At 41.3% G+C, this 115,343-nt stretch carries 97 protein-coding genes (1 of these 97 only partly in view); 45 read left to right on the top strand and 52 right to left on the bottom strand.

Annotated features, from left to right (window positions below; all coding sequences use genetic code 11):
* Positions 1–254: 254 nt before the first annotated feature.
* The 3 genes from HG267_RS14715 to fabI form a co-directional block, all read right to left on the bottom strand.
* On the bottom strand, positions 255–1,241 hold the full coding sequence (locus HG267_RS14715) for an ABC transporter ATP-binding protein (RefSeq protein WP_045872650.1): 987 nt from the start codon (positions 1,239–1,241) through the stop codon (positions 255–257).
* Between the two features lie 471 nt (positions 1,242–1,712).
* The gene (gene hisB, locus HG267_RS14710; protein ID WP_045872649.1) at positions 1,713–2,354 is read right to left on the bottom strand and encodes an imidazoleglycerol-phosphate dehydratase HisB; all 642 of its coding nucleotides are present in this window, start codon (positions 2,352–2,354) and stop codon (positions 1,713–1,715) included.
* Between the two features lie 200 nt (positions 2,355–2,554).
* Positions 2,555–3,331, bottom strand: coding sequence for an enoyl-ACP reductase FabI (gene fabI / locus HG267_RS14705; RefSeq protein WP_045872648.1), 777 nt, complete (start codon positions 3,329–3,331; stop codon positions 2,555–2,557).
* A 380-nt stretch (positions 3,332–3,711) separates the two neighbouring features.
* Here fabI and ntcA point away from each other — a divergent pair, with 380 nt between their 5' ends.
* The 3 genes from ntcA (at position 3,712) to HG267_RS14690 (ending at position 6,627) form a co-directional block, all read left to right on the top strand.
* Positions 3,712–4,383: a global nitrogen regulator NtcA gene (ntcA, locus tag HG267_RS14700; protein ID WP_010998529.1), complete on the top strand. Its 672-nt coding sequence runs from the start codon at positions 3,712–3,714 to the stop codon at positions 4,381–4,383.
* A gap of 167 nt (positions 4,384–4,550) precedes the next feature.
* Positions 4,551–6,044: a DUF3084 domain-containing protein gene (locus HG267_RS14695; protein ID WP_045872647.1), complete on the top strand. Its 1,494-nt coding sequence runs from the start codon at positions 4,551–4,553 to the stop codon at positions 6,042–6,044.
* Between the two features lie 136 nt (positions 6,045–6,180).
* Complete coding sequence (locus tag HG267_RS14690; RefSeq protein ID WP_045872739.1) at positions 6,181–6,627, top strand: pre-16S rRNA-processing nuclease YqgF; 447 nt, start codon at positions 6,181–6,183, stop codon at positions 6,625–6,627.
* Between the two features lie 17 nt (positions 6,628–6,644).
* On the opposite strand, the gene HG267_RS14685 is transcribed toward HG267_RS14690, so the two are convergent.
* From HG267_RS14685 to HG267_RS14670, 4 genes are all read right to left on the bottom strand, one after another.
* Complete coding sequence (locus HG267_RS14685) at positions 6,645–6,908, bottom strand: DUF3146 family protein (RefSeq protein ID WP_045872646.1); 264 nt, start codon at positions 6,906–6,908, stop codon at positions 6,645–6,647.
* A 305-nt stretch (positions 6,909–7,213) separates the two neighbouring features.
* The gene (locus HG267_RS14680; protein ID WP_045872645.1) at positions 7,214–7,852 is read right to left on the bottom strand and encodes a Uma2 family endonuclease; all 639 of its coding nucleotides are present in this window, start codon (positions 7,850–7,852) and stop codon (positions 7,214–7,216) included.
* Positions 7,853–8,195: 343 nt separating this feature from the next.
* Positions 8,196–10,352 (bottom strand): polyribonucleotide nucleotidyltransferase, encoded by a 2,157-nt coding sequence (locus tag HG267_RS14675; RefSeq protein WP_045872644.1) that lies wholly within the window; start codon positions 10,350–10,352, stop codon positions 8,196–8,198.
* 102 nt (positions 10,353–10,454) lie between these two features.
* Complete coding sequence (locus tag HG267_RS14670; RefSeq protein ID WP_045872643.1) at positions 10,455–11,000, bottom strand: GNAT family N-acetyltransferase; 546 nt, start codon at positions 10,998–11,000, stop codon at positions 10,455–10,457.
* Positions 11,001–11,365: 365 nt separating this feature from the next.
* Here HG267_RS14670 and HG267_RS14665 point away from each other — a divergent pair, with 365 nt between their 5' ends.
* The 5 genes from HG267_RS14665 to HG267_RS14645 all read left to right on the top strand — a co-directional run bounded on the left by HG267_RS14665 (position 11,366) and on the right by HG267_RS14645 (position 19,651).
* A complete protein-coding gene (locus tag HG267_RS14665) occupies positions 11,366–16,030 on the top strand; it encodes an SNF2-related protein (RefSeq protein ID WP_045872642.1) in 4,665 nt (1,554 codons plus the stop codon).
* A gap of 169 nt (positions 16,031–16,199) precedes the next feature.
* Positions 16,200–17,213, top strand: coding sequence for a caspase domain-containing protein (locus HG267_RS14660; RefSeq protein ID WP_063749840.1), 1,014 nt, complete (start codon positions 16,200–16,202; stop codon positions 17,211–17,213).
* Between the two features lie 424 nt (positions 17,214–17,637).
* Positions 17,638–17,889, top strand: a complete 252-nt coding sequence (locus HG267_RS14655; RefSeq protein ID WP_045872641.1) for a hypothetical protein — start codon at positions 17,638–17,640, stop codon at positions 17,887–17,889.
* A gap of 88 nt (positions 17,890–17,977) precedes the next feature.
* Complete coding sequence (locus HG267_RS14650) at positions 17,978–18,814, top strand: SWIM zinc finger family protein (protein ID WP_045872640.1); 837 nt, start codon at positions 17,978–17,980, stop codon at positions 18,812–18,814.
* A 468-nt stretch (positions 18,815–19,282) separates the two neighbouring features.
* Entirely contained in the window at positions 19,283–19,651 is a 369-nt protein-coding gene (locus tag HG267_RS14645; RefSeq protein ID WP_228045575.1) for a CU044_2847 family protein, read from the top strand.
* 75 nt (positions 19,652–19,726) lie between these two features.
* Here HG267_RS14645 and HG267_RS14640 read toward each other — a convergent pair whose 3' ends face one another.
* Entirely contained in the window at positions 19,727–19,912 is a 186-nt protein-coding gene (locus tag HG267_RS14640; RefSeq protein ID WP_045872639.1) for a PCP reductase family protein, read from the bottom strand.
* 411 nt (positions 19,913–20,323) lie between these two features.
* Entirely contained in the window at positions 20,324–21,004 is a 681-nt protein-coding gene (locus HG267_RS14635; RefSeq protein WP_045872736.1) for a tetratricopeptide repeat protein, read from the bottom strand.
* Positions 21,005–21,714: 710 nt separating this feature from the next.
* Between HG267_RS14635 and HG267_RS14630 the strand changes: the two genes are divergently transcribed.
* The 5 genes from HG267_RS14630 (at position 21,715) to HG267_RS14610 (ending at position 27,246) form a co-directional block, all read left to right on the top strand.
* On the top strand, positions 21,715–22,041 hold the full coding sequence (locus HG267_RS14630; RefSeq protein WP_045872638.1) for a YbjQ family protein: 327 nt from the start codon (positions 21,715–21,717) through the stop codon (positions 22,039–22,041).
* A 378-nt stretch (positions 22,042–22,419) separates the two neighbouring features.
* Positions 22,420–23,064 carry a hypothetical protein gene (locus HG267_RS14625; protein WP_045872637.1) on the top strand — a complete coding sequence of 215 codons (645 nt, stop codon included), beginning with the start codon at positions 22,420–22,422 and terminating at the stop codon, positions 23,062–23,064.
* Positions 23,065–23,307: 243 nt separating this feature from the next.
* Positions 23,308–24,432 carry a magnesium chelatase ATPase subunit I gene (gene bchI / locus HG267_RS14620; protein WP_045872636.1) on the top strand — a complete coding sequence of 375 codons (1,125 nt, stop codon included), beginning with the start codon at positions 23,308–23,310 and terminating at the stop codon, positions 24,430–24,432.
* A gap of 390 nt (positions 24,433–24,822) precedes the next feature.
* On the top strand, positions 24,823–25,122 hold the full coding sequence (locus HG267_RS14615; protein WP_045872635.1) for a hypothetical protein: 300 nt from the start codon (positions 24,823–24,825) through the stop codon (positions 25,120–25,122).
* Between the two features lie 393 nt (positions 25,123–25,515).
* Positions 25,516–27,246 (top strand): serine/threonine-protein kinase, encoded by a 1,731-nt coding sequence (locus HG267_RS14610; protein ID WP_071989453.1) that lies wholly within the window; start codon positions 25,516–25,518, stop codon positions 27,244–27,246.
* A gap of 727 nt (positions 27,247–27,973) precedes the next feature.
* Here the strand turns inward: HG267_RS14610 and clpB are convergent.
* The 8 genes from clpB to typA form a co-directional block, all read right to left on the bottom strand.
* Complete coding sequence (clpB, locus tag HG267_RS14605) at positions 27,974–30,643, bottom strand: ATP-dependent chaperone ClpB (RefSeq protein ID WP_045872633.1); 2,670 nt, start codon at positions 30,641–30,643, stop codon at positions 27,974–27,976.
* Between the two features lie 820 nt (positions 30,644–31,463).
* Positions 31,464–31,895, bottom strand: a complete 432-nt coding sequence (gene gloA, locus HG267_RS14600) for a lactoylglutathione lyase (RefSeq protein ID WP_045872632.1) — start codon at positions 31,893–31,895, stop codon at positions 31,464–31,466.
* Between the two features lie 416 nt (positions 31,896–32,311).
* Entirely contained in the window at positions 32,312–32,902 is a 591-nt protein-coding gene (locus HG267_RS14595) for a Uma2 family endonuclease (RefSeq protein ID WP_045872630.1), read from the bottom strand.
* 97 nt (positions 32,903–32,999) lie between these two features.
* On the bottom strand, positions 33,000–33,641 hold the full coding sequence (locus HG267_RS14590) for a Uma2 family endonuclease (RefSeq protein ID WP_045872629.1): 642 nt from the start codon (positions 33,639–33,641) through the stop codon (positions 33,000–33,002).
* Positions 33,642–33,897: 256 nt separating this feature from the next.
* Positions 33,898–34,182: a hypothetical protein gene (locus tag HG267_RS14585; RefSeq protein WP_045872628.1), complete on the bottom strand. Its 285-nt coding sequence runs from the start codon at positions 34,180–34,182 to the stop codon at positions 33,898–33,900.
* Positions 34,172–34,453 (bottom strand): BrnT family toxin, encoded by a 282-nt coding sequence (locus HG267_RS14580; protein WP_235623099.1) that lies wholly within the window; start codon positions 34,451–34,453, stop codon positions 34,172–34,174. The genes HG267_RS14585 and HG267_RS14580 overlap by 11 nt, the downstream gene beginning before the upstream one ends.
* A 231-nt stretch (positions 34,454–34,684) precedes the next feature.
* Positions 34,685–37,375, bottom strand: coding sequence for an AAA family ATPase (locus tag HG267_RS14575; protein ID WP_045872626.1), 2,691 nt, complete (start codon positions 37,373–37,375; stop codon positions 34,685–34,687).
* Between the two features lie 199 nt (positions 37,376–37,574).
* Complete coding sequence (gene typA / locus HG267_RS14570) at positions 37,575–39,365, bottom strand: translational GTPase TypA (protein ID WP_045872735.1); 1,791 nt, start codon at positions 39,363–39,365, stop codon at positions 37,575–37,577.
* Positions 39,366–39,833: 468 nt separating this feature from the next.
* Here typA and HG267_RS14565 point away from each other — a divergent pair, with 468 nt between their 5' ends.
* On the top strand, positions 39,834–40,988 hold the full coding sequence (locus HG267_RS14565; RefSeq protein WP_045872625.1) for a DNA cytosine methyltransferase: 1,155 nt from the start codon (positions 39,834–39,836) through the stop codon (positions 40,986–40,988).
* Here the strand turns inward: HG267_RS14565 and HG267_RS14560 are convergent.
* Complete coding sequence (locus HG267_RS14560; protein ID WP_045872624.1) at positions 40,973–41,704, bottom strand: hypothetical protein; 732 nt, start codon at positions 41,702–41,704, stop codon at positions 40,973–40,975. The genes HG267_RS14565 and HG267_RS14560 overlap by 16 nt on opposite strands.
* Positions 41,694–41,933 (bottom strand): helix-turn-helix domain-containing protein, encoded by a 240-nt coding sequence (locus HG267_RS14555; protein ID WP_045872623.1) that lies wholly within the window; start codon positions 41,931–41,933, stop codon positions 41,694–41,696. The genes HG267_RS14560 and HG267_RS14555 overlap by 11 nt, the downstream gene beginning before the upstream one ends.
* 185 nt (positions 41,934–42,118) lie before the next feature.
* Between HG267_RS14555 and HG267_RS14550 the strand changes: the two genes are divergently transcribed.
* Positions 42,119–42,682, top strand: coding sequence for an HD domain-containing protein (locus HG267_RS14550; protein ID WP_045872622.1), 564 nt, complete (start codon positions 42,119–42,121; stop codon positions 42,680–42,682).
* 105 nt (positions 42,683–42,787) lie between these two features.
* On the opposite strand, the gene HG267_RS14545 is transcribed toward HG267_RS14550, so the two are convergent.
* A complete protein-coding gene (locus tag HG267_RS14545) occupies positions 42,788–43,807 on the bottom strand; it encodes a ribose-phosphate pyrophosphokinase (RefSeq protein WP_045872621.1) in 1,020 nt (339 codons plus the stop codon).
* 803 nt (positions 43,808–44,610) lie between these two features.
* On the opposite strand from HG267_RS14545, the gene HG267_RS14540 reads away from it, so the two are divergent.
* From HG267_RS14540 to HG267_RS14530, 3 genes are all read left to right on the top strand, one after another.
* On the top strand, positions 44,611–46,344 hold the full coding sequence (locus HG267_RS14540) for a serine/threonine-protein kinase (protein ID WP_045872620.1): 1,734 nt from the start codon (positions 44,611–44,613) through the stop codon (positions 46,342–46,344).
* 143 nt (positions 46,345–46,487) lie between these two features.
* Positions 46,488–47,165 (top strand): dethiobiotin synthase, encoded by a 678-nt coding sequence (gene bioD, locus HG267_RS14535; RefSeq protein WP_045872734.1) that lies wholly within the window; start codon positions 46,488–46,490, stop codon positions 47,163–47,165.
* Between the two features lie 137 nt (positions 47,166–47,302).
* A complete protein-coding gene (locus HG267_RS14530) occupies positions 47,303–48,520 on the top strand; it encodes a M20 family metallopeptidase (protein ID WP_045872619.1) in 1,218 nt (405 codons plus the stop codon).
* Here the strand turns inward: HG267_RS14530 and HG267_RS14525 are convergent.
* Positions 48,517–48,648, bottom strand: coding sequence for a hypothetical protein (locus HG267_RS14525; RefSeq protein WP_255325287.1), 132 nt, complete (start codon positions 48,646–48,648; stop codon positions 48,517–48,519). The two genes, HG267_RS14530 and HG267_RS14525, sit on opposite strands and share 4 nt — an antisense overlap.
* 103 nt (positions 48,649–48,751) lie before the next feature.
* Between HG267_RS14525 and HG267_RS14520 the strand changes: the two genes are divergently transcribed.
* On the top strand, positions 48,752–49,072 hold the full coding sequence (locus HG267_RS14520; protein ID WP_045872618.1) for a DUF433 domain-containing protein: 321 nt from the start codon (positions 48,752–48,754) through the stop codon (positions 49,070–49,072).
* Positions 49,062–49,397, top strand: a complete 336-nt coding sequence (locus HG267_RS14515) for a DUF5615 family PIN-like protein (protein ID WP_045872617.1) — start codon at positions 49,062–49,064, stop codon at positions 49,395–49,397. Before HG267_RS14520 ends, HG267_RS14515 begins: the two co-directional genes overlap by 11 nt.
* 198 nt (positions 49,398–49,595) lie before the next feature.
* Here the strand turns inward: HG267_RS14515 and HG267_RS14510 are convergent, their stop codons facing one another.
* Together HG267_RS14510 and HG267_RS14505 are read right to left on the bottom strand one after the other, a co-directional pair.
* The gene (locus tag HG267_RS14510; RefSeq protein ID WP_045872616.1) at positions 49,596–50,390 is read right to left on the bottom strand and encodes a Tab2/Atab2 family RNA-binding protein; all 795 of its coding nucleotides are present in this window, start codon (positions 50,388–50,390) and stop codon (positions 49,596–49,598) included.
* A gap of 208 nt (positions 50,391–50,598) precedes the next feature.
* Complete coding sequence (locus HG267_RS14505; protein ID WP_045872615.1) at positions 50,599–51,396, bottom strand: hypothetical protein; 798 nt, start codon at positions 51,394–51,396, stop codon at positions 50,599–50,601.
* A gap of 411 nt (positions 51,397–51,807) precedes the next feature.
* Between HG267_RS14505 and HG267_RS14500 the strand changes: the two genes are divergently transcribed.
* A complete protein-coding gene (locus HG267_RS14500; RefSeq protein ID WP_045872614.1) occupies positions 51,808–52,548 on the top strand; it encodes a phytochelatin synthase family protein in 741 nt (246 codons plus the stop codon).
* A gap of 1,022 nt (positions 52,549–53,570) precedes the next feature.
* Positions 53,571–54,938 (top strand): PrsW family glutamic-type intramembrane protease, encoded by a 1,368-nt coding sequence (locus tag HG267_RS14495; protein WP_045872613.1) that lies wholly within the window; start codon positions 53,571–53,573, stop codon positions 54,936–54,938.
* Positions 54,939–55,226: 288 nt separating this feature from the next.
* Here the strand turns inward: HG267_RS14495 and HG267_RS14490 are convergent, their stop codons facing one another.
* The 4 genes from HG267_RS14490 to HG267_RS14475 all read right to left on the bottom strand — a co-directional run bounded on the left by HG267_RS14490 (position 55,227) and on the right by HG267_RS14475 (position 61,447).
* Positions 55,227–55,865, bottom strand: a complete 639-nt coding sequence (locus HG267_RS14490; protein ID WP_045872612.1) for a hypothetical protein — start codon at positions 55,863–55,865, stop codon at positions 55,227–55,229.
* A gap of 257 nt (positions 55,866–56,122) precedes the next feature.
* Positions 56,123–57,703, bottom strand: coding sequence for a CHAT domain-containing protein (locus HG267_RS14485; protein ID WP_045872611.1), 1,581 nt, complete (start codon positions 57,701–57,703; stop codon positions 56,123–56,125).
* Positions 57,704–57,905: 202 nt separating this feature from the next.
* The gene (locus HG267_RS14480; protein WP_045872610.1) at positions 57,906–60,152 is read right to left on the bottom strand and encodes a PP2C family serine/threonine-protein phosphatase; all 2,247 of its coding nucleotides are present in this window, start codon (positions 60,150–60,152) and stop codon (positions 57,906–57,908) included.
* A gap of 935 nt (positions 60,153–61,087) precedes the next feature.
* Entirely contained in the window at positions 61,088–61,447 is a 360-nt protein-coding gene (locus HG267_RS14475) for an NAD(P)H-quinone oxidoreductase subunit M (RefSeq protein ID WP_045872733.1), read from the bottom strand.
* A gap of 1,051 nt (positions 61,448–62,498) precedes the next feature.
* Between HG267_RS14475 and HG267_RS14470 the strand changes: the two genes are divergently transcribed.
* Positions 62,499–62,780, top strand: coding sequence for an Npun_R1517 family heterocyst differentiation transcriptional regulator (locus tag HG267_RS14470; RefSeq protein ID WP_045872609.1), 282 nt, complete (start codon positions 62,499–62,501; stop codon positions 62,778–62,780).
* A 793-nt stretch (positions 62,781–63,573) separates the two neighbouring features.
* Here the strand turns inward: HG267_RS14470 and HG267_RS14465 are convergent.
* From HG267_RS14465 to ctpB, 3 genes are all read right to left on the bottom strand, one after another.
* The gene (locus HG267_RS14465) at positions 63,574–64,269 is read right to left on the bottom strand and encodes a response regulator transcription factor (protein ID WP_045872608.1); all 696 of its coding nucleotides are present in this window, start codon (positions 64,267–64,269) and stop codon (positions 63,574–63,576) included.
* 224 nt (positions 64,270–64,493) lie between these two features.
* Entirely contained in the window at positions 64,494–65,462 is a 969-nt protein-coding gene (locus HG267_RS14460; protein WP_045872607.1) for a glycosyltransferase, read from the bottom strand.
* Positions 65,463–65,558: 96 nt separating this feature from the next.
* Positions 65,559–66,896 carry a carboxyl-terminal processing protease CtpB gene (ctpB, locus tag HG267_RS14455; RefSeq protein ID WP_045872606.1) on the bottom strand — a complete coding sequence of 446 codons (1,338 nt, stop codon included), beginning with the start codon at positions 66,894–66,896 and terminating at the stop codon, positions 65,559–65,561.
* A 313-nt stretch (positions 66,897–67,209) separates the two neighbouring features.
* Here ctpB and HG267_RS14450 point away from each other — a divergent pair, with 313 nt between their 5' ends.
* The 9 genes from HG267_RS14450 to HG267_RS14410 all read left to right on the top strand — a co-directional run bounded on the left by HG267_RS14450 (position 67,210) and on the right by HG267_RS14410 (position 75,680).
* Entirely contained in the window at positions 67,210–67,908 is a 699-nt protein-coding gene (locus HG267_RS14450; protein ID WP_194007699.1) for a YdcF family protein, read from the top strand.
* Positions 67,909–68,250: 342 nt separating this feature from the next.
* Positions 68,251–69,234: a hypothetical protein gene (locus tag HG267_RS14445; protein ID WP_045872605.1), complete on the top strand. Its 984-nt coding sequence runs from the start codon at positions 68,251–68,253 to the stop codon at positions 69,232–69,234.
* Positions 69,219–70,154: an AAA family ATPase gene (locus HG267_RS14440; RefSeq protein ID WP_045872604.1), complete on the top strand. Its 936-nt coding sequence runs from the start codon at positions 69,219–69,221 to the stop codon at positions 70,152–70,154. The genes HG267_RS14445 and HG267_RS14440 overlap by 16 nt, the downstream gene beginning before the upstream one ends.
* A 10-nt stretch (positions 70,155–70,164) precedes the next feature.
* Positions 70,165–71,598, top strand: coding sequence for a hypothetical protein (locus HG267_RS14435; protein ID WP_045872603.1), 1,434 nt, complete (start codon positions 70,165–70,167; stop codon positions 71,596–71,598).
* Positions 71,595–73,691 (top strand): serine/threonine-protein kinase, encoded by a 2,097-nt coding sequence (locus HG267_RS14430; protein ID WP_052335324.1) that lies wholly within the window; start codon positions 71,595–71,597, stop codon positions 73,689–73,691. Before HG267_RS14435 ends, HG267_RS14430 begins: the two co-directional genes overlap by 4 nt.
* A complete protein-coding gene (locus HG267_RS14425) occupies positions 73,675–73,830 on the top strand; it encodes a hypothetical protein (protein WP_155539482.1) in 156 nt (51 codons plus the stop codon). The genes HG267_RS14430 and HG267_RS14425 overlap by 17 nt, the downstream gene beginning before the upstream one ends.
* 61 nt (positions 73,831–73,891) lie before the next feature.
* Positions 73,892–74,182: a hypothetical protein gene (locus tag HG267_RS14420; RefSeq protein ID WP_045872602.1), complete on the top strand. Its 291-nt coding sequence runs from the start codon at positions 73,892–73,894 to the stop codon at positions 74,180–74,182.
* Positions 74,182–74,625, top strand: a complete 444-nt coding sequence (locus HG267_RS14415) for a PIN domain-containing protein (RefSeq protein ID WP_045872601.1) — start codon at positions 74,182–74,184, stop codon at positions 74,623–74,625. The genes HG267_RS14420 and HG267_RS14415 overlap by 1 nt, the downstream gene beginning before the upstream one ends.
* 14 nt (positions 74,626–74,639) lie before the next feature.
* A complete protein-coding gene (locus HG267_RS14410; RefSeq protein WP_052335323.1) occupies positions 74,640–75,680 on the top strand; it encodes a caspase domain-containing protein in 1,041 nt (346 codons plus the stop codon).
* Between the two features lie 61 nt (positions 75,681–75,741).
* Here the strand turns inward: HG267_RS14410 and HG267_RS14405 are convergent, their stop codons facing one another.
* Positions 75,742–78,123 carry an adenylate/guanylate cyclase domain-containing protein gene (locus HG267_RS14405; protein ID WP_228045106.1) on the bottom strand — a complete coding sequence of 794 codons (2,382 nt, stop codon included), beginning with the start codon at positions 78,121–78,123 and terminating at the stop codon, positions 75,742–75,744.
* Positions 78,124–78,451: 328 nt separating this feature from the next.
* Here HG267_RS14405 and HG267_RS14400 point away from each other — a divergent pair, with 328 nt between their 5' ends.
* Positions 78,452–78,874, top strand: coding sequence for a hypothetical protein (locus HG267_RS14400; protein WP_263420061.1), 423 nt, complete (start codon positions 78,452–78,454; stop codon positions 78,872–78,874).
* Here HG267_RS14400 and recJ read toward each other — a convergent pair.
* The 3 genes from recJ to HG267_RS14385 form a co-directional block, all read right to left on the bottom strand.
* The gene (gene recJ, locus HG267_RS14395) at positions 78,839–81,175 is read right to left on the bottom strand and encodes a single-stranded-DNA-specific exonuclease RecJ (RefSeq protein ID WP_045872600.1); all 2,337 of its coding nucleotides are present in this window, start codon (positions 81,173–81,175) and stop codon (positions 78,839–78,841) included. The two genes, HG267_RS14400 and recJ, sit on opposite strands and share 36 nt — an antisense overlap.
* A gap of 179 nt (positions 81,176–81,354) precedes the next feature.
* Positions 81,355–81,999 (bottom strand): GNAT family N-acetyltransferase, encoded by a 645-nt coding sequence (locus HG267_RS14390; protein ID WP_045872599.1) that lies wholly within the window; start codon positions 81,997–81,999, stop codon positions 81,355–81,357.
* 285 nt (positions 82,000–82,284) lie between these two features.
* Complete coding sequence (locus HG267_RS14385) at positions 82,285–83,109, bottom strand: PD-(D/E)XK nuclease family protein (protein WP_045872598.1); 825 nt, start codon at positions 83,107–83,109, stop codon at positions 82,285–82,287.
* A 635-nt stretch (positions 83,110–83,744) separates the two neighbouring features.
* Here HG267_RS14385 and HG267_RS14380 point away from each other — a divergent pair.
* The gene (locus HG267_RS14380; protein ID WP_045872597.1) at positions 83,745–85,526 is read left to right on the top strand and encodes a putative bifunctional diguanylate cyclase/phosphodiesterase; all 1,782 of its coding nucleotides are present in this window, start codon (positions 83,745–83,747) and stop codon (positions 85,524–85,526) included.
* Positions 85,527–85,650: 124 nt separating this feature from the next.
* Here the strand turns inward: HG267_RS14380 and HG267_RS14375 are convergent, their stop codons facing one another.
* Together HG267_RS14375 and def are read right to left on the bottom strand one after the other, a co-directional pair.
* On the bottom strand, positions 85,651–85,854 hold the full coding sequence (locus HG267_RS14375) for a hypothetical protein (RefSeq protein WP_045872596.1): 204 nt from the start codon (positions 85,852–85,854) through the stop codon (positions 85,651–85,653).
* A 12-nt stretch (positions 85,855–85,866) separates the two neighbouring features.
* Positions 85,867–86,430: a peptide deformylase gene (gene def / locus HG267_RS14370; protein WP_045872595.1), complete on the bottom strand. Its 564-nt coding sequence runs from the start codon at positions 86,428–86,430 to the stop codon at positions 85,867–85,869.
* Between the two features lie 200 nt (positions 86,431–86,630).
* On the opposite strand from def, the gene HG267_RS14365 reads away from it, so the two are divergent.
* Together HG267_RS14365 and HG267_RS14360 are read left to right on the top strand one after the other, a co-directional pair.
* Complete coding sequence (locus HG267_RS14365; RefSeq protein WP_045872594.1) at positions 86,631–87,533, top strand: cell division protein FtsX; 903 nt, start codon at positions 86,631–86,633, stop codon at positions 87,531–87,533.
* 131 nt (positions 87,534–87,664) lie between these two features.
* The gene (locus HG267_RS14360) at positions 87,665–88,474 is read left to right on the top strand and encodes a DUF3598 family protein (protein WP_045872593.1); all 810 of its coding nucleotides are present in this window, start codon (positions 87,665–87,667) and stop codon (positions 88,472–88,474) included.
* Positions 88,475–88,490: 16 nt separating this feature from the next.
* On the opposite strand, the gene HG267_RS14355 is transcribed toward HG267_RS14360, so the two are convergent.
* Both HG267_RS14355 and aat read right to left on the bottom strand, forming a co-directional pair.
* The gene (locus tag HG267_RS14355; RefSeq protein WP_045872592.1) at positions 88,491–89,045 is read right to left on the bottom strand and encodes a GNAT family N-acetyltransferase; all 555 of its coding nucleotides are present in this window, start codon (positions 89,043–89,045) and stop codon (positions 88,491–88,493) included.
* Positions 89,046–89,180: 135 nt separating this feature from the next.
* Positions 89,181–89,756: a leucyl/phenylalanyl-tRNA--protein transferase gene (gene aat, locus HG267_RS14350; protein WP_045872591.1), complete on the bottom strand. Its 576-nt coding sequence runs from the start codon at positions 89,754–89,756 to the stop codon at positions 89,181–89,183.
* 95 nt (positions 89,757–89,851) lie between these two features.
* Here aat and HG267_RS14345 point away from each other — a divergent pair, with 95 nt between their 5' ends.
* Positions 89,852–90,181, top strand: coding sequence for a hypothetical protein (locus HG267_RS14345; protein ID WP_045872727.1), 330 nt, complete (start codon positions 89,852–89,854; stop codon positions 90,179–90,181).
* Between the two features lie 81 nt (positions 90,182–90,262).
* Here the strand turns inward: HG267_RS14345 and rpsN are convergent, their stop codons facing one another.
* From rpsN to serS, 4 genes are all read right to left on the bottom strand, one after another.
* Positions 90,263–90,565 carry a 30S ribosomal protein S14 gene (gene rpsN / locus HG267_RS14340; protein ID WP_045872590.1) on the bottom strand — a complete coding sequence of 101 codons (303 nt, stop codon included), beginning with the start codon at positions 90,563–90,565 and terminating at the stop codon, positions 90,263–90,265.
* Positions 90,566–90,655: 90 nt separating this feature from the next.
* Entirely contained in the window at positions 90,656–91,345 is a 690-nt protein-coding gene (nth, locus tag HG267_RS14335) for an endonuclease III (protein WP_045872589.1), read from the bottom strand.
* Positions 91,321–92,418, bottom strand: a complete 1,098-nt coding sequence (rseP, locus tag HG267_RS14330) for an RIP metalloprotease RseP (RefSeq protein ID WP_045872588.1) — start codon at positions 92,416–92,418, stop codon at positions 91,321–91,323. The genes nth and rseP overlap by 25 nt, the downstream gene beginning before the upstream one ends.
* Positions 92,419–92,732: 314 nt before the next feature.
* Positions 92,733–94,013, bottom strand: a complete 1,281-nt coding sequence (serS, locus tag HG267_RS14325; protein ID WP_045872726.1) for a serine--tRNA ligase — start codon at positions 94,011–94,013, stop codon at positions 92,733–92,735.
* Positions 94,014–94,122: 109 nt separating this feature from the next.
* Between serS and HG267_RS14320 the strand changes: the two genes are divergently transcribed.
* Complete coding sequence (locus HG267_RS14320) at positions 94,123–94,275, top strand: hypothetical protein (RefSeq protein ID WP_155539478.1); 153 nt, start codon at positions 94,123–94,125, stop codon at positions 94,273–94,275.
* On the opposite strand, the gene HG267_RS14315 is transcribed toward HG267_RS14320, so the two are convergent.
* The gene (locus HG267_RS14315) at positions 94,262–94,837 is read right to left on the bottom strand and encodes a DUF3611 family protein (protein WP_045872587.1); all 576 of its coding nucleotides are present in this window, start codon (positions 94,835–94,837) and stop codon (positions 94,262–94,264) included. The two genes, HG267_RS14320 and HG267_RS14315, sit on opposite strands and share 14 nt — an antisense overlap.
* 12 nt (positions 94,838–94,849) lie before the next feature.
* The gene (locus HG267_RS14310; RefSeq protein WP_155539476.1) at positions 94,850–95,053 is read right to left on the bottom strand and encodes a hypothetical protein; all 204 of its coding nucleotides are present in this window, start codon (positions 95,051–95,053) and stop codon (positions 94,850–94,852) included.
* A 388-nt stretch (positions 95,054–95,441) separates the two neighbouring features.
* On the opposite strand from HG267_RS14310, the gene HG267_RS14305 reads away from it, so the two are divergent.
* On the top strand, positions 95,442–95,789 hold the full coding sequence (locus HG267_RS14305; protein WP_045872586.1) for a PadR family transcriptional regulator: 348 nt from the start codon (positions 95,442–95,444) through the stop codon (positions 95,787–95,789).
* Between the two features lie 67 nt (positions 95,790–95,856).
* Positions 95,857–96,387, top strand: coding sequence for a cofactor assembly of complex C subunit B (locus tag HG267_RS14300; RefSeq protein ID WP_045872585.1), 531 nt, complete (start codon positions 95,857–95,859; stop codon positions 96,385–96,387).
* Between the two features lie 419 nt (positions 96,388–96,806).
* On the opposite strand, the gene HG267_RS14295 is transcribed toward HG267_RS14300, so the two are convergent.
* Positions 96,807–97,124 (bottom strand): DUF3155 domain-containing protein, encoded by a 318-nt coding sequence (locus tag HG267_RS14295; protein WP_045872584.1) that lies wholly within the window; start codon positions 97,122–97,124, stop codon positions 96,807–96,809.
* 281 nt (positions 97,125–97,405) lie between these two features.
* On the opposite strand from HG267_RS14295, the gene HG267_RS14290 reads away from it, so the two are divergent.
* Positions 97,406–98,737 (top strand): GAF domain-containing sensor histidine kinase, encoded by a 1,332-nt coding sequence (locus HG267_RS14290; protein ID WP_045872583.1) that lies wholly within the window; start codon positions 97,406–97,408, stop codon positions 98,735–98,737.
* A gap of 98 nt (positions 98,738–98,835) precedes the next feature.
* On the opposite strand, the gene HG267_RS14285 is transcribed toward HG267_RS14290, so the two are convergent.
* Entirely contained in the window at positions 98,836–100,077 is a 1,242-nt protein-coding gene (locus tag HG267_RS14285; RefSeq protein WP_045872582.1) for an S-layer homology domain-containing protein, read from the bottom strand.
* A gap of 365 nt (positions 100,078–100,442) precedes the next feature.
* Complete coding sequence (locus HG267_RS14280) at positions 100,443–101,135, bottom strand: hypothetical protein (RefSeq protein ID WP_045872581.1); 693 nt, start codon at positions 101,133–101,135, stop codon at positions 100,443–100,445.
* 1,355 nt (positions 101,136–102,490) lie between these two features.
* On the opposite strand from HG267_RS14280, the gene sbcC reads away from it, so the two are divergent.
* Positions 102,491–105,517: an AAA family ATPase gene (gene sbcC / locus HG267_RS14275; RefSeq protein WP_045872580.1), complete on the top strand. Its 3,027-nt coding sequence runs from the start codon at positions 102,491–102,493 to the stop codon at positions 105,515–105,517.
* A gap of 145 nt (positions 105,518–105,662) precedes the next feature.
* Here the strand turns inward: sbcC and HG267_RS14270 are convergent, their stop codons facing one another.
* Complete coding sequence (locus HG267_RS14270) at positions 105,663–106,103, bottom strand: SRPBCC family protein (RefSeq protein ID WP_045872579.1); 441 nt, start codon at positions 106,101–106,103, stop codon at positions 105,663–105,665.
* A gap of 372 nt (positions 106,104–106,475) precedes the next feature.
* Here HG267_RS14270 and HG267_RS14265 point away from each other — a divergent pair, with 372 nt between their 5' ends.
* On the top strand, positions 106,476–108,134 hold the full coding sequence (locus tag HG267_RS14265) for a mechanosensitive ion channel (RefSeq protein WP_045872578.1): 1,659 nt from the start codon (positions 106,476–106,478) through the stop codon (positions 108,132–108,134).
* A gap of 558 nt (positions 108,135–108,692) precedes the next feature.
* On the opposite strand, the gene HG267_RS14260 is transcribed toward HG267_RS14265, so the two are convergent.
* Positions 108,693–109,088, bottom strand: a complete 396-nt coding sequence (locus HG267_RS14260) for a hypothetical protein (RefSeq protein WP_045872576.1) — start codon at positions 109,086–109,088, stop codon at positions 108,693–108,695.
* 832 nt (positions 109,089–109,920) lie between these two features.
* Here HG267_RS14260 and HG267_RS14255 point away from each other — a divergent pair.
* Positions 109,921–110,772, top strand: coding sequence for a neutral zinc metallopeptidase (locus HG267_RS14255; protein ID WP_045872575.1), 852 nt, complete (start codon positions 109,921–109,923; stop codon positions 110,770–110,772).
* Positions 110,773–110,917: 145 nt separating this feature from the next.
* Here HG267_RS14255 and HG267_RS14250 read toward each other — a convergent pair whose 3' ends face one another.
* Entirely contained in the window at positions 110,918–111,256 is a 339-nt protein-coding gene (locus HG267_RS14250) for a hypothetical protein (protein ID WP_045872574.1), read from the bottom strand.
* A 34-nt stretch (positions 111,257–111,290) separates the two neighbouring features.
* Positions 111,291–113,810, bottom strand: coding sequence for a cyclic nucleotide-binding domain-containing protein (locus HG267_RS14245; protein WP_045872573.1), 2,520 nt, complete (start codon positions 113,808–113,810; stop codon positions 111,291–111,293).
* 189 nt (positions 113,811–113,999) lie between these two features.
* Here HG267_RS14245 and HG267_RS14240 point away from each other — a divergent pair, with 189 nt between their 5' ends.
* Positions 114,000–114,335: a XisI protein gene (locus HG267_RS14240; protein WP_045872572.1), complete on the top strand. Its 336-nt coding sequence runs from the start codon at positions 114,000–114,002 to the stop codon at positions 114,333–114,335.
* 259 nt (positions 114,336–114,594) lie between these two features.
* Here the strand turns inward: HG267_RS14240 and HG267_RS14235 are convergent, their stop codons facing one another.
* On the bottom strand, positions 114,595–115,343 hold the 3' portion of the coding sequence (locus HG267_RS14235) for an IS701 family transposase (protein WP_096621593.1). It continues 562 nt past the right edge of the window; 749 of the gene's 1,311 nt are visible here — the last part of the coding sequence; its start codon lies beyond the right edge, outside the window; it ends in the stop codon at positions 114,595–114,597.

Below are 115,343 nucleotides of genomic sequence, written 5' to 3'. Positions count from 1 at the left end.
GTTGCCGGAAATTGAACTTTCAGTAAAGCTAATTTAAAGTTTGGACAATTTAAATCTTAATTGATGGTAAATCTGGCAGTGATGTTACTGAAATATTTTTATAAATTTGCAAGTAAATATCAACTAAGTCTTGTTATTTACTTAATTATGCTGTGTTATTTGTAATTTGCCAGAAGTGTAACTTAGCTATTGCCTAACTTAATTCTCAGTATACTTAGCAGAAATTACCAATAGTAATCCTACACTTAATTGCATTAGTGAGACAAATTATGTTTATGTCGAATCTGTTGCATAAAAAACTCTTCAAGAGAGAGGCGCGACAAATTCATCGCCATAATTTGTCCTCCCATGAGACGGAGACTCGCTAAAAAATCATAGTAATTGTCTTGTTGTAGTGTGCCTTGCCAAGAACCATCAGCTTTAAACACTACATTAGGTAACCATCTCTCTAAAATGTCACCGTTACCGCCTATACCTTTAACTTCATATATGCTGGAGTCGCCTAATAGTTCATGGAAGGAACCAGTACAGATTAATTCCCCTTGAGCGAGAATGGCAACGCGATCGCATAATATTTCAACTTCACTAAGAATATGGCTGTTGAAGAAAATTGTCTTACCTGCGGCTTTGAGTTTTAAAATAATTTCCCGCATTTGGTAGCGACCTACAGGATCGAGACCAGACATCGGCTCATCTAGAAATATCACATTGGGATCGTTGATCAGTGCCTGAGCCATACCAACGCGTTGTAACATACCCTTGGAATAGCGACGCATCTGTTTTTTGCGTGCATCAGCCTGAGATAAACCGACTAATTCTAAGAGTTCGGGAATGCGTTGGCGTTGAATATGTTGGGGAATTTGGAATATTCCCGCCGCTAGCTGCAGAAATTCCCAGCCAGTGAGATAGTCATACAAATAGGGATTTTCTGGCAGGTAGCCAATATATTGCTTAACACTGCGATCGCCTAATGGTTTACCTAGTAATAATCCCCTGCCAGAGGTAGGGCGGATAATTCCTAGTAAAAGTTTTAACAGAGTGGTTTTCCCCGCACCATTGGGCCCTAGTAACCCAAAAGTTTCCCCTTGGTGAACAGTTAAAGAACAATTTTTGAGGGATGTAACTTTTTGATGCATCCAAAACCCAGTACGGTAGACTTTCCGCAACTCAGAAGTGAAGACTACGGGTGGTGCGTCAGGGGTATTTAGCTGAAAGTTAGGAGCGTCTACAACAGACTTCATCGCAGTTCCATAAACAATTACCAAATTTGCCAAAGTTATGCTGTAGGGCTATAACTTTGTTCACTATCAAGGGTACCCATTGGTTAGCAATAACTAACATGATTGTGAAAATTGTTGCCAATGAGGTACTTAACAGAGAGTTAACGGCAAAGCCTCTAGGACGCGATGACAGCCCAGCTAATTGGGGTATGGTAATCATTGGTGTCAACTTAAGCTAAAAGCGATATAGGGCGGGCGTTGTACAAATACCTCGCGCCCTCATCCCCTAACCCCTTCTCCCGCAGGAGAAGGGGAACTAAATCTCTGGCTCCCTTCTCCCTGTGGGAGAGGGGCTGGGGGTGAGGGCGAAACCTTGCACAAGAGAGGGTTTCACGTTAAGTTGACACCACTGCATGATAATTTCCCATACAAGCAAAATCCCACCCCCTGAACAGGAAGTGGGATGAGCTTTAGCATATTATGGTGATTGCTTTACAAAACCCCTTTGGAGCTGGGAATCATCCCAGCACGACGAGGGTCAATTTCTAATCCGATCCGCATTGCTCTAGCAAATGCTTTAAAAGTTGCTTCAATGATGTGATGGGAATTAATGCCATCTAACTGACGAATGTGCAATGTTAATTGGCTATGGTTAACCAGCGCCACGAAAAATTCCCTGACTAGTTGGGTGTCATAGGTTCCTACCCTCTGAGTAGGAATTTCTAAACCATAGCTGAGGTGGGGACGGCCAGAAAAGTCTAATGCTACTTGCACCAACGCTTCATCAAGTGGTGCAAGGAAATTACCAAAGCGGACAATACCTTTCCTGTCACCTAGCGCTTTACTCAAAGCCTGTCCTAGGGTAATACCCACATCTTCGTTAGTGTGGTGGTCATCAATTTCCCAATCTCCTTTAGCTTGGATATCCAAGTCAATCAGCCCGTGGGAGGCAATTTGATGCAGCATATGATCCAAAAAGGGAATCCCTGTAGCTGCCTTACAAATCCCTGTACCATCAAGGTTGACAGTAACTTGAACATCAGTTTCACCAGTTGTGCGATGAACAGAAGCAATCCGAGGGCTGGAATGAGATGGTTCGTGAGAGAAATTAATTTCGCGATCGCTAATTTGCATGGTTAGTGGGGATAGGGGACTGGGGATTGGGGAACTCGGGGCCCCCTCTGGGGATAAGGGGTAATGGGGATTGGGGATTGGGGAGATGAGGGGGATGAGGGGGATGAGGGGGATGAGGGAGATAAGGAAGAAATATCATTACCAATTACCCATTACCTATGCCCCATGCCCCATGCCCCATGCCCCATGCCCAATATCTACTACATCCCCATAATTTCATATCCTGCATCCACATATATGACTTGTCCTGTAATACCAGTGGACAAATCACTACACAAGAAAGCAGCTGTATTACCTACTTCTAGCTGGGTGACTGTGCGTCGTAGGGGAGCAACTTCTTCTACATGGTGAATCATATCTAAAATGCCGCCGACGGCGCTAGATGCCAAGGTGCGAATTGGCCCAGCGGAGATGGCATTAACGCGGATATTTTGTGGCCCCATTTCCGCCGCTAAATAACGTACACTAGCTTCCAACCCTGCCTTAGCAACTCCCATAATGTTATAGTTAGGAATCGCCCTAATGCTACCTAAATATGTGAGGGTGACGATACTTCCGCCTTCGGTCATTAAAGGTTTAGCTGCACCGCTCAACTGCACGAGGGAATAAGTACTAATTTGAAGTGCTGTGTTGAAGCCAGCGCGTGTTGTTTGGCTAAAATCTCCACTCAAATCGTCTTTATTAGCAAAAGCCAAGCAATGAACTAGGATGTCTAGCTTTCCCCATTTATCTCGAATGGTGTCAAAGGTAGATTGAATCTGTTCATCGTTTTGGACATCGCAAGGAAGAAATAAGCTGGGGTTAAGAGGTTCTACCAATTCCGCAACTTTTTTCTCCATTTTGCCTTTTTCATCAGGTAAGTAGGTAATACCTAAGTTAGCTCCAGCTTGGTGTAGTTGTTGGGCAATTCCCCAGGCAATTGAGCGGTTATTTGCAATACCTGTAACAAGGGCGTTTTTTCCAGTCAGATTCAGCATGAGAAATGGTGAGTGTAAACAATCATTAGGAGCATACTAGAATCTGAGGCTAGTTTATCTTTGTTTTACAGAGGATTTGTAAAAATGTTATTGGTAAGGGTTTTTACAAGAATAAAATTAAAGTTTATTCCTGAATAAATTCTCAAGAACTCTTGATTTTGTCTTTAAAAAAACATTGCTAATACAGCTAATGTAACTAGCTATTCAAGAAGTACTAGCTAAAAATATCAAAAATTATGTATCATAATAAACAAATAATTAGGAAACAATTATTTTGAGTATAGGAAAGTACAGAAAGGTTGACGGTGCTTTATTGATTTTTCAGGTGTATTCTTAGGTAATCAGTTTTTGTTTTTCCGGCATTGGGTAGGGGAAGGGAGATGATCGTGACACAAGATAAAGCCCTAGCAAATGTTTTTCGTCAGATGGCAACTGGAGCGTTTCCTCCAGTTGTAGAAACGTTTGAACGCAATAAAACGATCTTTTTTCCTGGCGATCCTGCTGAACGAGTTTATTTTCTTTTAAAAGGCGCTGTTAAGCTTTCCAGGGTGTATGAGGCAGGAGAAGAAATCACAGTAGCGCTGCTACGGGAAAATAGCGTTTTTGGTGTGTTGTCATTACTGACAGGAAACAAATCGGATAGGTTTTACCATGCCGTTGCATTTACCCCTGTAGAATTATTGTCAGCTCCTATTGAACAAGTAGAGCAGGCACTCAAGGAAAATCCAGAATTATCAATGTTAATGCTGCGAGGTCTTTCTTCGCGAATTTTACAAACAGAGATGATGATTGAAACCCTCGCGCACCGAGATATGGGTTCAAGGTTAGTGAGTTTTTTATTAATTCTCTGTCGAGATTTTGGTGTTCCTTGTGCAGATGGGATCACAATAGATCTGAAGCTATCTCATCAAGCGATCGCAGAAGCGATCGGTTCTACTCGTGTTACCGTCACCAGGTTACTCGGCGATTTACGTGAGAAAAAGATGATTTCTATTCACAAAAAGAAGATTACTGTGCATAAACCTGTTACTTTAAGTCGGCAATTTACTTAAAAGCAATTGGGGAAAGCAGAGGAGGCGAATGTTGTGTTTTTAGAAATCACACCACTATGGAGGTAAATCTAAAAATTGATGAAGTTCAGCAATTGCCAATCTCTGATTTCCCGCAGAAGATGTTTGAAAGTAGTAGGCTGTATCTGGAAGCATTTCGGTAGCTGAAGATGACCACTGGGTACATCCTCATTGCAGCAATTTTAATTCTAGGGGGCGTACTTGCCACCGTGGGCGATCGCATCGGCACACGAGTTGGCAAGGCGCGCCTTTCTTTGTTTAAATTACGTCCAAAAAATACGGCAGTCTTAGTAACGATTTTTACTGGTACTTTAATTTCAGCATCCACCCTCGCAATTTTATTTGCTGCTGATGAAGGATTACGCAAAGGGGTGTTTGAGTTAGAGGATATTCAAAAAGACCTCAGACAAAAACGCGAACAACTCAAAACTGCGGAAACCCAGAAAAGTCAAGTTGAAGGGGAACTAAATCAAGCGAGGAAAGAACAGTCCCAAGCCCAGCAAGACTTACAAGTGATCAATCAGTCCTTGCAGGCGGCGAATGCCAAACAACAGGTAACACAGGCTCAACTTAACCGCACTCTCAAGCAACAAGCACAAACCCAAAATCAGTTGCAACGCACTCAAAGCCAATTAGGCCAAGTCGTAGCACAATACCAAAAAGCAATCACAGAACTGCAAAGCGTTGAGGATGAGAAAAAGAGTCTGTTAGCGGAAATTGAGCAACGTAAAATAGAACGCCAAAGACTGTATGCTGAAGCCAAGAAAGCGATTGATGAAGCTAAAACAGCAATTGTCAAACGCGATCGCGAATTAGCCAACAGACAAGAAGCGATTGAACAACGGGATCAAAAAATTGCCCGCTTGGATAAACTCATTCAACAACGCAATCAAGAAGTTGCAGCCCGTGAACTAGTAATTGCTAAACGGGAATCTCGCCTAAAAGACTTAGAAAAGCAACAGAATTATCTAGAACAAGAAGTAGCCAGGCTGGAAAAATATTACCAGTCATATCGTGACCTGCGTTTAGGAAAATTGGCTTTAGTACGGGGTCAAGTTTTGGCGGCGGCTGTAGTTCAAGTAACTCAACCGACGGCGGCGCGTCAAGCAATTATTCAACTGCTCCAGGAAGCCAATCAGAATGCTATCCTCGAATTAGCTGAACCTGGAACAAATACCTTAAATAATGTAGAAATCCTGCATGTTACCCCAGATCGGATCGAGCAATTGATCAAGCAGATAAATGATGGTCGAGAATATGTCATCCGGATTTTCTCTGCTGGTAATTACGTCAGGGGAGAAAAGCAGATAGAATTCTTTGCTGATTCAGCGAGAAACCAACTGGTCTTTTCTGGAGGACAAGTACTAGCCAGTACTACAGCCGATCCCAAGACAATGACATCTTACCAACTTAGGCAAAGGCTGGATCTACTAATTTCTGCTTCGCAATTTCGCGCCCGAAATGCTGGCATTATTGAAAATGTTCAAATAGATGGCACTTTTCTGCGCTTTGTTTCCCAACTCAGGCAATCTGACCAAGCATTAGAGATTAAAGCGATCGCAGCTGAAGACACTTTCACAGCTGGGCCGCTGAGAGTCAAACTAGTGGCAGTAATCGGCGGCCAGGTTATTTTTAGTACGTAAAAAATTAACCAACTAGATATTAATCCGATTTAAGCTGATTTAAGCGGCTGATATATCTTGAACTTGTAGTTCAAAAATAGCCAGCAGTCTAAATGAGAGTGTGGTTACAGTTGAACTTTTAAATTTTAATTTGCTTATGAATCTCCGTGAATTCTCACCGACACAACCAGTCATTTTAGGCTTTGATCCCGGTCGAGATAAATGTGGATTAGCAGTGATCGGGCTAGATCGGCAACTACATTATCACCAAGTTGTACCAGCAAATGCCGCGATCGCTACCATTGAAACCCTGCGTCAAAAATACCCAATTTCCTTAATGGTAATGGGCGATCAAACTACAGCCAAGCAGTGGAAACAACGGCTGCAAAAAGAATTAGTAGAACCGTTAAATATTGTTTTGGTAGATGAACGCTATACCACCTTAGAAGCACGCGATCGCTATTGGCAAATGTATCCGCCTAAAGGACTGACAAAGCTATTACCGCAAGGTATGCGACAACCACCACGCCCAATAGATGACATTGTTGCCATTCTTTTAATTGAAAGATATCTTAATCGCCTAGCAGAATCAGTTAACAGTTAAAAATTGTCAGGAAACCATTACAGTTCGGCACGAATAGTAAAAGCATAGTCTCCTCCAGGCTCTAACTGATAATCTTGTTTCTCCAAGAAGCGACCTAAAGGTTCTTTAATTAAGGCGCGACCTTGAGAAGGCTTTACAGACAGTTCTCCCCGGCGAAAATGCCATTGGAACTGCCATTCATACTCACCCGCACTTACTTCGCCCTCAAGGAAGCCGTGTTGCCAAGATTGGCGGGTTATTTTGACATGGGCGATGGTTTCTGGCAGACGTTTAGCACTCACAATGCTGTATATCAAGTTAGGAATTAAAGTTAACCACGTAGGCTAATTCTTTTAATACCAAACATAGCGTAAATTCAGAAACTGACAAAGTGAGTATTGTAAATTGAGCCTATCGACTGAATTATCAGCTACATAAACTAACGATAGCCCAACGCCATAAAGAGTAGGCAATTTAATCATTCTTTGGTGACTTAAAACCTAGGTACTAGTAGATATATGGCCTTTTACTGCTAGCTAGAGTGCCTTCCTAAGAATCCTGTAAGCCAACAGCAATCCTTATATTTCTGATATTCTATGAGTGAAATCTACTCATGATTAGATGAGTCAGTACGACTAATTCCAGCTTGGAATATCTGTTGGGCGGTTACATTAAGATTCGGGAAAGTTGGTGATTGAATACGGTCTGTAGCCCTAAATTGACTAACTTGATATTCATCCTCAACTAAAAAGTAAATAGAAATCGTAGGTTGTTTAGGATTACCGATAAATTTACGAGCGCCAAGTGCAAGATAATCTACAATCCAATATTCAGGTATACCTATCTCCTCATATTTACCAACTTTTGTATGATAGTCATCACGCCAATTACTACTGACAACTTCAACTACTAAAGGTATGGATGCACCGTAAATTAAAGTCGATTCCTGCGCCCAAAGAGGTTCATGAGTAAGATTAGCTTGGTTTACTATTAGCACATCTGGTGAGTAAGCTGACTCATTTTCTGGAGGCTTAACTAAGGCTGTTTTAGGAATGATATAGGGAAGACCAGACTGATAGCATTGCACGCTTAGTATTATCGATAAAAATCCTGTAACCTCTTCATGTCCTCCTAAAGGCTGTGGCATATTAACTATTACTCCATCATGTAGTTCATAGCGTTCACTTTCAGGTTTCCACTCAGTAAATTCTGCAAAGGTTACTAAGTTACGTATGGTCTGAATCATTTTTTCAACTCAAACTTCTTGCTGTTATATAACTGTTATTTTATTGTGGAAATACATTTACATGAACTCCAAAAAATAAATTAACAACACATAGGGGCATGGCATCCCAAGATTTTTAGAAATTCCAATATCTTATCTACGCCATGCCCCTAAAATTTGGGTATGTTTTTAATTTTTGTCAGTCTTGAATTACATTAAACCTGTCTACACAGGCTGAGTTTTGTTAGCCGCGACATCAGTCTTGCGGCTCGAATAATTTTAAAATTTGAAGAAGAGAAGCATACAGCGATGCCTTGCCCTAAGGCATCGCGGATTTTAGATTCAATCTAAAATCCTAAATCGATTACCGATTTACTGCTGCTGCTTCCCGCGCTGCAGCTGCTTGGTCAGGATGGATACCTAAACGTGTCAGGTTGATCCGACCTTTGTTGTCAATTTCGCGCACTTTGACAATCACTTCATCGCCTACAGCTACTTCATCTTCAACTTTGCCAACGCGGTAGTCAGCTAGTTGGGAAATGTGAATCATGCCTTCTTTTCCAGGCAGAAATTCCACAAAAGCACCAATAGGTATAATGCGGGTAACTCGTCCCACATAGACATCACCTTCGTGCAATTTACGAGTCATGCCTTGGATGATATTTCTAGCTTTCTTCGCCTTACTTTCATCCACAGCAGAAATCGTGACGGTGCCATCGTCTTCGATGTCCACTTTTGCACCTGTTTCTTCAGTGATGCCTTTAATGGTCTTACCTCCAGGCCCAATCACCAGACCAATCATGTCAGGATCAATCTTGATGGTCAATAAACGTGGTGCATAGGGTGAGGTTTCTGTGCGTGGTGTGTCGATGGTTTGCAGCATTTTGTCTAAAATGTGCAAGCGGGCTGACTTAGCTTGATGGACTGCTTGGGCAATAATGTCCAATGACAGACCGGAAATTTTCATGTCCATTTGTAAGGCAGTAATTCCCGTATCCGTACCAGCGACTTTAAAGTCCATGTCGCCTAAAAAGTCTTCAATGCCCTGGATATCCGTGAGAACGCGGACTTCATCACCTTCTTTAATCAAACCCATCGCCGCACCACTGACGGGCTTGAGAATTGGTACACCAGCATCCATTAAGGCTAGAGTGGAACCACAGACTGAACCCATTGAGGTGGAACCGTTGGAAGATAGCACTTCCGATACCACGCGAATCACGTAGGGGAATTGTTCTTTGGGTGGTAGCACTGGTAACAGCGCTCTTTCGGCTAATGCCCCGTGACCGATTTCCCGCCGTCCTGGGGCGCGCATCGGCTTCGTTTCCCCAACTGAGAAGGGAGGGAAGTTGTAATGGTGTAAGTAGCGTTTAGATTGGTCTGTTTGCAAGTCATCGTTGAGGTTTTGGGCATCTCCGGGAGTACCAAGGGTACAGGCAGATAATACCTGGGTGAGTCCCCGATTAAACAAGCCGCTACCGTGAACGCGCTTAGGTAAAACATCGACTAAACAAGAAACCGGACGCACTTCATCGAGTTTGCGACCATCAACGCGGACGTTGTCTTCAATGATTTGACGGCGCATGAAGTGCTTGGTAATTTCCTTGAAGGTGTTACCTAGGGCTTTGCTATTGGCGGCTGTAGCAACGCGAACTGGGTCTTCTTCAGGGAGTTCTGCGATCGCATTGGCAATACTTTCCTTAACTACATCCAAAGCGGCATCGCGTTCTGGCTTAGTTAGTTCAAATTGCGCGAGAATTTTCTTAATCTCTTCACTGGCGCGATCGCTAATAAACTTGTCTAAAGTTTGATCTACTTCTGGGGGAGTTGCTTGCACAATTTCTAGACCTAGTTCTGCAACTAAATCTTGTTGTGCTTTGATTAAATCCCGCACAGCTTCGTAGCCAAAATCAATCGCCTCAATAATATCGCGCTCTGGTAACTGGTTGGCTCCCGCCTCGACCATGATTACTCCATCTGGTGAACCTGCTACTATCAGATCCAAGTCTCCAGCTTCAATTTCTGCGTAGGTTGGGTTAATGACAAAATCATCACCTACTAAGCCTACCCTCACTGCTGCCATTGGGCCATTAAAGGGAATTTGAGCAATTAGGGTAGCAATAGAAGCACCTGTAACAGCTAACACATCGGGCGGTACTTGCTCATCCATTGACAATGTCAAAGCGACTATTTGCAAGTCATCGCGCAACCATGAAGGGAACAGCGGACGCAGGGGACGGTCTATCAGACGGCTAGTAAGAATTGTTTTTTCTGGGGGACGACCTTCACGCCGCATGATCCCGCCGGGAATCCTACCCGCAGCATATAGTCTTTCTTCGTAATCTACTGTGAGGGGAAGAAAATCAATGCCTTCTCTGGCTTGCGATCGCGTAGCCGTCACCAAAACAGCTGTATCCCCTGATTGTATCAAAACCGACCCACCAGCCTGGGGAGCTAGTAGGCCAACCTTCAGTCGAATATCCCGTCCGTCAAAGGATATTGACTTATCAACTTCTGTCATTCAGTTTTTTTTCCTTCTATGCACGCTATTCTCTCTCTGTGGCAATCCTAACATTTCTGCCCTCTAGCTGGCTTCAGGTACATACAAAGATAAACAACTTTGTCAACATAAAGCACGATACATCATCAGTGCGTCTATCACTTGCCCATCAGCTAACTTAGCCGCTTGGGGAATGCGTCCAATAATCTCAAATCCTAATGTCTGCCACAGGGTAATTGACGGTATATTAGTTTCAAAGACCAAATTAAACATTACTGCCTCGTAGCCTAGGCTAGTTGCGATCGCTAGCATCGCCTCTCCCATAAACCGCCCTATGCCCTGACCCCGCAATTGTGGTTGTACAATAAAACCAGCGTTGCAAATATGGCTACACCGGCCGGGAAAGTTTGGTTTTAGATAAAAAGCCCCTAATATATCTTTGGCTTTGTGTGTAGCACCCTGCTCAACAGCCCTAACAACAAAGGCATCCTGACTCAACCAATAAGCCGCAAATTCTGCCACAGAAAGGGGTTGCTTTTGAGGATAGGTTTTACCTTCAGTAATTACTAGATTTAATAATGCTCTCACTTCTTCCTGTTCTTGTGGATGCATATAATCTAGCTCTATGAACATGCCATTTTTTATAAATTGATGATGTGGCAATTGCATTATTATAAATTTTTATTTATCCTTAACTTTTCCTTGTTTATTATATTAAATCAAGGATAAATTAAATATGAAACGAGCAATTTTATAAATCTAGTATAGTGATGATGCCAGCAAAATTAATCTTAATTTGCGAGTTATAGATTAGTGAAACTTTTTAGTTTTATGGTAATACTCTCCCTAGATAAATCAAGCAAATGCTGCCAAATATGAAGATAGTAAATTTAGGATTGTTATTAAATAAATTCAACAAAATAGTGGTGCGGAAATCATGTATGACTATCTTCAAGTCATTAACGTAACGGATTATTAACAAATTTATTCTTGATTTAAGTAAAGCATATAAGTAGTGGAACGGTAGTTAGGAAATGGCAATTTTACACGGTATTTGGTTAAATAAACAGCAAAACAGTAGTTTATTTATTTGGGGAGAAACTTGGCGTTCTGCACAGGATAATGCTGATAGTAATGTTGGTTTTGATATTCCCTCCAATCCCTTGGCAATGGCTCCACAAGAGTTAAGCGAGTGGTTGCGTTCGCGAAATCTGACAATTCCTAATTTAAATCCAGAACCTCAGATGGCTGTTAGCACCGGCAGAAAACGTCAAAGTGCAACTGTTACGGAAGTAAAATTGCCCAGCGAATCCCAAATTATTGCTTTACCAACTCAAATATCAGCAGGTAGCATTTTTCCTCTACATTCTGCGGTTGTGGAAACGCCAACATCGTCTCAAGCACCAGATTCTCAGCAATATCTGCACCCTTGGCAAGTGGAGGGTTTTTGCTTAAACCCCAACGCCGCTATGAAATTTTTGGCTTCTCTGCCATTAAGTAGTATTAGCGGCAATGATGCCTTTTTAAGCGGAGATTTACGCTTTTGGTCGCAAGTAGCTAGATGGAGTTTAGATTTAATTTCTAGATGTAAATTTCTGCCTCATATTTCTAAAGAAACTGATAGTTTTGTTGCTAGTTGGCAAGTACTTTTAGATAGTGCTGTAGATGGCACAAGGTTAGAGAAATTTTCGCAGTTAATGCCCTTAGCTTGTCGGACATATCAAGAAAGTGCTGAGTTCCAAGTGCTGAGTGCTGAGTTAAGAGAACAAGACCCAGCACTCATGACTCAGTACCCATCACTGAATTTACCTTTACAGCCGCAAGAATTACTATTAGGATTTCTCAATAGTACGATTGATGCCCAAGTTAGAGAAATGATTGGTTCTCAACCCTTAGTGGAAAATAGGGTGATGGCATCTTTACCAGCTGGAGTGCGACAGTGGTTGCAAAGCTTAACGGGTGAATCGGCAAAAGTTAGTGCAGACGCAATGGGTGTGGATAGGCTACAAGCAGCAATGAACGCTTGGACGATGCCGCTACAATACCAATTAACTTATAAAAGTTTGTTTCGTACCTGCTTTGAATTGCGATCGCCTGAAGCTGGAGAATCAGAATGGAAATTGGTATATTATCTGCAAGCTGCCGACGATTCAGAATTTTTAGTAGATGCAGCAACGATTTGGCAGCATCCAGTTGAGCAATTAGTGTATCAAAATCGCACCATTGAACAACCCCAAGAAACATTCCTGCGCGGTTTGGGGTTAGCTTCGCGATTATATCCTGCGATCGCACCTAGTTTAGAAAGTGAATATCCGGATTCATTTAGCCTTAACCCCATCCAGGCTTATGAATTTATTAAGTCTGTAGCTTGGAGGTTAGAAGATAGCGGCTTAGGGGTAGTTTTACCACCCAGCTTGGCAAATCGTGAAGGATGGGCGAACCGTTTGGGTTTAAAAATTACCGCCGAAACACCCAATCAAAAGCAGGGACGCTTAGGATTACAAAGTTTGCTGAATTTTCAATGGAAATTGGCGATTGGTGGACAAACGATTTCTAAAGCGCAATTTGACAGGTTGGTAGCATTAAATAGCCCACTGGTAGAAATTAACGGCGAGTGGGTAGAGTTACGTCCCCAAGATATTAAAACTGCCCAAGCATTTTTTGCTTCTCGAAAAGAAAAAATGTCCCTCTCCTTAGAAGATGCTTTGCGGCTGGGTACAGGAGATACCCAAGCCATAGAAAAATTACCAGTCGTGAGTTTTGAAGCATCTGGTGCATTACAAGAATTAATTGGGGCCTTAACCAATAATCAGGCGATCGCACCTTTACCCACACCTGCTAACTTTAAAGGAGAGTTGCGACCTTATCAACAACGTGGTGCTGCTTGGCTAGCCTTCCTCGAACGCTGGGGTTTGGGTGCTTGTCTCGCGGACGACATGGGTTTAGGAAAATGTGTCGCACCTGATACATTGATCAATATTAATGGCAGCTTACTTACAGCTGAGGCAATTTGGACAAATTACGCTAGTGAAACAGAATTTGATGGCGAAGGATTTTGGACTGTTCCTACCAAGAAATTACTAGTTAATTCCATAGATAACCAAACAGGTAAGATTGTTCAAGCAGAAATTCAACATTTATATCGGCAGCAGGTACGGGAGAATTTACGAAAAGTCACCTTACAAGATGGCAGCAGTATTACTATTACATATCGTCACAAACTCTTGACTAATCAAGGTTGGACAAATGACTTAAAAGTAGGTGATTACGTTTGTGTCCCAGCCAAAATGCTATGGAATGGTCAAAAACAAGACCCAGATTTAGTTAAGTTTCTAGCTTGGCAAATTGCTGAAGGGCATGAGTTAACAGAAGTGGGAAGAGTTACTGTATCTCAAAAAGATATCAGAGTCCTCGAAAATCTACTCCAAATTTTTCACCGCCTAGGAAAGCGCTATAACCTCAAAATTAACAGCCCAAATGTCTGTACTTTTCCCAACAGAGTGTCGTGTCTTCGAGTTAACAGCCAAGCCTATCGACGATTTTTAGAAGGTAAAGGTTACGTTTGGGGCAAACTGTCAGCAGAAAAATCGATTCCGTCCTTTATTATGCAAGCAGATTCGGACAGTGTGCGGCTGTTTTTGCAGAACTATTTTGATGCTGAATCTGCTGTGGTGTTGAATATGGGTAGTATTGAAATTGCTACAGCCTCAGCTTTACTAATTCAACAGCTTTCCACACTGCTGCGACGCTTTGGCATTTGGTTGAGAATATCAACTAGACAGAAATGTGCTACCAATGGAACTCGTACTTTGCGTACCTATTATATTGGTGTGATTGGTGGAAATTCTGCCCGCAGATTCTTACAAGAAATTGGTTTTAGCAACACAGAAAAACAACAGAAATTAATAACAATTTGTCAACGCATTAGTAATACAAACGTTGAAGGTATCCCGGCTGCTCAACTAGTAGCCCAAACTGTTAGCAATACTGGGTTACCATTGCGCCATTTAGGAATGCACAACAATGTTTATATTAATGGCTCGCAACAGTTTTCTCGAGATAGTTTACAACAAGTCATCGCTGGGATGAATCGCGTTATCAGCGGAGAGTCTCAGCAGCAGTACCAGTCCCTAAAACCTTCCAAGTGGACAAATAGAACTCTGGAAGCATATTCTCGCATAGATGTACAACAGTTGAGCTTAACGCAGCAATCTTTACAAAGACTCCTCGATCAAGAAGTTTTTTACTGCAAAATTGAAAATATTGAAGATATCGATTATGAGGGTTGGGTTTATGACTTAGAAGTAAGGGAAAACCACAATTTTGTGGCTAACAATATTATTTGTCATAACACTATTCAATTCATCGCTTTTCTATTACACCTCAAAGAACAGGATGCATTAGAAAAACCGACTCTCTTAGTTTGTCCCACTTCTGTATTAGGGAACTGGGAACGAGAAGTTAAAAGATTTGCTCCCACACTCAAAATTTTACAATATCACGGTGATAAACGCCCCAAAGGTAAGGCGTTTACAGATGCGGTGAAAAAGTATAATTTAGTCGTCACCAGTTACTCACTAATTCACCGGGATTTAAAATCATTGCAGAGTGTGGAGTGGCAAGCCATAGTATTAGATGAAGCGCAGAATGTGAAAAATTCTGATGCCAAGCAATCCCAAGCAGTTCGGCAAATAGAAGCCGCATTTCGCATTGCTTTAACTGGTACGCCAGTAGAAAATAGATTGCAAGAACTTTGGTCTATTTTAGACTTTCTCAATCCTGGTTATTTGGGAAATAAGCAGTTCTTTCAACGCAGGTTTGCCATGCCAATTGAAAAGTATGGTGATTCTGCTTCATTAAATCAATTACGTTCCTTAGTACAACCGTTTATTCTGCGGCGACTGAAAACAGATCGTGATATTATTCAAGACTTGCCCGAAAAGCAAGAAATGACGGTATTTTGTGGGCTAACTCCCGAACAAGCGACGCTTTATCAAAAAGTGGTGGAAGAGTCTTTAGCAGAGATTGATACCGCCACAGGATTACAACGCCGAGGAATGATTTTAGCTTTATTAATTAAGCTCAAACAAGTCTGCAATCATCCAGCCCAATATTTAAAAGCAGCCAGCTTAGACAAATATCATTCCGGCAAACTTCAGCGCTTGGATGAAATGTTAGAAGAAGCTTTAGCAGAAGGCGATCGCGCTTTAATTTTCACCCAATTTGCCGAATGGGGTAAATTACTCAAACCCCATTTAGAAAAACAGCTAGGACGCGAAATATTTTTCTTGTACGGTAGTACTAGTAAAAAACAACGTGAGGAAATGATTGACCGTTTCCAACACGACCCCCAAGGGCCACCAATTATGATTCTCTCTTTAAAAGCTGGGGGTGTGGGGTTAAATTTAACCAGAGCAAATCACGTCTTTCACTTTGATAGATGGTGGAACCCCGCAGTTGAAAATCAAGCCACAGACCGAGTATTTCGGATTGGTCAAACTCGCAATGTGCAAGTACATAAATTTGTTTGTACAGGCACATTAGAAGAAAAAATTCACGACATGATTGAAAGTAAAAAACAACTTGCAGAACAAGTTGTAGGTGCAGGGGAAGATTGGCTAACTGAATTAGATACAGACCAACTCCGTAATTTACTATTACTGGATCGCAGTTCGGTAATTGAAGAAGATGCCGAATAATTTAGTAGTTACAACCAAATTATTCTGCACGTCATAATTCTCGATGTAGGGTGTGTTGTCGCATAGCGCAAAGCACCATTAAAAATTTCAGGTGCTACACCCTCCGCAATAACAAAAAATCTAAATTTATATTTAATAGATAATATCTTTATCTCTAGACTGTACGATTATGTCCAATCACTTTACCCACGGTTATGCTTTGTTAATTGGAGTTGGTAGCACAGCCGAACCAAAATGGTCATTACCCGTAACAGTCAAAGATGTGCAAGCAATAAAAACCGTGCTAACCGGTAAAGATTTGTGTGCCTATGATTCCGCAAATATTCGCTTATTGCAGAATGAGCAGACAACACGTAGTGCAATTATCGCTGGATTAACCTGGTTACAAGAAAAAGCAGCAAGCGATCGCAATGCCACAATAGTAGTTTATTACTCCGGTCATGGATGCTTTGACCTAGCAAGCCAGTGTTATTACTTACTACAACATGACTTCAATTCCTCAGATATTGCTAAAACCGCCCTATCTGCCTCAGACTTTACACAAGCCTTGCGTCAAATTCCAGCAAAGCGGTTGTGGGTAGTAATTGATAGCTGTCATGCAGAAGGTATGGCTACTTCCAAAGGCGAACTACCTGCAGATTTTATCGCCACAGCCTTACCCAAGGGTGTTATAGATGACTTGAAGCACGGAGAAGGAAGGGCAGTATTTACATCATCCAGGGGTAATCAGAGTTCTTACATCCGCCCTGATGCTACCATGAGCCTCTACACTTATCATCTCGTTGAGGCATTGCGGGGAGCGGCTAACAAGCCAGGAGACACCACAGTGATGCTCTCCAACCTCATCAATCATTTAGGAAAAACTGTGCCAGAAAGCGCTAGAACCCTGTGGAGACAAGAACAAACACCATTTTTTGATACAGCAATGGAAGATTTCCCAATAGCCATGTTGCGCGGCGGAAAAGGAGTAGCAAACTCAACCCCAGACTCGCCTAAAATCATGAGCGATCGCGAAGTCGTCACACCTGCACTCGCAAGAGCAAAACGAGCATTAGCTATTTTAGAAGAACAAGCCGCTTCCTATGGAATCAGGATTCCCGTAGATTTGCAGATTGAATTAGAAGAAAAACGCCGACAAGTAATTGAATTAGAATCCCGCCATCAAAGAACCGGATTAGATTAATTAAATTACACAGGTAGGGGCAAGGCAATTTAAGCTAAAAGCGATATAGGGCGGGTGTTGTACAAATACCTCGCGCCCTCATCCCCTAACCCCTTCTCCCCCAGGAGAAGGGGAAATAAATCTCTTGCTCCCTTCTCCCTGTGGGAGAGGGGCTGGGGGTGAGGGCGAAACCTCTTGCAACCAAGCGGGTTTCACGTTCAGTTGACACCACTGGGCATTGCCTTACCCTGAAAATTATATTGACTTCCAAGTGATTTACACCAACCTTCGCCTTCCTTTCACCAACTTCCCCCTTCCAGGGATGCCGTGAAAAACTTATACAATCAAATGAGATGAAAATCTTCCCTCACCTGGCTCTCAATTAAACTAAAAAGCTAATTCCATCAAGATTAATTGCATATTTTTTTATTATTGATACAACCCTATGGATGATCGAGAAGCACTACAGCGCACTCTCAACCGTGCCCGTCGCGCCCTCCAGATAATAGAAGAAGAAAAAGCTAGTTATGGCATTCGAGTTCCAGTAGATTTGCAAATCGAACTCGAAGAAAAACAAAAAGAAGTCGCTAGCCTAGAAGCGCGATTAAATCAGTTACAGGGAAACCGCACCGTAGCTGTACCTGATAACCTCCCCCGCTATAACGATGTATTTGTCGGACGCAAAGCAGGGGAATAATTTTTAATTCGTAATTCGTAATTCGTAATTAAAGCCTTTCCCCTTTGCCCTTTCCCAAAGAATCAAATTGTCAACTTGAAGATTAATCATGACTAACTACACCCTACAAGCAAGCCGTGAATGGTGGTCACAAAGATGGCTCGATTTATTAGATTCCTATCGCTTTAAAAAACGCTTAGAACGCGCCAGAAATTATTCCCGTCAAGGAAATGTCCTCAGCATTGAATTTAAAGGAGCCAAAGTATTAGCCAGGGTACAAGGTAGCGAAGCAGAACCTTATAAAGTTTCTCTTTCTTTAGACCCATTCAGCGATGAAGAATGGAGTTATGTAATTGAAACCATGTCCAAAAAGGCGATTTTTGCTGCTAAGTTATTAGCCGGAGAAATGCCCCAAAATATAGAAGAAGTCTTCACCGCCAATGGACTTTCTTTATTTCCCTTTACCCTATCAGATGTCCGCAGTAAATGTTCCTGTCCTGACAAAGCCAATCCTTGCAAACACGTAGGTGCAGTATATTATCAATTAGGCGATAGATTCAGCGAAGACCCATTTGTACTATTCAAATTACGCGGACGCACCAAAGAGCAAATTATCAGCGATTTACGCCAATTACGTAGCGCTAAAATAGATATTTCATCAACAGAAACATCTGATATTCAACAGCCAGTTACCAATAATCAAAATACAATTAAACTTGACTCATTCTGGCATTACAATGAACCGCTTGATTCTTCTTTAGTCGTCATTGCTCCCAGTGGTAGCGAAACTGTATTAGATGTATTAGGCCCCATTCCCCTAGCCAAAGAAGAAGAGAACATCGGTAATTTAACCTCTAGCGATGTCGTCATGAAATATTTGCAGACAGTTTACCAAGATGTTAGACAAAAGGCAGTTTTAGCCGCAATGAATGTAGGAGGGGCTTAATACAGCATTCTTCAATTTAGCTTTGAAAATGGGCATGGGGCATTGGGCATTGGGCATGGGAAAAAGAGATTTTTATACTTGGTGGTGAAATTTTTTCATTGGGACTGCCTCCTGCCTTATTTTCAAGTGAGGTAATCATGGAAAAACCCACGCCCAACCATGAAAATCTGCCTTTCCCATGATGGCACTTGCCTGTCCTGTTGGAGACGCTACCTGTAGCTTGCTTCCCCACAGGGGTACAAGTCGGGTAACCCGCCCACGGCACTGCCTCCCCAATGCCCCATGCCCCATTACTGATAAAATGCGGATAATGCGTTATACTTCGTTAACGCCCCTATAATAACCACAGGGGTAATTTTGGTTGGAAAGTTTTCACCTCAAAAACCGAAAAATAATTTTACATTCGGGGTTGTATTTATTACAGGTGGTTGAATGCTATAAATTGCAGAGTAATCTGGTCAAACCCACATGGAAGCCCAAACTAAAGTTATTTCGGTACAATTATCTGATGGTACAAATGTAAGAGTCGAAGCCACCCTCATTGGTGAGCGTAAATTGACTATCCCCACTCGACCTTTTAAAGAAGTCACCATTGCCATCGAATCTCTTAGTAGGGATATTGCAGAAGTTATCCAGAAAGTGAACCCCGATAAGGCTAGCGTAAAATTTGGTGTAGAAATTAGTCTAGAATCAGGTAAACTCTCACCTATATTAGTTAAAGGTACTTCTACAGCCAATCTGGAGATTACTTTAGAATGGGGACAAACTCCTATGGAAGAACTAAAAATTCCCAATTCCATAGTTAAGCAGGAATCTCCTCTCAATATGGGCGCTTAGACTAAGGGCTAAAAGTTTTATTTAATACTTAACACTCAGATTAGGGATTTCTACAGGTTGGTTAGTTTGATTGTTTTATTGTCCAAACTCTAATCGTGCCTTTTCCACTAAATCTGCTGTGATGACATTTTGCTTTGCTTGACGAGCTAGCTGCTCAATTCGCGCTTTTGCTGGTGTGCGGACAAAAAAAGGAATATTTTTGAGTTTTTCTTTTGCTTCTGCTGTCCACCCCAATGAATCTGAAAATTTTGGTTCACTCATAATTTAGTATCCTTTTTTCAGTAATACCAAGTATTGAAATAAATTTTGTACACCTTTCTTAATGACCTAAATTATGTCATGTGGCGGCAACAGCAAATCAAAATAAAATATAAAATACTCAGTAAATAACGAGTCTCTGGGAATTACCAAAGATTGAAAGGTTAGGTAGCAATATAGTTCAGTGAAAGATAATTTTAGGTTGTGTTGAGCGATAGCGAAACCCAACAAAGCCGCTTTGATGTTGGGTTACCCTACGGGAAAAGTAAAATTTTACTGGGCACGTAAATTTTCAGGAAAATTACTCAATATCCTTCCATATCTGCTTCAGAGGAATGCTTGTTACAAAATCTATTTAGAGACAGAGTATTACTGTTGAATTTGTTTGTTTTGAAAGAGTTGGTGAGAATAACCTCATCCTCCTAAATCGCGTAGCAATGCTTCTACCCTAGTTACACCATCAAAGTCATTCTTTCTTTGATATAAATCACGAGCTTTGTTGAGTAAGGTAGTGGCTTGTTTGCTTTGCCGTCTTTGCTTATACATTGAACCCATTAACTCATAGGTTTGGGCATTGTTGCGATCGATATTAATTGCTTGTTCGTATGCCCAGTTAGCTGCTTCGTAGTCTCCTAGACGAGCCTGAGTGACAGCTAATCCTAAATAAGCATTCAGATTGTTACGGTTTAATTGAATAGCGCGGCGATAAGCTTCTTTTGCTCCAGGAGTGTCGCCCATATTACCTTTGATGTAACCCACGGCGTAATAAAAATCGCCGTTATTGGGAGTAATAGCTAGGGCGCGACGATAAGCTCCTAGTGCTGCCTGAAAATTTCCTTGTTGAGCATATAAATAGCCAATTCCTGAATGAATTTTGGCATTTTTAGGTTCAAGGCTGGCTGCTTGTTGATAAACAGAGATTGCCCCATTATAATCACCAGCATCTACTAGCCTCCGCCCTTCTTCTAGCAATTGCTTAACTTCTGGATTTCTGGCTTGAGATAACAAAACTTGTGCTTGAGCCGCAGGAGATATAGGAACGACAAAACTTCCTAATAGCAGCAGACTTACTATAAATGATATCCGTTTGTACACAGTAAATTTCCTGATTTTATAGGGAACTTTTTTCTTGTACATTAAAACAGAAATATTTCTTTTTGAAAACTGTATTTATGCCATTTCATGAAATATTAATAATTTCACATAAATACTCCGGGTATCAATAAGATGAAACCGAGATTTTACGTAAATTTTGAGGATGAAGTATTTAAAAACAGGTATTTCTACATATATATTTAGGCGAGTAAGAGAATCCTGTGTTTAGAGAGGAGGTTAAAATTATACTTTGGCGATAAATTTAGGTATTTTAGAGAGTCCCAATTAAAAAAATATTTCATTGCTGTATAGATAGGGGAACAGGGCGCAGGGGAATCAATTTGAGATTTTATATTGCCGATTTTAGATTGAATCCAAAACTGATTGACGCTTATAGCTAAGACTGAGAGTAAACCAAATTTTTAGTTAAAAATCTTACCTCTTTTTGGGAAGACTGAGAAAATATTTATACCCTAAGCAACAGGCAAGCTAGGTATAAAACTATCCTCCAAGGATAGGTTTAGGTAACGAATTGTAGGCTTTAATTCATTATTCATAACTGATAATTTTCTGGGTGTTGATATTTCTCCCTATCGAGCCATTGCTAGTTAAGATATATCTCACCTGCAAAATGTTCCTGCATTCCTCATTGGCTACTCAAGACCATACTTGGTCAAAAATCAACTGAGACTATTTTTGAGGCAAAATTTATGATTTTAACCACAACTGATGTGATTCAAGGAGCTGTTATTCAGTCCTATTTAGGCATTGTTACAGCAGAAGTTGTGTATGGTAGCAACTTCTTAAGAGATTTTTTAGCTAGCATTCGCGATATTGTTGGCGGACGCACCGGTAGCTATGAACGTCTTTTTGAACAAGGTCAACGTAAAGCATTAGAGGAATTACAACAACGTGCAATGCGTTTAGGAGCAGATGCTGTGATTGGGATTGAAATTGATACTGGTACAATCAATGTCGATCAATCGGGTGTGCTGCTATTAATTACTGCCACAGGCACAGCTGTAAAGATTCGTTAGTTTAAGTTTCATCTCGAACAATGTAAAAAAAGATTCTCGAGATTCTAGATAAGTTCGAGAATCTGTACTTATTTATTTTTAGAAGCTAGATAAATATGATTTGGCAATTCTTTTTACTTTATAAAATTTTATAGTATATTCTTGATATTAATTATTTCAAAGACTTATTAATTTATTCAAAATAAATAGTCTTGATAAAGAAAACATTTAGCTTTATTTCTTATAGAAATTCTCTTTGATTTATTCCTACTAAAGATAGAGTACCTAACTCTTTCTGTTGATAGATAGAAAAATTATATTTAGCAATTTAATTTATAGACATCAAGTTTAAATATACCTGGAAAAGCTTTACTGAAGCATTAAGGGAGAAAATAGTCTATGTCATATGCAAATCGAGTAGGCGACCAAGTAATTCCACCTGAGCAAGTTGTAACTGGTAGGGTTGCTGATTATCACGATTTGGTGCGTTGGGGGCCAATTATCTCTGGTGTGTTAGTTGCCTTAGTTACACAATTGATTTTAAGTGCATTGTTTGGTGCGATCGGTGCTGGTAACGTTGCAGGTTCAGGCGCACCAAGAACTATTGCGCCTAATGTGGCGAGTAATGTGGGTCTTTGGTCAACTATCGGTTTGTTGATTTCTTTATTTACTGGTGGTTGGGTGACAACTCGCGCTTGTGGCCCAATGAACCGGAATACAGCGTTGCTTAATGGTGCAATTCTTTGGGCAACTACTTTAGCACTTAGTTCTTGGTTGTTAGCAAGTGGGGTATCAGGTGCTTTTGGTGTTGCAGCTTCTAATGCCGCAGCAGTTCTCAACCAAACCCAACAATCGATTACCAATGTGCCACAAAATGTTCCTAACGTAACTGCAGAACAAGCTCGTGATATTGCTGCGGCTACTTCCAGAGGCTTGTGGTGGTTTGTTTTTGGTTCTTTGTTAGGTTTATTAGCTTCGCTAATTGGCGCTGTTGCTGGTGCGCGCAAACCTAGGACTACTACTTACACCACTGAGGTTAGATAAGAAGGCTCGTAAATAATACTGGATTGATTGTTATAGCGCCTTTTTTAAGGTGCTTTTTGATGGTTAACTTTGATTTGCCATTTGTTGCTATCACGGTGAATGAAGCTTAACCATTAAATTTGTAGGGATGATTCTAAAGAATTTCCAGGACAGATCGTCTTTAGCGATCGCTCTAACTTTCTATAGGCCTAGCTATGGCACAATAAAGAACGGTAATAAGAAAAATATTGATAAGGTAATTTAGTGAGTCCTACTGCTCAAACCACAGCGAGTACGCGACGTGTGGTATTTCCGTTTACAGCTATTGTTGGTCAGGAAGAAATGAAACTGGCTCTGCTGCTGAACGTGATTGACCCCAAAATTGGTGGTGTGATGATTATGGGCGATCGCGGTACTGGTAAATCCACAACTATCCGGGCCCTGGCCGATCTGCTACCAGAAATCTCTGTTGTTGCTAATGACCCCTTCAACAGTGACCCCAGCGACCCCGACTTGATGAGCGATGAAGTTCGCCAAATGCTGGAACAAGGGGTAGAAATCCCCACAGTTCCTAAAAAAGTGCAGATGGTAGATTTACCTTTAGGCGCTACAGAAGACCGGGTTTGCGGTACCATCGACATCGAAAAAGCTTTGTCTGAAGGTGTAAAAGCCTTTGAACCAGGACTTTTAGCCAAAGCTAACCGGGGTATTCTCTATGTGGATGAAGTGAACTTGCTAGATGACCACCTAGTAGATGTATTGCTGGACTCTGCTGCTAGTGGTTGGAACACTGTAGAACGGGAAGGTATTTCTATCCGCCACCCCGCCAGATTTGTACTTGTCGGTTCTGGTAACCCTGAAGAAGGTGAACTGCGTCCTCAACTTCTCGATCGCTTTGGGATGCACGCAGAAATTCATACAGTGAAAGAACCAGCTTTGCGGGTGCAAATCGTAGAGCAAAGGTCAGAATTTGACCAAAATCCCCCAGGGTTTCTTGAGAAGTACCAATCCGAGCAAGAAGCACTACAACAGAAAATTGTCAATGCTCAAAACTTGTTACCCCAAGTTACCAGTGACTATGATTTGCGGGTGAAAATTTCGGAAATTTGTTCGGAACTCGATGTAGACGGCTTGCGAGGCGACATTGTAACCAACCGCGCCGCCAAAGCTTTAACCGCATTAGAAGGACGTACCGAAGTTACAGTTGATGACATCCGTCGTGTAATTACCTTATGTCTGCGTCATAGACTACGGAAAGACCCCTTAGAATCCATTGATTCTGGCTACAAAGTGGAAAAAGCTTTTGCGAGAGTGTTTGGTGTGGAACTTCCAGAAACTGATGCAGCACAAAAGAATGGTACTGGTCAAAAGTTAGGGGCTAGAGGTTAAAGTCAAAAGTCGTAGAGACGCGATTAATCGCGTCTGTACAAAAGTCAAAAGTCAAAAGGTTTGTATATTAAGGCTTTTGGCTATTTGAAATGGTTACTCTGTTGAGGCTGGATTGTACTAAAAGGGTGTCGCTAAATCAACATAGACACCGGATCAGCTTTCCGCAGAGTAGCCCGCTTGTGCGGGCCGTGAAGATTTAATTATGTAAGTCTAAGCTTACAACCTGTAATACCAAATCAAATAATATTTGCGACACATCAATAATATTCTAGAGGGCAGGGCAATGCCCGTGCCCCTACAGTCTGTCGCATTCTTTTTTCAAATTGGTATAACTATTTCTCACAACTCAGCACTCAGCACTCAGCACTTAAAACTCTACACTCAAAAGCTATGAGATTTTGGCATTTTTGGTTAAACAGCTTTATTGTATCCAGCCAATACAACCCACCCCGGTTTGTAGAGTTATTAATGTTAATGCTAGCGATCGCAATGCTAGGGATGGCGACTATTTTGCCAGAAAGTCCACCTTATTTAGTGCTGGGTTTGAGTTTGGTAGTTGGGGCATCGATTTCTATTTTAGTCAGAGAAGCGATCGCTCCCTCTCCTCAAAGCAAAATTACCCAATTCACAGCATTACTCTTGCTCTTAATTAGCCTCTATGGTTTTGCTGACTTGCTGCAAACATTTTGATTAGGTTGGCGAAATTAAACATAATTGGCTAAGGTTGTCATTCTTACAAAGTTCTGATCGGAGGAAACCTCCGCTCAGACTTTGCGCTTTGTCCTTAGTCATTTGTCATTTGGTGTTTGGGGTTGAGTATTCGGAATTAGACATTGCTTATTTCCCCTGGCTAATACAGCAAGAGGGAACATTGCTTGTTGAGTGCATAGTCTACTTACCGGAAACTAAATCGTTGGAAATCAACCAAACTAGGTTACGAAACGTCAATAGGTTTGAAACCCTTACAAATGACCAATGACAAATAACAGCCAACTATCTTTAATTTCACCGCTCTACTTAGCTTTAACTTCAAGAAAGCTAAAGAGACGCTAAAATCAATTCAGCCTTTGTATTGTAGCGGTTGTGTCCCACATCACGCAGAGTACGGTTCACTGCATAAATCCTGATTGTCAACGTCCTTATCCCCAACCTTGGGGAAACAAGTTTTGTAATAGCTGTGGCGCACCGCTACAGTTGTTAGATCGCTATGTGCCTATTCAGCCTTTAGGATCGGGAGGATTTGCCCAAATTTATACAGTTTGGGATGTTAAAACTCAAACAGAAAGGGTGCTGAAGGTATTAGTGGAAAATTCCGCTAAGGCGCTGGATTTGTTTAGACAAGAAGCTTCAGTTTTAATTAATTTACGGCATCCGGGAGTACCAAGAGTAGATGCTGATGGGTATTTCCTCATAAATTTGACTAGTCCCCAACAACACCAACTACCTTGTTTGGTGATGGAAAAAATTAATGGACAGACTTTAGAAGATATCCGCAAAAACTATCCTCAAGGCTGTCCAGAAGAGATGGTGCTGAACTGGTTTACGCAAGCTGTGGAAATTTTGCAAGAATTGCACAAACGCCAGATTATTCACCGGGACATCAAACCTTCTAATTTGATGCTACGCAACTCTTTGTCCAATTCACCTGTTAAAAATCAGCTGGTGTTAATTGATTTTGGCGGAGCAAAACAATTTAGAGATTCTCAGCCGCGTTATCAATCTAGTTCAACTCGCTTATTTTCTTCGGGTTACAGTCCCCCAGAACAAGTGAGTGGTGGTAATGTGGGGCCGAGTGCTGATTTTTATGCCTTGGGTAGAACGATGATTGAGTTACTCACAGGCAAGTATCCGCCAGAATTAGAAGATGTGCAAACTGGGACGTTGCAATGGCGAAATCGGGTGAATATTAACCCCAAATTTGCAGATTTGTTGGATGAGATGGTGCAAGAGGATGTGCGATCGCGTCCTACAAGTGCAAATATCATTAAAAAAAGATTGACGCAGCTTTCTTCTGTCTCACTACAAGAGCAGTTATCTTCTTTACTGCAAAATACTAATCAGCAAGTATCTACTAAACTGACTCTGTTCACTCAATCCCTAGAAAGAGTAGTAGGAAAATTTACTAAAGCTGTAAGTAAAACTACGCTTTTGATTATCAAGGCGATCGCGCAATTTTTGCTCGCCTGTATCATCACAATCTGGTCGATGATATTAACGGGAATGGGTGCAGCAGTAGGAGCGATCGCAGGTTTCTTTTTAGCCTACCGCACAGTTTTAGGCGATCGCGTGGCGCAATTTATCTTTCTGCAAGTACCTGGCTTATTTCCTGACAACCAAACTGTCTTAGCATCCGAAGTGTTGATTTTTGCCGCCGCAGGTTTAGGAACTGCATGGGGACTGACACTAGCTGGTGGTTTTGCCCAACGCAGGCGGTTTTTGGTGGTGTCGTTAATGGGTACAATCAGCTATGGTTTAGGCTGGCTAGCTTTGCAATTAACCATCCCCAAAAACAGCAATGAAGGCTTGGTAGTTTCAATTGTGTTTGCAATCTTCCTGCTCACATTGAGTTTAGGGCTTCGCAGTCATCGCATAGTCTACGCTGTCATTACATCTTTGGGAACTGCACTAATTTTTGCGGCTTTAATTCGCTTAGAGTTACTACCAACTATCTTCCAATTTTCCACCCCACCCCGATGGCCAGAATTATTACCACCAATGATTTATTTTGCGGTTGAGGGCATTTTTCTCAGTTTTTGGCTAGGTGTGAGTTATTACCTCATCGTCCCTGGGTTGCGCTTGTTAGGTTGGCGTTAGGGATTTTCAACTAAAAAATATCTTATCGCTATGTAAGAAAAAGGAGCAGAGGAAAAAAAATTCTGATTTCTTTTTCGCTCTCAAAATTGGATATTTATACCAAATCAAATAATGTTTGCGACACATCAATATATTCTAGAGGTCAAGGCAGTGCCCACCTGTGTCAACTTAACGTGAAACCCTTACCAAAACTCGATTTTGAATTCCTTTGCCTACCATCAAGATCCGCGTTACCCCACCCCAGTTTTGTCTAAAGCCAAAACGTCCCCTCCCCGCGCGCGGAGAGAAGTTGCGTGCGGTGAACCACTTGCGGTGGACGGGTTTCCCGGCATAAGCAAAGTGGTGAATCCAAAGGAGGGTTCCCCCCGTTGAGCAAACTTCGGGGGAGGGGATTGAGGGGAGGGGTAAAATGCTTGTGGGGTAAGCTTTTGAACTTAAGTTGACACTAATGGGCAGTGCCTTGCCCCTACAATCTGTCGCATTCTTTTTTCAAATTGGTATTATTTTTTAGAGTTCCCTGAATAGAGGATTATGTAGCAATACAGTTCAGTTAAGAAAATTAATTGACAAAAAAACCAAAAAACTAGTTACTCAACAAAAAACTCGACAATAATTTTGGAGGGGGTTTGGGGGACGCAACCGTCACCCAATCGGGGGTTTGGGGGAGAATCCCCCAATTGAGCTAGCTTTTACACAACTGACAAATCAATAAAATTTTGCCTTGATATTAAACGTCTGCCGTAGGTTCTAATAACTGAACCGTAGCTGATGGCGCTGCTACTTTAACTGACTGTTTTTTGCTAAAAGTCAGCCCAGCTTCACCTTTATCAATGAAAATTGTGTCTCCAGGAATAAAGGTATTTTCCAGTAGCTTGGTAGCAATGGGGTTTTCGACTTCACGCCTAATTGCCCGTTTTAGGGGACGTGCGCCATAAACTGGGTCATAGCCTGTTTCTACGAGGTAGTCACAAGCCGCTGCGGAGATATCAAAAGAGATTTTTTGCTCTTTGAGAAGATTCTCGACGCGTTTGAGTTGAATGCGGATGATATGACGCATTTCTGAACGGCTGAGGGTGTGGAAGATAATAATGTCATCCACACGGTTAATAAATTCGGGGCGGAAGTGCGATCGCAAAGCGTCGGTTACCCGATTTTGCATCATTTCATACTTGGAGTCGTCACCAGAGACATCAAGAATATGTTCGCTACCGATGTTACTGGTCATGACGATTACAGTGTTGCGGAAATCCACTGTTCTGCCTTGAGAATCAGTAATTCTACCGTCATCTAAGACTTGCAACAAAATATTGAAGACATCGGGGTGGGCTTTTTCCACTTCATCCAGCAGCACCACCGAGTAAGGATGACGGCGCACGACTTCGGAAAGCTGACCGCCTTCTTCATAGCCTACATACCCTGGAGGCGCGCCAACTAAACGAGAAACCGAGTGTTTTTCCATATACTCGGACATATCCAAGCGTACCAAAGCATCATCAGAATCAAAGAGAAACTGTGCTAAAGCGCGGGCTAGTTCAGTTTTACCTACCCCTGTCGGCCCCATGAACAAAAATGAACCAATAGGACGACCGGGGTCTTTCATCCCTGCCCTAGCACTACGAATGGCGGCGGCGACGGCGGCGACGGCTTCATGTTGACCGATAACTCGTTCATGCAAATGGCTCTCTAATTGCAGTAATTTCTGCCTTTCCGATGCCATCAGGCGATTTACCGGAATTCCTGTCCATTTAGCGACGATTTCCGCAATATCTGCCTCTGTTACTTGTTCACGCAGCAGTGTAGAACCTGAGCTTTGGATTTTTAACAGTTGTGCTTCTTTAGCTTCGCGATCGCGCTGCAGTCCCTCTAATTTGCCATACTTCAATTGAGCAGCTTTGTTAAGGTCATAGTCACGTTCGGCTTGCTCAATTTGCACTCGCAAAGCGTCTTCTTCTTTCTTTAAAGCACTAATCGCTTCTAATATCTGCTTTTCACCTTGCCATTGGTCATTAAATTTTTGCTGCTTGGCAGTCAAAGTGGTAATTTCTTGCTCAATACGCTGCAAACGTTCTTTGGTTTGAGCCGTACCTTTGTCTTCCCCAGCTAACGACAGCTTTTCCATTTCTAGCTGCATTAAGCGCCGATCAATTGTTTCCAGTTCTGCGGGTTTGGAGGTAATCTCCATTTTCAGCTGGGCTGCGGCTTCATCTACTAAGTCAATGGCTTTATCTGGTAAAAAGCGATCGGAAATGTAACGCGCTGACAATGTAGCTGCAGCTACGAGTGCGGAATCGGAAATTTTGACGTTGTGATGAACTTCGTAACGTTCTTTTAGCCCCCGCAGAATCGAAATGGTATTTTCAACGCTGGGCTGATCGACAAATACCTGCTGGAAGCGGCGTTCTAAAGCTGCGTCTTTCTCAATATGTTTGCGGAACTCATCTAAGGTTGTTGCCCCAATACAGCGTAATTCGCCTCGCGCCAGCATCGGTTTGAGCAAATTACCCGCATCCATTGCCCCTTGCTGGCTAGAACCTGCACCAACAACGGTATGCAGTTCGTCAATAAACAGTACTATTTGACCGTTTGATTCTGTAACTTCCCGCAAAACTGCTTTTAAACGGTCTTCAAACTCACCACGGTATTTAGCTCCAGCAATTAAACTACCAATATCTAAAGAAATTAGCTGGCGGTTTTTCAACGATTCGGGAACGTCACCGTTTACCATGCGCTGTGCTAAAGCTTCTGCGATCGCAGTTTTACCTACCCCAGGTTCACCAATTAAAACGGGATTATTCTTACTCCGGCGCGATAATACCTGAATAACCCGGCGGATTTCATCATCACGCCCAATTACGGGGTCTAGCTTCCCTGCTTTTGCTTGTTCTGTTAAATCTCGGCCAAATTTTTGCAAGGCTTCGTAGCGCGACTCGGGATTTTGATCGGTAACTTTTTGGCTACCGCGCACAGTTTTAATTGCCGCCTCTAGCTTACTACTATCAACATTAAAGCGTTGGAGGAGCTTCCGCCCGACGCGATCGTCTTCAGCAAAAGCCAGCAGCATATGTTCTATAGAGATGAAGCCATCTTTCATCCGCACTCGACTTTCTTCGGCGCGATCGAGTAGAACATCTAAACTCCGTCCTAGATAAAGTTGATCGCTTTTCCCCACCTTGGGTTGACGTTTAGTAAAAGCTTCCAGTTGTTCTTGCAAGGCTACTGGATCAACCTCACCTCGAGCGAGAATACGTATTGCAATGCTAGTAGGTTCTTCTAGCAAGGCAATCATTAAATGCTCAACATCTAGTTGCTGTTGTTGATAAGCACGGACTATATCCTGAGATTTCACGATCGCTTCCCAGGCTTTATCAGTAAATTTATTAGGATCTGTAGGTTGCATCTTTAATAATTTTCAGGTTGAGATTTCAGAATTTTGCCGCCAGTGGAAGAGTTTCTTTTACGATGTGGCGCGATTTTAGTTTAGAAATTGCCGTTTGGGGAAGGATAAAGGCACAAAAAGCTCAAGATAGTTAGCTTAGTCGTGGTCATAGCCGAGAATTAAAACTGTGCTACTTCATATTTCATACTTCCTGCTTTGCTACTAGTTTCCCCCTAAGTAAATATCGAAACATCATTCTTATGTATCAGCTTGTATCTCTAGGTGCAATTTAAAGTTGCTAATTTATCAGCGATAGTGTGACTGACTTCTATACTGATGCTATCGCATACAGTGTAGGCTGTTCACCAACTTGATCTGCCAAGCTGAAAGATATTGGTGAGCTTGTAGCCGTCATGAAAATCGCATTTGTGAATTAATGCATTAGTATAATGCCATCTTAAGGTCAACTTGTTAGCAACTAAATATTTCAGTTCTGTTATCTAAAAATCTTTAAATAAAAAGCGCTGATTCTGGAATTTATTCTGATTCAGTGAATTAACTTAACTAGATAGTAATCAGGAATACAGATTTTTGTGCAAAGTCATCAAGGAAGCGATCGCCATACCTATTGATAGGAAATCCTTTTTTTGAAAATTGATTTTTAGCTTTCAGTATTGGCGATCGCTCAAATGTTTCAATACTGCTCGGTTAAGGATTTTAAACTCTTAATTTGGTTTGGGAAAAGGTTAAAGGGTAAGGGTTAAAGGTTTTTTCTTGCCCCTTTTTCCCTTCCCCTTTTCCCCTTAACCGACAAGTATTGTCAAATGTTTTACTTTGATAATTACTTAGTTACCAGTGTTTGTGATTCCTGCTTACCTTCAATTCCTAAAGTACCCAATTGAATCAGTTCCACCCGATAGCCGTCTGGGTCTTCCACAAAAGCAATTACTGTAGTACCGTGTTTCATTGGGCCTGGTTCTCTTACTACCTTACCGCCACGATTTCTAATTTCTTGGCAAGTAGCATTAATATCGCCCACACCAATGGCAATATGACCATAAGCATTACCTAATTCGTACTTTTCCACCCCCCAGTTGTAGGTTAGTTCTATGACTGTATTGTCACTTTCGTCACCATAGCCAACAAAAGCTAGAGTAAATTTTCCATCTGGATAATCTTTTCGCCGCAACAATTTCATTCCCAGGACATCAATGTAGAATTTCAAAGACTCTTCAAGATTGCCCACCCGTAGCATTGTATGAAGTAAGCGCATAATTACCTTTGCTTTGTGTTGGATTCAGCTATTGTTGTCTGCCAACATTGTACATACAACACCGTTTGACTTTCAGAGTCATACAATTTTGGATTTTAGATTTTGGATTTTGGATTGACTCCACAGATAAATCTGGGGGCTTGTACCATCAAGGAATTATTGGTTATGGCAAAAACCCAGTTTTTCAGTTTGTACTCCAATGGGGAAGCAAAGTAAATACAGCCTCTACATTGACAGGCTGGTATTGAGCAATCATTATCATCATGATAAGAACAAAAGCTTTGATAGTGACCAATGTAAAAAATCACTGATAAGATTTTATGTTTAACTGCTGGCGGCTTTATTTAGATTAACTCTACATTGTCAGCTTCTACATGAATGCGTAATACTGCAGAAATTTTATTTTCAGAATAATATTACTTTTTCCGATTCAACCAAGCAAACACGTCATCAACAGACAGCGTTAAATTCAAATCTGCCAACACTGGTAATATATCTTTTCCTGATAACAAATCTGGCAAAGAATTAGGTTGATAAACTAAAATGCAGCGTTCATTTGGGTCAATCAACCATCCTAGCTGACTGCCATTTCGTAAACAATGTAAAATATTGCCAGTTACTTTAGTTTGACTTTGAGTAGGGGAAAGAATTTCTATTAACCAAGCAGGTGCAAAATCAATACCAATGCTGATAATTTCTCCATTTTCATCAAGTGGTAGTTGATTGGTAGAGATAACAACTACATCAGGAACTACTGAACGATTACCAAAGGTACAGCGCAATTCAGGAAAGGCTTCATAGTCACTTTCCAACCCATCAATTACAGCTACTAAGCGTTTTTGCAATAAGCTGTGTTTACCTCCTCCCATAGGTTTCTGAATTGCTTCTCCGTTAATATATTCCCAAGCAGGTGACTCCTCAATATATGGAAGTTTTAAAAACTCCTCTATAGTCTTGCTTTCTGTAACTGTTCGTTGGTCAGTGGTTTGGTCAAGTAGTGGGGACATCGCGTTTACCTCTAGCAATCCCTTCCTGAATTGTGGCATACTCTTTACCTGCATGACTATCGTCGGCAGGGAAAAGTATTGATTTGTTTTTTATTTATTAAGATAAATGCTGTTTTACCCAACTCCGAAAAGCTTTAAGCGTTGCATTTCTACCTGCGGTTTTACTGTTTTCCAGATATTGGGGAATTACTGCAATCAAAGGCAAATGCGGAAAATTTAAACTTGACTGAGACTCTACATAATTTCCATTTTGTAAAAGATTAATTTTCAATATACCTTTTTCAAACCGCCACAGTTCTGGCACTTTTAAAGCTTGATAGATATTTGGATGAGTACGAGAAGTAATATCAATTTCTAAAGCTAAATCGGGTGGTGGATCAATTGTTAAATCTAGTCGCTTTTTGCCACGAATTAAAGCTTCGTTTTTAATATAAAAACATTGATCGGGTTCTATACCCTGAGCCATCAATTCATTTTTGAATGTGGTAGAGCCAAGACATCTAAATTCAATATCTAATTCTTCTAATAATCCTTTAATTAAATCACTGATAATTTCTTTATCGTCTTCATGTTCTGGCAATGGAGCCATAATTTCTAATATTCCCCTGTCATAAGCAATTCGCGCTGCACGATGTTCGCCCAACTCTTCAATAATTGTTTCTAATTCTTGCCAAGTAACATCTTGCAATAATACTCTTTGCCCTGGTGGAAGATGGATGCGCTTTAACTCCAATAACATCTTTCTAGCTCCTTGCAGTTCAAAGACTTCTACTCCAACTCATAAATTTTCTGACTACATAAACAGCGATAATCAGATTCTCTCAAATTGACTGGGAAAAATGCGATCGCAGATTAATTACGCCCCCGTGATACAGTATATTTGCAGGAAAAATAGAAGGCGATCGCTTTGTGTAAGAATCCCTGCTGAGTAGCGAGAGATTAGTCATTGACTCAAGAATTTGACTAAATTTACAGCCAGGGCGATCGCAATTGCACTATTTTTGAGTAACTTCAGTGAGGGCTTCATGGATAACCTCATCGCTAACACCGTGACGCTTCAAGCTAGCAATCAGTGCTGAGATAGTATCCCCCTCCAGTCGTTCCAGATCAACTCTTAGCCCTTGCCCAATATAGGCACGCACTAACGGCTGATAGCCAGAAAATCCCAGTAATGGCGCTATTCTTTTCAAATCTTCAATGACATCTTCGGGAATACGAATTGTGATTGTAGTCATTGGACGATTTTTATTGAGTCGCTTTTTCAGTGCTTCAGCTTTCATAATATTCTCGCTCCTTGCGTGTAGCTTTACGAGCTGAAATGATCCGAATTATGTCGTTTTCACGTTCAATGTAGACGACATACAGAAGATTCCATCGTCTGTCTAAGCCAATAACAGCATCTCTTTCTTCATCATTACGACTTGCATCAACAACTACTAAAAACGGATCGAAAAATGCCTCTGTGGCTTGCTGAAATGTCACGCCATCATGATTGCTGGGATTTATCCAAGCTTTTTCTTCGTTCCAAACGAAAGTGACACCATTAAGCACGAAATACACATCCATACCTCAAAGTTTAGGCAAAGTGTATTTACATTGTCAATACGTTTTATGAAACAGAGATATTTCTGTAAGGGCAATGTCTACGACGGGCTACGCCTACGCACTGTAAATCTCTGCTATGATATTGCGATCGCAATGTCACGAATAGTAATGATAATTGCCCTTTCAGTCCTCTTGATTTTGAACAGAATCCTGATATGAAATTTTCAGACTTGTATATTACTGGCGTGGGTTAGACTTCCTTCTTTTATTAGAATTTGCAGAATTATCAGAAACTTCAGCAGTTTTTAACTCAGATACGGTAGTTACTTGCTCATTAACTAATTGTGCTTGCCCATCTAGAACAAGTTTATCTGTTTGTATCTCTTCAATAACTTCTTCAGAAATAGCTGACTTCTCTGCTTGAGCCTCATCGAGAGTTTCTTCTTGACTAGCTAAGAGTCCTGCATACTTAATTCTTTCTAAGCCGACTTGAAATCCAATATAGTCGTCAATTGTTTTACTCATGTCAATATCAAGCTTGTAATCACGACGTAAATTCTGGATTGCGTTCTTGATTAGTTCAATTTCTTTGATTGACTCATTTTCTATATTACTCTCTAAAATGCTCCCCATATCATCAAGCAACCTAACACCATGCTCACGTCTTGCAGAAATAGGGTGAAGTGCAATAAAGTCTTTCTTTAAACGTTCTATTTTTTGCGATACTCTTTCATTTGTTAATCTCTGCTGGGCAATACGCTGCATAAAATTTAATTTTTTAAACAAGGTTTTGAAGTTATGTTCAAAAATTTGAAGTGCATCGAGTTCATTTTTGTTCAACCTATCTTTTTTCTTTGACCACTCATTCACTACACGAATAACATTTCTAGCAAAGCCAGCTTTACTAATTTCCAAGTCTTTTTCAGGAAAGTCTTTTAGAGTTTCTTCTATAGCATCAAGAATAGTTTGACCAGCAATCTTAGTTGATAATAAATCTTCATTTAGGAATACAAGTTCGTTTTCATCTACTTTAAGAAACTCTTGTAAATAAAGCTTTGTTGCGTGAATGCAAATTGGCAAAGGAATAATATCTTCTATTTCAAGATTTGCTGTTGCATTGTCAGCTACCAAGCAGAATTCTTCTTTAAGATCAGCAAGTTGAAGAATAAATTTTTCTTTAAGTAAAGGTCTTCTATGTTGACCTCCTCTACCTAATAATTGCTTTTTAGCATCATTACCACTCTGATCGCTGTCCAATAGGACAATAACTGCGATTTGCTCTACATGTCTTCCACAAGCTAGATAGACCATATAGGGAATTTGTGTAGCGCCTCCTGAATCAACAATCGTGATTTGGTTTAAATCTAAAGTTTCTAAACTAGATACACCATTAGCTCGAAGATGCGTTGCTGCTCCTGCAATAAGAATTTGATCGCCAATACCTTCAACCATCAAATTACAATTACCAATGAAAACTGTTTCACCGATATGAGGACCAATCGAAGACCTGAGAGGTTCATAACGATGTTGTGCAAAATCTTTGACTACCCTTGTTCCTTCATCCTCATTTCCCTTCTGTAAGACTCGAATACGCTCGGAATGGTTCTTATCAATTAAAAAAGGAGAGTGAGTTACGTAAACTACTTGAATTGGATGATTTAAATGTGAGCCAGGTTGTGGATTGGCGAAGAGATCAAATACTTTAAGTAAGTCTTGTTGAGCTTGACTAGACAGGTAAGCGTCTGGCTCATCCATCAACAATATTTCAGTTTTATTTGGATTGGGTTCATGAGATCGGTACTCTATGTAATAGCTGAGAAAATATCGTAATCCTTGACTTCGTTCATCAAATGAATATTCAGTTCCTGTCCTATCTGTTATTGTAAAAACTAAGTCATAGTCTCTTGCCATAACTTTTAGACTAAAGTTGCGATCTTGAATCCAATAGCTGGGAAAGTTTAAATTAATAGCTAATCGATGATTAATATCCTTAATGATTCCATTTGCATAACCTTGTAATCCATCTTTAATTGCCTTAGTCAAATCAATTAAAGAATTGATATCAACCTGGGCAATTTTACAGATTAGTTTGTAAGCTAAATTGAATTCTTTTTCTCTTCTTTCCTTCTCTTTTTCACTAAAAATTACTTCATCTAGCGCGGATATAATTGACTTGATTGATGTAGTTGCTTCACGATCAAGCTCTTCCCTATTTTCATTACCAAAAACGCGAATTTTAGTAATCAATTGTGGATTATTACTAAAAACATCCAGTTCATCTACTATTTTATTTCTTTGTTCTCGATCCAGAAGTTCAAATTTTCTACCACCCGAATAATTCTCTTGACCTAACTGAACTAATTTTTTAATGGGAACGCTTGAAGGAAGCGCGACATTAGACTCAACTCTAAACGTTATGGGAAGTAGTTTGTGTAACTCAATAACCTGTTTTTCATTAATTGGGTATGGTATGTATTCTCCTTTTTCAGTCAAATATATCGTTAAATTATCAACATTGTTGCGGAATATGAAAAATTTATCTAGACTAGAATTCCTATGAATCCCCGGAATAATTTTTCTTAATTCGTCCTGTTCAGGCTTAGAGAGTCCAGCCCATTCAGTACCAAAATCAGGATATTTTAATTCATTCTGTTTGACAGTGAAAAAAGGAGAATAACGACAGAAATCACTCCGTTCAATATTTTTGCCGGATATAGCCTTTTCAATAGCACTTAATAAATGAGACTTTCCAGATTCATTTGCACCAACAATTGTTGTAATTTTGGGTTCGATGCTAACTTCAATGTATGGGTAGAAAGTAGTGCCTATCAGTTCCCAAGGTTTAGGTTTTACTCTGTCATTATGCTTCCTCAGGAAGTCGTCATTAAATGATTTATAGAAGCGGATGAAGACTGTCTTGAGATGCATAGGGTAAAATATGATACTATAATTCTGCTATTTGCGTAGCTTTTTTATTTATAGCAGTAATTTGTGAGACATGTCATTACGCAGCCAAAAACAACTCAATAGATTCAGTCTGCTTCATCACGCATCGGATCAAATTTAAATAACAAAATAAAAAGCCCACTGATGTGGGCTTTCTAAATCAATTAAGTTATACCTTTACTTAGCGTTTCACCAACTTCTTCGACATCTTCCGCAGACGAATTGATTTAGGAGTAACTTCCACCAATTCATCAGGGCCAATGTATTCCAAAGCCCGTTCTAAACTCATGTCTATCGGTGCTTGCAGCTGCACTAGTTCATCACCACCAGCAGCCCGGTGGTTGGTCAACTGCTTGGTTTTACAAACATTCAGTTCTAAGTCTTGGGGACGATTGTGTTCTCCCACAATCATACCTCTGTAAACTTTAGTACCTGGTGTAATAAAGAATGCGCCTCTATCTTCCGCGTTCTTCATGGCGTAGAAGGTAGAAACACCTTCTTCAAAGGAGATTAAAACGCCTTTGTTACGAGCCTCAATATCGCCAGACAATGGACGGTAATCCAAGAAGCTGTGGTTCATGATGCCTTCACCACGAGTCATCCGCATGAATTCACCGCGGAAACCAATCAATCCCCGTGCAGGAATGACAAACTCTAGTTGAGTGCGATCGCCACTACCTGGTTGCATATCTTGCATTTCGCCTTTGCGTTGTCCCAGGCGTTCAATACAGCTACCCACCGCATCACCAGGAATATCTAACACCAGGAGTTCGTAAGGTTCACAAGGTTGACCGCTGACTTCGCGGTAAATTACCTGTGGCTGAGATACTTGAAACTCAAAGCCTTCGCGACGCATGGTTTCAATTAAGATACCCAGGTGAAGTTCACCACGACCGGAAACGAGGAATTTATCGGGAGAATCGGTTTCTTCAACCCGCAAAGCCACGTTGGTTTCCAATTCGCGGAACAGGCGATCGCGCACTTGGCGTGAAGTCACTAACTTTCCTTCTTGACCTGCAAAGGGCGAATCATTTACCCAGAAGGTCATTTGTAAGGTTGGTTCATCCACTTTAATCAGTGGTAAAGCTTGCGGTTCATTGGGATCTGTAATTGTTTCCCCAATGTAAGCATCAGCGAAACCAGCTACCGCCACAATATAACCTGCGGTAGCTTCTTCCATTTCCACCCGTTTCAAGCCTTCAAAGCCCATCAACTTGGTGATTTTTGACTTGACAATTGCGCCACTTTCTGTAATTAGAGCCGCTTGTTGTCCAGCCCGGATAGTGCCGTTGTGAATTCTGCCAATTACAATCCGTCCTAGGTATTCAGAATAATCTAGGGTTGTGACTTGCAATTGCAGGGGCTTGTTAACGTCGCCAACTGGTGGTGGAACGTGTTGCAGAATTGCATTAAACAGGGGTTGCATATCTACCGCTTCTGCTTCCATGCTTTCTTTGGCATAACCACCCATACCGGAGGCAAACAGATAGGTAAAGTCACACTGGTCTTCATCTGCCCCTAATTCCAAGAACAGATCCAAAACTTTATCAACAGCAATGTGGGGGTCAGCGTTAGTACGGTCAATTTTGTTGATGACAACGATGGGGCGCAGACCTTTTTCTAACGCTTTTTTAAGTACAAAGCGTGTTTGGGGCATTGGCCCTTCATTGGCATCGACAATTAAAAGACATCCGTCAACCATGCCCAGTACGCGTTCAACTTCACCACCGAAGTCAGCGTGTCCAGGAGTATCAACAATATTGATTAGCGTCTCTTTGTAGCGAACCGCTGTATTTTTAGAGAGGATTGTAATCCCCCGTTCTCGTTCCAAGGCATTGGAGTCCATGACGCAATCCGGAACGTCTTCCCCTTCGCGGAAAATGCCGGATTGTTTAAGGAGTGCATCAACCAGGGTGGTTTTGCCGTGGTCAACGTGGGCAATAATGGCGACGTTACGAATTGGGAGCGTCATAGAAGCTTTACTGTGAACTGTAGAGGGGATTGTTAGGTGTACATTTCGATGCGAGGATTCTAGTACCGCTGGGCGGAAATCAAAAGAAGCCACTGCTTGCAGCAATTGGCATTCAAAAGTCAAAAGGGGCCAGTGCGTTGCTTTGATTCCAAAGTTTTAGCAACTGGCGTTCAAAATTCAAAAAGCTTATAGCATAGGCTTTTCGCGGGTTTTGAATGGTTGCTTTAGTTGCGCCTTGCTGTACTAGGCTGTTTTAACAGAATTGAGGATGAAGTTCAAATTCTGTAAAGAACCTTTAACAATTCTAGCGTAATCGTCACAATTGCGGCGACTTTTGCGATCGCAAATCTTGTCTACAGTAAGCACGCTAGAGTTTTTGTCAAAACAAGGGTAGGGCGAGCCAAAGGATCACTAAGTCCGGCGAGGAAGTTGGTTGACGAGATTTTATGAGTACTATAGTATTCAAGAATGACGCGTAAAATTATTGACTTATTTGCTGGTGCAGGTGGCTTAACTACAGGATTTCACATGGCGGGCTTTGAATCTCTATGTGCAATTGATATAGATGCAAAAGCCTTGGCGACCTATAAGCACAATTACCCAAACACGAAAATCATTCATCAAGATATACGCCAGGTTAATCCTTCAGACTTACGATTAGCTTTAGGTTTACAACCAGAAGAACTAACAGCATTAATTGGCGGCCCCCCATGTCAAGGATTCTCCAGAAATATTCCTGCTGGCGATCGCTATCTCAATGATTCTCGTAACCAGATGTATCAGACGTTTTTGGATTTTGTACAGGAGTTCAGACCCTTGTACGTTGTCATGGAGAATGTACCCGAAATTTTAAAGGCTTACAACGGCGTAATTAGTGAAGAAATCACAAAAAACCTGAAATCCTTGGGCTACAAAGTTGTATCTTCTGCTTTAAATGCTGCATATTATGGGGTACCCCAAACCAGATCCAGAGCTTTTTTTCTAGCTAGCTTAGATCACTCTCTTAATTTTCCCGAACCAACCCATTTTGGTGATATTAAGAGCGACTATAGGTCTAGAAAGTCTAGTAGACAACTTAATTTTTTACAAGCAAATATTTCTGAAATTGTGACAGTCAGAGATGCGATTGGAGACTTACCGCCCATAAATGCAGGACAAGTCTACGATGCTGAGATTTATCCTTCTGAGCCAAAAACGACGTACCAAGCAATGATGCGTAGTCAAAGCATGAAAATTGTGAATCATATTGCGCGTGCTTTGAGTCCAATTCAAATGTCGAGAGCACGTGTTCTGTGTGAAGGACAAGACGCTAGAGACTTACCTCCTGAGTTAGCGCCTAAAAAACACTATAGTGGTGCATATGGAAGGCTGTACTGGGATAAGCCAGCTAGAACTATTACAAGATGGGTCTTTCATCCAGGATCGGGTCGGTTTTTTCATCCTACTCAGGATCGGACAATTACAATCCGTGAAGCTGCAAGATTACACTCATATCCAGATAGTTTTCACTTTTTGGGAACATATACGGATATGGCTTCACAAATTGGTGAATCTGTACCCCCACTTCTAGGTAAAGCTATAGCTTCATCTATTCTTCAGGCTAACCTTCAATCATGTTGCTGATTAATTTGCTCTTGTAATGCGGAAAGAACTGTATTTACATATCGATCAAGTGTCAGACGATTTCTTTCTACGGTAATCCGAACGGCCTGCGAAGGAATAGTTCTAGCTCTAAAAAGTTGTTTTTGATTTTTGTACCAAACCAACTCTACTTTATCTGCAATTTTTCCTTGTAGTCCTACTCCTGCACCCTTAGTAATTCTATCCACTGTCCAAGACCAAGAAAACATCTTCGGATCTAGGGGATTGAGTGGAAATTCGCAATAAATATACTCATATCCCTGGATAGTTTTTAGTAATATACTTTCATAGCTATTGACAACATTCTGTGCCGTTTGGCTAGAAAGAATTTTTTCGTTCCAATGTTGAATTATGGCTGCGCCTAGTTCATCAGGTGAGGACTGCTCAGTCAGACCTGGAAAACCAAGTTGAATAGACTTCTTGATAATATCTGCTCGTTGAATAACAAACAAAAATACACTACCCAGCTTCAGACTATTTAGTTGAAGAGATTTCAGCGACCAACCAGTTTTAGTCACAATGTCAACAGCATCATAAAGAAGCTTACTACGTCCCAATGCCGGATCGGATAATGGAATATCTTTAACGTAATGAAAAATAGCTTCCCATGTATAATCTTCTATCGAACCAATAACTGGTGATGCGATTGTGGCAATAATAGCTTGCCTTAATCTTTCAACTTCATTGTCAATCAGCACTTAAAGATTCCTCTACAGCTTGCAAAAATTCACTCATAGTCATACCTAAAGCATGGGTAATATGACTGAGTACTCTCACAGATGGGCTTTTTAAACCTCGCTCTAGCTGGCTAATGTAAGTCCTGTGCAGACCTGTAACTTCTGCAAGATACTCCTGTGACCAACCTTTTTGTGTACGATGACGCTGTAGTTCTAGTCCTAAAATTTGATCTAGTTTGCTGGGTTGCATGATAGACAAAGATTAGTATCTTGAATACAAAAGTTCTACAGACTAAAGTATTCAAGCTATTTTATAGATAATGAGTACGATCGCTGTTTTAGAGGAAGTCTGTCTATGTTCTTCACAGACTTTAGCGCAGGCGATCGCCTAATTTTTCAGCTACAGTGCGATCAATATAAACTGTTTCAAATACAATGCTTTCCGAACGCTTTACAGCCGCCCTTGTCTACGCCACTGAACTGCACGCCAAACAAGTACGTAAAGGTTCTGGTGTTCCCTATATTGCCCATCTATTAGGCGTAGCCAGTATTGCTTTAGAATATGGTGCAAATGAAGATGAAGCCATAGCAGCGCTTTTACATGATGCTGTAGAAGACCAAGGTGGTGCAGCTACTAGGGAAGAAATTCGCCACCGTTTTGGAGATAATGTGACAGCAATTGTCGATGGCTGCACCGATGCGGATACTATTCCCAAACCGCCTTGGCGACAACGCAAAGAAGCATATATTGCTCATTTACCTACAGCATCGCCATCAGTTTTGCTGGTGTCAGCTGCTGATAAAATCTACAACGCTCAGTCTATTGTCAAAGATTACCGCATCTTAGGTGAATCACTTTGGCAACGGTTTCAAGGTGGTAAAGAAGGTACTCTTTGGTATTATCAAACCCTTGTGGATACTTTTAAGAATACTGGGCCTACGGCAATGGCTGAAGAATTAGCAAGAGTAGTGCTAGAGATGGTAGCTTTGGCATCTTAAAAAAAATGAAGGCTGAAGGATGAAGCAAGAAAATTTCCTACTTCATACTTCATTCTTCACAATTAGTTAACCAAAACTGTAACAGAGGTGACAGTCATTTTTTGCCTAGCGGAACATACTACTTACTGAACTATCTTCGTGAATCCGCCAGATGGTTTCACCGAGTACATTAGCCACTGAAAGCACTACCAGCTGTGGAAAGCGATCGCTTTCTGGAATGGGGATAGTATTGGTGATAATCACTTCCTCAAATACGCCACTAGACAACCGCTCAATCGCAGGTGGAGAGAACACAGCATGAGTTGCACAGGCATATACCTGACGCGCCCCTTCTTCTCGCAGCAACTTAGCCCCAGCTGCAATTGTGCCACCAGTGTCAATCATATCGTCTACCAACACTGCTGTTTTCCCCTTCACGTCACCGATGACGTTTAAAACTTCGGCAACATTATGAGCTTGGCGACGTTTATCAATAATCGCTAATGGAGCATCGTTTAGCTTTTTGGCAAATGCTCTTGCTCTTGCTACACCACCAACATCCGGGGAAACTACTACCAAATCATGCAGTTGTTTGCTGGCCAGGTAATCTATTAATACTGGCGAACCGTAAACATGATCGAATGGTATGTCGAAATACCCTTGGATTTGGGCTGAGTGTAAATCCATTGCCAGAACACGGTTGGCACCTGCTTGAGTGATCAGGTTGGCAACCAACTTTGCAGTGATGGACTCTCTTCCTGCAGTTTTCCGGTCAGCACGGGCATAGCCATAGTAAGGAATTACTGCTGTTACCTGCCGTGCAGAAGCACGACGACAGGCATCAATCATAATCATTAATTCCATTAAATGATCGTTAACCGGCTGACAACATGGCTGGATAAGATAGACATCACAACCCCGGATTGATTCCTGAATTTGAATATAAAGTTCGCCGTCCGCAAATCTTTTACGGATCATTGGGCCTAGATCCATACCTAGGTAACGAGCGACTTCAGTAGACAGTTGTAAATTGGCAGAGCCAGAAAAAAGCCGCAGGCGATGATTTTCAGTCAGTCCTGTTGCAACTGGCTGCACTTTGGATAAAGTTGCAGAACTGAGCACAGCAGATCCTCGATGTGCATTCATGGCAATCTTAACATCAGCAATTTAGCAAATTTAACCGAAATAGTGTAAAAAAATATCTGCAAAGTTAAATCATTGCTCCCAAAAATTATGATTTGCTAATTTTTAAATAACTTTAGTTAACAAACCATTGATAGCTTAACTGAATACCCTGTATATTAACTAGGCCCATTATTCGGATTTTTTGCTGTGTAGAATAAAAACACCAGCTTTCCGAGCATGGTTTAGGGGATCGCTGCTTATACGCAGCTATTTTTGTGCCTAAAATAAAGTTTTTACATTTCAGGGAAATGACAACGGGGTATTCTCTAGTCAAAGGCTGGTCAATTCTCAAGGAGCAGCAAGATATTCTATAATCCTATCTGCAAATTTATCAACTGGTAGAGTTGAGCATTTTTAAAATTTTAATTTTGGCAATATTTTCCACAAAGCTGATTCATCTATGGGTTGACGAAGCTGAATGCTGAGTGCTGCTATCTGCTTAACACTTAGGTACTGAGAACAAAGTGTCAAAATAAAGTTGAGCCAGCTTTCATCAGGCTGACTTTGCACCCAATAATACGCAAGTTCTAACCTTACCAGAAAGCGCAGATAACAACAATTACTTATTTTCTAATGCTAATCAGCCTAGAGAAAATTTTGCGGATGGGCAAACTTTGGTAAAAATGCACAAAGCACAGTCCGGCTATTATAAGTACCGACAAGGTAGGGTAGAATATCGCCGCAAGTAATTGTTGTCACTGCTTAGACCTAATCTTTGGTAGAGACTTTATTCTCAGTTGCCATAACACTTAAATTAATCAATTATGCAACCACCCATTACAGTTGGTACTGTCCTACAAAACCGTTACCGGATTATTCAAATTCTCGGACAAGGGGGATTTGGCAGAACCTATCTAGCGGAAGACCAGAGGCGTTTTAATGAACTGTGCGCCATTAAGGAATTGATTCCGACAACAACCGGAACTTCGGTTTGGGAGAAAACGCAAGAACTGTTCCACCGAGAAGCGGCAATTTTGTATCAAATTGAGCATCCGCAAGTACCGAAATTCCGAGAAAGGTTTGAAGAAGACCAGCGTTTATTTTTGGTAGAAGATTACGTTGCTGGCAAGACTTACCGCGCTATCCTGTCGGAACGTCAAGCTGTTAGTCAGACATTAACAGAAAAAGAAGTTTTACAGATGCTGCGCTCTTTGTTACCTGTGTTAGCGCATATTCATAGTCGGGGAATTATTCACCGGGATATATCACCAGAAAATATTATTTTACGTGATAGTGATGGTCAGCCAGTGTTAATTGACTTTGGGGTAGTTAAAGAATTAGCAACGCGATTGCAATCTCCCAATAGTACCGCACCAGTTACCACCGTGGGAAAATTAGGTTATTCTCCCAGTGAGCAAATGCAAACAGGTCAAGCTTACCCTAATAGTGATTTATATGCGCTTGCCGTCACAGCGATTGTTTTGCTAACTGGTAGAGAACCCTCAGAATTATTTGATGAAAATCAACTTACTTGGAATTGGCAACAATGGGCAAAAGTAAATCCCCAATTTGCTCAAGTTTTAAATCGGATGTTAAATTATCGGCCCAGCGATCGCTATCAAAGTGCGGCTGATGTTATCCAAGCATTACAATCTGTAGATCAAGCAAGTGTGACTAATCCTAACGTCACTAACACTAATGCTGTCTCCAATATGCAAACCATCGCAGTTGGAGGTCGTCCGCCTCAGCCAGCACCATCGCCTTCTCCCAACACACCTGCACCTGTAATTCCACCCAGCAATACTAGTTCTGTTTTAGATAATCCTTTAGCAATTGGGGCGATTGGCAGTGCTGTAGTCATCCTAGCAGGATTTGGTTCTTGGGCTTTAGTCAGTTCGATTCGCAGTCGCCCGACTACACAACCAGAAGCACCAGTACAAACTTTCCCTTCACCAGTTGTTTCTGGTGGTACAACATTAACACCCACCCCTACATCTACTAGTACTGAACCTGCTGTAATTAGCAAACGCCTCAATTTAGGAACCACAAATACAACTACAGTAGAAGATACTTTAGAGGAAAATCAAATAGTTCAGTATACTTTTTTTGGACGCAAAGGTGCAAAATTAACTACTGCTATTGCTCAAGGAACTGGTATTGTTTTATCAGTTTTAGATGCCAATAAACAACCAATTGATAATACTGCTAATCAAGTACAATCCTATGATGGTGTATTGTCTGTAAGCGGTAGATATACTATTCAACTAAATTTAGTTCCTGGTGTGGCTGAAAGTAATTATAGTCTCAATGTGGCATTACAAAGGTTAACTAGAGAAACACCCACACCTATAATTACTCCTACGCAAACGCCCATAGAAACTCCTACAGAAGCTCCTATAATCACTCCTACGCCAACTGTCACAGAAACCCCTACAGAAGCTCCTATAATTACTCCTACACCAACTGCCACAGAAACTCCTACAGAAAGTCCAACCTCTCAGGAAGAGCAAAATAACTTACCTAATGATAGAACCTTAAACCCAAACTCTAATCAATAAAAACTTTACTGATCAGGGTTAATTGGTAATGGTTAATTGGTAATAAGAAATTCTCAATTATGGTGAGGTTGTAATGATAATTGTGTGACTGCTGTATTTAGATGAAATTTGCAGTAAATAATACAAAAAGGTAAATGTCAAATATCAACGCACTACTAATTACTGGAACCGATACTGAGGCTGGCAAAACAGTTTTAACAACAGCATTAGCGGCTTATTTGCAAAAATATTTTCCTCAACGCAATTGGGGACTAATGAAACCAATTCAATCGGGAGAAGGCGATCGCGAATGGTATCAAAGGCTGTTTTCCCTTAAGCAAACGGCGGAAGAAATTACACCGTTGTACTTTCAAGCACCTTTAGCGCCTCCCATCGCCGCCGCTAAGGAAAATCGTCAAGTAGATTTAGCTGTAGTTTGGCAAGCTTTCTCTAAAGAGCGATCGCGTCGGGATTTTGTGTTGGTAGAATCTTTGGGGGGTTTAGGCTCACCGATTACAGATGAATTGACAGTGGCAGATTTAGCCGGAGATTGGCATTTACCCACTGTTCTGGTAGTTCCAGTCAGGTTAGGTGCGATCGCGCAAGCAGTGGCTAATGTGGCATTAGCTAGACAAGCAAAAATCAATCTTAAAGGGATTGTGCTCAATTGCGTACAACCCCGTTCTGATGCTGAGATAGCCGACTTAACGCCACCAGAGATGATTCAAACTCTCACCAATATCCCAGTTTTAGGCTGCTTACCTTATCTAGAAAACCTCACCGATTTAGATAAACTAGCTCAAGTAGCCTCAAATTTAAATTTAGAAACACTAAATCTTTGATAACGATACACTGGAAAAATACTCATCAGCTGTCGTAACTCTAACTTGCATTGTTGACTGCTGACGGTTAACTGTTAACAGTCAGCAATCAACGAACCTCATGAGTGATTGTGTAATTTAAAAGCGTAATAGGTATCATGGTTTCTACCTTCCCCAATCCTGGTGCTGTTGACTTATCTCATGTTCGGCTTTCGATCCGTGCATTACAAAATCAACTTGTAGAATGGCGACGGCGGCTACATCAAAAGCCAGAGTTAGGTTTTCAAGAAAAACTCACATCTGAGTTTATCTCCCAGAAGTTACAAGAGTGGGGAATTGAACATCAAACTGGTATTGCTCAAACTGGTATTGTTGCCATCATCAAAGGTAACAAACTTAGCAGTGGTAAAGTTTTGGCAATTCGCGCTGATATGGATGCTTTGCCAATTCAAGAACTGAATCAAGTACCTTATTGTTCGCAACATGATGGCGTAATGCACGCTTGTGGACATGATGGACATACTGCGATCGCACTGGGTACAGCTTACTATCTTCAGCAGCATCGCGATGATTTTGCTGGTACTGTCAAAATTATCTTTCAGCCAGCAGAAGAAGGGCCTGGGGGTGCAAAACCTATGGTGGAAGCCGGGGTACTAAAAAACCCTGATGTCGATGCCATTATTGGGTTACATCTGTGGAATAACTTACCCTTGGGGACAGTCGGTGTCCGGGCTGGGGCGTTAATGGCGGCTGTAGAATTATTCCAATGTACAATTTTAGGCAAAGGTGGACATGGGGCGATACCGCATCAAACTGTAGATTCTATTGTCGTCGCTGCTCAAATTGTCAACGCCTTGCAAACTATTGTGGCGCGGAATGTGAATCCTATTGATTCCGCAGTTGTGACTGTAGGCGCGCTTCATGCTGGTACAGCACACAATGTCATTGCTGACACAGCTAATATGAAAGGCACAGTCCGCTATTTTAACCCGGCTTTTCAAGGATATTTTCACCAGCGAATCGAGCAAATTATTGCGGGTGTATGTCAAAGTCATGGTGCAAGTTACGACTTAGAATATATCTCCCTTTATCCCCCAGTCATTAATGATGCTGGTATGGCAGAATTAGTGCGATCGGTAGCAGCAGAAGTGATAGAAACTCCTGTAGGAATTGTGCCAGAATGCCAAACTATGGGTGGTGAAGATATGTCATTTTTCTTGCAAGAAGTTCCAGGTTGCTATTTCTTTCTAGGTTCTGCTAATCCTGATAAAGATTTAGCCTATCCTCATCATCATCCCCGGTTTGATTTTGATGAAACTGCCTTACCAATGGGTGTGGAAATCTTTATTAGGTGCGTGGAGAAGTTTTTAAATTAGTTAGCTGGAATAGCATATTTAATAAAAGCGATCGCATTAGGCATCGCTTTTTTAATTACAATATAGTCAGGAATAAAAGTAATGAAGAGTGCAACCATCACGACAAAAGGACAAGTGAATATCCGCAAATAAATTAGGGATTACTCAATTTAAATATAGGTAGCAAGGTGGATTTTGTCACAGAAAGCTGAAAGACAAAAAAGCATTTAATTTTTTGGAGTTATAAATACGATGCCTAAGATATCCGTAATCTCAGAACATATTGAAATTAATCCTGGTGTGTGTGGTGGTAAACCGCGTATTGCTGGACACCGAATTAGAGTACAAGATATTGTGATTTTGCACGAAAAGATGGGGCTTTCTCCTGATGAGATTGTTTATCATTATCCTAGTATTACTTTAGCTGATGTCTATGCAGCTTTAGCTTATTACCACGATAATTTGGATGAGATTAGACAAGAAATCGCACAAGGAGAAGCTTTTATTAAAGAAGTAGAGGCTAACACCCCTTCGATTCTGCAACAGAAACTAAAGAATCGAAATGACAGATAAAATTCGCTTCCATTTAGACGAGAGTGTAAGTAATGCTATAGCAGAAGCTTTGCGTCGTCGTGGTATTGATGTGACGACTACACCAGAAACAGGATTAATAGCTGCATCAGATGTAGAACAAATTGCTTTTGCAAGTTCTCAGAATCGGGTAATTTTTACCCATGATGATGACTTTGTAGTGCTTCATCAAAGCGGCATGAGCCACTCAGGAATAACTTACTGTTCACAAAACCGTCGAGCCATTGGAGAAATATTGACAAGTTTGATTTTAATTTGGGAAGTTCTTCAGCCTGAAGATATGAAAAATCAACTTGAATTTCTCTAAAGAATGTAATGAATTTACATTTGAATCAAAGTACTAAGGTAACCCAGGCGATCGCATTTTTATCCACAACAGAAAAGCGATCGCACTTCCGAATTTGTTATTGTATCAACTGCTAATTTATGAAGATTTCAAGCATATTTTGACTCTTGAAAACCTCAGCACAAAGTCTATAATTTCAACGCGTAATCACTGATTCAATTAATCTTCTGCTTGCAACAACCAAAAGCCACTGTAAGTCATCCCGGAATCATCTGGTTGCACTAACAAAAAGTGTAGCCCTTGACTTAGCTGTTGACGCTGTTGATAAGTCTTAGCCGCCGCAGCCACTTCTGCATCTTCAAAGGTAGCCACAATCCATCTATCTGCTAAACCTGCTTCTAATACCAAACCATCGGGCGCACCCGCAATATAATTTAAAGATACTGGGCGTGCTTCGTGTAACCACCTTGCTAAACGCATCGATTGTCTTCCACCATAAATCACGACACCAGGAACTGGTGCTGTGGAAGGTAAGCCGAGATTTAAGGGTTTAAGAAATTCTGGGAAATGGAGAATAGGAATTGGGCGATCGCTAAATGCAGTTTCTACATCACCAGCACTCAGTGTTGCAAAGCGCCATTGTTCTCCCCAAAGGTTTTCTGGTAAAGGTGCAGGTGGTGCTTTATCTATAGCTGTGGAATATTGCTTTTCCTGTAACCATTGTTTTAATGCGAAAGTGCGGCGGGTAGGTTCGACATTAATACCTAAATTACGTCCAGCCGCTTCAATTAAACTTAAAGACTGAGGGCGAAATACTTGGATTATATCTGGCAGTTTTTCACCAGATGCTAATTCAATTTGAGCTGTCAGCCAACTAGAATTTGCTTCTTTTTGGGGACAGGTAGCAACATACTCAAAGCTGCGATTCGCATCACAAATTAACAACTCCCAAAGCACTTGTCCTGTTGTATCTTGCTGTGGACTCCGATAAAAATCAGCTTGCCAAATGTTCATATTAAAAACCTAACTGCTAAGTGCACCAAGAAAGAAACCAGTATTTATTATCGATGTTAATCGGCACTTCAAATTAACAAACCTTGTGGTACAGACATCTAGCCCGCCTTCATAATTTAGCTTCAATACTAATTAGCTTATACCCATAATCATTTAATTATAATTTTTAATTACGAATTACGAATTACGAATTACGAATTAGAAATTATTACTCGATTTCCTCACAGCGAATTAATAGCCTTTCCATCGCCTCTGCTAGGGATATTAATTCTATCCAAGAGGAACCGCTAACTAAATTTTGCGCGTGCGCTAATCGGTTGCGTAGCTGTTCGGCGGATTTGAGAAAACGTTCTCCAGATCGCTTGGATTTTAGTTCAAGTTGCTGAAGCAGTTCTGGTTGATTTAAAACTAATTCTCGTTTATCACAAAATTGCAGATAATCTAGCAAATCTGTAGCTTCATTTCTCTCTTGACTTTCTCGCCATAGACGTTGTGCTACTTGTAAGCGTTCTGGTTTGAGAACTTTTTGCCAAGAATCTTGAGGATAGTAAAGCCGCACTAAACGCAACAAATTCATCTCTAACAGCGTTACTAAGCCAAATAGCAGCATTCGTGCGGGTGCTTTTTGTAAATCGCCACAAGTCACAATCCCCGTTACTTGATTGCAGTCAAGCACAAATAATCGGGGAGTTTGTTGGAGAATAGGTAGCAGCTTCATCAGTGGAGTAGAAATCGCAATCAGTTCTTTGGGATGAAACACTCGCTGATACTCACTACACTTACCAGCTTTGGCTTTCATCAAGCTGCTGCGTTCTACATAACCGCTGATACTGTCTCCTGACTCCACACCCACAACATCAAAATCCTTTGCTTGCATCCAATGCAGAACTTCAATGACATCAGCTTCAGCCGAAACGGCTTTGAGGGGTTCTGCAACATATTCAATAGTGATGTTGTTCTCAAACAAACTCCGCAAATCTTGAGAACGCGATTTAAGCTGTTTCATCTGCGTTTATTAATAAGTCATCCGCAGTATCAGTATTTCATGACAGCCTGCATCGTTTCAGTGCAAACTGTATCCTACTGCGGATAGCATTCTGCTGGTTAATTAAAATATTAGGCGATCGCGCTTCGATAAATAAAAAGCTGAGTACCATGTAGCATACCTTAGGCGTAAGCCGTAACACACGAAAAGCCTTAGCAAAGGTACGTTACCCGGAAGCGATCGCACTAGCAAAAACCAATGTTTTCCAAGGCTGAATTGCTAATTTTCTTTAAATTCAAGCTATTTCTTTTAAAGAAAGTATCATATTCTTGGCTAAGTTTGATTGTAAACTATTTTATTAACAGTTATAGCAACGCATTGCTAAAGCACTATCTTTCTGATTACTCTTGGAAATTTTCTTTAAGATAAATTATGAAATTTTCAGCAAAGCTAAATTTACCAAAAATTCTCAATTTAATCTCACTTGGTTTGTGTTTAAGTGCAGGCAGCGTATTAGCCCAAACATTAGCTCTCCCTAATAATTTAATTAATTTTAGCTCTGATGAGGGTAAAAAATTATTGCTTGAAAGCCAATCACGAGAAGATTTTTTTCCTCTTAGCAGTCAGTTTGTCACCCAAAATAACCAAGCCTATTGTGGTGTTGCAAGTATTGTCATGGTGTTGAATAGTATGGGGATTCCAGCACCAGAAGCGCCACAATATAAACCTTTTCGCGTGTTTACTCAAGATAACTTCTTTAGTAATGAAAAGACTAAAGCTGTGATTGCGCCTGAAGCAGTCTCACGCCAAGGTATGACTTTAGATCAACTGGGAGGATTATTAGGAAGTTACGGTTTGAAAGTAGAAGTTTACCATGCGGCTGATAGCAGTTTAGAAAATTTTCGGAAGATGGCAGCCGAGAATTTAAAACAATCAGGAAATTTTGTGATAGTTAACTATTTACGCAAAGAAATTGGACAGGAAAAAGGCGGTCATATTTCTCCTTTAGCTGCATATAATCAACAAACAGATAGATTTTTAATTATGGATGTTTCTCGTTATAAATATCCGCCTGTTTGGGTAAAAACGGCAGATTTATGGAAAGCGATGAACAGCGACGATAGAGCCTCAGGTAAAACACGCGGTTTTGTATTTGTCAGTAAAGGTTCTTAATTTCACACCAGCATGAAAGCTGATTTGGATAATTTTTGTGATTCAGAGGAGCCTATTCCGCGCATCCTACAGCAGTTTGATGGCTATGCTGCGGCAATCTTTTTCAGATGATGTGCTTTTTCATTGTCAGCCTTGGCGAACCTTCTCATTGAGGAGAGGATAAGCTTTTGTAAGGTTTCCCCCTGTTATGCGCTAATTCTTCAGTCAAAATTGACTGCTGCGAGAGTGAGAAACCCTACTTTTTGAAAAAGCCGCGGTTATGGGCAGTAAATTTTAGTAAAGTCAGTGCTTTTCACGTTTCAGGCATCTGGCCATGAACCAATACTGCTCGGTTAAGGATTTTCAACTCGGAATTTGGTTTGGGAAAAAGGTGAAAGGGTAAGGGTTAAAGGTTTTTTCTTGCCCCTTTTACCCTTCCCCTTTTCCCCTTAACCGACAAGTATTGGGCCATGAACCAAAGTGATTTTTCATCTAAAATTGGCATGGTCAACCTGTATCAGCCATATAGTTAGCGCTTTAGCACCTTACAAGCACTGTAGAGGCCAAGTGGTGAAGCAGCGAAGTCTTCTCTAAACTTATGGCAGAAAAGGCAGTTGCTATTTTGGGTAAGGTGCAGGCAATTGTAAAAGCTATATATGAACCTAATTTGATATTCTTAAAATTTAAATTAATGTGGTAAAGAATACTAAATATTTAATTAATCAACGTAAATTGAATGCATACGACTACAACGGCAGTAACAATGAATATATTATTCACAGATTTCCAGCGCCCGCTCAAATAATTTTAATTTTCACAAAGGCAATTATCAGATTTATGAGCAGTGAGTAAAGCTATAGTGTATTTAGCCATGCCGCAGTGACAGCAGTCCCAAAATAGTATATGAGACTTCTAAAAGTTAAAATCCTGATACAACAGACAATTTTTGTGCAAAATCCGAATGAGATTGCTGTAATGCGGTTAAGCTGAAATTCTCATGCCAAAGTATTTTAATAATTAGTTGAGACACGCACTCTAACTCGATGACAGGCAAATACGCAAGACATAATGCATTTCTGCGGCTAGTGTCTGGTAATGGAGCACCATTAAGGTCAGAATCCCGCTACTCGCTGCTCCCTAGTAAAGAGATGATAATTGGACGCGACCCTAGCTGCCAAATTGTCTTGGATGCCATGATGTACCGGATGGTATCTCGTCGTCATGCTGTGGTTCGTCCCCTCTCTTCATCTCCAGATAACAAGTTCAGCTGGCTAATTTGTGATTTGAATAGTGCCAATGGCACGTATTTAAACGGACAACGTTTACAAGGTTGTCAGGAATTACACTCAGGCGATCGCATTTCTCTGGGTACAGATGGCCCGCAGTTTGTGTTTGAGCATGAGCATATCTCCCAAGCGACAATTATGACCAGGCCGGCGACACCCCTACCCTCAGCTGGTGCTTTCTCTGGTCAATCAAAATCAGATTCGGTCAGTTTTACGCAACTGTTCCCCATTATTTCTACTGGTAAAGATTTAACTCGTAAAGCTTACCTAGTACCGGGAATTTTAACAGTTGTGTTTGTCGTACTCATGTTTGCTACGGTAGGTCAGCCACAAGCAAACCAAGTGATTGTAGCGAGTTATATAGCATTTGCTGCCTATTACTTTGTTTACCAGCTTTGCGGCAAACAGAAACCTTGGTGGGTACTTTTATCGGTGGCGTTGGGTACGGCGCTGATTTTGAAGAGTCCCTTTTTGGACTTATTTATTTTTGTCTTTCGGGGAATTTTGCCTGGTAGTTTACCCTCCGCCCAAGATTCGATTACCTTCACTGAATTACTGGTGCGAATGTTCTTTGGCGCTGGGTTAATGGAGGAATTACTGAAAGCAATACCTGTATTAGCAGCATTAATTATCGGTATTTTATTGCCCTCACCTTGGCGAGAACGCATCGGCATTTGGGAACCTTTAGATGGGATTCTCTTGGGTACTGCTTCGGCTGTGGGCTTCACCCTGTTAGAAACCCTTGGTCAATATGTGCCTGTGATTACTCAAAATGTGGCTCAACAGGCGGGAGTAGGAACTGGTCAATTAGTAGGGTTGCAGCTACTAATTCCGCGCATTTTAGGGTCTGTCGCTGGACACATGGCTTATAGTGGCTATTTAGGATATTTTATTGGCTTGGCTGTTCTGAAGCCGCGTCTGATTTGGCAAATTTTGCCCATTGGTTATGTGAGCGCTGCGGCACTCCATGCGTTGTGGAACGCTACTGGGTCGATTAATGCTTTGCTGTTGGTAATTGTCGGGGTGTTATCTTACGCCTTTTTGATGGCAGCAATTTTGAAAGCACGAGCGCTTTCACCAACGCGATCGCAAAATTTTGCCACCCGATTTCTGGGGCCTAAGTAAAAAATGGGGAATCGAGGTGCAGGGGAATAGGGAAGCAGAGGAGCAGAGAAGCAGAGGGAGCAGAGGAGAAATGAACAATCTCTTTTGACTCTTGACTAATATTCTCTGTCTTTTGGTAGATAGCACTGCTTTTGTAATCAGCCTATAGTTTTAATTATGTTGGGTAATTGTGCTTAAAAAATCTAAGCAAATAATTATAAGACCCGCAATACAAGTGTTGTCGAGTGCGGGCAAAGCTAAGAGTTGTCTGAACTGGCTCCCAATTATTGGGATATAAGACTACTAAATTTAGGATTCTGACTGAAAGCTATTTAATTCGTTCAGGGCATAGTAAGAAATCGCTAAACTAACCTTTGCTTGCTCGACTTCCGATAAACTTGTCCACTCACGATTACCCAGCTTAGTAATCATGGCTTTTGGGCATTGAGGTTCGCCACTACGCATGGCATAAGCATAAGGACGGGCTAAAACTAAGAGATCATCAGCGCCCCAACTTGGTAACATATCTTGAACGCATCGCACCAGTTGTTCGCCAATTGGCTGTTGGGAGGAAAACATCTCAGCAGCATTTTGGGCAATGGTATTCAGCCAACCTTGGGGTACTACCACAAAAGCTTCTTGCAAACTAGCCATCAAAATCTGTTTCAGATTATGGCTTTTTGAGGCTGAATCTACATGATGTGTAGACCAAAGATTATCAAGTTGACTGTAAAAATCTTGCGATCGCTTGTTAAGCTCATCTTCTTGCCATAAATCATCGCCGAGAAACTGTTGTTCTAATTCGTTAAAATAGGCTTCTGATTCTTGATCGGCAGGATTCCAAGGATAAGTTGCATCTGCTGGTTCTAGTAAAGTGGCTAGAAAATCTAATTCCACTTGAGATGGTGAAGAATTGAAAGTATTTGAATTGTTAATGTTGTTAATCATGTGACGCTCCCGATTGTTTATTTAGCGGTATTGACAGCTACAACTGTCGCGATCGCGTTTCCGCAAAAATAAATTGAAATTTGTCTAGAGTGAAAAAATCTTTTCAGGATGTTGTTAGGCTGTTACAGATTGCAATTGCAAATAGACTGATGCTGGTTGTCATTTGTTATTGGTAATTTGCCATTTATATAAAGAAATTACTAATTACTAATGAAGCTTTTGTTCAGCAACAGAGAGTAACTAGGCACATTCACTGATTAAGACTCTTCAATGAGAAACTCCCATATTTCACCTCTAGAACTACCAAACTTTAACTGCATTCCCGATGTCAAGAGGACTTCCTCCCGGAGGATTTGTTGCCAACCGTTAGCACTAAAAACCCAAGTAGTGCCGTAGGTGGATAAATCTTGCAAGTAATAACTTCTTACCGGAGTACTACCAGCCAAAGTATTGCGGCAGATAATTTCCGCATGGCGTTTAGAAACTGAAGGTTCTGGGATGATAATATCGTTGTCTTTGATGCGCCCAATGCGAGTGACTCCAGAACGTAACAACCAGGTTTTACCTCCTGGTGAAAGCGATCGCAAAAAAGCTGTGGGTACCGAGGCAATTATACTCGGAATTGTAGTATCTGGTAGCTCTGTAATTCCCTCATCAAAACTCTTAATCAGTTCGCCACAAAAATCTGGATGCTGATAGAGAACTGGTAAAGTCCATGCAGGTTGATTGAATTTATATAGTGTTAATAATTCCTGTCTAGCTTCTGCTACAGCCTCATCAATTGGCTTGCGCGATCGCAATGCTTCAGTAAAAGCTTGAATAAAACTGTGGCTTTCTCGATCAGCTATTTCATCACGCATTCCTAACACTGCTGGTACGCCATGACGAATCAGTACTTCTGCCAAACTACTAGAAGGTATAGCTTGATTATTTGCAGATGCAGGTTGTGCGCCCCAACAAGCATTGAAAACTGCTAATTTTACGCCATTTTTGGTCAATACTTGGGCTAATTCTATGCCATTTAACCTCATCCCCGGACGCAACAACAGTAACCCGCCATCTGGATCGGGGAAACCATGTCCGGCATAGAAAAAGACATTGTAAGCTTTTGTTTCCAACTCCTCAATCAACTCTTGGGGGGTGGGTTGCAGCAGGGTATGTACCATGCATGGCGCATAGCCTTGAGAATTGCTACCTAATGGCCCCGCTTTAGTGAGGGTTTGGGTTAAAATTTCTGCTTCTTTTTCCAAATCTAAATCTTGGTCTTCTCCTAAAACTAAGAGAATATTCAAAGCTTGATCGGTTCGCAAATAAGGCAGTGATTCAACTTCACTGGTTGTCCGGCTAAATACTATATCTTGAGAGAGCGACATCGCCGATTGACCAGGCTCGCGTTGCATAATCTCCCAAGGTAAAGCAATCAAATCTGGATCGCGAATTTCCAAACGCAGGCGCAAGCGTGTATGCAGTCCCATAGCCATACCCCGGCTGCGTTCTAAACTACCCAGAATGGGCCCATCAAATAACCAGCGCCACAAACTAATCCCCAAATATTGCATCAGACGACTACTGTAGCCAGCCGTTTGTCCGGAAGGGGATGAAATTAAATTTAATGGTAATGGAGCTATCTGTGGCAGTGCTGAACGTGAGGAAATATCTAAGGGAGTATGACCGGCAAACATTTCCTGCCATTCTTGCCAAACTTGAAAAAGTTCAGCCGGCCAGATACAGTCATGCAAAACATAGCCACTAGGATAAGGAGCCTTTACAACCCAAATGGCAAAGTTATCAGTGCCGGTGTTAGTTAAACGCGCGATCGCCAGGTTCAGGCATGGCAATGAATTCATTAAACTAAAAGGTAAAAACGAATTATTAATAACAATTTCTCAACGTAAAGATTGTAGGGCATGAGGCATTGGGTATTTGTTATTTCTCCCTATTCTCCTTTTCCCCTTATATACCTATTCCCTAACCCCTAGTCCCTAGTCCCTAGCCCCTACCTGTATTATTTCAGTTTTTATGAATTTATGGGGTGTGGGGCTAAGTTGGATTCTCATCTTTTGGCGGCGTAGTTGCTGGCGGTTGGTTGACTGGCGCGGCTGGTGCTGTGTCTTCGCAGGGATTAGTTTCGCCTGGTTGTAAGACAATGGCGCTAGACCGGAGTTTGGAGAGTTCAATGCGTAAGGTTTTCTTTGGTGGCTGGGATGCAACCGCGTCTTTTGGAGGAGTAGGTGTATCCGGATTAGGACATTCTTGAAGATTCACCAAAGAATCTTTACTAGCAGAATTAGGGATGGGTTTTTTATCAATAACTTGAAAATAAGTCCCTTTGGGAAACTTTTGTTTACTATTGACGATTTCACGATTGGTTTCAATTACCCAACCTTGTGCCAGATTCTCCACGTTGCGTACTGCTGTTGGTTCTGGAGTTGGTTGTACAGTGGTATCGGGATTAGATGCAACTGGCTGAGTCGGTAAGGGTAATCGCAATCGCATTAAGAAGTAGCCAAAGGTACCAGATGCCACAACCAAGATTAACGGCACAATCCACTGTAGAGGTAATTGAGCAATTTTGGCGCGTGGGTTGTCTGGAATTACTTGCGTTTTGGCATTGGAATTGCTTAAGTTGGTTGTCTGTGCTGTTTTGGTAGTTTCCACAGCTTTTGTGGGCACATTTTCGGGAATGAAGGGAGTCAGGCTTGACTGTGGTTCTACATATTTGACTTGATAATGTACCAAGGCAATAGTGACATTATCATGTCCATTTTTCGTATTCGCGATTTCTACTAATTTTTCTGCCACTTCTACCACATCGGTTTGCCCTGTCAGTATCGGCAATATTTCTGTTTCCCAGTAATCTTCGACGCGGTCAAAATCACTTAAGCCATCGGATGTGAGGAGAAATACTGCATCTTCATCCAAAATAAACCTCTGGGAAGTGGGATGTAATGAAGTACTAGGACTCATCCCCAAAGCCTGCACCAGGGAACCAGAACCACTCTGTTCGATTGCTTCCCGATACACAGCGTAGCCTAATCGGACTTCGCGGGAGGCGACATCATCATCTAAAGTTACTTGATAACAGCCTTGGCTTGTAATCCAGTAGGCGCGACTATCACCAACATGAGTAATGTACATTTCATGGGCTATAGGCAATGCCATGACCAAAGTTGTGCCCATACGTTTGCGCCCTTGGCGATTCTCGCTATCGTTACGCTGGCTGATTTTATCATTCACCACTGCTACAGCCGATTCTAGGTCTGTGAGCAGCATGGCTGGGTCTATATGGTCAGAAGGTACTTTAGTGAGTTGGTTTACCTGCTGTTGAATGGTTTCAATCGCTAAATTTGATGCCACATTACCGCCTTCATGTCCCCCAATCCCATCGCAGACTATCGCTAAGGCTGTCGGCTGTGGCGGTTTACTTACTAAGGTGTCAGGAGGGGGATAACAAGCATCTTCATTGCGTTGGCGGCTGGGGCCAGTATCAGTTTTAGTATAAATTTTGATTGTCTGCTTTTGCGATCGCCCTAGTTGAGCCAATCCATAATCTAGAACTGCTGTTAATTGTTCTGCCGATCTGATTTCTTCGTTAATTAAAGAACTACTAATTTTATGAATTAATTCTGCGATCGCAGGTTTTGCTTGCTTGTGTAACTGCTGCCAAAATTCGCCTAATTGAATTAAGCTAGGCGTTGCTGAGTCATCATTACGTAATTCCAACAACCGGATTAAGGAGCCTTCTACCCTAATTAAATATGGGTCAAGTAAGCTAGATGCTACTTCTTCACTTAACAGAGGTTGCCACAAATTCGCAATTTGCCACAGCCAGTTGAGTTGGCGCATAGATGTGGCATCACCCCATGCTGTAATTAAATTGGGGCAAAGTTTGACTTCTTGAGTCGTGCCATCAGTCAGTAGGGGTGGTTTTTCTAAAAGTAAGATGCCATGAGAACGCTCATCTATTGGCGGGATGATGCCATATACCTGCGGTATGTTTAAGCGATAGGGAATTAACCTGAGATATGGTCTGAGTTCTGACAAATTATCTAATTCTGGTGTTTGTGGCGATATTCCTGGTTGAGTATCAAAAACCACGGATTTATCGATGACTAAATAGCGATCAGCTAAAAATTCTCCGGCGGCAAAACTGAGACCATCTCCCTGAACCCAGAGATAGCGTTTGGGTAGGGGTGTAGAGCATCGCAAGCAAAACTTGTGGCTTATTGGGTTAGGAGCTTGACAAAGTTCATTAGGGCAGTAGAGTGTTGCCGCATCATTTTCCATAGTTTTACTCACCGATCAGCAATTGGCAATTCCTTCAACAGCATTGGCAGCGGTAACTAGACCGCTCAAGTTTCTTGAACCTGACATATCCAACTTTGGATCAATGATTTTAGCTGGCGGATAGCAGCAGGTGCTAATACTTATTGATCTACTTATCCAAAGAACTCACTCCTGAGTCAACCCTACAGCCTCATCATAGCTTCTATTGCTCTAAAACTTTCCATGTATCAGCACAGCTTACTCTAACTTTTTCACCAAAACATAACCCCAGCATTACTATATTGTTTGTTAATGAATTATTACATCAAAATAGGCTGATAATGCTGGTATTTCTTTAGTCTATAAGTTACTACATAGCCGTTAACTGTAAATTAAAGAATGCCAGATAGCTAAAATACAGCAGATAACCCAAGTTTAAAATTTGTAAAATATTTAACTGATCAATTACTAGTTGAATGCTACCACTACTTGCAGTGGTCGGAGTTGTGGCTGAACAAAGAAAAAATACTTATGCCTATTTTCAATAAAGGGGAATGAAATATTTACTCAGAGTACAAGAATATTCTCTTTCCAGAGTGTTATAAAAATTAATAAATTTTGTCAATTGCAGCTACTAATCCTACAGCAACTTGCAACTAAAAAAATATCTGATTGCTGTTTAAGCAGTCCCAATGAAAAAAATTTCACCGCCAGGCACAAAACTCTCAAGGGATTTTTACTCAGCAACGCCACTGGCGCGATTGCCGGGAAACCCATCCAATGCAGTGGCTTCTCAGCACTCGCACTCTCAAGCTAGGAGTCTGCCAACCCAAAAATGTTAGGTGGAGGTGGAGGTTGGGGAAAGGTTAAAGGGAAAAGGGTAAGGGACAAAAACCTTTCCCTTTTCCCTTAACCGCAAACTATCGAGTTAAATCACTAGAATTTAGCTGTTAATTCTACTTTTTCTCGTCAACTGCTACTTGGGGAAGACCCATACTGTAGTTATTGACGCGGCTTTGGAGATTGTAGCTGATGTCACCTTTTTGCAAGAGCGATCGCAGATAATGCTCCAAGTCTGAACCAACGCGGCGTAAGTTGTAGTCTGTTAAGTCTGCGCCACTAGATGCTTCTACTAATTCATCAAATTTTCGATAAATCTTTTGTAGGGCATCTTCATTCCAGTTGAATTCGTTGTCTGGGTCTACGTCTAACGTTAAGACTTGATTACTGGGAACCAGTTCCCCATCCCGGTCAATTTCTGCGGCAAAAATGCGAATATGCCGGGTTGTAGACTTGAGCAGCATCGGGTTGTCCATAAAAGGTGTAAGATTTGGGTTAATTACACTGAAATCATTGTAGACGTTATGCCCTAGCTTAAAATGCCCGAAATAAAAAGGAATTGCCTTAATTAGGTAGGCAGTCCCAATGAAACAAGTTTCACCACCAAGCATGTAAGTAATTTTTACCTGTTCTCCGTTCCCTGTTCCCTGTTCCCTACTTACAAGCTAGAAGCAAAAAGCTTGTGCATTAATTTATGAAGCTGCTAACAAATAGGCAAGGGAGGTTTGTTCAACTAGGAACGGCAGACAAAATTTCCTCCAGAGAAAATGATGGGGTATGTAGTTCTCATTTCTCTACAAACTACAATTTTGTGGCAGCAATATGCAAACCATATTTCAGCAATAATGTCAAGCTATTAAGACTCATTAGGATTGAGCGAGGTTGAAGTTAGGCTAGTACGGTTCGTAGGAATTCACCAACTAGATGCACATGGCTCAAAATCCGACTTAATCAGCCTTGTGGCTTCTACTCTGTAGTAGAAGACGGTAATTACTGTGTTTTTCTGCCTGTAATTTTGATTCAGAACAAAAATAAACTTTGAATGACTTTGCTACTCAACCTCTTCTAATTTTGAGCAGGAAAAAACCTGCTTCTAGTAAATTTACGTAGTTATGCTACAACAGTCTTGAGGTTTCATAAAAAATCAAAAATTTAGTGTTTTCACGTAAGTAAAATCACCAAAATTTCAGTAAAATCCCAAACTGTTGTTGACGTTGAGATAAAGTTGATGTAAAAACCTTTAAAAAGCTCGAACAACTTCTTACAGAAACTTTATTGTATAGAATCTTAAAAACTGAATAATAGTTATGGCTTACCTGAACCACCTCTGGTCTAGGAGGACTACAACCTACGTAGCCAAAGCCGGAATCGAAAAAGACACAGGAGTGTGAAATGGAAGACAAATGTGATGGATAAAGAATAATTCTTAATTCAAAACTATTTGGATTCAAAAGACAATATAAAGAATTTTGGTGGAGATCTAACTCCTAAACTTCATGACCACTAAGTAAAGGAATCCTCAAATCTATGAATTCTAAAGCCTTACCACGCCAAATAAATAATATTGAAGTAGGTGTTTATGAATGCGAAATACATCTAAAATTCCGATTAGTTGAAGAAAAAAGCCTGTTAAGCGATCGCGAACAATTATTGCAAGTGCTGCTAGATGCTTTAACTGAAGGATCTGATGACTTTTTAGAGACCCTACACGCGTCTGTAAAAGCCCAAGAAGTTTCTGAGTTTAAAGCTTCGCCGCAAATGCGTCGTCAGCTGATGCGCTTACGTAATTTTGCCGATAATAGCCAATGATTATTTGTATGATTTAAGTAGTGAGAAGTTAGGAATTGAGCATCAAATGGTGAATTTGTTTTCAGTTTATCCATCTGCTGTCAAGATATATGGAGTTGGCTTGTGTAATCTAACCCCACGGCTAGGAGTTAAACATACTCTCTAACAGCCTCAGAAAGTCTTACAGTAGCCCTCACCCTTTGCACTACGGAAAATACTTGGGTGCCTACTAATGCAGTTCTGCTTCAATAATCAGGGCGGGTTAAATTTGTTAAAAAATTCTCTGTTCTGGGAAATACGTTTAATCAGGGTGTCACTTCAAGTTGGCGAAGTATTAGCTAGCAATCTTTGGCGTTATATACTCTAAACATTTAAAAAATTGTTCAATTAATCACTTATGTTTTGAGCGATTGCAGTAGTTGAAAGTAGTATTTTGCCAGCTTGAAGTTACATTCCGCCCTTCAAACTGGTTTAGAAGGACAATTTTACTCAAATCATCAGGGATAAATTAAATTTGCTCGCAAATCTAGGTTTAACAAATAGGCCTAGTACAGAGGGTGCACAAATCAACAGACCATTCAAAATGGTGTCAAAGCCTGGAATACAATTCTTTTGACTTTTGTACAGGCGTGATTAATCGCGTCTGTGTGACTTAGGAGGATAAGAAAAGCAACGAATTAGAGTAAACATGACTATAGGCGAGCAAATGCACCTATATGGTAATTAAAAGGTGCACAGCTGAGATTAATTACTGATTATTGGCTGTTAAATCTTGCCCTTTTTGTTCACGGCTAATATCTGCAATTCATGACATTTATTTAGCAAGCCCATGTTCTAAAGCAAAACGAACTAACTCTGTACGGCTGTTGGTACCAGTTTTACTAAATAAACGGCTGACATACTTTTCCACATTCCGCACACTAGTCTCTAAACGACGGGCAATTTCTTTATTCATCAACCCTTCAGCCACCAAATTCAGAACACTTTGTTCTCTGGGAGTTAGATCGATTTTAAAAGGTGCGGGTGATTGAGAAATAGCGTTTCTTTGGGTTAATAACGCCTTAATTTGAGCAATCTGATGTGCTAGTTCCGCAATATCAGGAGTTTCCGTTTCTTCTCCCGTTGCTGGAGTCTTAGCCATGCGCCGGGCAAGCAAATTTTCTACAATGGCAATTAACTCATCTGGATCGAAAGGCTTAGGTAAGTAAGCATCAACACCAGCTTGGTAACCTTGGATGCGATCGCCTGTCATTCCCTTAGCAGTTAAAAATACTACAGGCAGTGCTTGAAAACGGGGGTCTTCTCGCAGTTGTTTTAAAAACTGATACCCGTCCACCTGCGGCATCATAATATCCGAAATCACTAAGTCCGGTGTATTTTGTTGCATCAATTCCCATCCCTCACGGGCGTTACTGGCAACTTGAACGCTGAAACCGCTTTCTTGTAAATAATCTTTTACGGCTTCCCGCAATCCTGGTTCATCATCTACCAGTAACAATTGTGCTGACATTGAAAATTTCCTTGATTATACCTTTTTCCAATTTAGCGAAAGTTGGCAGAGATTGGACAGGGGGGAGGAAATAAGGGATTGGGGATTGGGGATTGGGTAATGGGTAATGGGAGATGAGGACGATAAGGAAGATGAGGCGAGAAGGGGAAATAACAAACACCCAATTACCAATTACCAATTACCCATTACCAAATGACAAATGACCAATGACCAATGACAAACACCTATAACCATTCGATGATTTGGGCTTTTTCTGGTAATTTGGCTTCGCTTTGACCGGAGTAGCGCGCTTTGGCGGTAAATAAACCGATGGGGGTACTTAAAAAATCTACAAGGGTGCCTTTGCCTGCGATCGCCTGCAAAATATTTTTGGGTATTTCTTTTAATAACCAGCGTATTAAGCGATGAATATAGTCTTTGGGTTTTAGCCCTGGCATTAACTTGACACCGTACAATTCATGTAAGTAACGATTGGAGCGTCCGTAGCGTCGCCATTGGCTCTGTAGCTCTTTGAAGGTGCTGCGGTGGCGATGCTTAACTATCGCACCTGGAGCAAATTTTAAATCACCGATTTTGGCTAAGAGAATCCGCCAACAAATATCTGCATCGCCGCCTGTAGTGAGATAAGGACGAAATAAACCGACTTTTTCTAAGACGATGCGGCGAATGGCTAAATTAGCGGTTTGTCCGTAAGCACAGAAGGGATGGGTGAGTGTGTGCTTTTGTGATAGAGTATCTTGCTGATCAGCGTGTTGTTCTAAAATATTTTTACCAGGCAATGCGGCAATTTCACCGACCACAATCACTATATTTTGGTCGCTAAAAGGCTGAATGAGTAATTCTAGCCACTGTGGTTGTGGGCGACAATCAGCATCGGTAAAGGCGATAATTTCGCCTGTAGCGGCTCTAATACCAGTATTACGAGCTGCATAGGAGCTTTGAATTTGATTTTCGCTTAAAGGGCGAATTGTGAGGGGAGAAAGCTCTGCGGCTGTATTTAAATAGGTGAGAGTGCGATCGCTGCTATTATTGTCTACCAACAAATACTCTACCCGGTCTTTAGGGTATGTTTGCGCTAATAAACAAGAAATTAAATCTGGTAAATCTGTCTCACCATTATAAATAGGAACAACCACTGACACCTGAGGCCAAAAGCTGTGGGCAGTGGTTGTATCAACTGATGAATTATTCATAAAAATAAAATTTTGGAGATGGGATTAATTAGATTCCTAAATTAGTATTCCCATTCCAAAATTCTAAAATCAGTAATAGTAGCTTGAGATTGAAAACTAAAATTTCAAGTCGTTAGCACGGCTGCTCATCGCACCAGAAGGTTGGCTTGCTGGAGGTTGAGCGAAGTTAGTATTTGAGAGAACCGCAATTGCACGTGCATACTGTGGATCGCTTGGTGTACCAAGTAAATCCGGATTAGATGCTAGTTGACGTTCCTGTGCTTCTGTCAAGTCCAGCTTGATATCTGGTGTAATTCCTTTATGGTTAATATCTGTTCCCTTGGGAGTGTAATAGTGGGCAATAGTCACTGCTAAACCAGAACCATCTGTAAGTTCATGCACTGACTGTACTAGAGCTTTACCAAAGGTTTGACTACCAACTACTACGGCTCGCTTATTATCTTTAAGTGCGCCTGTAAGGATTTCGCTAGCACTAGCTGAATTACCGTCTACCAATACAGCTAAGGGCAGATTTGTGATTGCAGTACGATTAGCTTTAGTATCTTCTGTGCCACCTACACGATCTACTGTGCGGACAATTCCACCGTTATCCAGCCACATCCGCGCAATTTCGATGCTGGCTTGCAATAAACCGCCTGGATTACCCCGCAAATCTAAAACATAAGCATTAACTTGCTTACTATTTAAATCGCGGATAGCGCGCCGCATTTGATCCGCAGCGTGGGAACTAAATTCTCGTAACCGAATATAACCAACGCGACGGTTACCTTCTTGTTTAACGGTATAACGTACTGTTGGTACTTCAATAGTCGCTCGGGTTAGCTTTAAATCAAAAGCACTTTGCCCGGCGCGTCCCAACCGCAAAGTTAAAATAGTACCAGCTTTGCCACGAATTAGCTTAGAAGCATCATCCACTTTCATTTGTTGAGTGGGTTTGCCATTAATAGCTAAAATTTCATCGCCGGCTTTAATACCTGCTTTTAGCGCTGGGGAATTTTCTATAGCTTCTACAACAGTCAGCCGCTTGGTTTTTTCGTTCAATTCCATGCGAATACCAATCCCGGAGACTTCCCCAGAGGTTTGGCTGGTTAGCGCTTCATATTGTTTGGGGTCCATAAAGCGAGTGTATGGATCTCCCAAGGTTTGCAAAGCTTCACGAATTGCAACGTATGCTTCTTCACGAGAAGAATAGTTTTTATTTAAAAGGCTCCCTCTTGTAGCTTGCCAATCTTGTTGATTAAATTTACCATCAACATACTCACGATTTACCAATTGCCATACTTGGTCTACTAAGGCTTTCGGGCTATCTTGGAGCGCAGCACGAACGCAGCGTGTCCAAGCAGGGCCAAATACGGATACAGTGGCAGTCGTGGCGATCGCTCCACCAATCAAGGCTACTTGGAGCGGCGAGTAACGTTTCGCAGATTGGTTCATGTATATTTAGCTGGAATAATTGTGTTGTTGACAGTTTAGCAATCAGGATTTCCAGAATTTTTTAAGTTTTTATACTCAAAGTTCAGCTATCCTTTCTTCATCATTTCTTCTTAAAAGAATGATAAAAATATAGCTTAACTTTATTAATAATCATTTCTCCGTTGGCTAGCTTTCTCCGGAATATCATCTGGGAGTTATGACACTGTAATCTGCATCAACTATACACCCTTGATTACTTTTATAAGATAGCACCTTGCTAGCTTAGTTGCAGGTATTTTAAACATCCGCTAACCAAGCTTTTCGTAACTGCGTCATGAAACGTAATGGTTCCATCAAATCACAAATTTCCCACGAGAAAAAAGATAAGAAACTGTGGCGATTGATACGAAAAGTCGCTTGTGGTGTATGCGTTGTCCTGGGTATTTGGCTGATTTGTACCACTATAACCCTAGTTTCTGCATCTTCACAGTCTGTAGATGCCTTTTTTGTCCTTGGTGGTAGTATTCAACGAGAAATACACGTAGCTCGAGAGGCAAAAAGGTACCCTAATGTTCCAATTTTGATTTCTCACGGTTCGCTAGAACCATGTATATGGCTATTATTCCAGCGAGAAGGTACGGAGTTGCAAAACGTTTGGTTAGAGGATTGTGCAAATTCTACCTGGGAAAATTTCTATTATGCGATTCCGATTCTGCGGCGCTGGAAAGTAAACAAGGTAAAACTAATTACATCAACTACTCATTTACCGAGGGCGCAATGGATGGCGCAAATTCTCTTGGGAGCAAATGGCATTTGGGTAGAGCCAGATATTATTCAAGAGCAAGGTATCCCTGGTAATCGTGAGTCTTGGCAAAAAACTGGATTAGATGTCACTCGTAGTTTGTTATGGGCGGGTTTCAGCCAAGTTATGCAGCCGCAATGCTCAAAGGTGAAAAGGTTGGCTGAGGTGGATATGCAAGCTTGGGAGAGTCGAGGGTTTAGGTGTGAGCATCAGGGGATGTTGGGAAGATGAGGGGAAAGGGGAAGGGGGAAAAGGGACAAGGGGATGAAGGGGATGAGGGTGTGTTGAGATAGACACGAAATGGCTTTCCGTACTCCTACACTTAAGCAAGCTATGCGTAGTGTCTCTAGCAAGTAGGCAATTTACAGTGCTGTACCCTCAGCAATAACACAGGCTACTTCTGCGGCAAAAATATTAGGAATTGGTATAGCTGAATTGGTATAAGTAGATAAATGACATCTAGCTATGGAGGTATGTTTGAGACTGTGTAAAAGAGCGCAATTCACTAAATTACCACCTTTAACATCTAGATATTCTTTTTTAGTAAGGATTTTTGTCTAAAACAGGAAGTGGATGTCTTTAGATCGGCACCAACAGCGATACCATGCATTACAAAAACAGTATGATCTGGAGGCGGAGAAGCTAAAAGAACTGCGCTGTAGCTATGCAATTGAAGCAAATGTGAGTGTTAAGTTTCAACTGAGACATCAAATTGAAAAAACAGAAACAGAACTGCAGGAATTAGAACAGCAGCTAGAACAACTGGAACGAGCTTCATCTACTCAACGACTGTATCGTGCTTTATTAAAATTAGGCTATCGTCAGCAAAATCGAGCATTCCGGCGATTTGTGGAAGCGCATTCTTTAGGCGCTTTCCTGATTCACGGTTCACAGGAATATGGTCAACGCTGGTTATTGAATCGGTTGATAGTTCAGCACGTTCCCAGTCTCATGAACGCAAAAGAGATCCCAATTAAATTAAGCCGCATTGGTCGCAGAAGTGACATTGCAGCTTTGTGGCGTGAACTTGGGGGTAAAGTTGGTCTAGGTAAAGAAAGCTCAAAATTAGAAATTGCTGAACGAGTTTATCAATGGTGGCGAACTCAGGATGTCCTGCTGATTATCCACAATGTTGATTGTTTATCAGAAGATTTTTTGCATGAAATCATTAAAGATTTTTGGCTACCACTGACGACTAAAGTCAGGGAAGTTGATTCACAAGCTAGCCAATTGAAATTATTCATGTTCTTAGTAGACTATGAAGGCTGTACAAATACTTGGAATCTTGATTTTGCAGAAAAATTTGACCCTAACTGGAACCCAAATAAACCTGTGAAGCTACCGAAGATTGGCAAATTTTCTGGTGATGAACTGACTAAATGGCTAGAGCATGAGGAGGATGAACTACCACGTCAACTCACAGATCAGATAGATGAAACAGTACAGACCATACTCAATAATAGCGATAAGGGACTTCCACAACTCGCTTTAGTAGAAATTTGTTACCTGTCTGACTGTAATTGGTATAAACACGAGGAAAAATGGTTGAGACTATAGGTAGACAATTTTTGGAATATACAGGTAAAGTTCAGCCCAAGCTAGGAGAAAAAGGGGCGAATGGTCAATTATTGTATCCATATTTACCTAGTTCAGAACTGGTAGAAGCAGTCAATTTGGCGATTTACTTAGAACGTCCGCTACTGCTGAAGGGGGAACCGGGATGTGGTAAAACTTTGCTGGCGAGTGCAGTTGCTTATGAACTGAATTTAAAATTAGAAGCTTGGTATATCAAATCTACCAGTCGGGCGCAGGATGGCTTGTATACTTATGATGCAGTTGGACGGTTGCGCGATGCACAGCTTGCTGCTTCTGGTCGCTTGACAGCAGAACAAATCCTGCGAATTGATGACCCAAGTTCCTATGTGCGCTGGGGGCCATTAGGTCGAGCATTTCAGCAGGAAAAGCGTATAGTTGTGCTAATTGACGAGATTGATAAGGCTGACATTGACTTTCCCAACGACTTGTTGCTGGAATTAGATCAAAAAAGATTTATTGTCGAAGAAACAGGCCAGGAAATTCAAGCCAAAGTCGCACCGATGGTTTTGATTACTAGCAATGATGAAAAAGATTTACCAGATGCTTTTTTGCGGCGGTGCTTGTTTCATTATGTAGAATTCCCTCGCAGTGAACGGTTAATAGAAATTGTCAACTCTCACTTTCCGGCTGCACCGCAAGCTTTGCTAGATAAAGCTGTGACTCGCTTCTTACAACTGCGGCAGGAAATGGGGAAATATAAAGGAGAGGCAGGTAAAAAGGTCAGCACCAGCGAATTAATTGACTGGTTTCGTGTCCTGCGTCGCTATCCCGAAGATGAAGTGCTGGCAAAATTGGAAGGTAAAATTCCGTATGCTGGTGTGTTGCTAAAAAGTTGGGATGACCATATACGTTATTTGAGTCAAAACCGTGGACGGGAATGATTTACTTTTAATGAAATTGTTCACCAGGCTGCGCGAAGCTGGCTTACCACTTGGTATTGATGAGTATCAGTTAGTTTTGCAAGCAATGCAAGCTGGCTTTGGGATGAGTGATACAGATGCATTAAAACGTTTGTGTCAAACTTTATGGGTAAAATCTCCGGGGGAAAAGCAACTTTTTGATTATCACTTTCAACAATTTATTGATAGTGAGTTCTCCAGCCAAAAATTGGCCACATTATCTACACCACCTCAGCAATCAAAGATATATCAACTGATTGACAACTTGATTTTAGGTGGTTTTGGAGTCGCAATTGTTTTAGGTTATGGACTCGTTTCAATTCAGCCAACTCAACCTCCTATCAAAATTTCATCAGCAAATCCGACACCATCAGCAAATCCGACACCATCAGCAAATCCGACACCATCAGCAAATCCGACACCATCAGCAAATCCGACACCATCAGCAAATCCGACACCATCAGCAAACCCTAACACATCTGAGAAAACAAACACAAATCAACCAGATTGGATTGCTTGGAGTTTCCTACTTATCACACGCTTTAGTTATCTATATATATGTTTAACATGGGCAGCTAAATTTAAGATTGAGGAAAAGCGCATTGATCGCAGTACCTCTATTTCCACAGCAACTTTAAAAGAGGCTACTTCGCCAATCCCTTCAGAATTTATACAGGTAATGGAAGATGAAGTACAGGTGGCTCAAGCTGTCCTACACGCTACCAGCAGAGATGAGGACATTCCTTATAGTCGCTTCATGCTAAACACTGAGTATTTTCCTGTAACTGAACGGCAAATGAAACAGATTTGGCGCTATTTGCGTCGGTCAGTACGTGAAGGCTCACCGACAGAGTTGGATGTGGAAGCAACGGTCAACCAGATTGTCAGCCAAGGTTTATTGCTTGAACCTGTCTTAGTTCCGCGTCGAGTGAATAAAGCGGAATTACTGTTACTAATTGACCAAGATGGTTCAATGGTGCCTTTTCATGCATTATCACGACGTTTGGCACAAACTGCTCAATATGGTGGACGTTTGGGCAAATCTGGGATTTATTACTTTCACAATTGCCCTATGGAATATCTCTACCAAGACCCCTATCATCAGCAAGCTGAGTTAGTAACTAATATTGTTACTCATGTTTGCACAAACAGAACTACTGTATTGATTTTTAGTGATGCTGGTGCTGCCCGTGGTAGATATAGCAATGAGCGCTACGATTTGACTAAAGAATTTTTGGAGAAGTTGAAGAAAAGGGTACGTTATATTGCTTGGCTGAATCCTATGCCGAGAAAACGTTGGTTTGGTACAACTGCTGATGACATCGCCAGTCTTGTTCCTATGTTTGAAGTTAGTCGCCGAGGTTTGTTAGATGCTATTGGTGTGCTACGTGGACGGCCGACTAACTTTGAAGGGCGGAGAATATGAGCAAAATTAACCCAAAAGTTGCCAATCGACGCAATAAATCAAAAGAGGAAATTGCCAATGAACGCATTGAATATTTTGTACAACGCTTTAGCAAAGAACATCTGTATTTGGCTTATCACGCTGCTTTTCCTTTATCACTCACACCAGAGCTTTTATATCTGTTATGGGCTAGATTTCAAAAGAGTATTCATGGTGAAGTTCTCAATATACCGTGGATAGCTGTAGGGGATATACTACTTTCTAACTTGTGTGATGAGGTTGGGCATGAACTCTATGAAATGGATTTAGCAGTGCGAACCTCTCTATTGAAGCGATTGCAGGAAGATGAAAACTTCGGTCAACAAAGGATAAATGAGCTATCAGGTTTTTTGCTTGATTATATAAGGCAGAAGCTTCAGAGTGATGATCCCGATATTCAGGCATTTGCCCAAATTCAAAGATGGGTTGCTCTAGCATATACCAAACCTAGCCAGGTAGCTCATGAACTAGCATTAGCATTTTCAAAATTAGACAATCAAGCTGAAAGGGTGCGCCTACAATCATTAACAGAAACCTTAGCAGAACCATTGGCTGAATTCCAACCTCTACTGACTTCTGTCCTTGGGATGGGCCACGTTGCTCGTAATGACTTCAAGGTAGTAACAGCTAGTTCGGAGCAATTACTGAAAGAAAGCGTCTACCCATTACACTACCCAGAACCCCAACACTGTTTATGTATCAACCTCAATTGCCCATCGCCCAAAAGACCTTTTAAAGAACATCCTTGCCAAGCTTGTGGTTCTGATTTGCTTTTGAACAGACGATATCGGGTAATCGATACATTAGTTCAAACCAGAAATAGAGTGTGTAGGCTTTATGATTCAGTCGATATTAAGGATGGCAATAAGCCCAAAGTTATTAAAGTTTTGTACACAGATAATGATGAAATAATCTCTCGTTTTGACAGAGGTGCAGATGTTTTAATAAATCACTGGGTTTCAGGAATTCCTAAGGTCGATAAAGATGGATACTTCTACATTGAGTTTCCAAAAAATCAAACACTAGCGTATTGTTTGGTAATGGAGAAGATTGATGGAATAAATTTAGAGCAATTCCTGGAAAATCAAAATCATCTACCTATCACTGAAAAACAAGCAATTAATTGGTTGAAACAACTGACAATAATTTTACGCGACCTCGATGAAAAAGAGTTTTTTCATCGTGATATTAAACCATCAAACATTATGGTGAAAAATAGCAATCAAGAATTAGTATTGATTGACATTGATGCTGTTAGAGCTATTACTAAAGCTGTTTTGGATGGAAAAACTATCGCTACAATTGGTAGTGATGGTTACATGGCTCCAGAACAACGAATAGGTAGAGCTATACCACAATCTGATTTTTATGCATTGGGGCGGACATTTGTGCATTTGTTAACTGGTAAAGCTCCAAATAGATTAGAGCAAAACCGTAATGGAACATTGCTTTGGCGTTCTATTGCGCCAAAATTATCAAAACCTTTTGCGGACTTAATCGATAGTTTAATGGATTGGTCTCCTAATAATCGTCCTAAAAATACAGCAGAAATTTTACAACGCTTAGAACAAATCGAGCGCAATTTAGAACGTCAACAACAAGTTAAACAATTGCTAATCTTTAATAAAGTTGTTGGGGTGGTGGTGCTTTTATCATTTACATTTCTGGTCTACAAAAGTATTAATCCAGAAGTTTCTCCTATAATAGCTCCAACTCCTTCTATACAAACACTAACCCCCACAACAACTCCCACCGAAACTCCTATAGAAACCCCTACATTCAATACAAACAATCAAAAATGCAGAATACGGCAGTTCACAAATCTACTAGATAACAGCGCACTAGCCAAAGATGTGGTTGAAATTTTGCAAGATAAAAGGGTAGTCAGTAAAGATGAAGAAATCCGTAAGATTCAGCAATTCGATGTGAGGCAGTTAAATTATTGCGACTTAAATATATATATACGTTTGTCTGACAATAGTATACCCAGTTCTACTCTAAAAAATAAAATTGCGGATATGATTAAGAACCGCTTTGATTATGTTGGTAATATCAAAGTTGAACAGCTTCTATAACTCACACCTCTGTACGAGTTTATGGATTAGAACAGGCGATCGCTCTCAACCATCACTGCAAAATGCGATCGCTCTTTTGTTATTCAAAACAACTGATGCTGTAGTTAAGATAGCTTGTTGTATCTATGAACACAATTGATTCAGCAATTCCCCGCTTAACGATACAATAAAGAAGGAATAATTAGCGGTTAAAAATATCTATGACAATCAAGGAACAACTGCTACAAGAAATTGAATCCAGCCCCGATAATATGTTGCTGGAAACTCTAAAATTTTTACGCTTTCTCAAAACACAAGAAACTGAAACTCAGCCTATACAAGAAGGCTCAACATCTGCTATTAAAACTCATGTAAATTCTACAGGTCACTCACTCCTAGAACATCTAAAAACTATTGGTACATGGGAAGGTGATGATTTAGAAGAGTGTCTCCAGTTGGTTTATGCTACTCGCGGCAAAGCAAAATTTGATGATGATAACCCATTTGAATAATGTATATTTTAGATACAAATCATTGTAGTGCTGCCATTATAGGTGATGTGAATCTACTACGTCGCCTTGCCGAATTAGAAAACAGCCTAATTACAACTTGTGTCATTGTTCAAGGCGAACTGATAGATATGGCAGAACGTTCTCAACGCCGGGAAAGTAACTTAGACCTGATTCACCGCTTTCTTGAGGGTATATATATTCACAGTATTGATGCATCTACTGCTACTATTTATGGTCAACTCAAAGCAGCTTTATTTAAGCAATTTGCACCCAAAGAGAAAAACAAGCAAAGAAAAACTAAAATAACTGATTTAGGTTTTGATGAAAACGATATTTGGATTGCAGCTATTGCACTGCAAAATAATTTAACTGTTGTTTCTAGAGATAGTGATTTTTTGCGAATTCAACAGGTGAGAACATTTACTCTAGAATCTTGGGTTTGATAAAAAAATAAGGTATGACAAACGCAACTTTCAACAACGGATATGCATTACTCATTGGCGTAGGCGCAGATTTACCTGTCACTGTCAAAGATGCTACTGCTTTAAGAGATGTATTGATTGACCAGAACCGCGCCGCCTATCCAGCAGCACAGGTGACACTACTTACCGAAACCGCTGCAACTCGGCAAAATATCCTCACAGCTTTTGACGAAATCATCACTCAAGTCAATCAAAATCCTGATGCGACTGTGATCATTTACTACTCTGGACATGGGGGACGCATCAAACGCACTAATGAATACTTTCTTGTACCCTATGGCTATGACCCCAGCCAACGTGCAAATACTGCAATATCAGGTTTAGAATTTACCCAAAAAATTGAAGCCATTACAGCACAGAAACTGGTAGTTTTATTAGATTGCTGTCATGCTGGCGGTGTTCCGGCTTTGAAGGAACCAGGGGAAGTGTTTGTGAAATCACCCTTACCGCCAGAATTGTTGAATGTCTTGGGAACGGGAAGCGGTAGGGTTGTGGTTGCTTCTTCACGGGAAGATGAATATTCTTATACGGGTCAACCTTATAGCGCTTTTACTGATTGCTTGCTGGAAGCGTTGCAAGGGAAAGCTGTATTTAATAAAGATGGCTATGCCAGGATTTTGGATATTTTAGTATATTTATTTGACCAAGTACCAAAAAGAGCTTCGGGGCCACAACACCCATTTGTGAATAAGGTGCTGGATTTAGGCGATAACTTTCCTCTTTGTTACTACGCTGGTGGGAGTAAATTTTTACCTGGTGAAGCTGCAACTATTGTAAATAGTCAAATTTCTCCAGGTTTAACTGCTGGACAACGCAGGCGTTTACAGCAAAAACTAGATACACTTCAACAAGAATGGGACATCCGCACTGAGAAAGTGAAGCGGATGCGGGAAGCTTTCGCAATTGAGGTTGGTACGGCTGTTAAATTTCAGTTAGAACAACAGCTTCTTGATGAAGAAGCGAAACTCGCTCATCTTAGTGATGAACTAGATCGGCTTGAGTCAACTATCGAATGATCATAACTCCAATATTGTCATAGAGAACTTGCAAGTAAAATATCCAGGAAAGCAAGACTGCTCAAATGTCTGTTTTACTGAGTGCTAGTGGATTTTCATTGCAATTGGGATATTGATTCTCCAAAGAACTTGCATTGTATATTTGATCCAGCATCACCCGCACAGATGGCGGCAGGGCTGTAAAGTGAATGTAGAAACTACCCTCAGCCGTCGGTTTTTCTAACACCTTGCCATAAAAATCTTCCCGTACTTCTTGAGGTAAATTCTCATCCAGCAGAATCAGCTTGAGATTTGTTAGCGGCGGTAATTTACCTTCATGACTTTGGCACTGAATTAGCGCTTCTCGATGGGAGAGTTTGATAATTTGGGCTTCATACCAGCGATCGCCTATGTGTTTGCTTTCTAAGGTGACGTACTGGAGTAAAATCGGCTCTGGTAGTTCGCGGAATTCTTCGGTTGATTTGGAGAGAAATAGGTTATGTTCTCCCCTTATACCGCTGATTTCATAAAGATTAATGGGGTCTTTCACTCCTTTCATCTGCACTTGTTGTGTTGCCTCCACTTGTACCATATCTCGCACTTCCGCTAAAACATCTTCGGAGACGATAATTTGTCCGCCAACGCTACAGGATTCTATGCGGTAGGCGAGGTTGATATGATTCCCCACGACACCATATTTAGTCCGTTTTTCTGAGCCGATGTTACCAACGACAACCTCGCCTGTGTGGATACCAATCCCCATTTCGATTTCTGGGAAACCCCATGCTTGCATTTGTTGGTTGACGGGAATCATGGCTTGTTGCATTGCTACAGCACAAGCGATCGCTCTTTCTGTATCGTTGGCTCTCACAGTAGGCGCACCGAAGAATGTGAGAATCCCATCGCCCATGAATTCATCAATAGTACCTTCATAGCGGGTAATGACTTCCGCCATATATTGCAGGTAAAAGTTGAGGATAGCGATGACTTGCTCTGGAGATATACGTTCTGATGTCGCTGTAAAGCCACGCAAATCTGAGACTAAGATGGTGATTTTCTGACGCTTACCGCCTAACTCTAGCCCTTGGGGACTTTCTAAGAGATTGCTAACAATCTCATCACTCAGGTAGCGTCCAAAAATTTTCCGAATCAGCGCATTTTTGTTTTTTAGTTCGCCGTTAATTTTGGCGAGTGCTTGAGTGCGATCGCGTACTTTTTCTTCTAAAGTGGCAAACAATTCTTTTAGCTGTTTCGCCATGCTGGTGAAGGATTCAGCTAATTCGCTAATTTCATAAGATCCATCAACTGCTAGTTTTTGCTCCCAATTTCCATCTGCTAGTCCTTTAGCCGCAGTATTCAAACGCTGAATTGGCTTGACAATCCACAGGGATGTTTGCAGTCCCACCACGGTTGCAACGATTAGCGATAGCAGACACAAGACAACGGTGATGCGAGTGTTTTCATGAATGCGCTTCATGAAATCTGCTTCTGGTACAACCACCGCAATTAAAACATCTAACCCCCTGCTATCCTTTAATGGCGTAACCTGGAGAAATTGCCGTTCTCCTTGAATTTCAAAATCTAGTAGTTGACTGCTGTGAATTTTGCTAAAATTCCCAAACTTTCGCTCTAAATGTTTGGCACTTTGTTGGATGAGATAATTTTTACTCTCCGAAGCTTTAATGCGTTGCGTCTGATTAGTCCGATTGCGATAACTAGGATCGGGGGTAGATGTAGCTACTAGCAATCCTGAACGTTCCACAATAAATGTCTGTCCAGATGCACCAATCTTCAGTTTTTGCAGAAATGTATTTACTTCAGAAAAAATAAAATCGCTACCCAGAACCCCCTTGAGTTTTCCTTGCTTGTCATAGATAGGTTGAGCGGCGGTAATTGCCAATCCCCCTGTACTAAAGTCGGGATAGATTGTGCTCCAAATAGGTTTACCTGCAGCTACAGCTTCCTTGTACCAAGGGCGTTGCCTGGCATCAAAATTAGGAAGAGACTGGATGCGCTTTGTGCGATCGCCTTGTGCATTGGTTGCAAAGTACTGGTTGTATCCAGTAGTGCGATCGCGTTCCATTACTTGCAAGTCACCACTGGCTAAACGTCTGGCTCCTAAATATTCACCTGTAACATTTCCGTAAAAATTGTAGGTAATCACCGGAAAAGTACGGATTTGCTGCCAAAAATACTTCTGCTTATATTGGATATTGTGTTTATCTAACTCCCCTAACTCAATGGCATTGGCATTTAGCCGATTAATCAGATGGGGTGTTTCTATATACACTAGCAGCTTATCTTTAACCCTCCCAGTCACCTCATCTCGGAGTTTGGTAGCGACTTCATTAACTGCCTTTTGCCCATTGCGAAAGGAGAAATATCCAGTTAGTCCGACAGCAGTAATCACCTGGAGTAGTGTAGATACAACAAAAATGACACGTAACGGCATTTTTCTATACATAAAACCAATTCTTAATTCGTAATTTTTAATTATTAAAGTCAGATTTTATCTTGCTTGTTTTACTGAGTTCAAATCTGTTACTGAATTTTAAAGAATTGGTATAGCTTGATGCGTAATACCAATTTAAAAAAGAAGGCGACAGATGTGGTTGTTGGGTTAAAGGCACTGAAAATCAACATATGCAAAGGTATTAGGCGTTGGGTTGAGGGAGGAAACCCAACCGACATCTTTAGCGATCATTCTTTAAATTAGTATAATTTCACACTAGTATTTATCCTCCAGGTGAATGTTCCTTTCTTTCAGGATTCCCAGATCAGGAGGTGATATTGTGTTTACCGAAGACTTTCAGCAGATTGCAGATGGGCAGAGGCGTTTAGGGGATGAGGAGGATGAGGAAGATGAGGAGGATGAGGGAGATGAGGAGGATGAGGGAGATGAGGAGGATGAGGGAGATGAGGAGGATGAGGGAGATGAGGAGGATGAGGGAGATGAGGAGGATGAGGGAGATGAGGAGGATGAGGGAGATGAGGAGGATGAGGGAGATGAGGAGGATGAGGGAGATGAGGAGGATGAGGGAGATGAGGAGGATGAGGGAGATGAGGAGGATGAGGGAGATGAGGAGGATGAGGGAGATGAGGAAATAACGAACACCCTACACCAATTACCTATGCCCAATGCCCAATGCCCAATGCCCCATGCCCTATGCCCCATATCCTTACTGAGTATTCACCATCGCCACAATTGTAGATAAAGGCACTTCGGCAAAATACTCGCGTTGAAATTGTTCTTCGCGGACTGCTGCTAAAAATTTGCTTGCAGCAGCATCGGCTTGAGTTTCGGAGATACTTTTGGGTTCTGGGATAATTTGCAAATAGTTATCTTGGCGTTGCACTGTGAATCCCAAATATTTTAAAGCTCTGATACCTAACAATAAAGCTTGGTTACTAATGCCCAGTTTCTCTAACAATTGCACACGGGTAACTGGTTGATGGGTGCGGCTGAGGTATTTGGCAATTCCGATGAGAGTCAGCCAAATTTGATTCGGTGATTGCTGGTTGGGTTTACTCCATGCGATCGCCAGTTGTTGATTATTGTACAGACATCGCTTCCACCAGGTGCGTAAATCATCCCAGCTTGTCGGACATTCTTCGAGGATGAGTGCTGAATGTTGAGTTCTCAGTTGTGAATGCTCTTGATTACGCCAGTCTAATATGAGTTCTGAGTTGTGGGTGGTGAATACTGAGTTAGCGCTGGGGCGAACGGCGATTAATCTGATTTCGTAGCGTTTTTTAAAGGTGTTGTAATCAAGTTCAGCTATACAATCACATCTACCTATGGGTAATTCATCTTTGTAGTGTCCCCACCAAATCCCAGGAAACGGATTTCTCGTGGAATCGTCGCGAATATCAAAATCGGTTTTAATGTACTGTATTTTTTTCCCTTGAGAATCCTGTTGATTGCGATGCCAAGCATTTTCAAACCAGCAGTTTTGAATTAACAGTTTTGGCACGGGATTACCCATTCCACAAGGTTCTAGGATTTTCAGTTCTAAAAATAAATCTTTGCCTAAGTCTGCAACTGTGACTACTATGTCTGCTTGCACTGTGGCTGTGAGGGTTTTACCACCCAAGGATTGCCGTAACCTTTGGTTAATCGCTTCTGTAAATAAGGGGATATTCTCCACCAACATACTCAACCCAGCTGCAAAGGGATGTCCGCCAAAGCGATGCAATAAATGTGCTTGGTCCTTGACTAATTGGTATAAATCGACAGAATTTATAGAACGGGCAGAACCTCTAGCTAGGGACTGGGGATTAGGGATTGGGGATTGGGAAGAGTCTTCCCCAGTCCCCAATTCTTCTGTACTCAACAAAATTGTGGGGCGACCGGTTTCTTGTGCTACTTGTCCGGCTACTAAGCCTAATACGCCGACTGGCCATTGAGCATCGGCAAGGACGATCGCACTTGTGGTAGATAAATCTAATTGAGTTAGTTTTTGGGCGACTTGGGTTTGTACGTCTTTCTGTAAAGACTTTCTGCGGGCGTTGGCTAATTCTGTATCTTCTGCGAGTTCGCTGCAGCGTTTGATATCCCGACTGGTGAGTAATTCTACACAAAAGCTAGCATCTCCTTGGATGCGACTGACAGCATTGATGCGCGGCCCTAAACCAAAGGAAATATCTGTGGGGCGATCGCCACTTTTCTGACACAATTCTAATAATCTTCCTACCCCTGGCCGTCGTCTGGCTGCTGGTGGCTGTTTAAAGTCTTCCTGTAAGCGTTGAATGCCCAATTGTGCTAAATAGCGGCAATCTCCGCTTAACTGTACTAAGTCGGCAATTAACCCTACAGCCACTAAATCTAGTAAATCTGTTAAGGGATGTTTTGGTATATTGGGCAGAGTTTGATACAGTGCTTCTACTAACTTGTAAGCTACCGCCACGCCAGACAAATTATATAGGGGATGTTCATTTGGCAAATTGCGCGGATTGATAATTGCAATGACTGGTGGGCGTTCTGCTGGTAATGTGTGATGGTCTGTAACTATGACATCAATACCCAGCTTTTGAGCATAAATAATTTCATCAATATTAGTGCTACCAGTATCGCAAGTAACAATTAATGTACAGTCTTGTTTTGCTAAGTTATCGATACCTGCATAGTTCAGCCCGTGAGATTCCTTGAGACGGTTGGGAATATAGTAATTTAACTGCGAGTTCTGAACAAAAAACTCTCCCAAACCATCCCACAACACAGATGTAGAAGTAATCCCATCCGCATCAAAGTCACCCCAAATCGCAACTTTTTCCCCAGCATTACGTGCTAGTTGTAATCTTGCCACAGCACGATGCATTTCTTCCCCAAACTCAAAGGGGCTAGCTGGTTGATAAGTTTTATAGTTAACGAAACCTTCTAATTGCTGCGTGTCACGAATACCACGTTGCCATAATAATAGCGCTGCATAAACTCCACTTGATGCAGGCGTATACTTTTTCACAGCTTGGATAAACCACTCTGGCGGTTGTTCAGTTGCGGCTAGAGTCCATTGCATAGTGGGAGAGTGGGGATTGGGGACTGGGGATTGGGGATTGGGGATTGGGGATTGGGGATTGGGGATTGGGGATTGGGGATTGGGGAGATGAGGGAGAAGTACTAATTACCAATTACCAATTACCCATTACCAAATAACAAATAACAAATGACAAATGACAAATGACAAATGCCAAATGACTATTCATCATTCAACCTTAAATCGATTTGTGGTTCTGTGACTAAGGGATTGAGGACGACTTCGTTGGCGAAACCATCAGGCTTACGGGCGCGAATTGCAGCTGGACGCGATCGCCTATAACCTGCTCTTTCAGCTTTTTGATGTTCATAATCAATTAGTCTGCCATAGTATGGATGCTTACTTAAATTCATTGATAAGAAAATATGCTGGCGGTTGTTACCAAATCCTTTGCGGTTGAAAAATTTTACGGCTGGGGTATTGGTAGGATCTGTATCTACTAGCATGAACCGCGCACCATCTTCAATCATCCGGGCGACAGCTTTATCAACTAACTTGTCTGCAACTCCCCGACGCTGAAAGTTGGGGCTAACTCCTAACCAAAGAATATATCCGTAAGTCCATGAGGCTTTGGTAATGATGGTTCCTAAAATAAAGCCTGCTAAGTCGCCATCGATTTCTGCAACCAAGCAATATTCTGGATCTGTGTTGTAAAGTCCAATGACTTCCCATTCATCCCAAGTTCTATATAAATAAGGATATAAATCGCTGGTAAATAGTTCTTCTCCCAAATGGTAAACCGGCGCTATATCGTCAATTCCTAATTCACGGACGTAAACTGCGTCCATGTCATCAATGTTTGTCATAACTTTTCAAATTGTGATTTTTTAGGTATATATTCTGCTTTAATCTTAGCGAGGTTAATAATAGTCAAAAGTCAAAAATTTGATTCTTAGGGACTTCCAAATAAAAAAATATCCCAGTATGTATTGTGGGGTGGACATCTTGTCCGCCCAGTTTATGTGGCGGGCAAGATGCCCGCCCCACAAGATGGAATTTGTTATTTCTTGGAAATCCCTTATCGGAGCTGTTCGAGGTAGGATGCGTTAGCCTTGGCGTAACGTATCCCACATTTCAAATGCCTTTGAATTTCACAACGCTACTTCTTCTATACTGGCGATATCTGGCAAGGAATTGCTATTGCTTTCTTCTTCGCTAGACTGGATGCGTAGGCGTAGCCCGTCGTAGATATCGCAGCGAGTGCTAAATTGACAATAACCGCAGGCTTTGTTTCCTGGTGGTAGTGAGGGAAATTGTTCTTTCTGTTGATAACGTTCTAACCAATAAGTTAAATCGTTTAACAGTTCATTAAGGTCTTTTGCAGTTCGCTGGTGCTGGGCGCTACCGTAATTAAATTTAATATTTTGTGGTTTACCTTCAGATTGAACAAACCAATAAGTCATAGAGATATTTTCTGGCAAATATTCGCTAGTTTCTGCCAAAACATACAAATAAAGACGCGTTTGCCAGTTCTGCTCTAATTTTCGTTTATGTAATGGTTTAGGATAAGTTTTCCAGTCGAGAATCTGCGCTTTTTCTTGATCGGCAATTAATAAATCATAAACAACAGTCAGCAAATAATTTTGTACTTGCAGAGTACGATAGTGTTCGCTTTCACGAAAAGTTTGACTATCGGCCGCAGGTGTCAGAATTTCTGGTGCAGTTTCCGCAAAAGCTGACATCCAATTTTGTAATTGGCTATCGGCTTGCAAAATACTATTAATTGGCAAACCCATTTCTCGTTGCTGCATCAGCAAGTGAAATCGACTACCTAAAGTTTGCCGTTCTTCATGTTCTGGATCTGAGGGAGAATTGAGATTGTCGAGATAAGTATGTTGAAACTGACGGGGACAACGTTCTAGTAAATTCAGTTGTCCTTGGGAAATGCGTAATAGTTGAGTAGGAGTTGACAGCATTTTTCTATTTTAGAAGCGATCGCAGCTCTACCTATAGTCAGTGTGTTGTAAAAAAATACACATCATTTTTAATAAATGTGCGGTTAAACATTATTTAATTTAGACATTTTTACTTTTTTTAAAATTTGAGAGAAGATTACTTTTACGTTTTTTGAATTATATAACATATACATTTATATATAGTATTCTGCTCATCCATAGAGTTTTTATTACTCTACTCAGACCCAGCGTTATTTTAAATAATTAACTTTTTGATAGCATTATATTATTTATAGAAATTTTATACATTAGCTAGTAATTACACTCATAATAATTCTGATTATTTACCCTAAAATTTGAAAAGATTCTGATTAAAGTTGACTGTGGTATACATTAATAAATTTTCAGTCTCTACAGCGTTATCTATAATTTTTTCTTAGTGTTTTCCATAGAAAAATATTTCTCTGTTCTGTTATTACTTAACCTCTAAGAGCATTGAAATAGGGACTTAAATATTTTGCACCATGACGCACATTTGCGACTTGGAACTATTTGCACAGCAATCACCCCGAATTTGTTGAGTACAATTCAGCAGATCAACACTGATTGTTCAGCATTGTTTTGGTAACTCATTGGCTAACTCTCAATCAACATTTATGAAACTCAACTACAAACTTTACCTGTACTTATCTTTATCTAATTTTAAATTGCTGAAGAAAAGTTACCCTGCCAAAATCATGTTTGTGGCATTTGTGGGTACTCACATACCACTTTTGACATTACTGTTGAGTTTTCTCATTTCCAACTCCTATTCTTGGGAGATGGCGGTGCGAGTTTTAATTATTGCTCTGTTGGCGACGTTAACAGGTACAGCAGCAACTCTCTATGCCATACATAATCTCCTTGCACCAGTCATGTTGACATCGACTGCATTGCAAGACTATCTAAATAATCGAAAATTACCTGAACTACCCACAGAGTATGTTGATGAAGCTGGGACACTCATGGCGGATGTTTCACAGACTCTTAATAAATTAGATGAGTTGATTCATTACATTACTAATTATGACGAATTAACAGGACTACCTAATCAAAATTTATTTAGCGATCGCCTATCGGGTGCTGTGGCGAAAAAGTACTTTCTTCCAGATAACGCCAAAGAAGTTGGAATACAACTTCATCTTGGCGATCGCTCTAATTTAACTTACTCCTCATCTCCACAACAACAAAAGTTATTAGCTATATTTTTATTAGGTATTGATGATTTTCTGAACATTAGTCACGCATTAACGCATCACACATTAAATTTGTTACTGAGAGCAGTTGCTCAACGTTTAAGCACTTGTGTTTCACAAACAGATATTATTGCCCATTTGAGTAAAGATGAATTTGCAATTGCCCGAGTAGAAATTCCTTCTTTTGAAAGCGTGATTAAGCTATCACAATTGCTGCTGAATACTCTGGCAAAGCCCTTTTTAGTAGAGGGCAACTCAATTCATATTACTGCTAGTATTGGTATCACAATTAATGACTTAAATGAAAGTAATGGCGTAGAGGAACTCTTGCAACAGGCGCACATTGCACTCTCCCAGGCTCAAACACAAGGGCGTAGCCAATATTTATTTTATTCACCAGAAATTAATGCTCGCTTACAGGAACGACTAACTTTAGAAAGCGAATTATATGGGGCGCTGGAACGCGATGAAATGAAGGTTTATTACCAACCTTTAATTAATTTGCATACCCAACAAGTAACAGCAGTTGAAGCGCTAGTTCGCTGGCAACATCCTACTTTGGGTTTAGTTTCGCCAGCAAAGTTTATTCCGATTGTCGAAGCCAATGGTTTAATCACCGCAATCGGTGAATGGGTTTTGCGGACAGCCTGTGCTCAATGTCGTGCTTGGCAACTGGCTGGGCTACCTGCGATTCGGGTATCAGTGAATCTGTCAGCTAGGCAATTTGAACAACCCAATTTAGTAGAGATTGTTAGCCAAATCCTTGAGGAAACCGGACTACCGCCATCTTACCTAGAATTAGAAGTCACTGAAAGCTTTTTGATGGCTAATATTCAGCAATCGGTGAAAATCTTGAACCAATTACGAGAATTAGGTATTTGGATAGCTCTAGATGATTTTGGCACTGGTTATTGCTCGTTGAATTACTTAACGCGCTTTCCCGTCAATATGCTGAAAATTGATCGCTCATTTGTACAAGATATAACGTCCAATCCTGATAGTGCGGCTGTTACCGATGCCATTATTGCTTTAGCCAATAGTCTGCAATTGAAGATTACAGCCGAGGGCGTAGAAACCGAAGAACAAATGAACTACTTAAAAAGACGGGGATGTGAAGAAGGGCAGGGATTTTACTTCAGTCGCCCTGTTCCGGCTGATATAGCTATTAGGATGTTGGAGAACAGTTATGAACTAAGCAGATAATTACAATGACACGCAGCAGTAATCTAAACGTTACGGGTACCTAGACAAAAGTAAAAGGTAAAAGGCAAAAGGATAAATTTTATGATTGCTCCTTCTTCCTTTTACCTTTTTATGTACCTGATGCTTATTTAATGTTAGCCTTTGCGTCCCTCACTGCGGCAAAGAAAAATAATCCTGTGAGAGGAATACTCAATACCAAAATGATCGTCGTGGCTTGAACGCCTAAATCTGGTTGTCCGTAACTCAGTTCAAAAATCGAACCAACAGCCGCGATCGCTGCTACACAAGAACCAGCTAGAAATAATCCGCTTTTTGGAGTTAAATACACTACTAAACCACCCTATGCTACTGGTTTCACCGCCTGATACGAGAAGCCATTTTTAGATAGTTCCTGGGCCAAAGTCAAGGAATTATCTACACGATCTACGAACACCACGCCATTGAGGTGATCCATTTCGTGCTGAATGCAGCGTGCGAGTAAGTCAGTAGCTTTTAATGTCTTAGGACGACCATTTTCATCTTTATAAGCAATTTCCACCACTTCTGGACGCTTGACATCCATATACACGTTAGGAATGCTCAAACAGCCTTCTTGAGCAACGCAGATTTCTTTGCTTACTTGTTTAATGGTGGGGTTAATCAATACTAATGGCGGATTAGCAGGATTATCTGGCTCTAAATCGATGACAATTAGTTGTTTATGAATACCAACTTGGGGTGCAGCCAAACCAATGCCATCTTTGCTGTACATAGTTTGCAGCATATCCCGGATGAGTTGGCGCAGTTCATCATCTACTTTGGCAATGCGCTTTGCTGGTTGACGAAGAACGCGATCGCCTAAATAGTGAAGTTGCAAGGGCGGATTTTTTAACTTTTTTTTCTCTACAGCAATTTCGGAGGGCATGATTCCTTATGGCTTGATTGTGAAAATTCTCTCTAGTTTAATTCTATCAATCTGTTAATGGCTGAAGTCTTGCTGACTCTGATTTCAAGATTACAGAACACACAAATTTTGCACAGTCGAGTATAAATGTGATGTTATCTCGTGCCATGACTTCAGTATTTTTGTCAGGGCGCTAAATTCAGTTATTGGGGTAATGATGTGTGTGGAAATTTTTAACTAAACTCGACTACCTCCTCAAAGAAACCTTCCTCGGCTGGCTGCGTGGAGGTTGGATGAATTGGGCAGCAGTCAGTACTGTAACAGTATTACTATTTTTATTTGGCATGAGTCTGCAAACTTCCTGGCAAGTAGAAAAATTACTTTACCAGTTTGGTAGTCAAATGGAGGTTTCAGTTTATCTAGATTCGGGGATATCAGCCGTCAACCTAGAACCACTGGTGAAACATATACCAGAAGTGGTGGGGACACAAGTAATTACTAAAGAAGAAGCTTGGACTAAGTTAGTTAAAGAACTAAGAATTTCTGATATTGAAGGCGCAAACCAGCAGCTAGCAGAAAATCCCCTAGTTGATGAAATTAAAGTCAAAGCACGTAACTCCGAAGTTGTGCCGAATTTAGCAACTAAGTTAGCTAAATTACCAGGAGTAAGTACAGTGCAGTATGTCGATGAAGTCCTTAAACGTATCGCCCAGTTACATCAAGGTTTAAACTGGATTACCGTAACCATTACCATCATCCTCACCTTAACTGCGATCGCAGTCACCAGCATTACCATTTGCCTGATTGTCATGGCGCGCCGACAAGAAATTGAAATCATGCAGTTAGTCGGTGCAACTACAGCTTGGATTTACCTGCCGTTTATTTTACAGGGTATAGCCTTTGGCGTATTTGGAGGTGCGATCGCTTGGAGTTTGATTACTGTTATTCAACAATTAATTAGCAACCTGCTAGCTAACCAACCTGAATTTATTCAATTTATTAGCAACGGCTTGCAACTTACTCCAGTGCAAATCTTATTATTACCCCTAATTCTTGTAAGTTTTGGTGCAGCTGTAGGATTAATAGGTAGTTTATTTGCTGTACGGCGTTTTGCTAGAGGTTAGGCATTTGTCATTTGTCATTTGTCATTAGGTAATGGGTAATTGGTAATGAGTAATTCTCCCTCATCCTCCTCATCCTCCTCATCTCCCCAGTCCCCAGTCTCCAATCCCCAATCCCCACTCCCCAAATTCTTATGACATCTAAATGGGAAAGATTACTGCTAAACCTTGGTGAATGGCATGGTTCATTTACCAGTTTCTCTGCCCAAGGTGAACTGCTGCAAGATATAAAAAGTGTTGTTTCACTAGAAGGGTTAAATAATAACCAGACAATTCGCCAAATTGTGAGCCTTCAAGGACAAGAAGATTTAGTTCTCGAATATAGTTCTTTGTCTAAAAGTATTTTATTGTTTGAAAATGGAGCATTTTCCCAAGGTTCAATTCAATTTGGGCCTTTTAGTGAATTTGGTGCAGAATTGGGTTTGATTTATGAAAATCGTCGATTGCGGCTAGTTCAATTATTTGATAAAAATAGCCAACTAAATAAACTCACATTGATACCAGAACATTTAGCTGGTACTGAACCTATAGCAAGCCAGAATCTACAAATCGAGGACTTGTTAGGAGAATGGCGCGGTGAAGCAACAACAATATATACAGATTTTCGCCCTGCTAATACTGTCTCTACAACTCTAAAATTACAACTTGATGATGCTGGAAAGTTAATCCAAACTCTTTCTTTTGGACAATATACAATTACTTCCAGCGCTACGATTCAAGGCTCAATTATCCACTTTGATCAAGATCCACAAAAGCAGATGCAAGTATTACTCCTACCTCACGGTGCTTCTGCAACTTCGCCACTCAAGATAAATTCACGCCAAAGTTTTATTCTAGAAGTGGGTTGGTTAATTAAGCCAAATCTCCGCCAACGCTTGATTCGCAGCTACAGCGATAAAGGCGAATGGGTGAGCCTCACCTTAATTACTGAAGAAAGAGCCTAAAAACGGAAGATTTAAATTAAAATTCTGCTCCACTTTCCCAAGATTCTCTTGTCAACAACCATTCAGTTTGACTCCAGCCGCGTTCACGCATCCAATCTGGGCTAGTAATTGTGCCGATTATTACAAATCCATATCGGAGTGCTAAACGCGTAATCCGCAAATTTGCACTGACAGTAATACCTCGAATCTCTTTTAAACCTAGATTCTGGAATCCAAAATCAATCATCGCTTTCGCCACTTCAATTGCGTATGCGTAACGCCCCCAGAATTTAGGTGCTAATTCTATCCCTAATTCCGCCTGTTCAGAACTGTAATTTTCTCGGCGCAGTCCACAACAACCGATTAATTCTTGAGATTTAAAACGTTCAACAATGGCAAGCTGATAATTGATACGCGGATGTTCATTTGCCCACTGACGAAACAGGTACAAAAGCTCACGTGTGTAATTGGGTGCTACTTCTTCCGGCGAACAAAATTCAGCATACCTTGGATCGGTATGATAGACGAAAAATGCAGGCTCATCTTCTGTAATAAAGTCTCGCAGCAGAAATCTTTTAGTGATAATTTCCATAGCCAATGACTCCAGCCTGATTATTCAAGTGCAAGTAAAAGGCGATCGCATCTAGAAAATCCAAAATTATTCGCAATTCTTAATTTGGGCGTTTACCATTGACAAAATACACTATATTACACCCAAAAACAGAACTTATATCAAATAACACGGAGATTGCAACGCTTTGTGTAGTAAAGCTTGATATTGTTCATCATTAATGCGATAAGCGCCAAATCTTTCTAAATGAGGATTCATCATTTGTGCGTCAAATAGCACAAATTGCTTCTGGCGTAATCTCTCTACCAATTTCACCATAGCTACCTTTGAGCCTTCGGGAATGCGATAAAACATGGATTCGCCAATAAAAGCACCTGCGATCGCAATTCCTAAAATTCCCCCTGCAAGTTCGTCACCTTGCCAAGTTTCAAAACTAAAAGCGTAACCATTCTGATACAGTAACCAATAAATCTTTTCTAACTCCGGCGAAATCCAAGTTGTCTCACGGTTAGCGCAACCAGCTACCACCGCTTTAAAATCACGGTTAATTGCCACTGTAAACCGTTCTTGATTCAAAACACGCCGTAAAGATTTAGGATAGCGAAATCTTTCATCTAAGGGAATTAATGTGCGATCGCGACTACCATACCAGCCCAAGCCCTGGCTATCGTCAGCCATGAGAAAATAGCCTTGAGCATAACCCTGAATAATAGCAGCGATATCATATTCCATAGTGAAGATCACAATTCAAAAACTCATATTCCGAACGCTATTCGATGTTAACAGTCATCCTTTGCGTTCCTTTGCGTCCCTCTGCGTTTAAAAAAATGACAGAACCAATTCCACCTATCACCCTACCACCATCAGAAAATCCCCAGCTAGAAGGCGAATGGTTACAACAACGCCTGCTGCGGTGGCTGGATGCAGAATTTCTGCCAGAAATTGTCAATCAAAAGATTGCTCAACGCGCCGCTCAGATTTTTATGCGCCAACGCATGGAAGGAGAAAACGACCTCGGTTCTCTGGTAATTGCCATTGTCACAGAGATGCAAGCGTTTGATTTTTCTAAAAGCTTTTATGGAGAGTTTGCGATCGCTAACGCTGTCAGCGATCTACTCTTAGAAAGTTTGGGAATCGATCGGTGTTGTGGTCAATAAATAAAGTCCACGGTCAAAAGTCCACAGTCAAAAGTTTATCTCTTGACTTTTGACTCTTGACTCTTGACTCTTGACTTTTGACTACCAGCTAGACTTAACCACGCCAGGTAAAAGTCCTTCGTGCGCCCATTCCCTCAGGACGTTCCGAGACAGACCGAAGTCACGATAAACACCTCTGGGACGACCTGTTACCCAGCAACGATTGCGACGACGGCTAGGTGCGCTGTTGCGGGGTAATTGTTGAATTTTTCGGTGAATTTCTAACTTTTCTAGCGGAGATTCAGCGTTTTGAAAGTCGCTTAACAACGCTTCACGCTTTTCACCATACTTTTCTACTAACTTAGCGCGCTTTTTCTCGCGCTCAATCATGCTCTTCTTTGCCATACTTTCTCGAATTTATTTAAAGACAGCATTTCCCATTCTACAGTTAGCACAGGCATTTAGCCTTTCTAGCAATAGGGCTGCTATTATAGCTTAACCTAAGGCCGCTGGCTTATTTGCGTCTGGGCATAAATCTGCTAATTCACAAGCTATACACACAGGGGAACGGGCTTTACAGATAGCGCGTCCGTGATAAATTAGCCGAATTGACCAATTCTCCCAATCTGGTTGAGGCAATAATTTCATTAAATCTTGCTCAATACGGACTGGATCTGTATGTTTTGTCAAACCCAGATGATTACTCAGTCGCTTCACGTGAGTATCGACCGTTACCCCGGCATTAATACCATAAGCATGAGCCAAAACTACATTAGCCGTTTTCCGCGCTACACCAGGAAGCTTTAACAGCTGTTCCATTTGGTTAGGAACTACAGAGTTAAACTCAGAGACAATCATTCTACAGGCAGCTTGAATATTCTTAGCTTTATTGCGATAAAACCCTGTAGAACGTACCAAATCTTCTAACTCTGCTAAGTCAGTATTAGCTAAACTCGCAGCATCGGGAAAGCGAGCAAATAAAGCTGGTGTGACTTTATTTACCCGCTCATCTGTACACTGTGCGGAGAGAATGGTTGCTACTAAAAGTTGTACAGGTGTTGAGTAGTTCAAAGAGCAAGTTGCATCTGGGTAAAGATACTTCAGGCGATTTAAAATTTCTAGCGCCCGTTGCTTCTTAGATAAGGCTTTACGGGTAATGGTCACTGGAACAGTTTTTGTACCCACTCCAACTGGATTGTTAATTGGGTAGTTTCTTTGACGATGAGAAAAATACCTAGTCCTAACAGTAGCACCAAACCAGTTTGCATAACACTTTCTTGAATGCGGCTAGGTAAGGGTTTACCGCGCACACCTTCAATCAACAGAAACGCCAACTGTCCGCCATCTAAAGCAGGTAGAGGCAAAATGTTGATAATTGCTAAGTTAATACTGATCAATGCCGCAAAAAAGAACAAACTACCGGTATCATTTTGGGCAATATTAGCGCCAATTTCCACAATTTTAATTGGCCCGGCTACTTGTCCAGCAGTTTCCCCAAAGTTAGTAATTAGTTGTCCAAAACCTTTGAATGTCATCACCACAATGCGTTGAAATTCAGTAGCACCAACACTCAACGCTTCGATGGGATTCGCAACACGACGACGCTCAACCTTACCATTGGGAGAAAGCCCAATGCCAATTGTCCCGCCGCTAGGTTTAGCATCTGGAGTGACATTGACAGTCACCTTTTCATCGCCACGGGCAATTTCTAATTGCACTGGCTTACCTGCACTAGTTTTAATTAATTCTCTAAAAGCGTCTATTTCTTGTAAAGAAGTACCAAATTGCCTTTGATTAGCCGCTACGATCACATCTCCTGGTTTAATTCCCGCGTTCGCTGCTACAGAACTAACTTCTGGTGCTAGCTGTTGAATTAATACACCAGGTTGGCTAGCTTGTCCCACACCAACAACACTCACCTGTCCTACTAAAAGTAAATAGGCAAATATTAAATTGGCGATGACACCTGCACTAATCACGATCGCCCGATCAAAGATAGGACGGTTACGCAGCAGATTTGGGTCATTGGGGGGAATATCGCTATCTGGATCGTCATCGGGAAAGCCGACAAAGCCACCTAAAGGAAAAGCGCGGATAGCATATTCGGTTTCTGAACCTTGGTATTTCCAAAGAACCGGGCCAAAACCTAACGAAAACCGATTAACATGAATGCCCTGAGAACGTGCTGCAATGAAATGTCCTAGTTCGTGTACCAAGATCAAAACAGCCAAAACTGCGATCGCTGCTAAAACTGACATAGATCAAACAAGATATTAAGCTATATACCTATCTCCATTCTAAAATGTGTCACTGGTTAGCATTGGCAGTAAATCGTCTGAATTGAACATTTTCCGTCTGGCGACACCAGCTATTAGTCATTGGTTATAAGCCATTAGAAATTTCCTCCACAGAAATTATCCTACTCTGCGGAGGAATTAAAACTCGCTAGGGCGTATTATTTAGAAAAAATGTCGAATTTTCAGCCATTTCTCAAATTATCTGCCGCAATGCACCGCCTAAACTTGGTGTACTAATGACTAACGACAAATGACAAATGACAAATGACAAATAACTACAACAACTCACGCCCTAAATAAGGTTGCAGCACTTCTGGTATGCGTACCGTCCCATCTGCTTGTTGATAATTCTCCAAAATTGCTGCCATTGTTCTTCCTACAGCCAAGCCTGAACCATTTAAGGTATGCAAGTACTGAGTACCTTTCTTCCCTGCTTCTTTAAAGCGGATATCAGCCCGTCTTGCTTGGAAGTCAACAAAATTGGAACAGCTAGAAATCTCCCGATATTTGCCCGAAGAAGGTAACCAAACCTCTAAATCGTAGGTTTTAGTAGAAGAGAATCCCAAATCCCCAGTGCATAAATTAATTACTCGGTAAGGTAATTTCAAAGCCTGTAAAATAGCTTCTGCATTTCCCACCAGTTTTTCTAGTTCGTCAAAAGAAGTACTGGGATGAACAAATTTTACCAATTCCACTTTATTGAATTGATGCAGGCGAATTAATCCCCGCATATCTCGCCCATAACTCCCAGCTTCCCGACGAAAACAGGGAGTGTAAGCGCAATGATAGATAGGCAATTCTTCCGCCGTGAGAATTTCTCCCCGGTAGAGGTTAGTAACTGGGACTTCTGCTGTCGGAATTAACCACAAGTCATCATCGGCACATTTAAAGCTTTCTTCCGCAAACTTAGGTAACTGACCAGTAGCTGTCAGAGATTCACTATTTACCAAAATCGGCGGACTGACTTCTACATAACCAGCCTCAGTCTGACGCGCTAGCATAAATTGAATTAATGCCCTTTCCAGCGCTGCACCAGCACCTATTAAGTTTACAAAGCGACTTTGGGCAACTTTAACAGCCCGCGCCACATTCAGAATACCGAGCTTTTCGCCAATTTCCCAGTGAGGCAAAATATTCTCATTTTGCGGAATATACTCATCACCCCAACGCCGGACTTCTACATTCTCTTCTTCACTTTTGCCAATGGGTGTGGAGTCGCTAGGCAAATTAGGGAGTGCAAGTACTAGTTGCTCAATTTCAGCTTTTAGGGCTTTTTCTTGCGGTTCAAGTTCGCTCAGTTGAGTTTTGATAGCGTTCCCCTCATCCCGCAAAGATTGAATTTCTGGAGACTGAGGATTGGTTCCAGATTTAATCTTTTGCCCAACTATTTTACCAACTTCGTTGCTACGGGCTTGGAGTTGATTACGCGTAACTTCCAGTTCCCGTTGTTTTTGATCTAACTGCAATATTGCTTGAATATCGTATTTACCACTACGACTATTCAATCGTTCTTCAACTAGTTGGGGATTTTCCCTTATTTGCTTAATATCCAGCACAGATTTTTCTTTTATTTTTTGCCTAGTATCTTCTGCCAACACATCAGCATATCCTGATTTTGGTGCGACATAACAGGATTTGCAATACAAAATTTAATTAAATTGGGGATTGGGGATTAGGGACTGGGGACTGGGGACTGGGGACTGGGGATTGGGGATTGGGGATGAGGGAGATGAGGAGGAAATAACAAATGTCTACTCCCCATTACCAATTACCAATTACCAATCCGCCATGCCCCATGCCCTATTTAAGGTTTATTAATCCGATTCAGCAGCCAAAGTGAGGCTACCAGTCCGCCAAAGTGAGCCATGACTGTGTTTGTATTAGCTTGGACAACAAACATATCCAAGCCACTGATAAATGGTTGGTTGCCTTGAGGAGAAAATAAAAATTGAGTTTGGGTAATTGCCCTGGCTGCTAAAGTCCCCACAATCGCCTGTGCGCCCAACAGAGTTAATAATATTCCTACTAAACTCACCATTACCCCTAAGCGCAAAACTTGTATAGTTTCGCTTTTACGCGGTCGATTATTGGCATTAGCCGATAGTAGTTGAGCGCCTAGTCTGGTATAACGGAAAGCTAAATAAATGCCTACACCCAAGGAGACTAACCCACAAATAGCCAAAAAGATACCAAATCCTGCTCCGGCATTATTACCTGAGCTACCAGGCCTTTGGCTAGAAATGGCAAATAGTAACAGAATTACACCAGAAACTACACCTAGTACTAACTGTATCCAAAAACTAATCCAACCTGTCAGCCGGAACTTTTGGCCAATTGCCCGAATATTAGAAGACGATGTTGCGTCAGGATTTTGTGACATACTGGTAACGAATTATCTAGGCGCTGCATAAAAATTGGGCATGGGGCATGGGGCATGGGGCATGGGGCATGGGGCATGGGGCATGGGACATGGGGCATGGGGCATTGGTAATTGGTAATTGGTAATGGGAATTTCTCCCCTTGTCCCCTTTTCCCCTTGTCTCCAGTCCCCAGTCCCCAGTCCCCAGTCCCCAACCCCATATTCTAAGGTCTGCACTGGTAAATTTATTGTAAAAAAAGTGTTTATTAACTTTTTACAGACAAAACTGCATTTTACCTGTAAAATTTCTTCGATGGCATCTTATTGCTACAGCAGTTCTAACCAGCTCGGCATCACTTGACACAAAGATGTTGGCTTTGCCAATATCTTAAATTGCTCCTCACCACACCGTCTTGAGCTTGGGTAGGAACGTAAAATCCTGCGTTCCTGAACTCACACACTCGTCCCACAACTGTCAAGAACGTGGGTTACCGTTTAATGTTTACGCTTTGAAAATTTTGCCTAAGTAGCTTTAGATACTGGTACAAGTGCCGGAGTATCAGTATATACTGACTACAAGCATTGTAGATCTCACCTTAAGGCATTTTTTAGCCATCCACTAACCATGAAACTTGAGGATATATATCATTTCTTTGAAAATCCTCCGCCAACTTACCTCTGTCAGGAACTAGCAGTTTGTTACATTCTGTACGTTTTACTACAAGGTGAATCATACGGAACCGAGTTGATCCAGCGCTTGGAGACTGAATATCCTACCTATCGGCTTTCGGATACCGTACTGTACAGTGCAATTAAATTTCTCGAAGACCAAAGGGCAATAACTGGGTATTGGAAGAAGCTTGAAGGGCGGGGCCGCCCAAGGCGGATGTATCAAGTTTCTCCAGAATGGCAAGTTCAATCACAAGAATTAGCCCAGCTTTGGCTAGAGTACATCAATCCGAGAACAAATTAACGAATAATTAAATATTGAGAATGAAATGAATAAGTCTCCTCCAATCAAATAGTACTTTTTTTTAGTTATGGATACTGCTATTCTGCCATCAACGTTCCTACTGACCTTATTGTTATCGGTTGGGCTGTTTTTCTTTATTCGTGCTTCCACGAAAGAACGCACGCAGACAGCGCAACTGATATCTGAACAAGATGAAGCTAGTTTGATGCCTCAATTACAAGAGTATTTTCGCTCTCGGTCTTATCGAGTGGCAGCGCTAGACCGAGAACAAAACCAAGTGACTTTTGAAGGGTTTGTGCAACCAAGCTGGTTTTTAGCGGTGTTTTTGACGCTGTTAGCAGCTATTGGCTTGCTTTGCTTGTCACTGGTTTTGGCAATACTTTTTCCAAGTTTTGGGACTCTGTTTTTGGGGTTAATTCTGCTGTCCCCTTTGAGTGGTATTTTTTATTGGCAAAAAGCTGGAAGACTTGAGAAGGTGTCGCTCAAACTGGAAACTATCCCGAATCAGCAACACTCCTCAAGTACAATTACTGTGACTGGCCATCGTGACGAACTCACAGAGTTGCAGAAGGCTTTACAGTTAAAACCATTTAAATAAATTTTGATTTTTTTTGGAATTTTTTGCACATCTCACAATTATGGGATGCTGCATCATATCCAATCTTTTCCGGAAAAAGAGTTTTAACAGTTGAATATACAAGCTAGAAGTTATGAATATTCCCTACGAGGTAGGATCGTAGGGAATATTCTATACCTTTTGAAAGAGCGTCCTGAGCAATCTACCGAATGAACGCACAATTTCGCTCCCGCTTGTAGATACTTTTTGCACTATGCTGGCTTCTTTCTATATCATGCGATTATCAACCAACCTATGCAAACAAGTATGGTTTGAAAATCTCTCCTGGCAAATTAGCTACAAACTTAAAAGAAATTGGAATTTTTGCATAACCAGAGCAATTTTGCCAGTTAAATGATTGTCAGAAGTCGCATAAAATGCGTAAGATAACCACTGATAGTTTAGCGACCAGCTAAAGCCAATGCTTCCTGACCAGTAGGAGATTCTAAAGTCCTAAGGCTGGGAAACAAGAAATGGTTCTCTTCTACGTATTGAGCACCAAACAGACCTTTTTCTGCCCAGAAATAACGGTCTGTAGTGTGTTCATTACGTTTTACTAGTAGCAATGCAGGTGGCGCGATACCTTCAGCTTGAATAAATTTTCTTGCTGCTGTCACAGGCTTTTCTTCGCCACTCTCGATGCTATATTGAGGCACATGTTCTAGGATTCGCCGCCCTTCTTGGCGACGACGACTTTTCCGCTTCCGTCTCCTTGCCAACCTATTTTCCTCCTCTTTCAAGCTATAGATTGTAGTGATAGCTACAAAATCCGTCGTAATTATATAGGTTCTAGTTCAAAAAATCAACCGTTTTTAAGGCTTTGATACAACTCAATTAATGTGTGAAAAGCTAGACAAATCAAATTTAGGGAAATATATAATTCCCTGAACCAAACCATTAGTAAGAAGATTTAGTTAAGCTTTATTAAATGAGCGAGGAACAAATTCCCCTCTTCTTTAATTTACCCTTAAATTCTATAATCTTGAGCAAAATCTGAAAAATGTTAATGTCTGCCAGTTCTGATTTTGTTGCTCTATGCCGAGAGCAAATAGCATTGTTAACCCAAGGGCTAGGAGCATCGTTAAGTGTTGTCTACTTAACACAAGAATTGGTGGGGTCTCCTACAGGTGAGGCAAAACTGATTCCTGTAGTGGTATATCCAGAGACGGCTATATTAAAGCAGGGTGAGGAGACTGCTGAGGTGAAAACACCTAAGCACATGAAAATCAGCAATGTTTTAGCTTTACCGCAATATCGGGGACAAACATTGCCGGATGATGGGGAATCATCAACTTCGCCACAGGATTCTGAAGCATCAGAGGAATACCTACTGAGTGAAAACCAAATTGTTTTACCCTTGAGTCATGAGGGTGTGATGATGGGGTTACTCGTGACGGGTAGAGAAGATAGGGCATGGAATGAACAGGAGCAAAGTCAGATTCAAAGCATAGCCCAAAGTCTAGCGATCGCCTGTATTTTAGATCAACGTCGAGCTTGGTTACAGCAGCAATTGCAACAACAACAGATTTTGCAAGAACAGCAGCGCGATTTGCTAGATAATCTCTTGCACCAGTTTCGTAACCCCTTAACAGCAATTAGAACCTTTGGCAAACTGCTAATGAAACGCTTGCGTGCTGGCGACCCGAACCGCGATGTAGCTGGTAACATCATCCGAGAAAGCGATCGCCTGCAAGAATTATTACTACAGTTTGATCAGGTCGTTGATTTATCAGAAGCAGATTTAGCACCTCTCCCACTTCCAGAAACTCAAGTAGTAGAAGCTACTCTGCAAAAAGAATCAACGAAGCCACCCTTGTTATTACCAGGAACAGGAGAAAAAGAAGCTGATTGTGCTTTAGCAGAGTTATTAGCGCCATTATTAGTGTCAGCTAAAGCAATTGCTCAAGAAAGAAATTTACAGCTAATTACTAAAATTCCCCGAAATTTGCCCTTAGTCCGTGCCAACACTAAAGCATTACAAGAAGTATTAAATAACATCATTGATAATGCATTGAAATACACGCCAGCAGGAGGCAAGATTTTCATTCAAGTAGGGCAAGAACAAGATAATTTACAAGGAATTGCCATTAGTGACACCGGGCCAGGGATTCCATCAGAAGATTTAGCACATATTGGCGAACGTCATTACCGAGGAGTACAGGCGCAAACAGATATCCCTGGTACAGGTTTAGGATTAGCGATCGCTAAACAGTTGATCGAGCAAATGCAGGGTAAAATCGAAGTTTTTAGCCCTGCAATTAATTCCACCATCGTCTCACCCAAAGCACCGGGGACGACGTTTATTATTTGGTTACCAGAAGTTGAAGGTTAGTCATTTGTTTTTTGTCCTTTGTCATTTGTCTTTTGTTCTTTGTGAATCACCAACGACCAATGACCAATGACTAATGACCAATGACCAATGACCAATAACTATTTGAGCGATAACAACAGGTTCTGATTGATAGTCATTTGTAGGTCGGTGTCGGGGTCGATGGCGATGAGGTCTACACTGTTCTTACCGAAGAACAAGCCTATCAAAGCACCGATACCAGCGCCGCCGAGAACTTCTTCTGTAGCGATCGCGCGATCGCCTGTGACTGCAGATACAGCAGCAGCAGCTCCAGCGCCTAGGACGGTATCTTTAATGATGCTTCCTGTACTAGTCCCCTTGTTGACGGTTTCTGTCTTGGTAATGACCTCAGAGGTGGCGCTAACTTGATATTCTTGGCCATTGGTCAATACTAGTTTTTGGGCGACGAATTGAGAACCGCCTTGTGCTGGTTTGATTTGACCAACTACCTGACTACCAGCCGGAATGACCACAACACCATCTTGGGTAATGACGTTTTGGGCTACGGTTAGGGTTAAAGGTGCAGTCTCAGTTTTGGTAACGAGAATTTTTTGCGCCTGATCGTACTTCACAGGAATAGCAGTTCCTTGAGGAATGGTGACTGCTACAGGTGTGGGTGTGGTAGATTGAGCCACCACAATGTAAGGCGAGTTAACAGCAGAGGCTTGATTGGAACTAACCAACGCTTGATAAATAAACGCTGCTACCTGCGCTCTTGTGGCGGTGGTTGTAGGATTGAGGAACTTCACATTGGGATAGTTCACGACAATTTGTTTTTCTGTAGCAGCTGCGATCGGACTCCGAGCGTAGTCAGCGATATTAGAAGCATCGTTGAAATATTGCAGAGTGCTTTCAATATTGCTACTAGGACTATATTCCAAACCGTTGGCGAGGGAAACTAGAACCTGCTGACGAGGAATTGCTTGGTTAGGTTCAAAGCGGTTACCGGGATATCCTGACAAGAAACCGATGGTATAAGCTTGCTGAATAGCACTAGCTGCCCAATAGTTGCTGGGTACATCTGTAAAGTTAATTGCTTGCCGTTGTGGAGATTTTTGGAAAGCTTTGTTAACCATAGCAGCAAATTGGGCGCGGGTAACTGGTTCTTCTGGACGGAAACTACCATCAGGAAACCCAGCAATTACTCCTCTTTGTGATAATTGTTGAATAAATTGTGCTGCCCAATAATTAGAATTAACATCAGAAAAAGTAGTTTGTGCAAAAGAAGGAGCAGCTGTAATTAAAGGTGCTACTGTAGCAGTTGTAATACTTAAAGCCATTAATGCAGCTGTTCCGGATTGCCAACGATTTAAAGCAAACATAGAGTTTTAGTCCAATATAATTTATTTGTTTTTCTGTTACTTACCTAGACAATTGATGGATGCTAATGTTCCTAAGTATTCTGCCTTTTTATAAAACCGTGACTTAAGTCACAGTTCGTTATTAAAGCATCTAGATAAAGTTAAAAACTGCAATACCAATAGTTTGATTTAAGCGTTAACCTAAGCAAACATTAAGGTATAGTATTGAGTTTTGATTGTTTATATTCAAGGCAAGATAAAATTATCCGGATGAAATAGAATTAGCCGGATAAAAGAGCTATTAAAAATTAAGCGATCGCACACATATAAAAAGTGGCGATCGCAGATTAGGGATGATTAAATTCAATACTGAAAGCTAGTTGAGTCTAGTAGCGGGATAATAGCAATCTAGAGTTCAATGTGATACCTAAATCCTGTTCAGGACGCAAGACGAAAACATCAGCTTGGTTTTTCCTTAGCAGTACACTTGCTCCAGCACCAGCCGCCGCACCAATAAGAGGTTCTAAAACTTCAATTTTGCGGTTACCTGTAACTAATGAAATTAAAGTTGCAGCACCAGCACCAATAGCAGCATCTGTTAAAATACTGCCTGTATCAGTTCCTTTAGATATTTTTTCAACTTGGGAATATGTGCGAGAACTAGCACTAATTTGCTGACGGCGACCAGAAGCAAATACTAATTCTTGAGCGACAAATCTCACACCTTGGTTATTGTTATTATTTCTGTCGCTAGAATAAACGCTACCGAGGTTTACAGGTTCTAGTCTACCAACAACATCAGTTCCACGAGGAATTAATACGTTCCTGTTATTATCGATAATATCACTGGCGATTTTGAGTGTTAGATCCATTCTTTCGCCGGGCTTAACAATTACTTTTTCTTTTTCGTATGTAACAGGAAAAGTTACATTAGCAGGAATAGTAACTGTTCGGGATTGGTTAATATTATATTGGGCACTAGCAGGAGCAGAGGCAAATAAAGGCGCGATCGCACCTGTAGTAATTGCCATTGCCATGAGTGCAGCAGTTCCAGTTTTCCAACGATAAAGGCGTGTCATACTAGGGGTTTCCGTTTAAGTCTGAGAGATTTTTAATGACGCATATTTACTGAATTTGTTTCAGCATATTTTGAAACCTGTCTATAGGGATATGCCGTAGGTAAAGTAGTTCTAAGACGCGCAGTATTTGCGATCGCTCTTCAGCCGTTATAGGCTGCTAATACGCGTCTATTAATTAGTTCGCTATACATATATGATATCTGACGGCAAACGTGGTCAGATTGTTCCTGAGGGTTGATATTTGCTAAAAAAAACTGGTGATGACAAAAATAGTCAAATCGTAGGAAATATATAAATACAGGATTTGATAAAGATATTTGGCGATGTCTTATTCTCATCATATCTCTATAGGATTCATATTTGATTTTTGGAATTTACGTAGTAGTGGCGTGTCTAGCCTTAGATGTTGCAATAAAGATTAATTTTATCCGCGTTTATCTGCGTTTATCGGCGGTTAATTTTTTCTAGTAGCAACTTAAAACAACTGTAGCAACGTACTGGTTTTGCTACATGGTATTGAGATTTTTTCAAAAATCAAATCTGAATTCCTATACTCCAGTCATCAGTAATGCATTGCATTTTATACTGGCAATTAAGTTTAGGGTAAAAGCATAAGGGGAAGAGTTAAAGGTTTACTCCCTTTTCCCTTTCACTTTTCCCCCTTCACCAACTACTATTAACTCCACATCTATATATAGTGACTTGTCTGGGTTGGGATTTTTTAAGATTAATTACAAAATTCCATGCTCCGACTATTGTGAGAAAACCTTGGCAGAAAAAATTGTCTGATAGTAGCCTTTATTAGACTTGACAATGTGACAAACTAGCTGCTCAATCTGGGAGATTACAATTTTTTTGTCGTCAAGGGAAAATATTTTAGTCAACTCTCACCATACTGCTACGGCTCACTCAATTTGCAGTTGTGATTCTTCTACTACCCATGCATAGCCGACGCAAGCAGAGGTTTATTTGATTTTTCTGGGTAAATGTGAAATGCTTTAGCCAGTTCTCCCTAGCCAAACTAGACGATGAATATTTGCCTTAACTTGGCCGTTTATTCGATTGTCAAACAAGTCAAAAATCAAAAACCTCTACTTTCCCAACTAGCAAATATGCTTACCGAGCTTTCTTCTTAACCAACAGGGGTAAATATAGGCGCATCTTGCAAGGAGTTTAATTTTTCTTTGCGCTTTACAAAAATCCTTTAGCCAACAACAAAAAACTGCTGATTATGATGTTAAATTTTGTAAAATAGAAGTCTTCAAGGCTAGAATACACATATATAGATAGTTAAACTAACAAGAAGTGCATCTTTACTGTTAATTATTAAAAGTAAATGTGGCCCAATAGCCTCAATGATCCCAATACAACTAATTCTCAAAAATTTTCTCAGTTACCGTGATGCAACTTTAGATTTTCGCGGTTTACATACAGCTTGTATTTGTGGTTCCAATGGTGCGGGTAAATCTTCCCTTCTGGAAGCAATCACTTGGGCGATTTGGGGTGAAAGCCGCGCCGCTGCTGAAGATGATGTTATTCATACAGGCTCTAAAGAAGTTCGGGTTGATTTCACTTTCCAAAGTAACCAACAAAAATATCGAGTGATTCGCACCCGCGTGCGGAGTGGAACTAGTGTTTTAGAATTCCAAATCGAAACGCCTAATGGTTTTAGTCCTCTGACTGGCAAAGGAGTGAGGGCAACCCAAGATTTGATTCTAGAACATATCAAGCTGGATTACGATACTTTTATTAATTCTGCTTACTTACGTCAAGGGCGGGCGGATGAATTCATGCTGAAGCGCCCGACGGAACGCAAAGAAATTTTAGCGGAGTTATTGAAGCTGAATCAGTATGATGATTTGGAAGAACGCGCTAAGGAATCATCCCGTCAGTTTAAAGCGCGGGTGGAAGAATTGGAACGTTCTTTAGAGTCAATTAAAATTCAGTTACAACAGCGTGAAACAACGCAAGCGCAAAAAGTTGAGTTAGAAGCAGAACTTAACCAACTGCAACAAGTGCAAGCTTTTGAAACGATTCAATTACAAAGTTTGCAGGTTGTACAGCACCAACGCCAAACAAAAGTAGAACAACTAAATTTTGTAAGACAACAATACCAAAATCTGACTCAAGATTGCGATCGCCTACAACAAGAGCAGTTAGCTGTTAAAAACCAAATTGCGGAATTAGAAAAGATATTAAGCCAAGAAGCGGAAATAAAAGCTGGATATCAACAATATCAAACATTACAATCCCAGGAAGAAGCGTTTGCTAACAAATTCGCGGAATTTACCCGCGCGCAACAAAACCGTCAACAAAAGCAACAGCAGCTTACCAAACAAATTAATGAAATTGAACGCCAACTGCAACAAGCGCAAGCTCAATTAGAAGCTTTGCAGCAACAAGAACGGGAAATTCAGCAAACCCTTACCAAATCTGGTGAGGTAGAAGCTGGTTTGGCGCAACTCACCGCCGCGCGTCAAAGAGTAGCGCATTTCGATCAGTTGCAAATGCAAGTGTCTCCCTTGTTACAACAACGCGCCACTTTACAAAGCCAAATAGATAGATTCCATGCGGGTTTGGTGGCGCGCTTAGAACAGCTAGCAAATACAGAAAATCAACTCCAACGACAACAACATCGCCAACCACAACTGCAACAGGCTGTGATGGATGTGGCTATTCAAATTGAGGAATTGGAGAAAAAGCGGGTTTATTTGCAACGTGTACAGGAGAAAGGACAAGAAAGACGACATTTTATTGAACGGCTACAAGCGCACCAAAGAGATTATGAAAAACTCTTAGGAGAACTAGAGCAAAAACTGCAAATGCTCCAGACTCCAAATGCGCTGTGTCCCCTGTGCGAACGTCCCCTTGATGAGCATCACTGGGATCGAGTGGTATCTAAAACTGAAGAGGAATTAAAAGATACACAGGGACAGTTTTGGGTAGTTCGCGAACAAATGGCTGTATCTGATAGAGAGATTCAAGTCCTTCGGCAAGAATACAGAGATATTCATCAGCAATTAGCCAGTTATGATACCTTGCGCGAACAACGGGGACAGTTAGCCGCTCAGTTAGAAGCTACCAGCGATGTGCAGCAACAGTTACAACAAATTGCGGCAGAAAAACAACATTTAGAGCGATCGCTCCAATTAGGTGATTACGCCCCCGACAAGCAAGCCGAACTACAGCAGCTAGACCAATATCTGCAAAAACTCAATTACAATGAACAAGACCATGCCCTAGCCCGTAGCGAAGTCGAGCGTTGGCGGTGGGCAGAAATTAAACAAGGGCAGATTAAAGACGCAACTAAGCGGCAAACGCAACTAGCAGCACGTAAGCCAGAATTAGAAGCAACTATAGCCCAATTACAAACCAGAATCCAGCAAGAGCAAGTAAATTCTGAGTGCGCCCAACAAATCGCCGCCCTCGATCGCTATATTACAGAACTAGGCTACAGCCCTGAGCAGCACAATCAATTGCGAATGGCTGTGAAGCAAAATCAAGCTTGGCATTTGCGCTATCAACAAATGCTCTCAGCCCAGCAACAGTATCCCCAACTACTGACGCGATCGCAAGAATTAGCAGCAGCCAAAACTGCGAGATTGACAGAACGGCAAACCCTAGCCAGTCAAATTGACAGCATTAGCGAGCAATTAGCAGAAACTGCTAACCCAACAGCGCAAATTCAAACATTAGAACAGCAACTCCAGATTCGCAGACGACAACTCGACGAACAAATTGCCAAATTAGGGCGTTTGGAACAGTTGGCTGTACAGCTAGAATCGCTGCAAATTCAGTACGAACAGCAGCAACAGCAATTACAATCCACCAAACAGCAACAACGCGTCTATCAGGAATTAGCGCAAGCTTTTGGTAAAAATGGTATCCAAGCATTGATGATTGAAAACGTCTTGCCGCAGTTAGAAGCCGAGACAAATCAACTACTTTCCCGACTCAGCGCCAATCAACTGCACGTACAATTTATTACTCAAAAAGCTGGACGTAATGGTAAATCAACTAAGAAGAATGTCAAGCTAATAGACACCTTAGATATTTTAATCGCTGATGCCAGAGGCACAAGATCCTACGAAACCTACTCTGGTGGAGAAGCCTTTAGAATTAACTTTGCCATTCGCCTCGCCCTAGCCAAACTCCTAGCGCAGAGGGCAGGAGCAGCATTGCAATTGTTGATTGTCGATGAAGGATTTGGCACACAGGATGCCGAAGGATGCGATCGCCTAATTGCAGCCATCAATGCGATCGCCTCTGATTTCGCCTGTATCCTCACCGTCACCCATATGCCCCACTTGAAGGAGGCTTTCCAAGCGCGGATTGAGGTTGATAAAAATCAGGAAGGCTCGCACGTGCGGATTTTGACTTGAGGACTGGGGACTGGGGACTGGGGACTGGGGATAAGGGAGATGAGGGAGATGAGGGGGATGAGGGAGAAAAAACAATTACCAATTACCAATTACCCATTACCAATTACCAATGCCCCATGCCCCATGCCCAATGCCCTATGCCCATTCACATCCTTTCCGCCACCTGTTTGAGCCGAATTAGTTGCGCTTGCATATCTTGTTTTGTCCAAGCGGCGGCGAAGGTATTGAAACCCCAACTGACTAAGGGGTTGGGGATGTCGAACTCAAAACGATTGATTAGCTGCGTTCCCTTTTCTAGGGGTTGACATTCCCAGCGATCGCGTCCTTGGAAAAATCCTTTAAATTCCCAAACCACTAAACCTGGTTGTCGTTCTGCGACAACCGTTTTTAATGTGGGTTGAATTACTGGAATTTGAATAGTGAAACGGCTTTGGCTCCCAACATCCGTACTCCAGACTTCACCCACAGGTTCGCAACGTAAAACCGGATTTAGCCAGCGATGCATAAGAGTTAAATCGGTAATACAATGCTCCACTACCGTAGCTGGGGCATTAATTTGAATCGATTGTTCCAGAACTTGGGGCATATGGTTGATGCAGCTTTTGCAATTAGAGTAACTCAAAATGGGGACTGGGGGTTGGGGACTGGGGACTGGGGAACTCGGGGCCCCCTCTGGGGATAAGGGGTAATGGGGACTGGGGACAAGGGGAAATAACAAACACCCAACTACCAATGACAAATGACCAATGACCAATGACAAATGACCAATGACCAATAACAAATGACAAACCCTGAAGATTAAAAATTACTCAGGATACCAATGTCAAAGATACTTTTACTGGTACATTGTTAGGCTAAATACTCGTGAACTTACGGGGATAAAGGATTGAGTAAGACAATCCATGTCAGAACACTGAAGTGTTTTGGCGTAACAATCAACTTTTAATTCCGAAAAACCATGAATACAACTTGGCTAGGAATAACCCAGGTATTAGATATTGGTTGGTCAATCAGGGTGCAGCAGCTTTTGGCACAATCACCAAGCCTACCACCGGAACAATCGGTGGTTAATCAAGGGATTGGTGAGGTGCGAGGAATTGTAGACCAGATAATTCTGTTTACACCTCGCTTGCTAGGAGCAGCAGCCATTCTGTTAATTGGTTGGCTAATTGCTGCAATTATTGCCGCAGTCACTAGGGGAATCCTCAATCGCACTGATATAGATAACCGCATCGCTTCAGGAGTAACAGGCCGGGACAATGTTCCCAATGTGGAACAATTAATCTCCGGCTTAGTTTTTTGGAGTATTATTCTTCTGACTGCGGTAGCTGTTCTACAGACTTTAGGGCTAGAGGTAGCTTCTCGACCATTAAATAATTTTGTCGATCAGCTTGCAGGGTTTTTGCCAAAGTTGTTTGGTGCAGCAATTCTTTTGGGCGTTGCTTGGTTATTAGCTACCGTTGTGAAGCTGGTAACGATTCGGGGACTACAAGTGTTGAGGTTTGATGAGCGTTTGAATCAACAAGCGCAAGATGCTGACTCTACACCAGGACTGAATCAGTTATCTGTTACAGAAACAATTGGTAATGCTCTGTACTGGTTCATCTTTTTACTATTTATTGTCCCGGTGTTAGATACTCTGGGGCTAAGGGAAGCATTACAACCAGTCAAAGCTCTGATTACAGAGATTTTGTCAATTCTGCCCAATATTTTAGCTGCAACATTAATTGCGGCTGTGGGTTGGTTTGTGGCTAATCTCATTCGTCGGGTTGTTACCAATTTATTGATTACAACTGGAATCGACCATTTGGGTAGTCGTTTTGGACTTTCGCCCAATGTCGGAGCGCAACCACTGTCGAATATTCTCGGCACTGTGGTTTATATTTTGATTTTGATTCCTGTTGCGATCGCAGCACTGAATGCTTTGAAAATTGAGGCGATTTCAGTCCCTGCGATCGCCATGTTACAACAGGTGCTTAATGCCTTACCTGCAATTTTTACAGCCATCGGCATTCTGATTATTGGCTATTTCTTGGGAAGGTTTGTCTCGGAAGTCGTCACGAGTATCCTTACCAGTTTAGGCTTCAACAACATTTTTTCAGTGCTGGGTTTGCCATCTCCAAGACGAACAGCAGTCTACACGGAAGCCGGCGCACCAGTAACTACACCCACCCGTACCCCATCAGAAATTGTCGGTATTATTGTCTTCGTCGGCATTTTACTCTTTGCGACGGTAGCAGCTGTCAATATCCTCAATATTCCTGCACTCACAGCGCTAGTATCGGGAATCTTGATTATATTCGGCAGAATTTTATCGGGATTAGTGGTATTTGGTATTGGGCTATTCTTAGCAAACCTAGCTTTTAGCATCATTGTCAGCTCCGAAAGTGCCCAAGCCAGGATTTTAGGACAAGTAGCACGGATTGCCATCCTGACTTTAGTCTCAGCAATGGCACTGCGACAGATTGGCGTAGCCAGCGATATTGTAAATTTAGCATTTGGGCTTTTACTCGGTGCGATCGCAGTGGCTATTGCCCTAGCTTTTGGTCTTGGCGGTCGAGATGTAGCCCGCGAACAAGTTAAAGAGTGGTTAGACTCTTTTAAGAGTAAGGGCTAACCAACATAATTACTAATTCGTAATTCGTAATTCGTAATTAAACTAAGGGTTAGAGGAAGCGAACTCTATAGGTTGCGCTGTTATAGGCGGGGTTTCAATCCAAACCGATAACGTAATTACAAATTAGTAACTCCGAATTACGAATTGTTAATGTTTTTCTCGGCAGTTTGTCTGCAAATCTCGGCACTTGCTACTAAAAGCATGACAATCTAAGAAAATATCTCGGCAAATCACCTTGAGATATTAAAAGTTAAAGCTTTGAACTTGGTTGTTCAACCATAGAAGTTGACATTCCGAGTTCAAAGCTTCAATTTTGCAGTTCCAAGCTCGACATTTCTATTTTTAAACTAGAAGTTTCTAGTTTCAAGCTCGACATTCCGAGTTCCAAGCTCGAAGTTTCTAGTTTCAAACTGAAAGGTTCTAGTTCCAAACTCGAAGTTTCTAGTTTCAAGCTCAAATGAATGGGTAATAAGTGAGAATTCCCACCCATTACCCATTACCCATTACCCATTACCCATTACCCATTACCCATTACCCATTACCCATTACCCATTCCACTTATCGTCCAACAGAGTTAGAGATATCTCTACCTGCTCTAGCTGCGCTATCTTTTACACCGCCAGCAGTTTCCTTAGCACCTTCTACATAGCCGGAGCCGAATTCTTTCAAAGCTTCACCTGATTGTTGACCAATCCGTTGCAATCGTTCGCCAGGATTACCTTTTGTTTCGCGAGCTTCGCGGTTCCATTGTCCTATAGTTTTTGGTCTTTGAGCATCATTTTGTTCTACACTTTCTCGAACTTGCTGGCGTAACTGTGAGTTACTGCGTCCAGAATCAACATTTGTGGTGAGTACAATCAAACCAACTACAGCCACAGCCAAAAACCGCTTGACCTGAAGTCCTTGAAACAGAGAAGTGATTTTTGCGATCGCGTTAGAAATCAAATTTGTCATCCCAATACTCCGTTGGTGCATTCTTAATTTTTTTCAGACCTTCGCAATATCATTGGCTCACTCTAAATTCAGTTAATGACATGATAAATAAGCTGATTTTCTAGATGTCATCAACTTAAAGTTTAATTATTTTAGAGATTAAGTAATGCAATCTGGTGCAATACTGCCTATTTTGAAGCAAATTGTCTGTTTTGATTACAAATTCCAGACTAACTGTAAAAAAATAATAATTCCTCTAACAAAAGTCAGAGGTTGCTTCTAAATAAGCAATACTTATTTAAGTCTGTGGTATGGCAAATATCTGATTTTGCAACTGAATCAAGCAAAATAAATTTCAATTTTCATACACATGATTAATTCTTATTGAGCCTCTGTTGATTAAATAAGAGAAAAACCACAAAGGTATATCTTGGTAGTAAAATGCAGATTATTGTAGCTGCTGCGATTTGTCTATTAAACCAAAATCTCAAAAAATATATCTCTAGGCTTATTCCTGAAGAAATATGGAATATATAGTGGGCAATGGTGCGTTACGGCTAAATTTAATTGTCTCTGTGTCCGAAATCATTTCGTAGCCGTAACACACCCTACATTTTATAAATGGTCTTTAAATAAATCTGTTTTAGGGTTGATGATAATTTGAATTTTAAATTTTGAATGTTTAATTCCCTCTTCAGGGGTACAGTATTGCTTTCCCTTGGGCGGAAGATTTTGGTCTTTATAAATACTAATATCTTTGCTTAATTATGCTGCTTTCTGTATGCGGTGTTCCGCTATAGGAATCTGCATTTTCTCACTGCTGCCAGGTTAAGTAATTTGGAGACTTGAAGTTATGCGCTGGGAATTTGGGCGAAGAAGTACCAATGTTGAAGACAGGCGAGGAGCTAGGATTTCGGCTCCTGTGGTGGGAGGTGGTATCGGAGCAGTTATTTTATCTGTGATAGTTGCTTTATTAGGTGGCGATCCTAGCGTCATTTGGGAGCAACAACCAAGCGATCGCCCTGACTCGCAATCTTCCCAAACCCAACGTTCCGCAAATAGCGATCGCATGGCTGATTTTGTTTCCGTTGTCCTCGCAGATACAGAAGATACCTGGAGCAGCTTGTTTCAGCAACAAGGAAAAACTTATCGGGAACCGACTTTAGTTTTATATTCGGATGCGGTGGAATCGGCTTGCGGCTTTACGCGATCGGCTGTTGGGCCTTTTTATTGTCCTAGCGATCAAAAGCTCTACATAGATTTAAGCTTTTATGGGGATCTAAAAAATCGCTACCAAGCACCAGGAGATTTTGCCCAAGCTTATGTAGTTGCTCATGAAGTTGGACACCATGTCCAAAATCTCATGGGAATTTCTCAACAGGTACGAACCTTGCAGCGTCAAGCTGATGAAGTAGAAGCCAATCAACTTTCAGTGCGCCAAGAATTACAAGCTGATTGTTTTGCTGGAGTTTGGGCATATCATGCCGATCGCTCACGTCAAATTCTAGAATCAGGTGATATTGAAGAAGCGCTCAATGCTGCAAGCAGTATTGGAGACGATCGCTTACAAAATCAAGCTAGAGGATACGTGATTCCTGAATCCTTCACTCACGGTAGTTCGGCTCAAAGAGTCCGTTGGTTTAAACGCGGTATTCAAACAGGTAATCCTGAACAATGTAATACTTTTAAAACCACAAATCTTTAAAATTTAGGGAATAATCAGCTAATTGAGGCGGTTATCATAACTAATCCAAAATCCAAAATCTAAAATCCAAAATTGTATAAGGATGCTCAAATACTCGCTAAAGCTTTGCTCCAGCGAGTTGATCTGAGCTGATCAAATCGCCAAATTAGCTGTCAATTAACTTGAAGCCCCAAGGTTTGAGGGCTGCTTTGGCTATTTCTTTATCTATACCTTCGTAAGCTTCCCATTCAAATGGGTGATCTTTAGGATGTCCTTCGCCAACATTACCCGCAACTTTAATTATGGGACAGTTAGCCAAGCGATCGCGCTCCAGTCGTTTTGGCAATGCTAATTGGACTTTGCGCCCAATAAATTTCGATACACTTTCTTTAGCTACAGATTCACGGATTAAACAGATATCACCAGCCATACCCCAAGTAGTTTGGTAGATATAAAAGAAAGATATGTAGGTTTGTGGCTTTAGGGATCTTTTGATAACTTGCATTACTTGTAATCCTTACACAAGACGGAAAAATTCGTTAAAAAACGATAATCATCCACATACTAACAGCCAGCCCAATCGTTGCTAAATGTTGCCAGAGTAGGGCTTTCAGCGGTTGACGTGCGATGTTTTGCGTTAATACTACGGTTAGCAACACGGATATAATCAGGGTGCTGCCTTGCAGAAAGTCAATTACTGCGGGGTGTGCTATCAATACGGGTAACTGTTCTCCATTTAAACCAAAGGTAGCAAAAGTTACAGGAAGAATTCGCCCACCTTCTCCTAAACCTAAACGCAGATAATGGGCAAAGTTACCTCCTAATACTAATGGTAGGTAACCATAAGCAAGCTCAATAAATTTTTTAGGTTTTCGTCCAGAATTAAACAGTTGCGTGAAGCCGTAAGCTAGTAAGCAAATCGCTGCCGGAATAATCAACACTACCACAGACAATCCTAAATGCTGCCAAAAAATTGTTAAATCTAGGTTTAAACCTAACCAAGCTTGTAATTCTGGCAAGCGATGCAGATATATACCACCCAAGAGCAAAAATAACAGCGCTACTTCATAGTTATGGGCAACATGAGTTGTCCAGAGTTCAATTCCTGGGGGACGTAAGTTAAACTCGACGGAACGATGGGGACAGGCTTTCAGGCAGGTCATGCACAGGACACAATCTTTGTTATCTTCTAATTGTGCAGGATGGGAGTACAAAGGACAGCCGTTGGTTTCCATGCCCTCACCTTTTTGCGGCCCGCCTTTGTAGCATTGGTAAGTCGTACAACTGGCGGAACAAATTCCTTGCTGGGCGCGGAGTTCTGTCATTGAGAGTTTAGCAAATAATCCATTCATGCCGCCGATGGGACAAAGATAGCGGCACCAAAACCTGCGCTCAAACAGGGCGGAAAATATCATTGCCCCAGCGGTGATTAATAGCAGCAAGCAACCCGAAAGGTAAGCTGTATCTTCTAACTTCCAGAGTTCTTCCCATAAGAAAATCAGGGTAAATAGCCCAAATAAAAACCAGCCACCCCATTTCTCAGCTTCTTCTCGTGGCCAGCGCTGGAGTTTTCGCGGAAACAACTTCAGCGATAATTTTTGCGTAATTTCACCGTAAATCATAAACGGGCATACAGAACACCAGATGCGCCCCAGAAAAGGGAAGAGGAAAAGAAAGAACGGCCACCACCAAGCCCAAAACAGATTTAAAGCAAAATTGCGATCGCGTGTTTGAGGGCCAATAAATAATACACCAAGCAAAAAAGCGAAGGCTGCAAAGGTAAAACCATAATTAATGCGATCGGGCCACCAGTCACTACGTAAGAACCTCCGCAAACCAGGATAAGCATTTAATAAATTAACGCGAAATTGCTTTTTCTGGGGTTCGGCTGACCAAAAGATTTCTTCTGTGAGTTCTTTCCCTTCTCCTACTTGGACGATCGCCCGTTCCACTAAATTTTTCAATTCTTTAAGATTACCCGGGAAGTCGTAAGTCTGTAGGCGGCGTAAGGCTTCGGGGGTAATATGCGGTTTGGATAAACCGCGCGCACGGCTGTAGAGACTGATGTAATATTCCACCTGTGCTTTAATATCAGCTTTGCGTACCCGCAGAGGCGGTACTTTCATTACATGACCGATACAGCGCTCAATCTGAGAATCAGCTTTTTCAGAAACAATAAGAATTCTGGCTTGACTGCTACGTGGTTCCGCTTTGGGTTCTCCCGGACGACTAATAGGAGTATATGTATTTGTAGTGAGTAAATTGGCGACTTCCGGTAATAATTCTGTTGGCAATTCTTGGAGATTATTGAGAATTAAACTACCTTCCCCTAACCATTCCAATAATCCTGGTTTTCCGCCAGCGCGTCCGAATAACTCTGCGCCACTGGTTTGCAGAATACCACAATTGATTTTAATAATTGGCTCTCGCCGCTGCGGAGAACTAAAGTGAATTAAAGTCGCAATATTATCTTTTTCTAACCCAGGTTCGCCAAAGATTTCTACAGATTTGCGATCGCTGCTAGCTTCTCGGATTTGCTCCCGCAAACGTATAGCATACCGACTTGTACCCACAATTCCCCGTTGAGCCTTGGTGACTAAATATGGTCGCAAAGCTACAGCACGTTCTTGTTCATAGCTTAAAGCCGATGTTACCTCAGCCAATTCTTGCGCCAATAGCCGGAAAAAAGCTTGATTAATTTCTGGGTATTGAGTGACTAAAGCGCGAAATTTATCCGCAGGTACAACCCATAATTGACATTCTGAGAGGGTAGTAATTGCAAATGGTGTTGATTCATCTAACAGTAATTCTTTGAGGTGAATCACTTCTCCCGGGAGAAATCCCCGAGGTAAGGCTGAGTTAGTTTCACTAGGTTCGCTTTCTAACTGACCACTTTGGACAACATAAAGTGCTTGCGGAGGAGAACCTTCGCTTACTAGAGTAGTGTTAGCTGGCACAACTTGTAACTCCATCACCTGAGCGATCGCTTCTAAAACCGTAGGTGAGAGAATTTCTAAAGCTGTACGTTCTTGTAGCCACACTGTATCTGGAGATGTCATCATCAGTTTCTCCATGCAGGCTGCTTACGGTATAAAAGGAATTATCCCTGATAATGGAATAGCTGCGTGATGAGTTGGTCAGATCTCCCAAATCTCTGGGTTCCCTTGGCAATGTTAGGTTTAATTGTGATCGCGGCGGTGTTTTTTAGCCGTAGCGGTTAATTTTGTAATCTCAGAAGATGAGAGGCTATGGAGAAAATAGAACAGTATCGCCAAAGTATCGAAGAACTGTTAATTTCTCATGCTGATTCTGACTCTAGTGATTTAGATATAGAATCTCAGTTAATTCTTGATACAAAAAACGCTCATTACCAGTTATTAGAACTTGGGTGGGAGGGAATGAAGCGAATTTATAACTGTGTAATGCACTTAGACATCAAGGATGGCAAAATTTGGATTCAGCGCAACATGATAGATGTTGATATTGCCCAAGAATTATTAGAGATAGGTATAAAAAAAGAAGATATTGTGTTGGGATTACATCCACCTTATAAGCGTCCCTATACAGGATATGGTGTGGCTTAGGAAGTGCGATCGCGTAATTTAATCTACGCAGTTTATCTTATATTATTGGTAACAAAACCCTATTGTATATGAGGACAAATACAAAATAGAAGCTCTTAACTAGTGCTGTAAAGCACTAGCAACAAGTAGCATAAACGCTCCCTACCTCGGGCTATAAGATATAATTTGAACTCAGGAAACTAGATAGCAACTGTAACGTCAAAGAAACTATCTGAATACTCATTCGCTATCAGGATGCACTTAACCCTCTTTTGTCACTCTAGGCAGAGGAAAAGTAGAAATCAGGGTGAATCAGGGATATAAAAATTGAACTGGTGAGGCTATAAATAATAGATTGAAGTTTAAAAAAACCCAAAGCTAATTGAGGAATAGGAAAAACCGTTAACCAGGGATATATCAGATTAAATAAAGTAAAAGGTTGAATAATCAAACGAAGATTGTTAAGAATGTTCTTCCAGCCATTTCCATTATCCCACCAAGGATGTGAAACAAATTTTGACTCTCGTTGTGATGGAGACTGAAACAGTTGCTCCGAATGCAGACTAACCATTAAATAAGCACTGCAAATAATTTCCCACCATCGCTCAATATCTGGGTAGTGAGTCAGGCGAAAATCTGACCAACCTAATTCATTCTTACTTTGTTTTAACCCGTACTCGACCCAAGTTCTTAAACCGTAAAAATTTCCAACTTCTCTTGGCGTAATGTCTGGATATTTACTCATCACATACCAAGTAGTGTTATCAGGCAAATTTTCTGGATCTGTAGTAATTTGCCAATATCTAAGTTCTCCACGTTTTCCCGGAATAATTTCTCTAATAAATCGATTTTCCCGACTCAAGTCAGAGAATACCCTTTGAAACTTCTGCCACTTTAAATATTGAATATGTTGTCGTGGAAGTATTTCTACATAATGATTTGACCGAATCGCTACTATATAGTTCAAGTTTAGTTCATCTAATACAGATATGAAATTCTTACCACTCTCTCCATATAAGCTATCTGCAA

It is taken from the genome of Tolypothrix sp. PCC 7601 (assembly GCF_025677855.1).
Taxonomy (GTDB): Bacteria; Cyanobacteriota; Cyanobacteriia; order Cyanobacteriales; family Nostocaceae; genus Aulosira; species Aulosira diplosiphon.
The sequence above is the reverse complement of the archived record's forward strand: the minus strand, read 5'-3'. Positions and strand labels throughout refer to the sequence as shown.

Excerpts from the sequence above, each read along its gene's own strand:
- HG267_RS14715 (WP_045872650.1), bottom strand. The coding sequence starts at position 1,241 with ATGAAGTCTGTTGTAGACGCTCCTAACTTTCAGCTAAATACCCCTGAC.
- hisB (WP_045872649.1), bottom strand. The coding sequence starts at position 2,354 with ATGCAAATTAGCGATCGCGAAATTAATTTCTCTCACGAACCATCTCAT.
- fabI (WP_045872648.1), bottom strand. The coding sequence starts at position 3,331 with ATGCTGAATCTGACTGGAAAAAACGCCCTTGTTACAGGTATTGCAAAT.
- ntcA (WP_010998529.1), top strand. The coding sequence starts at position 3,712 with ATGATCGTGACACAAGATAAAGCCCTAGCAAATGTTTTTCGTCAGATG.
- HG267_RS14695 (WP_045872647.1), top strand. The coding sequence starts at position 4,551 with ATGACCACTGGGTACATCCTCATTGCAGCAATTTTAATTCTAGGGGGC.
- HG267_RS14690 (WP_045872739.1), top strand. The coding sequence starts at position 6,181 with ATGAATCTCCGTGAATTCTCACCGACACAACCAGTCATTTTAGGCTTT.
- HG267_RS14680 (WP_045872645.1), bottom strand. The coding sequence starts at position 7,852 with ATGATTCAGACCATACGTAACTTAGTAACCTTTGCAGAATTTACTGAG.
- HG267_RS14675 (WP_045872644.1), bottom strand. The coding sequence starts at position 10,352 with ATGACAGAAGTTGATAAGTCAATATCCTTTGACGGACGGGATATTCGA.
- HG267_RS14670 (WP_045872643.1), bottom strand. The coding sequence starts at position 11,000 with ATGCAATTGCCACATCATCAATTTATAAAAAATGGCATGTTCATAGAG.
- HG267_RS14665 (WP_045872642.1), top strand. The coding sequence starts at position 11,366 with ATGGCAATTTTACACGGTATTTGGTTAAATAAACAGCAAAACAGTAGT.
- HG267_RS14660 (WP_063749840.1), top strand. The coding sequence starts at position 16,200 with ATGTCCAATCACTTTACCCACGGTTATGCTTTGTTAATTGGAGTTGGT.
- HG267_RS14655 (WP_045872641.1), top strand. The coding sequence starts at position 17,638 with ATGGATGATCGAGAAGCACTACAGCGCACTCTCAACCGTGCCCGTCGC.
- HG267_RS14650 (WP_045872640.1), top strand. The coding sequence starts at position 17,978 with ATGACTAACTACACCCTACAAGCAAGCCGTGAATGGTGGTCACAAAGA.
- HG267_RS14645 (WP_228045575.1), top strand. The coding sequence starts at position 19,283 with ATGGAAGCCCAAACTAAAGTTATTTCGGTACAATTATCTGATGGTACA.
- HG267_RS14640 (WP_045872639.1), bottom strand. The coding sequence starts at position 19,912 with ATGAGTGAACCAAAATTTTCAGATTCATTGGGGTGGACAGCAGAAGCA.
- HG267_RS14630 (WP_045872638.1), top strand. The coding sequence starts at position 21,715 with ATGATTTTAACCACAACTGATGTGATTCAAGGAGCTGTTATTCAGTCC.
- HG267_RS14625 (WP_045872637.1), top strand. The coding sequence starts at position 22,420 with ATGTCATATGCAAATCGAGTAGGCGACCAAGTAATTCCACCTGAGCAA.
- HG267_RS14615 (WP_045872635.1), top strand. The coding sequence starts at position 24,823 with ATGAGATTTTGGCATTTTTGGTTAAACAGCTTTATTGTATCCAGCCAA.
- clpB (WP_045872633.1), bottom strand. The coding sequence starts at position 30,643 with ATGCAACCTACAGATCCTAATAAATTTACTGATAAAGCCTGGGAAGCG.
- gloA (WP_045872632.1), bottom strand. The coding sequence starts at position 31,895 with ATGCGCTTACTTCATACAATGCTACGGGTGGGCAATCTTGAAGAGTCT.
- HG267_RS14595 (WP_045872630.1), bottom strand. The coding sequence starts at position 32,902 with ATGTCCCCACTACTTGACCAAACCACTGACCAACGAACAGTTACAGAA.
- HG267_RS14590 (WP_045872629.1), bottom strand. The coding sequence starts at position 33,641 with ATGTTATTGGAGTTAAAGCGCATCCATCTTCCACCAGGGCAAAGAGTA.
- HG267_RS14585 (WP_045872628.1), bottom strand. The coding sequence starts at position 34,182 with ATGAAAGCTGAAGCACTGAAAAAGCGACTCAATAAAAATCGTCCAATG.
- HG267_RS14575 (WP_045872626.1), bottom strand. The coding sequence starts at position 37,375 with ATGCATCTCAAGACAGTCTTCATCCGCTTCTATAAATCATTTAATGAC.
- typA (WP_045872735.1), bottom strand. The coding sequence starts at position 39,365 with ATGACGCTCCCAATTCGTAACGTCGCCATTATTGCCCACGTTGACCAC.
- HG267_RS14565 (WP_045872625.1), top strand. The coding sequence starts at position 39,834 with ATGACGCGTAAAATTATTGACTTATTTGCTGGTGCAGGTGGCTTAACT.
- HG267_RS14555 (WP_045872623.1), bottom strand. The coding sequence starts at position 41,933 with ATGCAACCCAGCAAACTAGATCAAATTTTAGGACTAGAACTACAGCGT.
- HG267_RS14550 (WP_045872622.1), top strand. The coding sequence starts at position 42,119 with ATGCTTTCCGAACGCTTTACAGCCGCCCTTGTCTACGCCACTGAACTG.
- HG267_RS14545 (WP_045872621.1), bottom strand. The coding sequence starts at position 43,807 with ATGAATGCACATCGAGGATCTGCTGTGCTCAGTTCTGCAACTTTATCC.
- HG267_RS14540 (WP_045872620.1), top strand. The coding sequence starts at position 44,611 with ATGCAACCACCCATTACAGTTGGTACTGTCCTACAAAACCGTTACCGG.
- HG267_RS14530 (WP_045872619.1), top strand. The coding sequence starts at position 47,303 with ATGGTTTCTACCTTCCCCAATCCTGGTGCTGTTGACTTATCTCATGTT.
- HG267_RS14520 (WP_045872618.1), top strand. The coding sequence starts at position 48,752 with ATGCCTAAGATATCCGTAATCTCAGAACATATTGAAATTAATCCTGGT.
- HG267_RS14515 (WP_045872617.1), top strand. The coding sequence starts at position 49,062 with ATGACAGATAAAATTCGCTTCCATTTAGACGAGAGTGTAAGTAATGCT.
- HG267_RS14510 (WP_045872616.1), bottom strand. The coding sequence starts at position 50,390 with ATGAACATTTGGCAAGCTGATTTTTATCGGAGTCCACAGCAAGATACA.
- HG267_RS14505 (WP_045872615.1), bottom strand. The coding sequence starts at position 51,396 with ATGAAACAGCTTAAATCGCGTTCTCAAGATTTGCGGAGTTTGTTTGAG.
- HG267_RS14500 (WP_045872614.1), top strand. The coding sequence starts at position 51,808 with ATGAAATTTTCAGCAAAGCTAAATTTACCAAAAATTCTCAATTTAATC.
- HG267_RS14495 (WP_045872613.1), top strand. The coding sequence starts at position 53,571 with ATGACAGGCAAATACGCAAGACATAATGCATTTCTGCGGCTAGTGTCT.
- HG267_RS14490 (WP_045872612.1), bottom strand. The coding sequence starts at position 55,865 with ATGATTAACAACATTAACAATTCAAATACTTTCAATTCTTCACCATCT.
- HG267_RS14480 (WP_045872610.1), bottom strand. The coding sequence starts at position 60,152 with ATGGAAAATGATGCGGCAACACTCTACTGCCCTAATGAACTTTGTCAA.
- HG267_RS14475 (WP_045872733.1), bottom strand. The coding sequence starts at position 61,447 with ATGGACAACCCGATGCTGCTCAAGTCTACAACCCGGCATATTCGCATT.
- HG267_RS14470 (WP_045872609.1), top strand. The coding sequence starts at position 62,499 with ATGAATTCTAAAGCCTTACCACGCCAAATAAATAATATTGAAGTAGGT.
- HG267_RS14465 (WP_045872608.1), bottom strand. The coding sequence starts at position 64,269 with ATGTCAGCACAATTGTTACTGGTAGATGATGAACCAGGATTGCGGGAA.
- HG267_RS14460 (WP_045872607.1), bottom strand. The coding sequence starts at position 65,462 with ATGAATAATTCATCAGTTGATACAACCACTGCCCACAGCTTTTGGCCT.
- ctpB (WP_045872606.1), bottom strand. The coding sequence starts at position 66,896 with ATGAACCAATCTGCGAAACGTTACTCGCCGCTCCAAGTAGCCTTGATT.
- HG267_RS14450 (WP_194007699.1), top strand. The coding sequence starts at position 67,210 with ATGAAACGTAATGGTTCCATCAAATCACAAATTTCCCACGAGAAAAAA.
- HG267_RS14445 (WP_045872605.1), top strand. The coding sequence starts at position 68,251 with ATGTCTTTAGATCGGCACCAACAGCGATACCATGCATTACAAAAACAG.
- HG267_RS14440 (WP_045872604.1), top strand. The coding sequence starts at position 69,219 with ATGGTTGAGACTATAGGTAGACAATTTTTGGAATATACAGGTAAAGTT.
- HG267_RS14435 (WP_045872603.1), top strand. The coding sequence starts at position 70,165 with ATGAAATTGTTCACCAGGCTGCGCGAAGCTGGCTTACCACTTGGTATT.
- HG267_RS14430 (WP_052335324.1), top strand. The coding sequence starts at position 71,595 with ATGAGCAAAATTAACCCAAAAGTTGCCAATCGACGCAATAAATCAAAA.
- HG267_RS14420 (WP_045872602.1), top strand. The coding sequence starts at position 73,892 with ATGACAATCAAGGAACAACTGCTACAAGAAATTGAATCCAGCCCCGAT.
- HG267_RS14415 (WP_045872601.1), top strand. The coding sequence starts at position 74,182 with ATGTATATTTTAGATACAAATCATTGTAGTGCTGCCATTATAGGTGAT.
- HG267_RS14410 (WP_052335323.1), top strand. The coding sequence starts at position 74,640 with ATGACAAACGCAACTTTCAACAACGGATATGCATTACTCATTGGCGTA.
- HG267_RS14405 (WP_228045106.1), bottom strand. The coding sequence starts at position 78,123 with ATGTATAGAAAAATGCCGTTACGTGTCATTTTTGTTGTATCTACACTA.
- recJ (WP_045872600.1), bottom strand. The coding sequence starts at position 81,175 with ATGCAATGGACTCTAGCCGCAACTGAACAACCGCCAGAGTGGTTTATC.
- HG267_RS14390 (WP_045872599.1), bottom strand. The coding sequence starts at position 81,999 with ATGACAAACATTGATGACATGGACGCAGTTTACGTCCGTGAATTAGGA.
- HG267_RS14385 (WP_045872598.1), bottom strand. The coding sequence starts at position 83,109 with ATGCTGTCAACTCCTACTCAACTATTACGCATTTCCCAAGGACAACTG.
- HG267_RS14380 (WP_045872597.1), top strand. The coding sequence starts at position 83,745 with ATGAAACTCAACTACAAACTTTACCTGTACTTATCTTTATCTAATTTT.
- def (WP_045872595.1), bottom strand. The coding sequence starts at position 86,430 with ATGCCCTCCGAAATTGCTGTAGAGAAAAAAAAGTTAAAAAATCCGCCC.
- HG267_RS14360 (WP_045872593.1), top strand. The coding sequence starts at position 87,665 with ATGACATCTAAATGGGAAAGATTACTGCTAAACCTTGGTGAATGGCAT.
- HG267_RS14355 (WP_045872592.1), bottom strand. The coding sequence starts at position 89,045 with ATGGAAATTATCACTAAAAGATTTCTGCTGCGAGACTTTATTACAGAA.
- aat (WP_045872591.1), bottom strand. The coding sequence starts at position 89,756 with ATGGAATATGATATCGCTGCTATTATTCAGGGTTATGCTCAAGGCTAT.
- HG267_RS14345 (WP_045872727.1), top strand. The coding sequence starts at position 89,852 with ATGACAGAACCAATTCCACCTATCACCCTACCACCATCAGAAAATCCC.
- rpsN (WP_045872590.1), bottom strand. The coding sequence starts at position 90,565 with ATGGCAAAGAAGAGCATGATTGAGCGCGAGAAAAAGCGCGCTAAGTTA.
- rseP (WP_045872588.1), bottom strand. The coding sequence starts at position 92,418 with ATGTCAGTTTTAGCAGCGATCGCAGTTTTGGCTGTTTTGATCTTGGTA.
- HG267_RS14315 (WP_045872587.1), bottom strand. The coding sequence starts at position 94,837 with ATGTCACAAAATCCTGACGCAACATCGTCTTCTAATATTCGGGCAATT.
- HG267_RS14305 (WP_045872586.1), top strand. The coding sequence starts at position 95,442 with ATGAAACTTGAGGATATATATCATTTCTTTGAAAATCCTCCGCCAACT.
- HG267_RS14300 (WP_045872585.1), top strand. The coding sequence starts at position 95,857 with ATGGATACTGCTATTCTGCCATCAACGTTCCTACTGACCTTATTGTTA.
- HG267_RS14290 (WP_045872583.1), top strand. The coding sequence starts at position 97,406 with ATGTTAATGTCTGCCAGTTCTGATTTTGTTGCTCTATGCCGAGAGCAA.
- HG267_RS14285 (WP_045872582.1), bottom strand. The coding sequence starts at position 100,077 with ATGTTTGCTTTAAATCGTTGGCAATCCGGAACAGCTGCATTAATGGCT.
- HG267_RS14280 (WP_045872581.1), bottom strand. The coding sequence starts at position 101,135 with ATGACACGCCTTTATCGTTGGAAAACTGGAACTGCTGCACTCATGGCA.
- sbcC (WP_045872580.1), top strand. The coding sequence starts at position 102,491 with ATGATCCCAATACAACTAATTCTCAAAAATTTTCTCAGTTACCGTGAT.
- HG267_RS14270 (WP_045872579.1), bottom strand. The coding sequence starts at position 106,103 with ATGCCCCAAGTTCTGGAACAATCGATTCAAATTAATGCCCCAGCTACG.
- HG267_RS14265 (WP_045872578.1), top strand. The coding sequence starts at position 106,476 with ATGAATACAACTTGGCTAGGAATAACCCAGGTATTAGATATTGGTTGG.
- HG267_RS14260 (WP_045872576.1), bottom strand. The coding sequence starts at position 109,088 with ATGACAAATTTGATTTCTAACGCGATCGCAAAAATCACTTCTCTGTTT.
- HG267_RS14255 (WP_045872575.1), top strand. The coding sequence starts at position 109,921 with ATGCGCTGGGAATTTGGGCGAAGAAGTACCAATGTTGAAGACAGGCGA.
- HG267_RS14250 (WP_045872574.1), bottom strand. The coding sequence starts at position 111,256 with ATGCAAGTTATCAAAAGATCCCTAAAGCCACAAACCTACATATCTTTC.
- HG267_RS14245 (WP_045872573.1), bottom strand. The coding sequence starts at position 113,810 with ATGACATCTCCAGATACAGTGTGGCTACAAGAACGTACAGCTTTAGAA.
- HG267_RS14240 (WP_045872572.1), top strand. The coding sequence starts at position 114,000 with ATGGAGAAAATAGAACAGTATCGCCAAAGTATCGAAGAACTGTTAATT.